Origin of the sequence: Vibrio sp. B183 (genome assembly GCF_000740665.1) — a bacterium.
GTDB lineage: Bacteria > Pseudomonadota > Gammaproteobacteria > Enterobacterales > Vibrionaceae > Vibrio > Vibrio coralliilyticus.
In genome coordinates this window covers 461373-567293 of sequence record NZ_JPQB01000004.1, presented here as the reverse complement: position 1 = coordinate 567293, position 105921 = coordinate 461373, and the positions used below count along the sequence as shown (strand labels likewise).

98 protein-coding genes and 2 pseudogenes (2 of these 100 running past the window's edge) are annotated in these 105921 nt (G+C 45.4%); 49 read left to right on the top strand and 51 right to left on the bottom strand.

Going from position 1 to position 105921, the window contains the following annotated elements; genetic code table 11:
* Positions 1-2924, bottom strand: part of the annotated coding region (locus IX95_RS05640; RefSeq protein ID WP_038157577.1) for a retention module-containing protein (this coding region is incomplete at its 3' end). The annotated region extends 399 nt beyond the left edge of the window; 2924 of its 3323 annotated nt are in view.
* Positions 2925-3274: 350 nt separating this feature from the next.
* On the opposite strand from IX95_RS05640, the gene IX95_RS05635 reads away from it, so the two are divergent.
* Positions 3275-4864 carry an EAL domain-containing protein gene (locus IX95_RS05635; RefSeq protein ID WP_038157574.1) on the top strand — a complete coding sequence of 530 codons (1590 nt, stop codon included), beginning with the start codon at positions 3275-3277 and terminating at the stop codon, positions 4862-4864.
* Between the two features lie 35 nt (positions 4865-4899).
* On the opposite strand, the gene IX95_RS05630 is transcribed toward IX95_RS05635, so the two are convergent.
* Entirely contained in the window at positions 4900-5808 is a 909-nt protein-coding gene (locus tag IX95_RS05630; RefSeq protein ID WP_038157571.1) for an aldo/keto reductase, read from the bottom strand.
* A gap of 95 nt (positions 5809-5903) precedes the next feature.
* Here IX95_RS05630 and IX95_RS05625 point away from each other — a divergent pair, with 95 nt between their 5' ends.
* Complete coding sequence (locus tag IX95_RS05625; protein WP_029236130.1) at positions 5904-6302, top strand: helix-turn-helix domain-containing protein; 399 nt, start codon at positions 5904-5906, stop codon at positions 6300-6302.
* 130 nt (positions 6303-6432) lie between these two features.
* Positions 6433-8490 (top strand): alpha-amylase, encoded by a 2058-nt coding sequence (locus IX95_RS05620; protein WP_081885405.1) that lies wholly within the window; start codon positions 6433-6435, stop codon positions 8488-8490.
* 46 nt (positions 8491-8536) lie between these two features.
* Here IX95_RS05620 and IX95_RS05615 read toward each other — a convergent pair whose 3' ends face one another.
* A complete protein-coding gene (locus IX95_RS05615) occupies positions 8537-8776 on the bottom strand; it encodes a hypothetical protein (protein WP_235202584.1) in 240 nt (79 codons plus the stop codon).
* Positions 8777-8978: 202 nt separating this feature from the next.
* Entirely contained in the window at positions 8979-10031 is a 1053-nt protein-coding gene (gene aroG / locus IX95_RS05610) for a 3-deoxy-7-phosphoheptulonate synthase AroG (protein WP_038157564.1), read from the bottom strand.
* Positions 10032-10338: 307 nt separating this feature from the next.
* Here aroG and IX95_RS05605 point away from each other — a divergent pair, with 307 nt between their 5' ends.
* Genes IX95_RS05605 through IX95_RS05590 form a run of 4 tightly spaced genes read left to right on the top strand, consistent with a single transcriptional unit; the run spans position 10339 to position 13675 of the window.
* Complete coding sequence (locus IX95_RS05605) at positions 10339-11058, top strand: amino acid ABC transporter ATP-binding protein (RefSeq protein ID WP_038157562.1); 720 nt, start codon at positions 10339-10341, stop codon at positions 11056-11058.
* Entirely contained in the window at positions 11055-11852 is a 798-nt protein-coding gene (locus IX95_RS05600; RefSeq protein ID WP_038157560.1) for an amino acid ABC transporter permease, read from the top strand. Before IX95_RS05605 ends, IX95_RS05600 begins: the two co-directional genes overlap by 4 nt.
* Positions 11853-11864: 12 nt before the next feature.
* Entirely contained in the window at positions 11865-12704 is an 840-nt protein-coding gene (locus tag IX95_RS05595; RefSeq protein WP_038157556.1) for a transporter substrate-binding domain-containing protein, read from the top strand.
* A gap of 56 nt (positions 12705-12760) precedes the next feature.
* Positions 12761-13675, top strand: a complete 915-nt coding sequence (locus tag IX95_RS05590; protein WP_038157554.1) for an amino acid ABC transporter permease — start codon at positions 12761-12763, stop codon at positions 13673-13675.
* A gap of 30 nt (positions 13676-13705) precedes the next feature.
* Here IX95_RS05590 and cyoE read toward each other — a convergent pair whose 3' ends face one another.
* From cyoE to IX95_RS05570, 4 genes are read right to left on the bottom strand one after another with little or no spacing between them, the layout of a single operon-like run.
* On the bottom strand, positions 13706-14602 hold the full coding sequence (cyoE, locus tag IX95_RS05585) for a heme o synthase (protein WP_006960393.1): 897 nt from the start codon (positions 14600-14602) through the stop codon (positions 13706-13708).
* On the bottom strand, positions 14599-15633 hold the full coding sequence (locus IX95_RS05580) for a COX15/CtaA family protein (protein ID WP_038157551.1): 1035 nt from the start codon (positions 15631-15633) through the stop codon (positions 14599-14601). Before IX95_RS05580 ends, cyoE begins: the two co-directional genes overlap by 4 nt.
* A 21-nt stretch (positions 15634-15654) precedes the next feature.
* The gene (locus IX95_RS05575; protein ID WP_038157550.1) at positions 15655-16203 is read right to left on the bottom strand and encodes a hypothetical protein; all 549 of its coding nucleotides are present in this window, start codon (positions 16201-16203) and stop codon (positions 15655-15657) included.
* Complete coding sequence (locus IX95_RS05570; protein ID WP_038157548.1) at positions 16196-16945, bottom strand: SURF1 family protein; 750 nt, start codon at positions 16943-16945, stop codon at positions 16196-16198. Before IX95_RS05570 ends, IX95_RS05575 begins: the two co-directional genes overlap by 8 nt.
* Between IX95_RS05570 and IX95_RS05565 the strand changes: the two genes are divergently transcribed.
* Positions 16935-17174 (top strand): DUF2909 domain-containing protein, encoded by a 240-nt coding sequence (locus tag IX95_RS05565; protein WP_038157546.1) that lies wholly within the window; start codon positions 16935-16937, stop codon positions 17172-17174. The two genes, IX95_RS05570 and IX95_RS05565, sit on opposite strands and share 11 nt — an antisense overlap.
* A gap of 12 nt (positions 17175-17186) precedes the next feature.
* Here the strand turns inward: IX95_RS05565 and IX95_RS05560 are convergent, their stop codons facing one another.
* From IX95_RS05560 to coxB, 4 genes are read right to left on the bottom strand one after another with little or no spacing between them, the layout of a single operon-like run.
* Positions 17187-18071 (bottom strand): cytochrome c oxidase subunit 3, encoded by an 885-nt coding sequence (locus IX95_RS05560; RefSeq protein WP_006960388.1) that lies wholly within the window; start codon positions 18069-18071, stop codon positions 17187-17189.
* Entirely contained in the window at positions 18068-18670 is a 603-nt protein-coding gene (locus IX95_RS05555; protein WP_038157544.1) for a cytochrome c oxidase assembly protein, read from the bottom strand. The genes IX95_RS05560 and IX95_RS05555 overlap by 4 nt, the downstream gene beginning before the upstream one ends.
* 10 nt (positions 18671-18680) lie before the next feature.
* Positions 18681-20339, bottom strand: coding sequence for a cytochrome c oxidase subunit I (ctaD, locus tag IX95_RS05550; protein WP_038157542.1), 1659 nt, complete (start codon positions 20337-20339; stop codon positions 18681-18683).
* Positions 20336-21451 (bottom strand): cytochrome c oxidase subunit II, encoded by a 1116-nt coding sequence (gene coxB, locus IX95_RS05545; RefSeq protein ID WP_420906753.1) that lies wholly within the window; start codon positions 21449-21451, stop codon positions 20336-20338. The genes ctaD and coxB overlap by 4 nt, the downstream gene beginning before the upstream one ends.
* Before the next feature lie 396 nt (positions 21452-21847).
* Between coxB and IX95_RS05535 the strand changes: the two genes are divergently transcribed.
* The 4 genes from IX95_RS05535 (at position 21848) to IX95_RS05520 (ending at position 25984) form a co-directional block, all read left to right on the top strand.
* On the top strand, positions 21848-23557 hold the full coding sequence (locus tag IX95_RS05535; protein ID WP_038157537.1) for a phospho-sugar mutase: 1710 nt from the start codon (positions 21848-21850) through the stop codon (positions 23555-23557).
* A gap of 147 nt (positions 23558-23704) precedes the next feature.
* Positions 23705-24604, top strand: a complete 900-nt coding sequence (locus tag IX95_RS05530) for a DMT family transporter (protein WP_038157535.1) — start codon at positions 23705-23707, stop codon at positions 24602-24604.
* Between the two features lie 62 nt (positions 24605-24666).
* Complete coding sequence (locus IX95_RS05525) at positions 24667-25398, top strand: substrate-binding periplasmic protein (RefSeq protein ID WP_038157533.1); 732 nt, start codon at positions 24667-24669, stop codon at positions 25396-25398.
* A 181-nt stretch (positions 25399-25579) separates the two neighbouring features.
* Positions 25580-25984, top strand: coding sequence for a hypothetical protein (locus IX95_RS05520; protein ID WP_006960381.1), 405 nt, complete (start codon positions 25580-25582; stop codon positions 25982-25984).
* A 43-nt stretch (positions 25985-26027) separates the two neighbouring features.
* On the opposite strand, the gene ppsR is transcribed toward IX95_RS05520, so the two are convergent.
* On the bottom strand, positions 26028-26861 hold the full coding sequence (gene ppsR, locus IX95_RS05515; RefSeq protein ID WP_006960380.1) for a posphoenolpyruvate synthetase regulatory kinase/phosphorylase PpsR: 834 nt from the start codon (positions 26859-26861) through the stop codon (positions 26028-26030).
* A gap of 175 nt (positions 26862-27036) precedes the next feature.
* Between ppsR and ppsA the strand changes: the two genes are divergently transcribed.
* The 3 genes from ppsA to IX95_RS05500 all read left to right on the top strand — a co-directional run bounded on the left by ppsA (position 27037) and on the right by IX95_RS05500 (position 31716).
* On the top strand, positions 27037-29409 hold the full coding sequence (ppsA, locus tag IX95_RS05510; protein ID WP_038157659.1) for a phosphoenolpyruvate synthase: 2373 nt from the start codon (positions 27037-27039) through the stop codon (positions 29407-29409).
* A gap of 469 nt (positions 29410-29878) precedes the next feature.
* Entirely contained in the window at positions 29879-31249 is a 1371-nt protein-coding gene (locus IX95_RS05505) for a YjiH family protein (protein WP_038157530.1), read from the top strand.
* 131 nt (positions 31250-31380) lie between these two features.
* Complete coding sequence (locus IX95_RS05500; protein ID WP_038157527.1) at positions 31381-31716, top strand: hypothetical protein; 336 nt, start codon at positions 31381-31383, stop codon at positions 31714-31716.
* Positions 31717-31719: 3 nt separating this feature from the next.
* On the opposite strand, the gene IX95_RS05495 is transcribed toward IX95_RS05500, so the two are convergent.
* The gene (locus tag IX95_RS05495; RefSeq protein ID WP_038157524.1) at positions 31720-32484 is read right to left on the bottom strand and encodes a ferredoxin--NADP reductase; all 765 of its coding nucleotides are present in this window, start codon (positions 32482-32484) and stop codon (positions 31720-31722) included.
* A gap of 170 nt (positions 32485-32654) precedes the next feature.
* On the opposite strand from IX95_RS05495, the gene IX95_RS05490 reads away from it, so the two are divergent.
* The 6 genes from IX95_RS05490 (at position 32655) to copI (ending at position 40437) form a co-directional block, all read left to right on the top strand.
* Positions 32655-33092 (top strand): acyl-CoA thioesterase, encoded by a 438-nt coding sequence (locus IX95_RS05490; RefSeq protein WP_038157520.1) that lies wholly within the window; start codon positions 32655-32657, stop codon positions 33090-33092.
* A gap of 68 nt (positions 33093-33160) precedes the next feature.
* Positions 33161-33538: a hypothetical protein gene (locus IX95_RS05485; RefSeq protein WP_038157517.1), complete on the top strand. Its 378-nt coding sequence runs from the start codon at positions 33161-33163 to the stop codon at positions 33536-33538.
* Positions 33539-33589: 51 nt separating this feature from the next.
* Positions 33590-34981 (top strand): TolC family protein, encoded by a 1392-nt coding sequence (locus IX95_RS05480; RefSeq protein WP_038157514.1) that lies wholly within the window; start codon positions 33590-33592, stop codon positions 34979-34981.
* A gap of 10 nt (positions 34982-34991) precedes the next feature.
* On the top strand, positions 34992-36698 hold the full coding sequence (locus IX95_RS05475) for an efflux RND transporter periplasmic adaptor subunit (protein ID WP_038157511.1): 1707 nt from the start codon (positions 34992-34994) through the stop codon (positions 36696-36698).
* A gap of 2 nt (positions 36699-36700) precedes the next feature.
* Complete coding sequence (locus IX95_RS05470; RefSeq protein ID WP_038157510.1) at positions 36701-39829, top strand: efflux RND transporter permease subunit; 3129 nt, start codon at positions 36701-36703, stop codon at positions 39827-39829.
* Between the two features lie 62 nt (positions 39830-39891).
* Positions 39892-40437 carry a copper-resistant cuproprotein CopI gene (gene copI / locus IX95_RS05465; RefSeq protein ID WP_038157507.1) on the top strand — a complete coding sequence of 182 codons (546 nt, stop codon included), beginning with the start codon at positions 39892-39894 and terminating at the stop codon, positions 40435-40437.
* Positions 40438-40479: 42 nt separating this feature from the next.
* On the opposite strand, the gene IX95_RS05460 is transcribed toward copI, so the two are convergent.
* Positions 40480-41640 carry a hypothetical protein gene (locus IX95_RS05460; RefSeq protein WP_235202583.1) on the bottom strand — a complete coding sequence of 387 codons (1161 nt, stop codon included), beginning with the start codon at positions 41638-41640 and terminating at the stop codon, positions 40480-40482.
* 363 nt (positions 41641-42003) lie between these two features.
* Here IX95_RS05460 and IX95_RS05455 point away from each other — a divergent pair, with 363 nt between their 5' ends.
* Complete coding sequence (locus IX95_RS05455) at positions 42004-42975, top strand: IS481 family transposase (protein WP_038157502.1); 972 nt, start codon at positions 42004-42006, stop codon at positions 42973-42975.
* Between the two features lie 230 nt (positions 42976-43205).
* On the opposite strand, the gene IX95_RS05450 is transcribed toward IX95_RS05455, so the two are convergent.
* Entirely contained in the window at positions 43206-44069 is an 864-nt protein-coding gene (locus IX95_RS05450) for a LysR family transcriptional regulator (RefSeq protein ID WP_038157498.1), read from the bottom strand.
* Between the two features lie 138 nt (positions 44070-44207).
* Between IX95_RS05450 and IX95_RS05445 the strand changes: the two genes are divergently transcribed.
* The 3 genes from IX95_RS05445 to IX95_RS05435 all read left to right on the top strand — a co-directional run bounded on the left by IX95_RS05445 (position 44208) and on the right by IX95_RS05435 (position 46956).
* On the top strand, positions 44208-44597 hold the full coding sequence (locus IX95_RS05445; RefSeq protein ID WP_038157495.1) for a RidA family protein: 390 nt from the start codon (positions 44208-44210) through the stop codon (positions 44595-44597).
* A 3-nt stretch (positions 44598-44600) separates the two neighbouring features.
* A complete protein-coding gene (locus tag IX95_RS05440; protein WP_038157492.1) occupies positions 44601-45488 on the top strand; it encodes a PhzF family isomerase in 888 nt (295 codons plus the stop codon).
* Positions 45489-45843: 355 nt separating this feature from the next.
* Positions 45844-46956 (top strand): methyltransferase, encoded by a 1113-nt coding sequence (locus IX95_RS05435; protein WP_038157491.1) that lies wholly within the window; start codon positions 45844-45846, stop codon positions 46954-46956.
* A 98-nt stretch (positions 46957-47054) separates the two neighbouring features.
* Here IX95_RS05435 and IX95_RS05430 read toward each other — a convergent pair whose 3' ends face one another.
* From IX95_RS05430 to IX95_RS05390, 9 genes are all read right to left on the bottom strand, one after another.
* Entirely contained in the window at positions 47055-47759 is a 705-nt protein-coding gene (locus tag IX95_RS05430; protein WP_038157489.1) for a hypothetical protein, read from the bottom strand.
* 233 nt (positions 47760-47992) lie between these two features.
* A complete protein-coding gene (locus IX95_RS05425) occupies positions 47993-49384 on the bottom strand; it encodes a hypothetical protein (RefSeq protein WP_038157488.1) in 1392 nt (463 codons plus the stop codon).
* Between the two features lie 128 nt (positions 49385-49512).
* Complete coding sequence (locus tag IX95_RS05420) at positions 49513-49824, bottom strand: YciI family protein (protein WP_051912478.1); 312 nt, start codon at positions 49822-49824, stop codon at positions 49513-49515.
* 156 nt (positions 49825-49980) lie between these two features.
* Complete coding sequence (locus tag IX95_RS05415) at positions 49981-50454, bottom strand: DUF1203 domain-containing protein (protein WP_051912476.1); 474 nt, start codon at positions 50452-50454, stop codon at positions 49981-49983.
* Between the two features lie 246 nt (positions 50455-50700).
* Positions 50701-51297: a response regulator transcription factor gene (locus IX95_RS05410; protein ID WP_038157486.1), complete on the bottom strand. Its 597-nt coding sequence runs from the start codon at positions 51295-51297 to the stop codon at positions 50701-50703.
* Positions 51298-51355: 58 nt separating this feature from the next.
* On the bottom strand, positions 51356-51817 hold the full coding sequence (locus tag IX95_RS25690; protein WP_081885404.1) for a PaaI family thioesterase: 462 nt from the start codon (positions 51815-51817) through the stop codon (positions 51356-51358).
* A 361-nt stretch (positions 51818-52178) separates the two neighbouring features.
* Positions 52179-52772, bottom strand: a complete 594-nt coding sequence (locus IX95_RS05400) for a TetR/AcrR family transcriptional regulator (RefSeq protein ID WP_038157484.1) — start codon at positions 52770-52772, stop codon at positions 52179-52181.
* A 70-nt stretch (positions 52773-52842) separates the two neighbouring features.
* Positions 52843-53457, bottom strand: coding sequence for a TetR/AcrR family transcriptional regulator (locus tag IX95_RS25685; protein ID WP_152562005.1), 615 nt, complete (start codon positions 53455-53457; stop codon positions 52843-52845).
* Positions 53458-53468: 11 nt separating this feature from the next.
* A complete protein-coding gene (locus tag IX95_RS05390; protein ID WP_160174994.1) occupies positions 53469-54455 on the bottom strand; it encodes a quinone oxidoreductase family protein in 987 nt (328 codons plus the stop codon).
* 244 nt (positions 54456-54699) lie between these two features.
* On the opposite strand from IX95_RS05390, the pseudogene IX95_RS25810 reads away from it, so the two are divergent.
* The 4 genes and pseudogenes from IX95_RS25810 to IX95_RS05365 all read left to right on the top strand — a co-directional run bounded on the left by IX95_RS25810 (position 54700) and on the right by IX95_RS05365 (position 60505).
* Positions 54700-55881, top strand: a pseudogene (locus IX95_RS25810) (IS3 family transposase).
* A gap of 163 nt (positions 55882-56044) precedes the next feature.
* Complete coding sequence (locus tag IX95_RS05375; RefSeq protein ID WP_051912470.1) at positions 56045-58531, top strand: DUF2235 domain-containing protein; 2487 nt, start codon at positions 56045-56047, stop codon at positions 58529-58531.
* 734 nt (positions 58532-59265) lie between these two features.
* The gene (locus IX95_RS27055; RefSeq protein ID WP_038157475.1) at positions 59266-59970 is read left to right on the top strand and encodes an Lcl C-terminal domain-containing protein; all 705 of its coding nucleotides are present in this window, start codon (positions 59266-59268) and stop codon (positions 59968-59970) included.
* 156 nt (positions 59971-60126) lie between these two features.
* Positions 60127-60505 (top strand): annotated as a pseudogene (locus IX95_RS05365) (nuclear transport factor 2 family protein).
* Positions 60506-60537: 32 nt separating this feature from the next.
* Here IX95_RS05365 and catB read toward each other — a convergent pair.
* Genes catB through IX95_RS05345 form a run of 4 tightly spaced genes read right to left on the bottom strand, consistent with a single transcriptional unit; the run spans position 60538 to position 65052 of the window.
* Entirely contained in the window at positions 60538-61173 is a 636-nt protein-coding gene (gene catB / locus IX95_RS05360) for a type B chloramphenicol O-acetyltransferase (protein WP_038157473.1), read from the bottom strand.
* Positions 61174-61217: 44 nt separating this feature from the next.
* A complete protein-coding gene (locus IX95_RS05355; RefSeq protein ID WP_038157471.1) occupies positions 61218-62435 on the bottom strand; it encodes an MFS transporter in 1218 nt (405 codons plus the stop codon).
* Positions 62435-63619 carry a D-alanyl-D-alanine carboxypeptidase family protein gene (locus IX95_RS05350; RefSeq protein WP_038157469.1) on the bottom strand — a complete coding sequence of 395 codons (1185 nt, stop codon included), beginning with the start codon at positions 63617-63619 and terminating at the stop codon, positions 62435-62437. The genes IX95_RS05355 and IX95_RS05350 overlap by 1 nt, the downstream gene beginning before the upstream one ends.
* Entirely contained in the window at positions 63616-65052 is a 1437-nt protein-coding gene (locus IX95_RS05345) for a Mur ligase family protein (protein ID WP_038157467.1), read from the bottom strand. The genes IX95_RS05350 and IX95_RS05345 overlap by 4 nt, the downstream gene beginning before the upstream one ends.
* 125 nt (positions 65053-65177) lie before the next feature.
* Here IX95_RS05345 and IX95_RS05340 point away from each other — a divergent pair, with 125 nt between their 5' ends.
* From IX95_RS05340 to IX95_RS05320, 5 genes are all read left to right on the top strand, one after another.
* Positions 65178-66122 carry a LysR substrate-binding domain-containing protein gene (locus IX95_RS05340; protein WP_038157464.1) on the top strand — a complete coding sequence of 315 codons (945 nt, stop codon included), beginning with the start codon at positions 65178-65180 and terminating at the stop codon, positions 66120-66122.
* 92 nt (positions 66123-66214) lie between these two features.
* Entirely contained in the window at positions 66215-67516 is a 1302-nt protein-coding gene (locus IX95_RS05335; protein ID WP_038157463.1) for an alpha/beta fold hydrolase, read from the top strand.
* A 93-nt stretch (positions 67517-67609) separates the two neighbouring features.
* Positions 67610-68287 carry a hypothetical protein gene (locus IX95_RS05330; RefSeq protein WP_006960342.1) on the top strand — a complete coding sequence of 226 codons (678 nt, stop codon included), beginning with the start codon at positions 67610-67612 and terminating at the stop codon, positions 68285-68287.
* Positions 68288-68294: 7 nt separating this feature from the next.
* Positions 68295-69230 carry a hypothetical protein gene (locus IX95_RS05325; protein ID WP_021455999.1) on the top strand — a complete coding sequence of 312 codons (936 nt, stop codon included), beginning with the start codon at positions 68295-68297 and terminating at the stop codon, positions 69228-69230.
* Positions 69217-69894, top strand: coding sequence for a hypothetical protein (locus IX95_RS05320; protein WP_038157460.1), 678 nt, complete (start codon positions 69217-69219; stop codon positions 69892-69894). The genes IX95_RS05325 and IX95_RS05320 overlap by 14 nt, the downstream gene beginning before the upstream one ends.
* 45 nt (positions 69895-69939) lie before the next feature.
* Here the strand turns inward: IX95_RS05320 and IX95_RS05315 are convergent, their stop codons facing one another.
* Positions 69940-70320, bottom strand: coding sequence for a VOC family protein (locus IX95_RS05315; RefSeq protein ID WP_038157457.1), 381 nt, complete (start codon positions 70318-70320; stop codon positions 69940-69942).
* A 67-nt stretch (positions 70321-70387) separates the two neighbouring features.
* Positions 70388-70924, bottom strand: coding sequence for a mechanosensitive ion channel domain-containing protein (locus tag IX95_RS05310; RefSeq protein WP_038157455.1), 537 nt, complete (start codon positions 70922-70924; stop codon positions 70388-70390).
* Positions 70925-71504: 580 nt separating this feature from the next.
* Here IX95_RS05310 and IX95_RS05305 point away from each other — a divergent pair.
* Positions 71505-72245 (top strand): TerC family protein, encoded by a 741-nt coding sequence (locus tag IX95_RS05305; RefSeq protein ID WP_038157452.1) that lies wholly within the window; start codon positions 71505-71507, stop codon positions 72243-72245.
* A gap of 57 nt (positions 72246-72302) precedes the next feature.
* On the opposite strand, the gene IX95_RS05300 is transcribed toward IX95_RS05305, so the two are convergent.
* Both IX95_RS05300 and IX95_RS05295 read right to left on the bottom strand, forming a co-directional pair.
* Positions 72303-73772, bottom strand: coding sequence for a winged helix-turn-helix domain-containing protein (locus IX95_RS05300; RefSeq protein ID WP_038157450.1), 1470 nt, complete (start codon positions 73770-73772; stop codon positions 72303-72305).
* A gap of 96 nt (positions 73773-73868) precedes the next feature.
* The gene (locus tag IX95_RS05295; RefSeq protein ID WP_038157448.1) at positions 73869-74120 is read right to left on the bottom strand and encodes a hypothetical protein; all 252 of its coding nucleotides are present in this window, start codon (positions 74118-74120) and stop codon (positions 73869-73871) included.
* Positions 74121-74277: 157 nt separating this feature from the next.
* On the opposite strand from IX95_RS05295, the gene IX95_RS05290 reads away from it, so the two are divergent.
* Positions 74278-74601 carry an HdeA/HdeB family chaperone gene (locus IX95_RS05290; protein WP_038157446.1) on the top strand — a complete coding sequence of 108 codons (324 nt, stop codon included), beginning with the start codon at positions 74278-74280 and terminating at the stop codon, positions 74599-74601.
* Positions 74602-74643: 42 nt separating this feature from the next.
* On the opposite strand, the gene IX95_RS05285 is transcribed toward IX95_RS05290, so the two are convergent.
* Together IX95_RS05285 and IX95_RS05280 are read right to left on the bottom strand one after the other, a co-directional pair.
* Complete coding sequence (locus IX95_RS05285) at positions 74644-75798, bottom strand: histidine decarboxylase (RefSeq protein ID WP_006960325.1); 1155 nt, start codon at positions 75796-75798, stop codon at positions 74644-74646.
* A gap of 205 nt (positions 75799-76003) precedes the next feature.
* The gene (locus tag IX95_RS05280; protein WP_038157444.1) at positions 76004-76534 is read right to left on the bottom strand and encodes a dihydrofolate reductase family protein; all 531 of its coding nucleotides are present in this window, start codon (positions 76532-76534) and stop codon (positions 76004-76006) included.
* A 91-nt stretch (positions 76535-76625) separates the two neighbouring features.
* On the opposite strand from IX95_RS05280, the gene IX95_RS05275 reads away from it, so the two are divergent.
* On the top strand, positions 76626-77186 hold the full coding sequence (locus IX95_RS05275; RefSeq protein ID WP_038157442.1) for a TetR/AcrR family transcriptional regulator: 561 nt from the start codon (positions 76626-76628) through the stop codon (positions 77184-77186).
* An 8-nt stretch (positions 77187-77194) separates the two neighbouring features.
* Here the strand turns inward: IX95_RS05275 and IX95_RS05270 are convergent, their stop codons facing one another.
* Positions 77195-78070: a LysR substrate-binding domain-containing protein gene (locus IX95_RS05270; RefSeq protein ID WP_038157439.1), complete on the bottom strand. Its 876-nt coding sequence runs from the start codon at positions 78068-78070 to the stop codon at positions 77195-77197.
* 103 nt (positions 78071-78173) lie between these two features.
* Between IX95_RS05270 and IX95_RS05265 the strand changes: the two genes are divergently transcribed.
* On the top strand, positions 78174-78785 hold the full coding sequence (locus tag IX95_RS05265; protein ID WP_038157437.1) for a LysE family translocator: 612 nt from the start codon (positions 78174-78176) through the stop codon (positions 78783-78785).
* A 6-nt stretch (positions 78786-78791) separates the two neighbouring features.
* Here IX95_RS05265 and IX95_RS05260 read toward each other — a convergent pair whose 3' ends face one another.
* Positions 78792-79673, bottom strand: coding sequence for a LysR family transcriptional regulator (locus IX95_RS05260; RefSeq protein ID WP_038157434.1), 882 nt, complete (start codon positions 79671-79673; stop codon positions 78792-78794).
* Between the two features lie 91 nt (positions 79674-79764).
* On the opposite strand from IX95_RS05260, the gene IX95_RS05255 reads away from it, so the two are divergent.
* The 4 genes from IX95_RS05255 to IX95_RS05240 all read left to right on the top strand — a co-directional run bounded on the left by IX95_RS05255 (position 79765) and on the right by IX95_RS05240 (position 82802).
* A complete protein-coding gene (locus IX95_RS05255; RefSeq protein WP_038157432.1) occupies positions 79765-80193 on the top strand; it encodes a PACE efflux transporter in 429 nt (142 codons plus the stop codon).
* Between the two features lie 96 nt (positions 80194-80289).
* Positions 80290-80703 carry an alternative ribosome rescue aminoacyl-tRNA hydrolase ArfB gene (arfB, locus tag IX95_RS05250; protein WP_006960314.1) on the top strand — a complete coding sequence of 138 codons (414 nt, stop codon included), beginning with the start codon at positions 80290-80292 and terminating at the stop codon, positions 80701-80703.
* A 486-nt stretch (positions 80704-81189) separates the two neighbouring features.
* Entirely contained in the window at positions 81190-82053 is an 864-nt protein-coding gene (locus IX95_RS05245) for a hypothetical protein (RefSeq protein WP_038157430.1), read from the top strand.
* A gap of 2 nt (positions 82054-82055) precedes the next feature.
* Complete coding sequence (locus IX95_RS05240) at positions 82056-82802, top strand: ThiF family adenylyltransferase (protein WP_038157428.1); 747 nt, start codon at positions 82056-82058, stop codon at positions 82800-82802.
* Positions 82803-82910: 108 nt separating this feature from the next.
* Here IX95_RS05240 and IX95_RS05235 read toward each other — a convergent pair whose 3' ends face one another.
* From IX95_RS05235 to IX95_RS05215, 5 genes are all read right to left on the bottom strand, one after another.
* Complete coding sequence (locus IX95_RS05235) at positions 82911-83813, bottom strand: homocysteine S-methyltransferase family protein (protein ID WP_038157425.1); 903 nt, start codon at positions 83811-83813, stop codon at positions 82911-82913.
* Positions 83814-84031: 218 nt separating this feature from the next.
* Positions 84032-84913 (bottom strand): hypothetical protein, encoded by an 882-nt coding sequence (locus IX95_RS05230; RefSeq protein WP_038157422.1) that lies wholly within the window; start codon positions 84911-84913, stop codon positions 84032-84034.
* The gene (locus tag IX95_RS05225; protein WP_038157419.1) at positions 84892-86544 is read right to left on the bottom strand and encodes a phosphoethanolamine transferase; all 1653 of its coding nucleotides are present in this window, start codon (positions 86542-86544) and stop codon (positions 84892-84894) included. Before IX95_RS05225 ends, IX95_RS05230 begins: the two co-directional genes overlap by 22 nt.
* 265 nt (positions 86545-86809) lie before the next feature.
* Positions 86810-87694, bottom strand: a complete 885-nt coding sequence (locus IX95_RS05220) for a DMT family transporter (protein ID WP_038157418.1) — start codon at positions 87692-87694, stop codon at positions 86810-86812.
* An 80-nt stretch (positions 87695-87774) separates the two neighbouring features.
* On the bottom strand, positions 87775-88191 hold the full coding sequence (locus tag IX95_RS05215; RefSeq protein WP_006960298.1) for a RidA family protein: 417 nt from the start codon (positions 88189-88191) through the stop codon (positions 87775-87777).
* A 248-nt stretch (positions 88192-88439) separates the two neighbouring features.
* Between IX95_RS05215 and IX95_RS05210 the strand changes: the two genes are divergently transcribed.
* From IX95_RS05210 to IX95_RS05195, 4 genes are read left to right on the top strand one after another with little or no spacing between them, the layout of a single operon-like run.
* On the top strand, positions 88440-88901 hold the full coding sequence (locus IX95_RS05210) for a Fur family transcriptional regulator (protein WP_006960296.1): 462 nt from the start codon (positions 88440-88442) through the stop codon (positions 88899-88901).
* Positions 88902-88939: 38 nt separating this feature from the next.
* Positions 88940-90274: a dihydroorotase gene (locus tag IX95_RS05205; protein ID WP_038157415.1), complete on the top strand. Its 1335-nt coding sequence runs from the start codon at positions 88940-88942 to the stop codon at positions 90272-90274.
* Between the two features lie 29 nt (positions 90275-90303).
* Entirely contained in the window at positions 90304-90864 is a 561-nt protein-coding gene (locus tag IX95_RS05200; RefSeq protein ID WP_038157413.1) for a carbonate dehydratase, read from the top strand.
* The gene (locus IX95_RS05195) at positions 90854-91852 is read left to right on the top strand and encodes a CobW family GTP-binding protein (protein ID WP_038157411.1); all 999 of its coding nucleotides are present in this window, start codon (positions 90854-90856) and stop codon (positions 91850-91852) included. Before IX95_RS05200 ends, IX95_RS05195 begins: the two co-directional genes overlap by 11 nt.
* Before the next feature lie 51 nt (positions 91853-91903).
* On the opposite strand, the gene IX95_RS05190 is transcribed toward IX95_RS05195, so the two are convergent.
* The 3 genes from IX95_RS05190 to IX95_RS05180 all read right to left on the bottom strand — a co-directional run bounded on the left by IX95_RS05190 (position 91904) and on the right by IX95_RS05180 (position 97295).
* Positions 91904-92776: an aspartoacylase gene (locus IX95_RS05190; protein ID WP_038157408.1), complete on the bottom strand. Its 873-nt coding sequence runs from the start codon at positions 92774-92776 to the stop codon at positions 91904-91906.
* A gap of 287 nt (positions 92777-93063) precedes the next feature.
* Complete coding sequence (locus IX95_RS05185; protein ID WP_038157405.1) at positions 93064-95718, bottom strand: cellulose-binding domain-containing protein; 2655 nt, start codon at positions 95716-95718, stop codon at positions 93064-93066.
* A gap of 479 nt (positions 95719-96197) precedes the next feature.
* Positions 96198-97295, bottom strand: coding sequence for a YdcF family protein (locus IX95_RS05180; RefSeq protein WP_038157401.1), 1098 nt, complete (start codon positions 97293-97295; stop codon positions 96198-96200).
* A 370-nt stretch (positions 97296-97665) separates the two neighbouring features.
* Here IX95_RS05180 and IX95_RS05175 point away from each other — a divergent pair, with 370 nt between their 5' ends.
* Both IX95_RS05175 and IX95_RS05170 read left to right on the top strand, forming a co-directional pair.
* Positions 97666-99438, top strand: coding sequence for a DUF1800 family protein (locus IX95_RS05175; protein WP_038157398.1), 1773 nt, complete (start codon positions 97666-97668; stop codon positions 99436-99438).
* Positions 99439-99441: 3 nt separating this feature from the next.
* Entirely contained in the window at positions 99442-100839 is a 1398-nt protein-coding gene (locus IX95_RS05170; protein ID WP_038157396.1) for a DUF1501 domain-containing protein, read from the top strand.
* Between the two features lie 63 nt (positions 100840-100902).
* Here the strand turns inward: IX95_RS05170 and IX95_RS05165 are convergent, their stop codons facing one another.
* From IX95_RS05165 to IX95_RS05155, 3 genes are all read right to left on the bottom strand, one after another.
* A complete protein-coding gene (locus tag IX95_RS05165) occupies positions 100903-101493 on the bottom strand; it encodes an EF-hand domain-containing protein (protein ID WP_038157394.1) in 591 nt (196 codons plus the stop codon).
* A gap of 166 nt (positions 101494-101659) precedes the next feature.
* Complete coding sequence (locus IX95_RS05160) at positions 101660-102871, bottom strand: B12-binding domain-containing radical SAM protein (RefSeq protein WP_038157392.1); 1212 nt, start codon at positions 102869-102871, stop codon at positions 101660-101662.
* Positions 102872-102886: 15 nt separating this feature from the next.
* Entirely contained in the window at positions 102887-103159 is a 273-nt protein-coding gene (locus IX95_RS05155; RefSeq protein WP_019275375.1) for a hypothetical protein, read from the bottom strand.
* Positions 103160-103336: 177 nt separating this feature from the next.
* Here IX95_RS05155 and IX95_RS05150 point away from each other — a divergent pair, with 177 nt between their 5' ends.
* Positions 103337-104092 (top strand): hypothetical protein, encoded by a 756-nt coding sequence (locus IX95_RS05150; protein WP_038157390.1) that lies wholly within the window; start codon positions 103337-103339, stop codon positions 104090-104092.
* A 9-nt stretch (positions 104093-104101) separates the two neighbouring features.
* On the opposite strand, the gene IX95_RS05145 is transcribed toward IX95_RS05150, so the two are convergent.
* The 3 genes from IX95_RS05145 to IX95_RS05135 form a co-directional block, all read right to left on the bottom strand.
* Positions 104102-104518 (bottom strand): MarR family winged helix-turn-helix transcriptional regulator, encoded by a 417-nt coding sequence (locus IX95_RS05145; RefSeq protein ID WP_006960274.1) that lies wholly within the window; start codon positions 104516-104518, stop codon positions 104102-104104.
* Positions 104506-105420: a CDF family Co(II)/Ni(II) efflux transporter DmeF gene (gene dmeF / locus IX95_RS05140; RefSeq protein ID WP_038157387.1), complete on the bottom strand. Its 915-nt coding sequence runs from the start codon at positions 105418-105420 to the stop codon at positions 104506-104508. Before dmeF ends, IX95_RS05145 begins: the two co-directional genes overlap by 13 nt.
* 100 nt (positions 105421-105520) lie before the next feature.
* Positions 105521-105921, bottom strand: partial view of a LysE family translocator gene (locus tag IX95_RS05135; RefSeq protein ID WP_038157385.1) — the 3' portion only. Its footprint extends 208 nt past the window's final position; the window shows 401 of its 609 coding nt (coding positions 209-609); its start codon lies beyond the right edge, outside the window; it ends in the stop codon at positions 105521-105523.

The following is a 105921-nucleotide window of genomic DNA, read 5'->3' as shown; positions in this document are numbered from 1 at the left end:
CCATCAATCGGGTTAGTGGTCAAGTCAAGCTTGTAGCTCACTACCTTATCCGCACCTTCAAGCGTGGTGAAGTCTCCGTCTTTGCTCACGCGTGTCGCGTCTGGGCTAGTGCCACTGGCTAAGTCATTCTCGTTGAGGATTAACGCCTCAGCCGATGCGATGTTCGGGCTATCATCGCCAATCGTCACAGGCAGAGTAATGCGGTCGGTGTCGCCATCGGTATCGGTCGCCACCACTGTGAAATCAAAGCGTTCACTGTCGCTGTTAGCGTCATGGTCAATCGGACCTTTTAGCTCAAAGGTGTAACTGCCATCAGGGCGCAACGTCAGCACAAACACATCACCATCCACGCTGGAAGCCGTGTACGTCGCCACACCATCGGCATCGATGGACTCAGAGAGCGTCACCGCTTTGCCCTGAGAAGTCAGGCCATCAATCGGGTTGGTGGTCAGGTCAAGCTCGTAGCTCACGACCTTATCCGCACCTTCAAGCGTAGTGAAATCTCCGTCTTTGCTCACGCGTGTCGCGTCCGGGCTAGTGCCACTGGCTAAGTCATTCTCATTGACGATTAACGCCTCAGCATGGGTTATCGAAGGAGCATCATCGACAATATTGACAGAAATATTTTGGGCAACCGTATCACCATCATTATCTTTAGCAATAACCGCGAAATTCAATGTTTGATCATCAGCATTCGCAGCATGATCAATCGGTCCTTTCAACTCAAATGAGTAGGTGCCATCTCCTTTTATCGTCAGGACAAATACATCCTGAGCAGACGTTGAAGCAGTATAGGTATAAGTATTAGTTGCGCTGTCATAGGTTTCATTCAGCGATACCGCCAAGCCATCGGACTTCAAACCTGCTACTGGATTAGAGTTCGTATCGAGTCGGTATTCAACTACCGTATCTGCACCTTCAGTTACAGTAAACTGACCGTTTGCCGTCAAAGAAGCCGCGTCTGGTGAGGAGCCTGAAGCGAGGTCATCTTCGTCAAGAGACAAAGCGTCAGCGCCGCTAATCGTCGGTGCATCGTCTTTCACTTGGATGAGAATCTTGCCTGCTTCCTCGGAACCCGTACCGCCCGCTAATTCAGAACGGTCACCATCCGCATCAACCGCGTAAACTGGGAGTTCAATCGTCAATGACTCATCGTTCGCACCTAAATGATCAAGCTGTTCAAACAACGTGAACTCATAATCACTTTGCGCAGGTGAATCCACCTTAATTTCGAACACTGTGACACGGCTGCCGTTGAGAACAATCACACCTTCGTACGTTCGAACACCGTTCTCATTAGCCGTTAGCTCAAGGGTGACCTGCTGCCCCTGTGAAGTCAGTGAACCATCGGTATTAAATTCGCTAGGCTCCAACTCAAAGTGATCGATAATATCGCTGCCTGCGGTGGCTGTAATAGAACCACTACCCGAAACCACAGCAGTGCCAACTTGCGAACCACCAGCAACACCTGATTCATCAAGACTCAACCCATCAACATTAGTAATAACAAGGTTGTCGCCGTCAGTAATCTCAATATTAAGGTCATTGGTTACCGTGTCCTGGTCGTAATCTACGATAGTGGTAGGCAGCGAAAGAGAAATCGTATCAGAGCCATTGTGCTCCAAAGGCTTAAACTGCTGGTACTCATACTGCCCCTGCGTATCAACGCTAACCGTCAGTACGGTATCTCCTGAACCATCAGCCGTTAACGTGATTGTTGTCCCGTCATCTGACAGCGTTGCCGTCGTGATTTGATTGTCACTGAGTAAGCCATCAAATTGCTGAAGTGCAGAACTGTCAAACGTTACTGAGGCCAGTGCATCACTGCCAATTTCAACGAATTCGCCTTGGATTAACGTTGAATCAGATTCGACGTTCTTAACATTCGTCGCTTGAGGTGTTGGATTAACGCCATCGCCAATTGAAACCTGAGCATCGATAGGAGCTCGAATAGCGTTACCACCTGAATCAGCACCAGTGATATCAAAGCTGACTGAAATCTGATCATCGCTGATTGCAACTTGTCCACCACCAACAGAATCTACATGATCAATAGGCTGGCTTACTGTTGTGGTCAGCTCAAGGCTGACATCTTTGCCGACCAGAGTCGTATCAATATCAATGCGCAACACTTCACCTTGAGCGTTGACACCGATAATGGCGTTCTCGGCCGAATCATAAGTAAACGTAACGGCTTCGCCTGAAGATGTGATATCAGCATTGAGTTCAGCCAATAAGCTAGCGAGTGAAGCAGGCTCAGGGACAAAACTATCAGCATCTAAGGGAAGGTCACCAGCAAAGACGGTGACGGTTGCTGTTTCTGACTGGGGGTAAGTACCAGCTGATAGAGAGCCCTCAACAAGCGCTTCTGAAATGCTTTCACCACCAGCAGCAAATACTAACGTTCTTAGCTCATCTTCTGTCTCTTCTGCATCGTCTTGTGCTTGCGCAGATGTTTCGAAGAAAGTGCTTGCTAACACTTCGGTGCCATTGTATTCGATGGTCACAAAGCCGCCATTAGCAGAACCAGCACCACCTGCGCCGGCAGCAGTTGCTTCTAGAATTTGAGTCGGGTCAGCACCTTCTAAAATGGCGCCTTGGATCGCTGCGATGTCATCTTCACTTAAAGCACCGTCGCCAATCTGGGTAAAATCAAATCCAATGTCACCGTTAACTTGCGCAGAATGCCAAGCGTTTCCATCTACATTCTCTAATTCTAAGGAAATGCTATTTTCGTCAACAATTGAAGGAATGCCACTAGCACTCAACACCACGGAGGCATTACGAGCGGTGATCATAATTTCATTCGATTGGATAGTCTCGCCTTGAATGACTTTTCTCGCAGCACCATCTGGCTTCACGGCAATAACATCACCATTTACCTCTTCAACGATGCGAGCCTGGCGTACAATTTCGACTTCCATACTTATCCCCTCAATCTGACTAAGCAAGTCAACAACAATTAAGAATTTTAATAATATTCAACAAGCGTATTGGCGACAAAAATATCAAAATTTGTACGTGATTCCAGTGCTTATTTCCGCAATATGGCCGTTGTTCGCTATTAGAGTAAGTATAGACCTAATTGCACACTGTCACCCTTTAGCTAACTGCATGATATTCAACAGTTAACTCATGCTCGCCGCCAAAAGTCTCACAAGTGAGAAAACAGATTAAAAAATACGTTAAACGCCAAAATAAGGCTATGAAAAACATCATCTTTGATAGATAACTCTTAAAGTAAAGAAAATACTATACGGACATTGATGTCTTCATGAATTACAAAATTCAGCGTTACTTGGCTAATGGAAGAGAAGTTTTTGCGCATTTACCCAATTTATTTCCCATAGCGGGCATATTTGGGGCAGTATTTATCGTGTCGTTTATTTGGAACTACCATCAAACGAGAGAACAGGCCGTTCTCGACGGCCACCACTCTGTGACCACGTTGGAAAATTATATCGACCGAGTAGCCAGCGAATTAATCGTCCTAAAGAAGAATGTGAGCGCTTCGTGTAGCGAAGAAGACAAACTCGCCCTTCGTGCTCATATGTTCCACTCTGATATGATTAAAGAGATTGGCTTATATCAAGGCTCACATGTTTACTGCACCAGTAACGAAGGACCAACCCGTATCCGCTTATTTTCTTCCGTGTTGCAACGCATTTCAGAGTCATCAAATAACATCACCATTTCGCTGACCAAATCAAAAAGCAAGCTCAATTCATTTTTCATTTATGTCTCTTCCGATGACGGAACAGGTATTAACGCGCTGCTTCCACCTAATCAGTTTCTGCAACAAACGTCTTCTCTGTTAGACAATCAACACTATGGGTATCAGATTCAAGTTCTCAGCCGCAGTATTCAGGGACAACATCAGGTTTCTGAATATATGACCACGCCTTTCAACTTCTCATCACAACTCTATCCGTTGTCGGTCAAAATCCAGCTTGATACCGCCGCCTATCTTCACCACTACCAACAAAACATTTGGCAGGTCGTGTTGTTCGCTTTCGCCTTGTCACTGATTTATATCCTGCTGCGCCATCACACTCTTGTCAGGCATTCGATCGAATTCTGTTTAAATAAAGCCATTAGCGAGCGTCAGATCGAACTGTATTTGCAACCGATTGTGGATATCGAAACACGCAATGTGGTCGGTAGTGAAGCCTTGCTGCGTTGGAATCACCCGTTGAAAGGACGCATTTCTCCTGAAATATTTATTCCACTCGCAGAGAAGTTGGATCTCATTGATGATTTGACTCGCCACACCTTTCAATCGGTGACGGAGTTCCTAACACAGAATGGCCATAACCTGGGTAATCATTACATTAGTATCAACTTAAGCCGTACATCATTACTCAAGCCTCGCTTCATGGCTTTTCTACAGTCTTACGCCAAAGAAAACCCAGCTTACGTGCAGCACATTCTAATAGAGGTGACGGAAAACCTTGATTTCCCTGTCGATCAACTTAAGAATGCTCTCAGTTCTTTGCAACGTATAAGCCAGCTTGGATTTGAAGTCGCTGTGGATGATTTTGGTACCGGATATTCCGGTTTAAATTTGATAAGACAGCACAAGTTTAATGTGATGAAAATAGATAAGGTTTTCATTAACAGCTTAGGCGCAGACACTCATATTAAACCTGTTATTCAGTCTATGGTCAGCTTAGCAAAAGAACTGAACATGAAGGTTATTGCTGAGGGTGTAGAAAACGAACTTCAGATCAGCCAGTTGAATGAGCTTGGCGTCCGCTACATCCAAGGTTTTTACTATTCGAGGCCGATAAAGCCGGAGGCACTTGTCGAATATACGGTCACACCGTTTAGTGTTCGTTTTGCCAATCGTTCTATCTGTTACTAAAAAGGAGCCAGCTAAGCTGACTCCTTTTGAATGGCCTATGGCACACCATGACCTTTAGAGGCTACCCAAACGCGATACCATTGCTCACGAGTGAGCTCAATGTCCATCGCTTCAACAGCGCTTTTCACGCGTTCAATTTTTCCTGAACCAATAATAGGCAGAGGTCGTGATGGCAGTCTATTTACCCATGCGTAGATGACTTGATCAATACTCTGCGCACCTACTTCACATCGGATTGCTTCTAGTTCATCACGAACACGTTGTGCCTGCTCGGTTGCACCAGTAAAGATGCTCCCGCCGCCGAGACAAGACCATGCCATTGGTCGCACGCGCTTCATTTGAAGCTGATCTAACGTACCATCATGGGCAACCTCAAAATTCAATGGATTGATTTCAACCTGGTTAGTAACGAGCGGTTTGGCCACACGAGATTGTAGAAGATCAAACTGACTTGGAGTGAAGTTAGACACGCCAAAGTGCTTCACCTTGCCAACTTTGTGTAATTCATTAAACGCATCAGCTACTTCATCCGCATCCATTAGTACATCAGGTCTATGGATAAGCAAGACATCAATTTGCTCGATGTTCAGACGTGCAAGCGAATTGTTAACAGATTCATAAATATGCCCCGCACTGGTGTCATAATGGTTAACCTTGCGTTGAGGAAATTTGTCGGTACAAAGCTTAATATCACACTTAGTGACGATCTCGATTTCATCACGGACGGCAGGATCTAACTTTAGCGCTTCACCAAATAGAGCTTCACATTCGTAATTGCCGTAGATATCGGCATGGTCGACTGTTGTAACACCTAACTCAATATGTTGCTTGAGAAACGACAATCTTTGCTGAGGCGTCATACCCCATTCTGCAAGGCGCCAGTAACCCTGAACCAGTTGAGAAAACTCCGGGCCTTGCGGCGCAATTGTGACTTTAGACACCATCACTTACCTCCTAATAAAAACTGCCTTTACAGTATTCTTGTTTAATTCAATGCTCAACGTATACTGACAACAAATTCGAACCAGAGTACGAAAAATTGAGTTTCTCCGAACGGCTAAAACAATTGATTGGTGAGGAGTCGGTTTCTGGTTTTGCTCGCCGAGTAGAACTTTCAGAAGCCCTGATTCGCAAATACCTCAACGGGAGTGAACCGAGTTTGTCGAAAGCTAATCAGATAGCCATGAAAGCCAACTGTTCACTTGAATGGCTGGCTACTGGCTGCGGGTATCTATATAGACAAGCTGAAGTGGTCGACATGGACGCCTATATAATGGCCTATCGACACGTCCATGGCTTTGAGCCAAAAGACCACGAACAACACCGCCATGTCATTGCAGGCTATCAATATCTACGAGGTCACAAGAAAGCCGATGGCTACCTGGATGAATCTGCCATGGTGCAATTTTTAAACCTCCAGATAAAGGCACAACGCTGAAACTGTCATTCGTATAACATAAAGGATGACTGCTGTGATTTTGAGCAAATTTAGGGGCGTAGATTAGGGGAATGATGTCAGCTTAAAGTAATCGGTTTAACCTTGTTTAAAAAACAATCAAGGAATGAACGTGAAGCAAACACATGTATCTCTTGCTGTGCTGACTGCCCTAATCAGTTCAGCAAGTATAGCCGCGCCGACTCTCACCATGTCAACCACCACCACAAGTCGGGATTTCCCTTTAAGCGCATCGGATCCATTGGTCCTGCCACTCAAAAAAGAAACTTATCAAGTTAATATATCGGGGATCGATGGTACGTGCCCATCAGTAGCAGAACAGAAAGTTAAGTTCCGTAAACCACTGAGCCTCAATTGCAGTAGCGACACTGAATTATCGGTCAAAATTCGCTTCAGTGGTGACTACTCATTTGCCTACGATGAGGGCCAAAACACGATCACGATAGCTCGAGAAACTAAGAAAGTCGCAGCCAAGAAGTTTACCCGCCCTATCCCTGATGTTGTTTGCGAGCAATACAAAGGTGGAGAGGTGACACTTTCTTTAGGTGGCACCTTCACTGATGGTACTCAATTAAGAGAAGCATTTTCAAATCAACTTGTTACCGTGCAAAACGACCAAGTCAGATTAAAGCCCTCCCCGAACAGTGGTGGACTTGTTCTACTTGAACAGGCCGACGCCAGCGCCTCCTCTGCGCAATTCGACTATCGAAACGCCAATATCTATTTCGCCATGGTGGATCGATTCAACAACGGAGATAGATCCAATGACCACAGCTATGGCCGAAAGAAAGATGGCAAACAAGAGATAGGCACCTTTCATGGAGGGGATCTTAAAGGACTTACCGAAAAGCTCGACTATATTCAAAGCCTTGGCACTGACGTGATCTGGCTTTCTCCTATCGTAGAGCAAGTCCACGGCTTTGTCGGTGGTGGAGAGAAAGGCAGTTTTCCATTCTATAGCTACCACGGTTACTGGACTCGTGATTTCACTAAAATTGACCAAAACTTTGGTAATGAAGAGGATCTAAAACAGCTGGTCACAGAGGCGCACAAACGCGGTATGCGTATCTTCCTTGACGCCGTGTTCAATCATTCAGGTTACTCGACACTGGCAGACTTACAGTTCGACAACATAAACGTTGTTAACACCGAAAATATGCCCGATAAATGGCAAGACTGGGCACCCAAATCAGGGCAGAACTGGCATAGCTTTAATGATTCCGTTGATTACACGAGTTCTAACTGGCATCAGTGGTGGGGTAAAGACTGGGTTCGTGCAGGTCTGCCAGGCTACAGCAAACCCGGCTCAAGCGACATCACCATGACACTAGCCGGCTTACCTGATTTTTTGACCGAGTCTGAGCAGCACGTTACACCACCAGAATGGTTACTCAACAATCCAGGAACCCGCGTTCAAGTACGCGAAAGCTACATCGTATCCGACTATCTCATCGAGTGGCAAACCGACTGGGTCAAACGATTTGGTATTGATGGTTTTCGAGTTGATACAGTTAAACACGTTGAAGGAGATGTGTGGAAACGGTTGAAAAACGAGGCAACAAAGAGCCTTGAGCAATGGCGTGCCAATAATAATCAGATCGGACAACCTTTCTGGATGATGGGTGAAGTCTGGGGTCATTCTGCTTACCGCTCTCCTTATGCTGACCAAGGTTTCGATGCGCTAATCAACTTTGATATGCAGAAGAAGCTCGACAAAGCTGCCGCTTGCCTGAGCCAAATGCAGGAGACATATCAAAACTACGCCGATTCAATGCAAGAAACGCCAGATTTTACCCCTGTCAGCTACATGTCTTCACACGACACAGAACTGTTTTTCAGTCGCTTCAACTCGTTTGAGATGCAGCGTAACGCCGCCAACGCTTTATTACTTAGCCCCGGCGCTGTTCAGGTTTACTACGGTGATGAAGTGGGAAGAGATTTAGGCCCCTATGCAGATGACTTCCATCAAGGCACTCGCTCTGACATGCTGTGGGAGCTAAGTAAAGAGCGCCAACAACTTCTCAAACACTGGCAAACGTTAGGCCAGTTCCGTCAATCCCATCCTGCAATAGGAGCTGGTGTACACGAAGAAATTGGCAACAATTCAGCCTATGTTTTCTCTCGGAGTTTGGAAGGCGACACGGTTGTTGTAGGTTTCGTTGGTAAATAAATATACAAGGGCTCTCTACCGAGAGCCCTTGTTCAAATTAGTCAGATTAAGGTTCGTAGTTTGGATTCATTAATGAATACCGGTATTGCTGATCTTTCTGTCCTTCCGCTGCAATATAAAGTAAGAACAGTCCTGTATGACCGATGCCACACTTGAGATCGCAAGGGACCTCATAATCTAGCTTCAAAGCTGGTGGAGGCGATGTACTATCGACCTTTACATCAATCGGGTCTTGGTTCATCTCATTGCGCGAGTCATCGTACTTGGGCAGAGTGTAAATAAACAAATCACTCTCGCTTTGGGCCGCGCGAGTCCATGGGGATAAAGCCAAGCATAGTATCACAGTCCAGATAATCTTTGACGTTTGCTTCATGAATCATTGGGGTCGATAAGTTTGATTTCCATAATATATTAAACAGTGTTCAATTAAACCCCTAAAACGAAAAAAGCTCCCGACTTGGGAGCTTTTCTTACAAATAAGAGATAAGTTATTTGTTACGACGAGCTTCTACTGCATCAGCTAACTGACGAAGAACCTTTTCAGTATCTTCCCAACCAATACACGCATCAGTGATAGACTGACCGTAAGTTGGAGCTTGACCATCAACAAGATCTTGACGACCTTCAACTAGGTGTGACTCAATCATTACACCAAAAATAGCATCTTCACCTGCAGAAATTTGACCCGCAACATCTTCCGAAACCAACATCTGGCGCTGGTACTGCTTCGAGCTGTTAGCATGGCTAAAGTCGATCATCACCTTCTGAGGCAGACCTGACGCTTCAAGTTCAGATTTAATAGCACCAACATGCTCAGCACTGTAGTTAGGCTCTTTACCACCACGTAGGATGATGTGGCAGTCTGGGTTACCAGCAGTTTCAACGATTGCTGAGTGACCGTACTTAGTGACTGACAAGAAGTGGTGAGAAGCACTCGCACTGCGGATTGCATCTGATGCAATTTTGATGTTGCCATCAGTGCCGTTTTTGAAGCCGACTGGGCAAGAGATACCTGAAGCCAGTTCACGGTGTACCTGAGACTCAGTAGTACGTGCGCCGATAGCACCCCAGCTGATTAAGTCTGCAACGTACTGCGGAGTGATCATATCAAGGAATTCACTCGCCGTTGGTAGGCCAAGATCAGTTAGATCCAGCAGCAACTTACGACCCATGCGCAGACCATCGTTGATCTTAAACGTGTCGTTCAGGTACGGGTCGTTAATCAGACCTTTCCAACCCACAGTTGTACGTGGCTTCTCAAAGTAAACTCGCATCACGACTTCTAGACGGTCACCTAGCTCATGACGCAGTACTTTCAAACGCTTACCGTATTCGATTGCTGCTTCAGGGTCGTGAATAGAACAAGGACCAACGATAACCAGCAGGCGGTCATCATCGCCGTTTAGAATCTTAGAGATTGCTTCACGAGAGCGAAAAGTCGTTGAAGACGCAGTTTCAGTCGCCGGAAACTTCTCTAAAACAGCTACTGGCGGTAATAATTCTTTTACTTTACTAATTCGTACATCATCAGTCTGGAACATTGCTTACGTCTTCCTATTTCTCTTGGCTTGAACACCGCACCAAAAATTAGTGGTGCATAAATGCTCTATTTTGTTTTTCATCTTCCCTGTAACTTATCTATCAAAAACGATGCTTGCAACCACTTTTTAAACCAAAAGGCAATATTTCTTCTATTTTTACATTTTACACCGTATGTAAAATTTAAATTACATACGATAAATAGTGAGCAATATCAGGCTTTCTAGCTCTATTTGAACCGCATGAGATGCAATATCTCTTTGATATTGTTAAGGTGGAAATACAAATAAATGCATATAAAGAACCGGCATGAGCGCCATCGATTTTACACACGTCAGCAAGTGGTACGGCCATTTTCAGGCACTGAAGAATATTAGCCTCTCTGTACAGAGAGGAGAGAGGTTAGTCGTTTGTGGCCCTTCTGGTTCTGGAAAATCGACTTTAATTCGAACCGTTAACGGGTTGGAAACCATCTCAAAAGGCAATATTCAGGTACTCGGCCAGCCTTTGTCCTCTGTCTCACCGGGAAAAGTCGGCATGGTTTTTCAGCATTTTCATCTTTTTCCTCACTTAACCGTATTAGAGAACCTGACGCTGGCACCGATGCGCACATTGAAGCAATCGAAACAACAAGCCATCGATACAGCCATGCACTTTCTAGATCGCGTCAACATCACGGAGCAAGCAAATAAATATCCCGTTCAATTGTCTGGCGGGCAGCAGCAGCGTGTCGCCATTGCACGCTCTTTGTGTATGAAACCCGAGATTTTGTTGTTTGATGAGCCAACCTCCGCTTTAGATCCTGAGACCATCAAAGAGGTTTTGGAAGTGATGACAGATTTAGCCACAGACGGCATGACAATGATATGCGTAACACATGAAATGGGCTTTGCCCGAAAGGTGGCCGATAGAGTGATATTTATGGATCAAGGAGAAATACTCGAAATGGCTACTCCTGAGCAATTATTTAGTGCGCCGCAACACCCTAGAACACAACAGTTTCTGGAGCAAATCCTGAGCCACCAATGATTAGCCGAATTTTAAAGCCCGTTTTGTCCGCCTTCGCTCAAATCCTAATACTAGGTTTAGGGCTGTGGTGGCTGCTGGATTCGGGTGCGAAAGCAATAGATTACCAATGGCAATGGCACCGAGTACCTGACTATATCGCCTTCTATGAAGAGGGTGAGTGGTGGCCTGCTGAACTGCTCGAAGGCTTGTGGGTCACTATCAAGATATCGGCCTGGAGCCTATTGTTTACTCTGCTGATTGGAATGCTGACGGCTTTGCTTAAGCTTTCTCAGTCTGTTGTAGGTCGAACCATCGCAAATACTTATATTGAGCTGATTCGCAATACGCCGCTTCTGGTTCAGATATACCTTTTATATTTCGTCTTTGGGCCTGTGATCGGCCTTGATAGATTCGCGACTGCGATTTTGGCGCTCTCACTTTTCCAGGGTGCCTACACCGCTGAGATTTTTCGTGGAGGCCTGAACAGCATCCCTAAAGGTCAGTTTGAGGCTGCTCGCTCCCTTGGACTCAGCCCTTTCTCTACCTACTACGACGTTATCTTCCCGCAATTACTGCAAAGAACGTTACCGCCTTTGACCAATGAAGTGGTTTCTCTGGTTAAGAATTCATCAATTGTCAGCGTAATGGCCATATTCGACCTAACGACAGAAGGAAGAAACATTGTTTCGGAAACCGCTATGCCATTTGAAATTTGGTTTAGCGTGGCAGCGATATATCTTTTGCTCACACTGTCACTCTCGGGAATCTCCGCTTGGCTAGAACACAAACTTGGCGCCCAATGGCGTGCTCAATAATAAGGAAATCAAATGAAACACTTAGGACAAAAGATTCGTTCGTTGAGAGCTTTCAAGCAAGCGATTACCGCTTTGCTTGGGCTAGCAGTAGCGCTACCAACGCTCGCCAGTGAAACCCCAAATTTGGATAAGATTAACGAGCGCGGCACCTTACGCGTCGGAATGTCGACCTTTGTCCCATGGGCAATGCGCGACAAGCAAGGGGATTTAATCGGCTTCGAAATCGATGTAGCTGAACGTCTTGCCGCGGATTCTGGCTGGAAAGTCGAATTTGTACCCACCGCTTGGGATGGCATTATTCCAGCGCTTCTGGCGAAAAAATTTGATGTCATTATTGGCGGCATGAGCGTGACTCCCGAACGCTCTAAGAGTGTCTTATTTACCACTCCTTATTCACACTCTGGTGTTCAGGTGGCTGCCAATAAAGAACTGGCTTCAGGCTTTTCTGAAATGAGCGATTTCAATTCTCGACGCGTTAAAATCGCTGCACGCCGTGGCGCCTTCACGGTACAAGTCGCTCGAGAGGCTTTTCCGAAAGCTAAGATTCTTCAGTTCGACGATGATGCTCAAGCGTTTCAGGAAGTCCTCAATGGTAACGCTCACGCTGTGATTGCTTCTAGCCCTAAACCTGAACATGAAGCTGTGAAGAATACCGACAAACTGTTTATCCCGTTTAATGAGCGCCTGTCTAAGGGCAACGAGGCTTTCGCCGTTCGTCTTGGTGAAAGCGACAAACAAGCCTTCTTCGACCAGTGGATACAAGCCCGTACCGAGGATGGCTGGCTTGAGCAAAGATACGAGTACTGGTTCGCGACGCTCGACTGGCAGCAGCAAGTTGCAACCGGTCAATAACCACGTTTCTTAAACCTAGGATGATTGATAAGACATAAAGATTAGCAGGACGTTAGGTGAATAAATCGAATTTACTGACCGCCAGTCAGGACAGAAAACCCAGCTTAAGCTTCAATAAGCTAGATTTGGTTTTATTGCTTGCTTTAGCTGTGTTTGGATTCTGGCTTTACCAACGCGCTTCTATCGGAGTGAATTACACTTGGCGATGGAGCGAAGCATTCACGCTAATCTTTACTTCACGCTCTGATGGGTCGTTGCCCTACTTCATTCAGGGTGTGATCTCGACATTACGACTCAGTATTTGGGGAATGCTATTGGCACTAACCTTAGGAACACTCATTGGTGTGGCGAGGCATTCTTCCATTTACGTATTTCGCTCACTGGCTAATGTGCATATCCAGTTAATCCGAAATATTCCCCCGCTGGTCTTTGTGTTTATCTTCTACTTTTTTATCTCAAATCAGCTCATTCCCGCTATCGGATTGGAAGGGATTCTGAGGGAGTACTCCGGAGAGTCGAATGCGTTGCAATCGATGTTGTTCGGGCCTAAGCCTCTATGGGAAAACCTGCTGTCTGGCGTACTTTGTGTCGGGATCCTTTCCTCTGCCTATGTGGCTGAAATAGTACGTTCAGGTTTGGCTGGAATAGCAAAAGGACAATGGGAAGCGGCAGACGCATTAGGGCTGTCCACTTGGGCTAAGTACCGCTTGGTAATCGCCCCTCAGGTATTAGCCGCAATTACTCCTGCACTTGCCGGACAAGCCATTTCATTAGTCAAAGATACCTCGATTGTGTCACTGATTTCGATTCAAGAAATGACTTTCGTTGGCACAGAGATGGCAAATTCCTCCGGCCTTATCTTTGAAATTTGGCTAATTGTAGGCGCCACTTACCTGATATTTTGCCTGACGCTTTCTACCTTATTTAAAAGGCTTGAGCGTCATTCATTAAAACATCAAGCAAATGGCTAGACAGGTGCTTCTCTCAAATCAAAACTTCCCTCAAATCAAATAGTGCTCGGCTAGTAGCGCTGAAAATAGCAACATCAGATGCCAAATAGAGAACTTAAATGTTTTGATGGCTTGCTTCTCGTCAGTACCAAATTTCAACTTCCAAGCGTGATAGACAAACAGCGCAGACAGTATTGTTACGGAGGCTAGGTAGAAAACTCCTGCCATCCCAACCAATACAGGAAACAGGCAAACGATAAGTAACAATACGGTGTAAAGCAGTATTGATGTTTTTGTGTATTCCTCACCGTGCGTGACAGGCAGCATTGGTATATCGGCTTTGGCATAATCCTCTTTGCGATGAATCGCTAATGCCCAAAAATGCGGAGGGGTCCATATAAAGATAATCATCACAAGCAACCAGGCATTAGCATGCATTTCACCTGTGACAGCCGTCCAACCAAGTAACGGCGGCATCGCACCAGCAATCCCCGCAATGACGATGTTTTGTGGCGTAGCGCGCTTTAAGTACATGGTGTAGATAACGGCATAGCCCAGCAAACTGGCAAAAGTCAGCCAAGCCGTCAACGCATTAACCCAGACATACAAGACCACAAATCCGGCGAGCCCGATTCCAGTGGCGAACGCAAACACATTGCGCACATTGAGTTCACCCGACGGCAGAGGTCGCTTGTATGTTCGAGCCATAACCGCATCAATTCGTCGGTCAATCAGGTGGTTAAATGCCGCAGCAGAACCTGCCATCAAAGCAATCCCCAACATACCAAGAATTGATTGTTGAACAGGTAGTGATCCTGGCACCGCTAAACACATTCCGACCAGCGCTGTAAGCAGCATTAAAGCAACCACCTTCGGCTTAGTCAGAGTGAGGTAGGTTCGCCATAATGATCGGTCTTGTTCAGAGATGTGACTGATAGAATTACTCATCGCGAACTCTCCTTACGAAAAAATCGAGTGGAATGGGCATTAGCAGTGACTTTCTGTCGCAGCAGATAATTGACATGGAGGACTGAAAGCAGCAACAAAGCGGCAACTAGGTTATGCGCAACCGCCACCACAAGAGGTAAGCTAAGTAAGACATTAGCAATACCTAAACTGATTTGTAGAATCAGCAACACACCCACTTTGAAAGCGGCACTTGTTAGCTTAGGATTTCTGGCACATAGCAACGCACAAAGTAAACTGATGGACAACAAAGCCACCAGCACAGCACCAAATCGGTGCGTAACATGAATCGTCATGCGAGCGCCATAGTCTAACGTGCCAAACTCGTAGGTTTCTTGCTTGGGTTGTATCAACTGAAAAGCGCGGTCAAAATCCAGATGCTCTGTCCAGTTCCCTTCACATACCGGTAAGCTTGTACACATTAAGGCGGCGTAGTTAGACGACGTCCAGCCGCCCAAGGCTATTTGAATAACAACAAAACACAAAGTGACAGGGGCGAGAAACTTTAGCCAACCAGATACATGAGGGACGGCTTCAATATGTGACTTGCGATCAAGTAGCCGCCAATACAGAAGTGCAAGTAGAGAAAACAGTGTAAACCCGCCAAGAAGATGCCCCATCACCACCAGTGGCATCAACTTCATGGTTACCGTCCACATACCCAAGAGCGCCTGAAAAACCACCACTAAAGAGATGACAATCGGTAAGCCATAAGGCAACGACTTCTCTTTAATCACTCGAAATGAAATAGCAAACACCAATAAACCCAGCGTGCCCGCAAAATAACGGTGGATCATTTCCAGCCAAGCTTTATTCGCTTCAACAGTGAGCTCTGGATACAAGGATTTTGCCAGTGCGATTTCTTGTTGATCGCTAGGTACGGTCAACTGGCCATAACATCCCGGCCAATCGGGACATCCTAGTCCAGCGTCAGCCAGTCGAGTATAGGCACCAAGCATGATGACGATGAACGTCAATACGAGACTTAGGCGAACTAAATTGGTCAATCCCATAACCAAACTCCTTCCCTGCTGTTAGCCTACTCTTGATAACTTAAGTAGTTTCCTTAAGTCCGCTAGTACATCTTTGCTTTGGCGAACCAAATCGTCTTGTGATTCCACTTTGGGATAACGCATCACCAATTGGCCCAATGGGTCGACAATGACGTACTCAAAGTCAGACACAACCTGATGGAAGGCTTGATTCACTTTGATGGCTTCAAACCCACCCTTTTCCAATACCGATGTATCACTGAGCTCAGAGACAAGCAGCACAGGCGCGACGCGGCTCTGATATTTACCCAGCGCTAAATGACTTTGACCCAGCAAGTACACCTGCTTAAGGCAGAATTCATCACATTGCTGCGGAATCAAATACCCCAACTGCCATTGCTCGCTTGCATAAGGATTGCTGATTCCAAGCCCATCAAAGCTTTGTTTTGGTTCAATCAATTGGCCTTTGTTTGTCACGCCAGACTCATACCAATGATTGGCGAGAAATGTCTTGGCAATGACTGCGGGCAAAGCAAACATTAGTACCAAGGCAACCAGAATGATTCTGCCTCTTGTAACTGGATTAGCCATCCTGACCTCCTTGTTTTAATGCTCTGATAAAAACCCAGCCACTCAACATCACTAGGGCCGCGGCCATACTAAACCACTGAACGGCATATCCTGTGTGTTTAGCAGACCCCAGCGGGACAGGTTTCCAAGGCTGTCCATAGGGCCAATCTGACGTACGGGGCTGTAAAATGTATGGCTCTATTGGGTGCTGCCAATATTGTTCAAGTTCAGCAATATTGAGATTTTGAATTCGATGCGGAACACCCGGCTCAATATACAGCTCATCACTCAGCGGGTTCGAAGAGCGCTGGTAAACTCTCGCTTCTGATATCAGTGGGCTGTTCAGCCAGTCAACGCTGGGCAAGTTGTCTCGCTGGCCCTTTGAAGGAATAAAGCCACGTTCCACCAAAACCGCGCGATCAACCCCAAACTCCATAAGCTGATAAGCCAAATAACCAACCTCACCTTGATAGGTTTGATTATCGAGCAATAGGTACTTTCCCTCGATGGGTCTTAATTCAGCGGTAACACGCATACCTGTAAGATAGCGGTTCTCGGTAACGTTTAGCTGCGTAATATCGATTGCAGGAGCCTGTTCTCGTACATCCAAAAACCGCTCCATTTGCTGCTTTTCTTCTGCTCTCGATAGTTGCCATAGGCCTAAGTTGACCAAAATAGAAAAGGCAACCACAGTTAATAACAGACCAACCCAAAACGAGTACGACTTCATCTGAACTGATAAGGAAGACTTTATGGTATTCATCTTCAAATCGCTGTTGGTAGTGTTACTACTGTTTATCATCGTAAACCTCGCAAGAGCGATGCTCGAAATGGTGAAAGGGCCTCAGCCTGAAAGTGATGAGGAGCCTCGCCAAGATAAGCCTATGAGTTATTACCTTGGCCGACGGGTGTTCCTCTCTGCACTCGCCGTTGTGTTATTGATCGCCGCCCTTCTTACAGGTTTTATTGAACCTAATGCTCGTCCTTACTAAGGGCGAACACACCTACAGCACATAAACAAAAACAAACAGACATAGCCAAACCACATCGACAAAGTGCCAGTACCAGCTGCCTGCCTGAAACGCGAAGTGGTCCTTAGGAGTAAAGTGATCTTTTGCCACACGGGCGAGCAGTATGATTAAGAATGTCGTCCCTAAGAAAACGTGCATGCCATGGAAACCGGTCAATAAGAAGAAAGTGTTGCCATATATGCCGGATTGCAGAGTGAGATTGAGATCCTGATAGGCATGGGCATACTCAACACCTTGGTAATAAAGGAAAAAGCCCGCCAGAACAATCGTAATTTCTAGCCATACGATGAGCGCCATGCGTTTGTTCTGCTCAAGACTCGTATGGGCCATATGCAAAGTGATAGAGGAAGTCAGAAGAATCAGGGTGTTAATCAGCGGAATGCCCTGCCATCCCATCGCTGTCGTTGTGACACCATCAGGTGTGGTCGTCAGCGGCCAAAGTGCTTCAAACGCGGGCCACAAAACTTCATGAGTCATCGCATTATTGCTCGCGCCACCCAACCAAGGCACTGAGATCATGCGCGCATAAAATAGTGCTCCGAAAAAGGCGCCAAAGAACATTACTTCAGAGAAGATAAACCAACTCATCCCTTGCCTGAAAGAGCGCGAGATTTGCTCAGAATACTTACCTGTCATCGACTCGGTAATCACATTGCTAAACCAACCCGCAAACATGTAGAGCAGAAACAGGAATCCAGCCAGAAGAATCAACTTACCGAAGATACTGCCTTCTCCACCTTCGGCCATGTTCTGCACCGTGATCCCCGCGCCAACCGCGATAAGAAACAGCGCAACCGCTCCGACAATTGGCCAGCTGCTTTGAGCGGGAACATAATATGATTGATGTTTTGAACTCATGGCTTAGCTCCTTGCTGTGTGAGGTCGCCACTCGGTTCCGTTCGTGCTACTTCAACGGGTTGAGGAACCTTATCCGTAATGTCGTAGAGGGTATACGACAGCGTTAATGTATGAATCGACTCTGGAATATCTGGCTCAATGTAGAAGATCAAAGGCATCTCGGCCTTCGCCAGGCTTTCCAGTGGTTGGTGATTAAAGCAGAAACATTCAATTTTGTTGAAATATGACGCGCCCATACCCGGTGATACCGAAGGGACGGCTTGACCGATAGTAGCTATGGATGACTGGTTTGTTGCTATGTAGGCCGTCTGAATCACTTCTCCGGGATGCACATCCATTGACTGTTGCTTAGGTTCAAACAACCAAGGCATACCCTGATTTCTGTGTGCCATAAACTCAACTCGAATAAGACGTGATGTGTCAGGAACCATACCCTGTGGCTGTAGCGCAGACTCAGTATTTGTTTTTCCGTTGATTCCTAAAGCCTCGCACATCACGTCATATAACGGGACAAGCGCAAAACCAAAGCCAAACATCGCCACCACTGCTGCCAGCAGCTTTAAGGTTAATCTGTTATTGGATTGCTGTTGTCCATCCATAGCGCATCCCTCAATCCACTTTCGGTGGGGTAGAGAATGTATGGTGCGGTGCTGGGCTTGGAACTGTCCACTCCAACCCTTCAGCACGATCCCACGGTTTTGCCTCAGCTTTTTCTCCTCCGCGGATACACTTAATCACTAACCAGAGGAAAATGAGCTGAGACAAACCAAAGGCAAAACCACCAATCGACACTATCTGATTGATGTCGGCAAACTGAATCGCATAGTCAGGAATGCGTCGTGGCATCCCAGCTAAGCCAAGAAAATGCATTGGGAAGAATAAGACATTGACCGAAATCACTGAGCACCAGAAATGCCACAAGCTCAACTTATGGTCATACATATGCCCTGTCCATTTCGGTAGCCAATAGTAAGCGGCGGCCATAATCGAGAATACCGCCCCTGAGACCAACACATAATGGAAGTGCGCGACCACAAAATACGTATCGTGATACTGGAAGTCTGCGGGAACAATCGCCAGCATAAGGCCAGAGAACCCACCGATGGTAAACAGAATGATGAAAGCAATGGCGAACAACATCGGTGTCTCAAATGTCATCGCGCCCCGCCACATCGTAGCCACCCAGTTGAACACTTTGACCCCAGTGGGCACCGCAATCAGCATGGTGCAATACATAAAGAAGAGTTCGGCGAATACGGGCATCCCTGTTGTAAACATATGGTGTGCCCAAACCAAGAAGGACAACAGCGCGATACTACAAGTGGCGTACACCATCGAGTGGTAACCAAACAATTTTTTACCACTGAACGCTGGGATGATGGCCGATACAATACCGAACGAAGGCAAGATCATGATGTACACTTCGGGGTGACCGAAGAACCAGAAGATATGCTGGAACATCACAGGGTCACCACCACCCGCGGCATCAAAGAATGATGTGCCAAAGTATTTGTCGGTAAGGACCATCGTCACTGCCCCCGCCAGCACAGGCATGACTGCAATCAACAAGAAAGCAGTAATCAACCAAGTCCAGACAAACATCGGCATCTTGAACCATGTCATCCCCGGCGCTCTCATATTGACGATAGTCACAATCACGTTGATTGCCCCCATGATCGAGCTAATCCCCATGATGTGTACTGAGAACACAAACAACGCCGTACTGTCAGGCCCATAAGTCGTAGAAAGCGGCGCGTAGAAAGTCCAGCCGAAATCAGGGCCCCCACCTTCCGTAAATAACGAAGCTATCAGGATTAAGAACGCAAAAGGTAAGATCCAAAAACTGAGGTTGTTCATCCGTGGTAACGCCATGTCTGGCGCACCAATCATCATCGGAATCATCCAGTTGGCTAAACCAGTAAAGGCAGGCATGACCGCACCAAACACCATGATCAAACCATGCACGGTCGTCATCTGGTTGAAGAATTGGGGCTCGACCAATTGCAGGCCAGGTTGGAACAACTCAGCGCGAATGATCATCGCCATGGCTCCACCGGTCAAGAACATAATGAAACTGAACCAAAGGTAAAGCGTCCCGATATCTTTGTGGTTGGTGGAATAAATCCAGCGAGCTATGCCAGAAGGCGCTTCGTGATGCTCATGATCATCAATGGCAATCGCACTGTTTGCTCTGCCTAACTCGGCATCAGCCGCTGGTGCTGATTTGACTGACTCAGAATTCATTGACTCAGGTTTGGACGTTTTCATTGCCCCTCCTTGGATGCCTTAAATGCATTCACATCGGATGCCTGCACCACATCACCCGTACTGTTTCCTAAACCGTTACGCTGGTACGTCACCACAGCCGCAATTTCTTTGTCCGAAAGCTGATTAGCAAAAGCCTGCATTGCGGTCCCTGCCCGACCGTTAACTACAACGTCAATGTGAGTATCAACATCACCCGTCGCGATCTTACTGCCTGTAATCGCAGGGAAAGCTCCTGGAATACCCGCGCCGCTCACCTGATGACAGACGGCACATCGGTCGACATAAACCTTCTCACCTATCGCCATCAACTCTTCTTGTGATAATGACGCGGTTAGAGATGCTGCCGCTTCTTGCTTCGCTTGCTCTATCTCAGCTTTTTTCGCCAATAGCCAAGCATCGTATTTGTCTTCTTCCATGGCATGAACAACGACGGGCATGAATCCATGTGCGCGGCCACATAGCTCTGCACACTGACCACGGTAAACACCGGGCTCATCAATGCGCGTCCACGCTTCGTTGATAAAGCCCGGGATCGTGTCTTTCTTCACTGCAAAGTCAGGTACCCACCAAGAGTGAATTACATCATCGGAAGTCAGGAGGAATCGTACTTTTCGGTTGATGGGCAACACGAGAGGGTTATCAACTTCAAGAAGATAATGTGCGCCTTTTTCTTCTATACCATCAATGGCTTTTTGGCTGGTTGCTAACAAGCTGAAAAACTCAACGTCTTCTCCGAAGTAGCTGTAGTGCCACTTCCACTGGGAGCCAGTGACCTTAATCGTCAGATCGGATTGGGACGTATCTTCCATGGCGACAAGCGTACGAGTCGCCGGAATTGCCATGAGAACCAGAATGATGATGGGGATGACCGTCCAAATCACTTCCACTTTGGTACTTTCATGGAAGTTGGCCGCCACGGCCCCTTTTGATTTTCTGTGATGGTACATGGAATAGAACATTGCCCCGAATACCACGACGGCAATAGCGCAACAGATATAGAAGATCAGCATGTGTAAGTCATAGACTTCATTACTGATGCCTGTCACACCTCTGGTCATGTTCAAGGTGTTCTCTTCAGCGTTGACTGAAGTAGCAAAGCCAACAAACAACACATTGATCAGTTGCCACAGTGAAACCTGTAATCTTTTCAAAAGACCTCTCCTCTGCCTGAGGCATCATCTCTGATGATTTATCCAAGGCGCCCTTTAGCCTGAATGACGCAAAAAAGTCCTAGTGGGCCAAAGGGTGCGGAAAATTCCTTGTAAACAGCAAATTCGATGTAATTTGTTATAGTTATGTTAATAAAAGCTAGTTGGCGTTTACTAATTGTGCAAGAAAGTGCTAATGGAAATGTCGCTAATTTGAGCAGGTTAAATTGAAGATTGATCACAATAATTGGTTTAGCGATTGCGCTCTCGCAAATGATAATCAATATCACTTAATATCCATCCATTATTTCCCAAATGTCATACACTTGGGATAACGATAGTTAAAGGTAGAAATAAGTTATGATGGAACAAGTTACTCGTTGGTTGGAAAAAGATCCGGATCCACGTACTCGTGAAGAACTTCAACACTTGATTGATAAAGAACAGTATCAAGAATTAGCTGACCGATTTAGCCAGAGATTGGAGTTTGGTACTGCTGGTTTACGAGGAAAAGTCGGCTGTGGTCCAAATCGAATGAACCGACTTGTTATTCAGGAAACGGCTACCGGGCTTGGTCATTATCTTATTAAGCACGTTCAAGATGCAGTAAAACGTGGCGTTGTCATTGGGTATGATGGACGCCCAGATTCAAAGCAATTCGCTCATGATACCGCCTCTGTATTGACCTCTTTAGGCATCAAGGTATACCTGACACACGATGTAGCTGCGACACCTATCGCTGCATTTGGTGTTCGTCATTTTAATGCCGCCGCTGCTGTTGTCGTCACGGCCAGCCACAACCCACCCGAGTACAACGGTTTTAAAGTGTATTGGGAAAATGGCGCTCAAATCATCCCTCCTCATGACTCTGGTATTGCTGGAGAAATCGACGAAGCCGCCACAAAACCCATCCCTCTGATGAATCTTGATGATGCAGAAAAGCATGATCTTCTCGTGTGGCTAAAAGAAGACTACTACGAGACTTATCGTCAAACGATGAATGGCAACCCACTGCTGGCTAATCATCAACAGCCGGAAGCGGTTGGCGTAGCCTATACCGCAATGCATGGTGTGGGTGCTGACATGGCAGAAACACTGCTGAAAGATGCAGGCTTCACCAAAATCTACAGCGTTGCCGAACAACGTGAGCCCGATGGATCTTTCCCGACTGTGAACTTCCCTAACCCTGAGGAAGCTGGTGCCATGGATATGGTGGTCGCGTTGGCGAAAGCTAATAACGCCGACATTGCGTGTGCCAATGACCCAGACGCAGACCGTTTTGCGGTTGCTGCTCGTCGACCTGATGGCGAATACCAGATGCTAACGGGCGATCAGGTGGGTTCTCTATTTGGCAACTACCTACTTAGCCATACTGATGCGAACAAACAGTTGATTGGTAATACTATCGTGTCTTCGACATTGCTTAAGAAGATTGCACTTTCTCATGGCGCTGAGTACTACCAAACTCTGACGGGTTTCAAATGGCTGACCAATATCGCCATGCAAAAGCAAACCGCAGAGAAACAGTTCCTGTTCGCTTATGAAGAAGCACTTGGCTACACCGTGGGTAATAAAGTGTGGGATAAAGATGGCTTGTCTGCTCTGGTCGCTTTCTCTCAGCTAACCGCCGAGCTAAAGAGTCAGGGGAAAACGGTGTGGGATCAATTGGAAAGCATTTATCGCGAGCACGGTATGTACATCAATGCTCAACATAGCACTGCGCTCGATCCAAAAGCACCGCCTGTAGGTGACAAGCTACGAGCTGCGCAGCCAAGTCAAATCGCGGGCCGTAAAGTCGAAGTGATTGAAGATTTGAAGTCTTCAACACGCACCTTTGCAGACGGAAAAACTGAATCTATTGACTTACCAGCCAGTGACGTTTTGATCTATCACCTATCTGGCGGTGCACGTGTCATCGTTCGTCCATCAGGTACGGAGCCTAAGCTGAAGTGCTATTACGAAGTCGTCGAAGCATTTGATGCAGCAGATAGCTTTTCCGTCGCGGAAGAAAAAGCTGAGCTAGCGCTGGATATGCTGATCAGTGAGCACCAAACAAGTTTGGATCACTAACGAGTCATCGTCTCGAAAGTACCTGTTTACAAAGCGGCTGGTTAGCCGCTTTTCTATATCTCTACTCTTATTTCAATCCCCAAACACCTTCAAACTGACAAATATGTTAAAGTTTGGCTTCCACTTTCCTCTAGTGATTGAATCGTCATGAATACCGTTTTATCTGTCATCCCTGTTGGGGTGCGTTTTATGCTGCTTTCGGCGCTTGGCTTTGCCTTAATGTCGGCCTGCGTCAAATACGTGAGCAACTATGGTATTCCGGTGTTTGAGATTGTTGGCGCAAGGGCGTTAGTTTCGCTGGTGATCAGTTACCTTGATGTCAAACGCAAGCGCATTTCAGTGTGGGGACACAATAAGCCCTTATTAATGCTTCGCGGTGCAGTCGGCACGGTCGCTCTCATGTGCGTTTACTATTCGGTGACAACCCTTCCGCTAGCGGAAGCAACCATCCTCCAATACGTGCACCCTGTGTTTACTGCCTTACTTGGCGTGCTATTTCTCAAAGAGCGCATTCAGTTTTCGACTATGATCTGCATCGCGCTTTGTTTAATGGGTTTAGGTGTGATGGTTCAGCCGAGCATGCAAACAGGCTCCAGCTCAGACTTACCGCTGTTTAGCGTGATGATGGCACTACTTGGTGCCTTTGGTAGCTCTATTGCTTATGTGATTGTCCGTCGATTAAGCCAGACAGAAGATAGCTCAGTGATTATTTTCTATTTTCCACTGATGGCCCTACCAACCTCTATGATCTTGATAGGCGATGATTTTGTGTGGCCAAGTCTATTTTTGACCTTGATGCTGATCCTAGTTGGCGTCTTTACTCAGATAGGTCAATACGGGCTAACCAAAGCGATGCAGACTCAAGCCGCAGGCAAAGCCTCAGCCTATTCCTATGTGCAAATTGTTTTTTCGGCCCTACTTGGTGCTTGGGTGTTCAACGAGATCCCATCCTATTGGACATATTTGGGTGGCTCGTTGATTGTCATTGGCGCATTAATCAATGTCTTTGGGCAACATTTGAAGCCACCATTCCAACGGGCGAAATAGCTTCAAACCCTCTCGGGGTGTCTATACTTGTCATTAACGATGATAATAAAAAACACCCCGCAATGAATTTACGAGTATGTTTTTGCTTTCTAATTCTGCTAACCAGCTCTAAAGCCCTCGCCACGGAGATAGAACTCCGTGACGAACATCTTAGTATCTGCGGCGACTCTATCGACTGGCCTCCCTATACATACCTAGATGGAGAAGACGTTAAAGGCTTCGATCTCGAGGTTCTTAACGAGGTGTTGATACCTAAAAACATCACCTTCAATTTCACCATGACATCATGGACCCGCTGCCTTAAAGGTGCGAAGAGCGGTGAATTCCAAATTGCAGTCAGCGCTTCACACTCAGAAGAGCGTGCCAAGCACTACCTGTATACAACCTGGTACTATCACATCACCCCCTATTACCTGTACAAAAAGTCGAGATTTCCTCAAGGGCTAAACATTGATGGCGTTGCGGAGTTAGAGCAATACAAAGTCTGTGGGATCCACGGCTACAACTATGGCGATTTCTGGCTTAAAAATGTCGAACAATACTCACACAACATGCACGAGCTGGTCACAGAACTCGAGGAGCAACGATGCGACGTTATTCTGTCTTGGCAAGAGATTCTCGAAGGGATTAAAAGCGTTTGGGGTATTACTTACGTGAGTGAAGACATTGAATCTAAGCCGATTCCAAATATGCCTAAGCATAAATTTTACATGTTGATTTCCAAACAATACGAACACGGCCCCGCGCTACGAACCATCCTCGATAAAGGCTTGAGAAGATTCCAAACCAAATAAATATCGACCCGAACTTTCGCACTTAGCCCACCAATAATCCCAACAAGTGATATATAAAATTATTATCAAAAATATATAACTGACTGAACTTTGATAACTTTTTTCATCCAGCTCACTAATCTGCCCACCACAGCCCATGCAGCAGCATGCGGCGCTTTTACTCAACAACAGGAACAGATTAGTGAAAAAGTTATTACCTATACTGGCGCTGGCCGCAGTATCGTCAAACAGTATTGCCGCTGAAGACCCAAACATCTCCGTCGGCCTTGGTTATGATCAAGACCTGAGCGTCATCTTCGATCTTAATAGCACTTTTAGAATGACGGCAGGAAACGATGGCATGGCAATGGACTACGTATTTAAGCGTGGTGACATCGAGTCAGAAACTGATATCAACTGGTTTTTAGGCGCTGGTGGTTACTATGAGTGGGATGATGACTTTGGTGCACGCCTACCACTAGGTGTTGAAGTTCACTTTGCAGACAAATGGGAAATCTATGCGCAGGTGCACCCAGAGTTAGGTATTAGTGATGGCTTGGATTTCGGTGTCGGAGCTTCATTTGGCGTCACGTACTCATTCAAATAAGTCGTTCGGGGCAGCCTGCATTCACTGCCCCGGCTTCTTTGATTTACAGTAGCCGTCTTCTCAGACCGGCTTTTTCAAGGATGCGGGTTGAAATCTCTTCTACCGACAACGATGAAGTATTGATATATGGAATGGCTTCACGTCGGAATAAAGCCTCAACACTTTCCAACTCGTTGATGCACTGTTCTGTACTTGCATATTCACTGCCCGCCAAACGGTTCTCGCGAATTTCCGTCAATCTTTCAGGATCGATCGTCAGACCAAACAATTTATGGCGATGGATTTCGAATTCTGGCAGCAGTCTCAGACGACGAATATCTTCCTCAATGAATGGGTAGTTCACGACTCGTAGACCAAATTGCATCGCCATGTAAAGGCTGGTTGGCGTTTTACCGCTTCGAGAAACGCCCAACAATATAATGTCAGCCTCGTCCATTCCCTTGAGCGTAATGCCATCATCATGCGCTAAGGTGTATTCAATTGCTGCAATGCGGTCAAAGTAGGTGTCAGAATCTTTGCCTACACTGCGCGATCGCTGCAACTTCGGTTTTGGCTCCATCTGGATATCATCTTTAACCTGTTGGACGATACTCGCCAACACATCGTAACTGAATGCAGGGGCTTCCAATAGTTTCTGTTTGATCTCCGGTATAACGATGGAAAAAAACACTAAAGGCTTCACACCGCTCTCTTGGTAAGACTGTTCAATCTCTTTCAGTAGATCAGCTAATTTGTCTTCACTTTCGACAAACGGAAACGTTTTTTCGTTGGCGTTAAACGGGAATTGACCCAAAACAACATGGCCTAATGTCTCACATGTTATGGCCGTTCCGTCAGAAACATAGAATACATCACGACTTTGAATATCAATTTGCATGTTTTATTTAAACTTTAAAATTCTTTTGAGTAGGATGGACACCATAATATCGATAATAAAACCCGGCTGACAATTACGCCCCCCACAGCTTTGAAAATTTGTTGAGAATTTTTTTGAGCCAATGCGTAATCGTTTGCCTTATCCCTACAAAGCTGCAATGTTTCTGGAGAAAGACATGCAAAAGAACACCCTCTGGTTCAATAGCCTATCCATGGAAGATGTCGACAAGGTCGGCGGTAAAAACGCTTCACTTGGAGAAATGGTCTCAAATCTATCGAATGCTGGCGTTTCAGTACCGAATGGTTTTGCGACTACTTCTTACGCGTTTAACCAATTCCTTGACTATGAAGGTCTGGATGAACGAATCCACCAACTGCTCGATGAACTAGACGTTGAGGATGTAGAAGCTCTGCGCAAGACAGGTGCCACCATCCGTCAATGGGTTTTAGAAGCTCCCTTCCCTGCTGACCTAGAGCAGGATATTCGTAACGACTACCAAGAACTGATTGAAGGTAATACAGAGCTTTCAGTCGCTGTTCGATCTTCAGCAACAGCTGAAGACTTGCCGGACGCCTCATTCGCGGGCCAGCAAGAAACGTTTCTTAACGTAAAAGGTATCGATGCTGTACTTGAAGCAACGAAACACGTTTACGCATCTCTGTTTAATGACCGCGCTATCTCCTACCGTGTGCACCAAGGTTTTGACCACCGTGGTATCTCGCTGTCTGCGGGCATCCAACGCATGGTTCGCTCAGATAAAGCCTCTTCAGGTGTAATGTTCACCTTGGACACTGAATCTGGCTTTGATCAGGTTGTGTTCATCACTTCCTCTTGGGGTCTAGGGGAAATGGTCGTTCAGGGTGCAGTAAACCCAGACGAGTTCTACGTTCACAAACCAATGCTTGAAGCGGATCAGCATCCGATTGTTAAGAAGACGTTCGGTTCTAAACTTATCAAGATGATCTACTCGACCAACCAAGAAATTGGTAAGCAAGTCGATATCATTGATACCTCAGCACAAGAGCGTGAGCAGTTCTCTCTTAATGACGAAGAGATCAAAGAACTGGCAAAACAAGCGATGATCATCGAAAAGCACTACCAGCGTCCGATGGATATCGAGTGGGCGAAAGATGGCATTGATGGCAAGCTTTACATTGTTCAAGCTCGCCCAGAAACCGTATGTTCTCAAAGCGAACAGAACGTCATTGAGCGTTACGAGCTGAACAACAAAGCAGAAGTTTTGGTCGAAGGCCGTGCTATCGGTCAGCGTATCGGCTCTGGCCCAGTACGTCTGGTTGACTCGCTAGACCAAATGTCTTTGGTTCAAGATGGCGATGTGCTGGTTACTGACATGACTGACCCAGACTGGGAACCAGTGATGAAGAAGGCCTCTGCTATCGTCACTAACCGTGGTGGCCGTACTTGTCACGCAGCCATCATCGCGCGCGAGCTGGGTATTCCCGCAATCGTTGGTTGTGGCGATGCTACATCAAAGCTGACAGATGGTGCTACCGTTACTGTCTCTTGTTCTGAAGGTGAGACAGGTTACGTTTATCAAGGTGAGTTGGACTTCGAAGTGAAGCGCTCTGCGGTTGATGAGCTACCACTACTGCCAACTAAAGTGATGATGAACGTCGGTAACCCAGACCGTGCATTCGACTTCGCGCAGATTCCAAACGAAGGTGTTGGCTTGGCGCGTCTGGAATTCATCATCAACAAGATGATTGGTATTCACCCGAAAGCACTGCTGAACTTCGATGCACAAAGTGACGAGCTAAAAGCAGAAATCACTCAGCGTATCCGTGGCTACAAAGATCCTATCGATTTCTACGTCAGCAAGCTGACTGAAGGTATCGCGACTATCGCTGCAGCATTCTGGCCAAAACGTGTCATCGTTCGTATGTCTGACTTTAAGTCCAACGAGTACAGCAACCTGGTTGGCGGCAAAGGTTACGAACCGCATGAAGAAAACCCTATGCTGGGCTTCCGTGGTGCGTCACGTTATATCTCACCTGTATTTGAAGATTGCTTCGAGCTAGAAACTCAGGCGATTAAGCGTGTTCGTAATGAGATGGGCCTGAAGAACGTTGAAATCATGATCCCATTTGTGCGTACTCCAAGCGAGGCAGCATCGGTTATCGATCTTCTTGCGAAGTTCGATCTGCGCCGTGGCGATCAGGGTCTGAAAGTCATCATGATGTGTGAACTACCGTCTAATGCTGTACTGGCAGACGAGTTCCTCAAGTACTTTGACGGCTTCTCAATCGGTTCTAACGATATGACTCAGCTAACACTGGGCCTAGACCGAGATTCAGGCGACGTGGCTCACCTGTTTGACGAACGCAATCCTGCTGTTAAAGCCATGCTGCAAATGGCTATCGATGCTGCAACTAAAGCTGGTAAATACGTCGGTATTTGTGGTCAGGGTCCATCTGACCATGATGATCTGGCTGAATGGCTAATGGAGCAAGGTATCAGCTCAGTGTCACTTAACCCAGATACTGTGATTGATACTTGGCTGAAACTTGGTCAGGTAAGCGGCAAGTAAAACGGCGCGATAACTGAGTAAAAACCGCCTAGTCTGACTGGGCGGTTTTTTATTTTCACGATTAAATCGCTGACTTTATTCTCTCAATATGTCTATTTATCCGATTTCGACATTTTCCTCTCTACCCACTTTGATACACCTAAAAACGCTCAACGCCTTGCCCTGCCTAGCGACTCAACACTGAATTTATGAGTCCCACCTCTATTATTCAAAATAAAAATAAAGACCACACACAGTTCACGGTTGCAACATAATTTCAATCAAATTAACATCAGCAAAACAAAAATCCACCATTAAACGAAAATAGCACATTTAATCATGAATATTTAGCGGTTTTTATTGAATAGTATTGCAAAGGTATTCGAAAGACAGTAGGCTTGCGCCCGATGATTAAATGCAGATGTATAGTGAATATATATGCCAGGTGGATTGGCCTATCATATTGACTAGTAGTAACACGAGAATTGTAATGCAGAATAACGCTCAATCTATCAAACAGACGAAAGGTAAAGGCAACTTTTGGATGTTCTTTATCCCTTCTTTACTGGGTCTGTTTCTTTTCATGGCGCCGATTAGCTATGACGGTGATATCACCATTCCAGTCGCCGTACTGGCAAAATCCATCCAAGCTGTATTTGGTGATCACCTTGTAGGCATGGTCACGTCTATCATCTTGTTTATGGCGGCAACATCATTGTTATGCCGTATTAAGAACCCTGCATTTATTGCTAACAACCCATTTTTAAACAGCCTGTTTAACCCAAGCCCTCTTTGGCTGGCAGTGCGTGTTATTGGTGGTTTTGCTGTTGCGATGACCTTCTTCCAAGTTGGCCCTGAAGCCGTATGGGAAGAAAATACTGGCGGCCTAGTACTAGAAGGTTTGCTGCCAACACTATTCTCAGTATTCATCTTTGCAGGTCTACTGCTCCCACTGCTACTTAACTTTGGTTTGCTAGAGCTGTTTGGCACGCTGCTAAGTAAAGTGATGCGCCCTGTATTTAACTTACCTGGTCGTAGTGCTATCGACTGTATGGCTTCTTGGCTTGGCGATGGCTCAGTCGGTATCCTGTTGACCAGCAAACAATACGAAAACAAATTCTACACACAGCGCGAAGCGGCTGTCGTGGGTACCACATTCTCAGCAGTATCTATCACGTTCAGCTTGGTCGTTCTTGCTCAGGTTGAACTAGAGCACTTGTTCTTACCTTTCTACGGTGCAATCTGTCTGGCGGGTATTGTGGCAGCGATCATCATTCCTCGCTTGCCTCCTCTAAGCATGAAGAAAGACGCTTTCATCGATGGCACTAAACCAGCAAAAGATGCTGATGCTATTCCTGCAGGCCATACAAGCGTGTCTTGGGGTATGGAGCTGGCACTGGCGAAAGCGAGCCAAGTAAAATCATTTAAAGATGTCTTTGGTGAGGGTGTGCGTAACGCGGTAGACATGGTATTTGGCGTACTGCCTGTTGTTATGGGCCTAGGTACGATTGCTCTAGTGATTGCTGAGTACACGTCGGTGTTTAGCTTCCTAGGTCAACCATTCATCCCGTTCCTTGAGCTATTAGGCATCCCAGAAGCAGCAGCGGCCTCTGAAACTATCGTGGTTGGTTTTGCAGATATGTTTATCCCAGCGATTCTAGCGTCGTCTATTGATAACGAAATGACACGTTTCGTCATCGCTGCTATGTCTGTCACTCAGCTGATTTACATGTCTGAAGTTGGTGCGCTGTTACTTGGCAGCCGTATCCCAGTGAACATCTTTGAACTGTTTGCCATCTTCATTCTACGTACCTTAATCACACTGCCTGTGATTGCCGGTATTGCTCATCTGATTTTCTAATCTCAGATTGCAAATCAATCTTTTTTCAAAGGCCCTTTCAGGGCCTTTGTTTTACCTGCCAACCTAGATCAGCAAAATAAAGTCTCTTACCTATACTTAAGTTAATTTGAGAGGTGGTAAAGGAGGGAGAGATGAGCCCTTTACTTTTGCACGTGCTATTGCTGACAACGCCCGCACCAACAGTCGATACGAGCTCTTTGCCTTTGAAATGTCGCCTACTCCATACTGCTGACAACTTTTGGTTTTATCGCGAGCAGATGGTGTATGAAAGCGATCAGTATGTGATCTTCCAAAACTTTAAAGGCCGGGTTGTCACTCAAGTGGATTTAAAAACCAATGAGTTGATCAGAACAACCTATATTGGCGAACCTTACGATCCTAAATATCAAATCCTGCTTGGATCATGTGATAAAACCAAGCACACGGTTGAAATGTGGAAACTCAAACAAGTTCCCTACGATAATTGAGCCCTACCAGTAGCGCTCAAAGGTGATGTTGCCTCCCGTCGCTCGACGGAATTTTTCTAACCCAAACCCTTGCAGAGTCTTGGTGGTCTCCTTGATCATTTCTGGGTTTCCGCACAGCATGACAAAACTGTGCTCCTTAGTGAGCTCTGCCTGTGCTCTTTCTTGAATCTCGCGTTGATCCAACAGCTGAGGAATGCGGCCATATAGCGTATTTGGGTGCTGCTCTCTCGATACAACAGGCACATAACTCAGGCGACCTTCATATTGATCAACTAACTGCTCGATCAAGTATCGGTAGACCAAATCTTTCTCATGCCTAACACCATGTACTAAAACAATTTTTTCATATCCGGGGCGAACATTAATGTCATCGAGTAGCGATAGGAAAGGGCCAATACCCGTCCCCGTTGAAAGCAGCCATAAGTCCTGAGTCGATTTAGGAATAGAACTCAAAATCAAATCACCATAGGCGGCAGCGCCTACGTATACCGAGTCTCCCTCTTTCAAGTGCTGCAGTTTTGGCGTCAGTTTGCCTTCAGGGTTCGAAACAATCAGAAATTCCAGCATATCGCTGCTGTTGAGTGGTGCGTTGACGACTGAATACGCTCGGCTTATCAATTGGCCGTCGTCGTCATACAGGGCCAGCTTAGTAAATTGGCCCGCTTTAAAGGTGAGAGGCGCGCCGGTAAGACGTAAACTGAATAGCTCTGACGTCCAGTCAGTGCGCTTATCTACTTTGGCGAGATTAAAACCATCGGGTGCGGTCATTGCAGATCCTCCATCAGGTTACCTCTTTAAAACCTACTCCTCTGATCTTTATAAGTAAAGACGGGCCTTTACTTAGTCATTAAAGATCACATTTTGATAACATTTCCACAAAACCACTTGATTCAGCATTAGAATAAAAGCTCTTTTAAAAACCAATGCAAGGAACACGCATGGAATCGTTACTGAAAGACTTTCCGGTCATCACAGAAATTCCGGTCGCTTGGGGTGAAATGGATGCTCTCCAACACGTCAATAATGTGGTTTACTTTCGCTACTTTGAAACCGCAAGGCTCGACTACTTTGAGCACATCAATCTTCTCGTCAACCTAAGCCAAAGCCATATCGGCCCTGTATTGGGCGAAACAAGCTGCCGCTATAAAATGCCCATCACCTATCCAGACACTCTGATGATAGGGTCTAAAGTCGTCGACATTCAGGAAGACAGATTCACTATGGAGTATCAGGTTGTGAGCAAGAAAGTAGGTAAAGTCAGTACCGTAGGGCGCGCCACCTGTGTGATGTTTGATTTTAAAAGCAATTGCAAAGCAAACTTACCTGAGCAAATCAAACAGTCCATTTTAAGTTTAGAGGCGACGGCAGAATCCTAATACACCGCTTGACCTTACCCCTAGGGGAAGCTTTATGCTAGCCGAGTTATCGTCATTTTAGGTTACGTATGGGCTTCCCTTCGATTCGTAAATACTGGATTCTATTTATCAGCATGAGCGCCATGTTGGTATCCAGTTTTGCTACTAGCGAAACCCTAATGACGTTCGAAATGCTCAGCGATTCCGGTGGCAAGCAGGCTCACTGTGGCATGGCAATGAACATGAGCCCAGCGCTGACAGATTCTTCAATTCCATCAGACCATTGTGAGACCAGCGAAGAGATGGTTCATAACTGTTGTAGCGTGATGTGCGCAACGGTTTTCGCCCCCATTCCCCGAATTGATAAACCTCTACTAATCTCGACTCAGTTGGCTCTGATCCATTCAGATGTCCAAGGTCAGGTCATTACCCGTTTAAGCTCACTCTATCGCCCTCCGATAGCGTAATCCGTTCTCTGTTATCGACTCCCAGCCTATGGCTTTGGGAGATGGTTTTTCGTGCCTGTCAGGCACTCGGAAACGGACAATAAAGTGAAAATCAAACCAAGGATTCTGGCGCTTTCTGTCAGCGCCGCGGTCTGGTTTGCGCCTGTATCAGCAAGCAACTTGCAAGAGCAGACTCACCAGCCGCAAGCTGTGCTATCACAATTGATCAGCATGGCACTCAACAACGACAGCAATCGAAAGCAATATTTTGCTCAGTCACAAGCTTTGCGCGAGACCGGCGTTGCCAGTGCCACGCTAATGGACCCCAAAATCAAAGTTGGCTTTGGTGGCCTACCTGTAGACAGCTTCAAATTCGACGAAGATCCGATGACGAACATTTCCGTCGGATTGATGCAACAATTTGAGCGTGGCTCGACACTGGAGTTACAACAAAAAAAAAGCAATCAACAAGCGGATGGCGTCGGTTTACAAATCGATGCCCGAGAATTGGATGTCATTAATAGCATGACCCAACTCTGGCTTGAACTGGGTTATCAGCAGCAGGCGAAAACCAACATGCTGGAAAACCGTCGTTTGCTTAAAGAAATGGAGAGCTTCATTCAGACCAACTATTCGATTGGTAAAAGTGAAGCTCAGGATCTGCTCAATGCTCAGCTTCAAGTAAGCAAACTGGATGAGAAGCTTCAGGCTAATCAGCAGATGCAACATCGCTTGATGGCACAGCTTTCAGAATGGTTGGGAGCCAATTGGTCTGAACAGATTCAGAACGTCAGCGCATCCAATCAGCTTAACTGGGCCAAGCTCGACCAACAGCTGAACGAGAACCTAGCAAACTCCGAGTATTACCAGCAGCTCAGCCTGCACCCAATGGTACAAATGGCCAGCCAAACTATATCCACTTCCGAAACTCAGGTTGAAATTGCACAGCAGGCTTATCAGCCTCAGTTTGGTGTTGAAGTCATGTATGCCTATCGTCAGGCCAACGGCATGATGGGAGAACCCGCATCAGACCTGGTCAGTGCCTATCTGACCATGGACATTCCTCTGTTCACGGGAAACCGTCAGGATAGAAATCTCGCTGCGGCCCAATATCAGGTCGGCGCGGCCAAGTCCCAGAAAGACACGTTACTGGCTCAGATGAATGCCAAAGTCAACGCCTTACTTGTCGACCGAACCAATTTAGCCCAACGACTAGAACGGTATCAGTCCACCCTTCTTCCTCAGGCCAACGCACGAATTCGTGCGGTTGAGCGAGGTTATCAGAACAACACGTCTCAGTTTAACGATGTCATTACGGCCTCTGCCGATGAACTTGCTCTGCAACTCGAACAGCAACGTCTGATTGCAGATTTAAACATTGTGAACAGCAACTTAGCTGCCCTACTGGACGGTTTTGATTATCAAGTTGAGCCAGTCACTTTGGCTCAAGGCGAACAAGAATAAGGTATCTGACATGAAAACATTACAAATCGCTGCTATCGCTCTGTTGGTAGGAGGCGCACTGGGCTATTCCACTAATCATTTTCTAGCTGGGTCTAGCATGGGAATGGACGCCAAGGCTGAGTCTGGTTCTTCTGATTCTGCTGAACCTCTCTACTGGGTTGCTCCGATGGACCCGAACTACAAGCGAGATAAGCCCGGTAAGTCACCAATGGGCATGGACTTAATTCCAGTTTACGCCGAAGACATGGCGGGAGAGCAAGATAAACCCGGAACCATTACGATTGATCCTTCGGTAGAAAACAACCTCGGCGTCAAGTCCGAACCCGTTACCCTAGAACCTCTCTCCCCCCGCATTGAAACGGTCGGTTACATCGCGTTTGATGAAAGCCAGCTGTGGCAAACCAACGTACGCGTCGCGGGTTGGGTTGAAAAACTGTTCATCAATGCGATCGGTGAAAAAGTCAACAAAGGCGATGTGCTGTTTACGCTCTATTCACCTGAGTTGGTGAAAGCGCAGGAAGAGTTACTTAATGCCTCTCGAACAGGTCGAACTGGCTTAGTCAAAGGTGCCACTGAACGACTCGTGACACTAGGTGTAGACCGTGCACAAATTAAAGCGATTCTAAAACGCGGTAAAGCGTCACAAACCATTGAAATAAAGGCACCAGCTAACGGTGTGATTGCAAGTTTGAGCATTCGCGAAGGGGGTTATTTGTCACCCGCGCAAGCAGTGATCAGCGCTGGCCCACTGAACAATGTTTGGGTAGACGCAGAAGTGTTCGAGCGTCAGGCGCAATGGATTAAAGCTGGCAGTGAAGCCTCGATGACATTAGATGCGATTCCGGGCAACGAATGGCAGGGTAAGGTCGACTACGTCTACCCGATTCTTGATCCTAATACTCGTACTCTGCGCGTCAGACTTAAATTCCCTAATCCAGATGGCGAGCTCAAGCCCAATATGTTCGCCAACATTGCTCTTCAACCTGTCAGTGAAGAGTCGGTACTGACTATTCCTAAATCTGCGGTGATACGTTCAGGCGGCATGGCTCGTATCGTTCTGGCAGAAGGCCAAGGAAAATACCGCTCTGCTCGCATCGAAACAGGCCGTGAAGCCGGAGATCGGGTTGAAGTTTTGCAGGGCTTAACCCAAGACGATCAAGTGGTGACTTCCGCACACTTTATGCTCGACTCTGAATCCAGCCAGTCTGCCGACCTTGCGCGCATTAATGGTGTTGAACCCGATAAGGAGACCGTCTGGGCGAAGGGAGAGATCACCGATGTCATGGCTGATCATGGCATGTTGACGATCAACCACCAGCCGGTACCTGAATGGGATTGGCCGGGCATGGTCATGAACTTTACTCTCGCCAAAGACGTCGATGCGAGTGCGTTCACAACAGGCCAAAGCATAGAGTTTGAAATGCAAAAAACCGAGTCTGGCCAGTACAAAATTGTCGACTACAAAGTGGATGACTCTGTTGTTGCTGGTGAGCTTTGGTTGCAAGGCGATATTTCTATACTGATGGCCGACTTTGGCATGATCACCTTAAACCATCTCCCTGTCGCAGAGTGGAACTGGCAGGCCGGTGAGATGAACTTCTCCGTTGGCGATGAAGTGGATCTATCGGGTTTTGAGGAAGGTCAGCGCGTTCGATTTCTAGTTGAACGACAAGGTGCAGATTACCTGCTTAAGCAATTGGCAACGGATGAGGGCTAACGATGATAAATGCAATTATCCGTTGGTCAATCAGTAATAGACTCCTAGTATTGATTACCACCTTAGCTATTGTTTTGGCTGGTCTTTACAGTGTAAAGAATACGCCTGTAGACGCAATTCCTGACTTATCGGATGTTCAGGTTATCATCAAAACCAGCTATCCGGGTCAAGCCCCTCAGGTGGTCGAGGATCAGGTCACTTACCCATTAACCACTGCCATGTTGGCTGTACCCGGTGCAGAAACCGTCAGGGGATACTCTTTCTTTGGGGATTCCTATGTCTACATCATCTTTAATGATGACACCGATATGTACTGGGCTCGCTCGCGCGTGCTGGAGTACCTCAGCCAAGTCGCTCCAAACCTGCCTTCGAATGCCAAACCAACATTGGGGCCGGATGCTACTGGGGTTGGCTGGGTTTACAGCTATGTTCTTCAGGATAAAACCGGACAACACGATTTAGCCCAGTTACGCAGCTTGCAGGATTGGTTCCTCAAATACGAACTCCAAACCGTTGATGGAGTATCGGAAGTCGCAACCGTAGGTGGTATGGTCAAGCAGTATCAGGTCCAGATTGACCCTGCCAAACTGCGTGCTTACAACCTGACATTACAGCAGGTAAACAACGCGATTCAAAACGGCAATCAGGAGACAGGTGCCTCCGTGATTGAGGTCGCTGAAGCCGAACACATGGTGCGCACCACAGGTTACCTGACTAGCATCGAAGATATCCGCTCACTGCCACTTAAGGTAACCGAAAAAGGCACCCCGCTTCTGTTGGGTGATGTTGCGGATATTAACCTTGGCCCACAAATGCGTCGTGGTATTTCTGAGCTCAACGGTGAAGGGGAAGCCGTTGGTGGCGTGATCGTGATGCGCTTCGGAGAAAATGCCAGTGAAGCGATCGCCAAAACCAAAGCCAAACTGACCGAGCTGCAACGCAGCTTGCCTGAGGGAGTCGAAATCGTACCAACGTATGACCGCTCTACGTTGATCGACTCTGCGGTAGAAAACTTATGGAAGAAACTGGCTGAAGAGTTCATCGTGGTTGCGATTGTCTGTGCTTTGTTCCTGTTCCATATCCGCTCATCTCTGGTAATCGCTTTGAGCTTACCGGTGGGTATTCTGACTGCGTTTGTGATCATGCACTGGCAAGGGATTAACGCCAACATCATGTCATTGGGCGGTATTGCCATCGCCATTGGAGCCATGGTCGATGGCGCAATCGTGATGATAGAAAACGTTCACAAGCACATTGAACGCACTCCACTCACCGATAAGAATCGCTGGCAAGTCATTGGCAAGGCTGCAGAGGAAGTCGGCGCACCGCTGTTCTTTTCTCTGCTAATCATCACGTTGAGCTTTGTTCCTGTGTTTGCTTTGGAAGGTCAGGAAGGGAAAATGTTCTCACCACTGGCATTTACCAAAACCTACGCCATGGCAGCGTCTGCTGGCTTAGCGATTACGCTAGTGCCTGTTCTGATGGGTTATTTCATTCGTGGCAAAGTGCTCCCAGAACACAAAAACCCAGTCAACAAAGGGTTAGTCTCGCTTTACAAACCCTTGCTCAACCTGAGCCTGAACTACCCTAAAACCATGATCGTCATTGCGATGGGGCTTATGGCATCGGCTTACTACCCAACCAGTAAGCTTGGCAGCGAATTCATTCCTCCACTCGATGAGGGTGATTTGATGTACATGCCGACCACCTATCCGGGCATCTCGATTGGTAAAGCACGCGAGCTGTTACAGCAAACCAATAAGCTAATTAAGAGCGTCCCTGAGGTTGAAACAGTATGGGGGAAAATCGGACGCGCCGAAACCGCAACCGACCCAGCACCATTGACCATGATTGAAACCGTCATACAGCTGAAACCTCGCGAACAATGGCGTGAAGGTGTAACCACCGAATCGCTGCGCAAAGAGTTTGACGATTTAGTGCAGTTCCCCGGGCTAACTAATGCGTGGGTCATGCCAATCAAAACTCGCATTGACATGCTGGCAACCGGCATTAAGACGCCTATTGGGATCAAAATTGCAGGCCCTGATCTTAACGTCATTGAACAAATAGGGGCAGAACTGGAGCCTATTCTCAATCAGGTCAATGGTACGGCGTCTGTTTATGCTGAGCGTGTCGCCGGTGGACGCTACGTCACCATCGATATTAAACGTCGCTCTGCCGCTCGCTATGGCCTCAATATAAAAGATGTGCAACGCGTGATATCCACTGCAGTAGGAGGCATGAACGTTGGGGAAACCATAGAAGGGCTGGAACGCTACCCGATTAATGTTCGATACCCACAGGACTACCGTGATTCAGTGGTGAAATTACAGAACCTACCTCTGGTTACCCCAAATGGCGCTCGTATCGCACTGGCTGATGTGGCTGATATTCGTTACGAAGACGGCCCACCGATGATCAAAACAGAAAACGCTCGCCCTAATGGCTGGGTATTCGTTGATATCGATGGACGAGATCTCGGTTCGTACGTTGCCGAAGCACAGCAAGTCGTGGCTGATCAGCTCAATCTGCCCGCTGGCTATTCTCTGGCTTGGTCAGGTCAGTATGAATATATGGAACGCGCGAAAGAACGCTTAAGTGTCGTGGTACCGATAACTCTGGCGATCATTATGCTGCTGCTTTACTTCAGCTTCCGTCGCATTGGCGAAGTGCTAATCATTATGATGACTCTCCCTCTCGCGATGGTGGGTGGCTTATGGCTGATGCACTACCTCGGCTATAACTTCTCGATTGCCGTTGGGGTCGGCTTTATTGCCCTCGCGGGTGTCGCCGTCGAAATTGGCGTCATCATGCTGGTGTATCTCAACCAAGCCTGGCACTACAAAAAGCTGGATGCCCAAGAGCAGAATCACGCCATTACTTCCGATGATCTGTCGATGGCGATACGAGACGGCGCAGGTCTCAGAGTTCGACCTGTGATGATGACAGTTCTGACCGTCATCATAGGTCTTGTGCCAATCATGTACGGCGAAGGTACGGGCTCTGAAGTCATGCAACGAATCGCTGCCCCTATGATTGGTGGAATGGCATCGGCGCTGCTACTCACGCTTCTGGTACTACCGGCCATTTTCAAATTGTGGAAACAAAGAGAAATCTCACGTCACTCATAACCATAGAACCATGTCCCCGTAGCTCAATGCTTCGGGGCACCCTACTACTTAAGGAAACAATGATGAAAAAAACAATTCTGGCACTTGCACTGACTCTGGCTAGCACTCAAATTCTCGCTCAAATGGATCACTCGTCCATGGATCATTCCAAAATGAATATGGAAGGTATGGACCATTCGAAAATGATGGGCGATATGAAGGGAATGGACCACTCACAAATGAACATGGACGAGATGTCCGAAGTCGGTATGCCTGCCAAAGGAGCTAAACCGGACAAAGTGGTCCACGTGATCCTAGACGATGATATGAGCATTACATTCAAAAAAGAGGTGGATATCGAACCAAATGACGTGGTCCAGTTTGTGGTCATGAACAAAGGGAAAATCGACCATGAGTTTTCCATTGGCTCAGCGCAAGAGCAACTCAAGCACCGTGAGATGATGAAAAAAATGGGCAACCACGCTCATGATTCTGGCAGTACAGTGACGGTTGCTCCGGGCAAAGCCAAGCAGTTACTGTGGCATTTCCATGGTGACAACAACGTTGAGTTTGCCTGCAATATCCCAGGGCATGCTGAAGCTGGCATGGTCAAATCAGCGGTATTGTAACGCTCCCAAGCCTGCCAGCTGTCGCTGGCAGGCCATCTGACGTCAGTCAAAGTGCTTCATCGGATATAAAGTGCCAGCTTTGGGTTGCTGTAAGTGACTCGGTAACGCGATAACTTCATCAAAGCCCGCTAACGTATAAACTTTTTCGGAATTAGGAATATTATTCTTTCCTTCTCTTAGATGTGCCACGTTGTTACGGTAAATCAGATTCTCAGCTCCCGGAGCTTGATGCTTGCCCAACTCCCCAGTCGCAATCAAAGGCCAATGATGGCTCCACGGTAACTGAATCAGGTTGTTTTCAACTAAATTTTTCCCACCATCGCCATTGTGAAAGTTGACATCCACTTCAAGGTGATTGTCATAAACCACATTGTATTTAGCTTGCTGATGCAGAGTAACATGGCGAATTTTTCGCACCCTCTCGTTCGTCACTAAAATGTACTGGCCGCGTATATCGTAATAACAGTGACCATTGATTCCCTTGTTGTAGCAGCGGTAGATATCATTACCGCGAAATGTCAGGTGTGAGGTATCGCTAGCTGCAAAGATGGGATTCGTCCCTGCTTCCAACATGCGGGTATCTTGTACCCAAGAATCATGACTCTTTTCAGAAAACTTAACCAAGCCGACATAGAGGTTTGGGTCTGATATAGGTTTGTTTTTGTCTCCAGAGCGAGCCACCTTTACATCATTGGTAAATAGCCACGCAGATTCAACATGAGGCTCATCGAAATTGTTTCTATCTAGAGGCTCAAATCCGTCAACCGCAAGCTGAATCGTCATGTTCTCCAAACCCGCCCCAGAAACACCCGAGAATTGGAAAGCAAATCTATCTGTACCATAGCCTTGCCAAGTATTACGCATGGTTACCAGAACTTGTGTCTCTATTTTGCTGCTGCCGCGCAATACTACGTTTGAGCGCATCTCCACCGTTTTAGCCAGCCGATAAATACCCTCTTCCAGTATTATTGTTCCTCCGCCAGCACGCGCCACTTTATCAATTGCTGTTTGAATATCGTCCTTAGGCGTTATCTTCGCAACCACTCGTTCAGGATCAAAACACGGAATTCCACCTCTGACTCCAGCCTTGGCCCATTCGATGCTCAGCGGAAATCGTTCGTCATACCGGCTGACATCAAACTGCCAATTCGCATCTCCAACCCGACTGCCCGCAGTGCACGCCGCCCAAGCAGATGGCCACATTATCAGGCTCAAAGTGGTTATAAGGAAAAGAGACGCTCGACGTAATACCGTAAACGAGAAGAGGATAGACATACTTTAACTCTGTTCAAAGTTGATCTTCTGAGCATAGAGACAAAACGAAGCAATCATTAATAGTTAACAATGATTAACCTTTAAGTAGGTCAAAGGGGTTTTCTAAAAAATCAAAAGAAGTAAATAAAGAAAAAGCCATGTATCTTAGACACGTGGCAAAACAAAAAGTGAATGGCAGTGGATTATTCGCTTCTTGCGTTTTATAGCCCCCAAGTTCAGGAGCTAATACGTAAAGTTTAGACGAAATAGTTGTGTGATTCATAGACATCATTTCAACTATACTGGATGTCTATGGACAGAGAAATTCAACAAAGACTACAGTGGGTAAAGATATATGAAGAGTCTGGTGACGCAGGCTTCGTATGTCGTCGATGTGGTATTTCTAGGCCAACATTACGGAAGTGGGCAAATAGATATAAACAGGACGGAATCGCTGGTCTGGAAAGCCAGAGTAGACGGCCTCATTCTTCTCCTGATACCAAAATTACGGATGAATTGAGAGTATTGATCCTTGGGATGCGTGTGAAACGTAATCTAGGGGCGCGGCGCTTGCAAACAGAACTAATTCGGCTTCACCAAATACACCTAAGCACAGCAACAATCCACAAAGTACTATCAAAAGCTTCCGTACAGCCGATAGTAACTTACCGACGCAAAAAGGGCTTCCAAAGGTACGAACGCCCAATTCCTGGTGACAGAGTTCAGATGGATACTTGTAAAATAGCACCTGGGATTTACCAGTATACTGCCATTGATGACTGCTCTCGCTATCGGGTTCTAAGGTGCTATTCTCGGCGCACAGCGGCAAATACAGTCGATTTTATCGAATGTGTAGTGGATGAGATGCCATTCCCTATTCAACGCATTCAAACTGACAGGGGGCGCGAATTCTTTGCCGATAAAGTCCAGAAGCAACTTATGATTTATGGCATCAAGTTTCGCCCCAACAAGCCTGGTTCTCCTCACTTGAATGGCAAAGTTGAACGCTCTCAGAAAACAGATAAAAGTGAGTTTTATCCGACTATTGGTGTTGGTTTGGAAGAGCTTGATCTGTTGCTATCTGAATGGCAGCACTACTATAACTGGGAACGACCACATAGCTCTCTAAAAGGGCTAACACCAATAGAAAAGGTTACAGAACTATCTGACCAAACACCTTTATCTGAAGAGGTATATCAGCATTATCGGATATGGAAAGAGAGGTTCCAAGAGCAGAATTACAAACTCGATCTTCAGATAAGAAAATTGAAACCATCTCTATGAATCACACAACTAAATCTATGCTAGTTTTGGTTGAAAGCCACCATATAACATGGCTTTCAACCACTAAATGGCTCTATTCTTGTTTTTCATCGAATATTGTCTCCTGTTTAACAAATGACTATTAAGTCTCTGCGCTTGGCCACATCTCCTACATTAAAGCTAACCCAAAAATCATTGCCGAACTTCGAATTCAAAACAACACTTTGCTGTATCGCTATACCATGGCTACCTTAAACCGAAAGAATCGCTTGCAATTCATTCTCAATAAGGCTGCAGATTACACCTGATAAAACGCTACCCTTCGTCTCTTCGTGACGCATCAACCAAACATCCTGCAGCAATCCTTGCTCAGGTAGTACTCGGTATAAACCTGCTCTTTCAGCGGCAAAACAAGGTAGTACTACAACCCCGGCGCCATCCTTACTTGCGAGAAGTTGAGATTGCATATTGTCAAAAGACAAGGTGGGGGAGCCTCCCTGAGTCAGCTGGTTCATCCATTGAGCAGGAAACGTGTACTGCAAGCTATTGTCCCAGCCGATCAATCGGTGATAACTCAAGTCTCCTAAGCATCCGATTTTTTCAGAGCCACTCCGGTACGGTTCACTACAATAAAGACCATACTCAAGCTTCCCTAGTCGTCGAATAACATATCTGCCAGTTTCAGGTCTCGTAAGACGGACGATTATATCAGCTTCTCGGCGTGCAAAATCGACTGGAACAACACTGGTAGAAATGTTCAATTGTAAGTCAGGGTAGTGATTCTGCAATTGAATCAACTGGGACTGAAGTACCTGCTGCCCGACTAGCTCTGGTAAGGCAATTCTAAATGATGATTGATGTCCTTTAGCGTTATACCTTTCCATAGCAACAAGGTGCTCTTCAGCTTTTTCAGCTAAAGCAAAAAAATGCTCTCCAACCTCAGTCAATGTGTATCCATCTTTACCACGAGAGAAGAGTGTCGCATTTAGACTATTTTCTAGTTCGACCGCTTTACGATGGATAGTTGAAGTACTGACACCTAGCAATTTAGCACTTCGCCCCAATCCACCTGTTCGCCCGATTGCTAACAGTACTTTGCTGTCATCCCAGTTCATACCCTTCCAAATTTAGAAAACGTGTTTGCATTGCTGGCTATAGTAACTGCCAAAACCATATCCATACAATATAGAAAAACTAAGCAACAATGAACGTACTTCACTAATCAAAGCCAACTCATATGAGGTGAATAAAGAATGAAATTCATTCAGACAGATACTGCTCCAACTCCAAACGGCCACTACAATCAAGCAAGTGTGGTAGGGCAAAGCCTGTACATTTCAGCACAACTACCCCATGAAAACCTTCTGGGCCCTTCTTCACAATTAGAAGAGGCGATTCCTGCTCAAACACATTCAGTCCTAGAGAGTTTGCTGGCGATCACACACTCTGCAGGAGGCGATGTAACCAACTTGGCATTCGTACGTTTCTACACAACCGACCTTCGTTATTGGCCACTGATAGATAAAGCGTTCGCAACATTCATGGGGAACCATAAACCAGCTCGAAGTGTAATCATAGTTTCAGCAATTAAGCAGAACTTTTTAGTTATGGCGGAAGCGACTTCAGAGCTTCCTAAGGAGTAAATTATGGTGACTATTAATGTTGTTGACGCATTTACCACCGAAGTTGGTAACGGAAATCGAGCAGGTGTTGTACTGACCGCGGATGGACTTAACACTCAACAAATGCAGGACATAGCAGCCTTTGCTGGTTATTCTGAGACTGCCTTTGTACTTTCCTCCAAGGCTAATGATCATGACCTCCATATTCGATACTTTACGCCGACAAAAGAAGTCCCTATATGTGGTCACGCTACCATTGCGGCTCATTTCTTGCGAGCAACTTCGGGCCACCACTCAGAATATCCGCTAACAGCAAAAACAGGAGCAGGGCTGTTACCCGTTGCACTGTCTGGCAGCGGATTAAAAATGCGAGTATCGATGACTCAAAGCCTCGCTAAATTTTATCCTCCCTTTAACTCAGAGCTGCGAGACGAACTTGCTAATGCTATGGGTATTAGCAACACTGACTACGATGACCTTCCCATACAGGTTGTATCTACTGGGCACTCAAAAGTCATTATCCCATTGGCTAGTCGCTCTATCCTCAATAATTTGAGACCAGATGCAGATGCACTAGCCAACCTTAGCGCTAAGATCGGCTGCAATGGTTTTTTTCCTTTTGTATTGGAAGGAGATAAGTCAAACCCAGTAACATTTGGTCGTATGTTCGCCCCCGCTATTGGCATTTTAGAAGACCCCGTAACTGGAAATGCCAATGGCCCAACTGGTGCCTACCTAGTGCACCATGCATTAATTGAGTGTGAACAAGAGACACATTACTGGGGGCACCAAGGGCACACATTGGGAAAACCAGGAAAAGTACGTGTTTCAGTAAAAAAGGAAGGGACCGAATTGAAAATCCAAATAGCAGGGCATGCCGTATTGGCTGAAACACGCAGTTACTTTGCCTAACTTTAAACCAAGTGATGCAAATTGGCTCGTAATCGACGAGCCAATTTGCAACCAATATTATCAATAATTGATTAATACAAACTATTGCGAGCTGACCACAGACAGATGACACTAGTTTCGATAAACCTAAAGAGTAATCGGACGCTACTTGCTGTACTTGGAGAACGCTTACTGGTCATCGCCACAATTCCTTTGTCCAATGTCCGCTGACTGACATCCAAAAACGCAAATTTGCGCCTCATTTTAGTAAAACTGGACACACATTCGCCTCAGTTTTTGTGATTGTCGCTTACCCAAATCTATTGAACAGCGAAACAATTACTCTAGAACTCCGTTTGTTTGATTAAGGTAACTTATGACACTTCAGAAAAATCGCTCCGCCGTAAAAGGCGTCCGCTGGCTAGCGAAACTAATAACTCGCTTCCAGAAGCTACCATCCCGTATGACACCAGCACCATTTCAACTGCTGGAGATAAGTTCTCAGTTTTGGAAATCCAGAGCATTGTATACAGCAGCACATTTAGATATCGCCACCATCTTAGACGATAAAACACTTCCTATAGACGCTTTAGCTCAGCAAACCAAATGCGACCCAAATTATCTCTATCGCGTTTTAAGAATGCTTGCCTCCATAGGAATATTTAAAGAAATCTCTCCTAAGCATTTTGCTAACAATGAAGTATCTGTTTATTTAGGTCGCCATGAGAATTCAGTTAGGTCAATGATAATGATGCATCATTCAGCTGAAATGACTGCTCCTTGGTTCGATACCTTCAACGACGGACTTGAAAAAAGCCAAGCACCTTTTGAGCTTAAACATGGTGTTCCTCTCTTTGAATACATGGACCAGAACAAAGAGTTTGATGAACTATTTTCACAAGCAATGGATGAGGTGGAAGCTATAGGAAGCGATAGCTTTGCAACTGACTTTAACTGGGATTCCTTCGACCGACTAATCGACCTAGGAGGCTCAAAGGGCAGTAAGGCTCTTGCGATACTCAGGTCCACTAGTAACATTAATGCTCTAGTCGTAGACCGAGAGCACATTACTAATCAGGCACGCAATTATTGGAAAGGCAAAGAGAGCGACTCCATAGTCAACAGGCTCACATTTGAGAGTGGTGATATCACCGAACATATCCCTCCTTCAGAAAGTAATAAAGATATCTACTTTCTTTGTGGTGTACTTCATGCTTTTAATGATGAAAGTGCTAGTAAAATACTTAGCAAAGTGTCCGCACAATGCCACATTACGGGAGCAAAACTCGCAGTAATGGATCTGATCGTTCCTTCTGTTGATGCCGACTTTATGTCTTGCTCATTCGATCTACAGATGATGATGGGAACCTCAGGTTTAGAGCGCACCGCCGAACAATGGGGCTCATTGTTTTCTACGAACAATCTAGTAGTAGAGGAAACAATTCAACTTCGACCTTTTGGCAATATTATGGTAGTTGGAACAAAGTAGTGACATTAGCAGGCAGTAACCTTTATTAGGAAACTGCCTGCTTTAGATACAACTCCAAGGGTTCGAAATCCTGTCGCGAATAGAAATTCAACTACTCGTTAACTAAATTTCCCCCAAACTGCTAATTTGGACAATGAACAGAAGCCAAGTTTAGCTAACATGCTCAGTTCTTCTTTGTCCCCGTAACCAACAATAGGCAGTTGGGGTATTGATCGACTCACTTGACTTAGCAGCCTCGCAATCAATTCGTCAGTACCCCAGAGATTATAGATTCCTATTGATGCATCAGTAACAAACAGCGTCAACCCAGCCGACAGATCACCGTGCCGACACAAATGAAATTCAACGGCTGGATTATCTACAATAGAGGGTGGGTAAACGAGGCTCTGAAAATCACCTTGCCAAGCTTTTTCCCATTCGACTAATTGCTCTGCACACGCAATTTTGTGCAAAGAGAAATCTTCTGCTTCTGAGGCTTCACACGATTGCTCCAAAACAAAATCACAGGCGTACCACTGAGCCTCAAACAACTTTTCAAATCCCTTATCGTCAAGATGAAGTGCGTTAAACGAATCTTTCACAAAATAGGGGCTCAAAGAGCACATAGTGTTTAACACTAATTTTTCATTCGCGGTCAGATCCTTGGTAACCAAATTAGGGAAATATGGTGGCATAGGATGCTCAGCCCACCACAGTTCTTCCGTTTCATCGGAGGCAACCTTCGAGCTTGAAGCAACACACTTACACCAAGCTACATTGTTTAGTATGGCTAAAGATAACATTTCACTATCAGACTTGTTCATATCTACTCCTCATGTACTTCCAAGCAACGCACCACTAATGATGGATTTCCAAACAACTTAGGGCAATTCAGAACAGACAGAAGTAACAATACGCCTTGTTCCCTAAATTGAGTATTTAACATAGAAGAGAGAACATATACTTCCATGCATCGCGCTGGCTGTTCCTAACTAATAAAAAGGCAACCTGTTTTATGGCTGCCTAACATACATTTATCCCGTATAGTCAATCTAGATTAGTTCAACATTCTATGTATTCGCTCTCGAGACAGACCTCCAGGGTTGTAGGTTGCGACTTCTATCGCTACTGCTTCCGAAACAATCGAAGATTTCAAAATTGACACGTTGTAATTAGCTGCTCCCGTCTTTACAAGATTGCTAAGCATCTGAACTTCAAAGCCATTGCTATCGACCGCAATTACACGATAACCATCTATACTGGTTTCATCCGTTGCGGCCTGCCATTCAAGATTAACATGCAACCCAGACATATCTTCAGAAACCAGCTCTCCCGGCGCTTCTGAAGAGGGTAACTGCGGTGGCATGGTCATAAATCGAACACTGTCCTTTGCTAGACCTAAATCTAGTGTAAGGCTATGGTCATCATCAGTTGCCCTTCCAGTTAAAAATAGGGAATGCTTTTTGTCTTGAATCAACCGCAAATCTGTTGTGAGTTGCTGGCCTGACAGCCAAATCGGATTGTAGGCACCGAGTTGGTTGTGGTCGTTCAATTTGTTAATATGCACCTCAATTGAATTGTAGGTCTCAAGATAATGTACCTGGTACTCCCATGAGGGTGAGGCTTGACCACGTAAGGTAACGCGATAGTCAAAGACTAAACGCCTGTAGGGTGCTTGGCCTATTTGCGAATTTGCCAGTTTCTGCGTTGAATACACCGGCGTATTTGACATTGAGACGAATGGAGCAGATAAGACTGCGTCCCCTCCAGCCGATGACGTATCAAAGTCATAAAGTCTATGCATCTGTGTACTCACTTCGATAAAGCTAGAAAGAAGAACAGGTGCGCTACCCAACTTCGGGGTCATTCCCGTTTCGGCAAGTTCATTCAAATAATATGCGAACTCAAGAGGATAACTGTTAATAATAGTTTGAGAAGTAAGTAAGTTTTCATCAACTGGCGCATAGTCAATAGATGCAACTGGAGCATAGTCATAGATTTCCAGCGAACTACCAACTGACGCGTCCCCAGAAGCATTCGCAGCATAGATCAGTAGATATTTAGCATTTGTGGGCAAAACGGTATTAGCTTCCACCGCATTTACGTCCATATAACGTTTCGTTTCTTGTGACACTCCCACTGTAAAAAAAGGTTGTTGTGATAATCGCTCTTTGTTGCGGTCCCCCCAATAAAGGTTGTAATGCGTTACCGTACTTTGGTCAGCAGGTGCATCAAAAGCGACTCCTCCTTCAACTATACCTTTGCCTGTATTCTGATCGGCCATCCAGACTGTACCCACTTTAACTTCAGGAACTGAAGAGTTGTTAATCCCTCCTATCAACTCTTCATTTCCGGTCTGTTGGCAACCCGAAACACCAGTAAACACTGAAATTAAAATGATTAAACTTCTAATTTTCTGACTTGATTTCATCTCTAGTACTACACCCATTTTTTTATCATTTATCTAGGTGCTTATTTTCAGAGACAGGGGTTACGATTTCACCAATTTTGATAAATCAATAAATACTTAAATGATTAACATTCTTGCAAATGAGCTAGTCAGGATTTTTTAACGGCTTATATCCGACTGAGCTTCAGCATATTTATCTTGGATTTGTATTCCGAGGTACTCATGATGCGAAGTGCTTCTTCAAACAAAAAATTGTTACATGGATTAGCATCCATAAACTCAACATAACGAACATCTTGGTAATAGTTCACTTCGGAGAAAGGGTCTCCATCAACCAGTAGCTTAGCCTGTTGTTCGGAGTCAACGTTAAATACCATTATGGCTGTTTCATCTGCGAGCGGCCCACACAATGTCAATACACCTGTAGGCCAGATTTTCCTCAAATACTCAATATGTGCTTCCAATAACTCACGACTCATAAGTGAGATTGTTTATTAGACAAAATGGCTATCCAAGCCATTGAAACCTCTATTTTTTCATTCGTTGTATAAAATATCTTTCGACTATATTTTGCTGAAGACTATTTTCAACTTTCACATCGACATTACGATCGTTCTTATAAGTATGAAACACTGTTAACAGCGTATAGCACGAGCTAAGAAGCAGCCTCTTCTAGCAGTATGTACATGAACTTCATTTACTAGCCTCTCAGTAAAGAAACGGTCAAGTAACCGCCTTACGTCTTCATGCCCTTTAGCTACATCTGCGTCAACCATAAATCCTTCTCTGTCGAACGCTCGGACGGACACCAAGTAATGTTCAACAATTTCTGGAATTTCGCCTGGCTCTAGTTCGGCAATCTCCTTTCCTTCAGAGACAAAAACAGCATGGGATGCAGCATATGGTGAATCTATATTTAGATGTTTATAGTTTGTTAGCCAAACAGCCTCACCTATTTCCGCTTCTTTCAAGGACACTCTGCATGGGAAACCAGGTTTCTCATCCACTACCATCTTGACACTTTGTTTGGTATCGCCATCGCATCTAAACATCGCTGTATCTTGGGGATCAACACCGACAAATTTAAAAGCTACGTTGGCCATATTCATGTGGTTTACCTCTCTTATTACTGGATTTCAAGACGCTTGTTTAATCAAGCTGTTGTTTTAAAAAGAAGAAGATCTTGTAGGATTAGGTAGACATCGACATCTAGTCATAAACGGTCTTTTTTCCAATTACATTTGTCAGAATGTAGTCTTCATAGATGGAGAAAATATGGATGCAGTGAAGTCTTGAATAAACGCTACATCTCAGCAAAATCAACATAGCGCCTTCCTTACCTTTCAAAGAATCGACTACAGCCAACCACTTGCGTGTGCTTTCCGGTAGGCTGCACCTCTACTACTGACGAATAATTTACTCATCGCGACCGACATGTAGTTTCGTACCGTACCTTCTCCCAAACAGACTATTTCGGCAATCTCTCGGTTTGACTTGTCCCGACCAACTAACCGCAGTAACTTTTTTTCTGTGTCGGTTAGAGGATCCTTGTCTCGTAAAGCTGTCACTGCCAACCTAGGCTCTATCGCTATATGCCCTTTGAGTACATCATCAATTGCTGATACGAGCTCAATCACTTTCGCACTTTTTGAAATATAGCCATCGCAGCCTTCTTCCAACGCTTTTTTAATATAACCACTTCGTAAATGCTCAGATAATATAATGATCTTTGTTTCAGGCCATCGTTGTTTAAAAACTGTGATCGAAGAGGTTTCATCATGTATAAGATAGTCAGTAACAATAACATCCGCACGATTTACTTTGAGATAATCGAACGCACCTTCTATAGTTGTATGTTGCTCAATGGAAGAAAACTTATCTTCCAACGCGAGTAACTGGCCAATGGCATCTAAAAACATACGTTTTTCATCAATTAACAGCAATTTCATCATACTAAAACTTGATTATATACTCTGACAGAGCAGCCTGTTTACTATAAAAAATCGATTTTCAATGACGCTTGATACTGATTACTTTCTTACATATCGCACAAGTATTACCATTTTCATCTTCAAGTTTAATGTTCATTACACACTGATAATGACCTGTTTTTTCCACTTGACTTTTTATTAAATCAATTCTTCTTTTCGTTAATTTAAATTTAGCATTAAGCGTACTAGTCGCGGGTTTAAGAAAATTAATCTCTGCCGTTTTATCCAATATCTTATATTTTCCATTGAATACTTTGAATAACATCACTGCATATACAGGATCAATAGCAGCATAAATGCCTCCTCCCCAAGTAAAGCCATAGTGATTCATAGTCCTCCAACTGCAAGGTAACTCAATCTGCGCACACATGAAGTCTGAAGAAAGATACCTTATTCGAGCACCTGCTCTTCGATACGCGGGAAACCAATTCAGTAAGTATCTGAAGAAAAATGCTAATAGTATACGGGGAAAATAATCCAAACTAGTAAACCGATGTCATCCAGAAGGTGTCCAGATTATCAACTAAGAGTATCAACTAATGTACTAATATTCTTAATCATTTCTCACATTTTGGTTAACAATCCAATTGGTTTTTATTCGAATTTAATATTAGTATCTAAATGAGGCTAGGATTCCATAGAGGTTAAAACTATAATTTATAATTTTTCTCACTCAGACTGAATAATTCTTGCCAGTTTTTATTCAGTCTGCTTTTTATTCATGGGGCTGCGGAACATTCTAAAAATAATATTATGATGAATTTCCGTGCTAAAATTGGAGCGTATAAAGTTATCATTTGCTCATAGCCTGTCAGTATTTGACAGGCTATTTTTATATCAATCTAGTTAACTGACTGTAATAGAGCATCACTACAGAATTCGACATATTTCCGGTGAAACTCCTCATAACCCTTTCGACCATAGCTTGCCAACAACAACTCTGGCACCATACTTGGGAGCAGTGTTAGAGACATAAAAGCAATCCGAACGACTTCGGAGTTAACCTCTTTACTAACTTTTCCATCATCCGACATTTCCTTGTACCACTTAGCCACCAAATTTTTCTCGGCGTCAAAGCTCTCTAATAAAACTTGGCTGCCAGTGCTTTGTTGATACATCCAAGTTCTAAGAATAAACCGGGGAATGTTGGGATTTTCATGGTACAGTGCCATTAACTTTGTCATAGAGCCTGAAAAGCCCATTAACTCATCTTGCTCCATGGTTTCGTACAAAATCTTCATCAATTTCCCATTTTCACGCTTTAACATAGCATTGAAAAGCCCAAGCTTACTTCCAAAATAGTAATGAATCATTGCACTAGTAGTACAAGCATGAGATGCGACAGCTCGAATACTCACACTATGAAAGTCTTCTTCCAAAAATAACTGCGCAGCGCTGTCCATTAAACGCTCTGCGATATGAGATTGCTTTGACACTCTCTACCTCTTTACTTCATAACATTGTGTGTTTGTGGCAGTGGTTACCTTACTTAATGATGCCCATCACTTACCTAGAAGTCCGAGAGCGTGGTTTGACTCCATAGAGTAGCGCATCACCACAAAACTCTATGTATTTTTCGCAAAACTCGCTATAGCCCTTCTCACCGTAACTTGTCACCAATAAGTCTTGAATCATACTTGGTACTAGTGTTAACGCCATAAATGCAATACGTACTACTTCAGAGTGAGTCTCTCTATCGACCTTTCCTTCATCAATTACATCTTCCACCCATTTAGCAACAAGTTTTTTTTCATGTTCAAAGCTTTCCAAAAGAATTTGGCTTCCCGTGCTCTGTTGATACATCCATGTACGAAGAATGAAACGGGGAATATTTGGATTGGTACGATACAAGCTCATTACTCTATCCATTGTATCTGAAAAATCGACCAAATCTTCTTGGGCTATAATTCCATATAGGACTGAGAGTATTTTTCCATACTCTCGTTTCAGCATTGCATTAAAGAGCCCTAACTTGCTATCAAAATAATAATTGATCATTGCACTCGTAGTATCTGCTTTCGCTGCTATAGCTCTAATACTGACACTATGAAAATCTTTTTCTAGAAACAATTCGGCAGCACTGTCCATCAGACGTTCCGCAATATGTGGTTGCTTAGACACATTAATCCCTTCTAGTTCACACACGATAACATCGAGTTATCGCGAATACTGATAACTACTTTACCCTTGGTTCTTTGAGTCTGGACTCTTTGATGAGCTTTTGCTAGTTCTTGAATAGGAAACACTGAGTCAATAATGGGAGTGAGTTTTCGCGTTTCAACGAGGTAGGCTATCTTAGTGAGAGTTTGGCTATCTGGCTTCACCGTCACAAGCGATAGTTTCGGATGCTGCTGAGAGATACTTCTACGTAACTTACTGGCAAGAGAAGCTGCAGTAAACCTCAACGTAGGTACGGTTGTAGTATAGTCGCCAATTTCTCGCAGGCGGTGCTGCAACATATCGAACGAGTATTTTCCTACTGTATCAAAGATCACATCGTATTCAGCCCCTCCGTTTAGGAAGTTTTTACTAATATAATCAAATGCTTGATGCGAACCAAGAGCATTCATCAAAATAAGATTTTCCGGACTCGTCACGGTATCGACAATCGCGCCGGCAGCCAAACCAATTTGTAAAGCATGTATACCGACTCCACCACTGGCCCCCAAAATTAGCAGTCGCTTGCCTTTCAACTCAGCTAGGTCTTCATGTAGACGTAACCCCTGCCAAGCTGTCAAAGATACCAGCGGCAGAGCTCCAGCTTGACGAAGACTTATACTCTCTGGCAGGTGTACTACGTTTTTCGCTTTAACCGTTACAAAACCCGCATTCGTTCCGGCTCCTTCACTTGGATTTTTCATGCCAAATACTCGATCACCAACTGAAAAGCCTTGAACATCTTGGCCAACACCGATAACAATCCCGGCCAAATCACTGCCTAGAATAAGGGGGGGAGTAGCAATGAATGGCTGCAGCTGATATCTGCCAGAGCGAATCAAACAGTCTCTCGGATTAACGCTACTAAAATGGTTTTCAATCAACAGACCATTCTTGGGAATCTCAGGTTTATCTTGAGTTACTATCTTAATGACCTCGGGTCGCCCAGTTCTATCAATCATTGCAGCTTTCATTTCAATCTAGATCTCCCACTATTACCCGCAATTATTCTAACCTCAGGCAACCGAGTCGTCTAAATCACCATTAATCAAAATTAGTAAATTGATTAAACACACCAATCAATGCCCAAACAATCCTTAATACAGAGCTAAGCATTAGGCTTTTTGATTACATTGTAGTGGTATAGTGAATTTGGCCACCTGATTAGAGGTGTTAAAATGCACCTCGTACACAACAGGTGGAACTATGACAAAGCGTACGAGAAGAACTTTCAGTCCAGAATTCAAACTTGAAGCAGCCCAGCTCGTTGTTGACCAAGGTTACTCCGTGGTTGAAGCAGCTAAAGCTATGAATGTGAGCAAATCTGCTATGGACAAGTGGGTAAGGCAGCTTAAACAAGAGAGGCAGGGAATTACCCCAAAATCCGCGCCGCTTACACCAGAGCAAATAGAGATCCGAGAGCTTAAAAAGCGGATTGCCGAGCTAGAAAAGCACAACGAAATCATAAAAAAGGCTACAGCTCTGTTGATGTCGGACTCACTGAAAAATTCTCGATAATCGAAAGACTCAAACAGAGCTACAACGTTCTCAAGCTTTGTCGCATATTCGGTGTCCATCGCAGTAGTTACAAATACAAAAAAACGCGACCAAAAGCTATTCCTGCTCATGAAGCTCGAATTAGAGCCCTTGTTCAAGAGGCTCACAACGCGAGCAATGGTTCAGCGGGCGCTCGAACTATTGCTGCAGGCATCGTTACGAATTCTGGCATGAACCTGAATCGATATCGCGCTAGTAAAATAATGAAAATGCTTGGCTTGGTGAGCAGGCAACTACCAAAGCATAAGTATAGAAAGCAGCCCTTAGAGCATGTAGAGCTCCCTAATCACTTGAGGAGGCAGTTCGCTGTTACTGCTCCAAATCAAGTATGGGTTGGAGACGTCACTTATGTTTGGGCAGGGAGCCGTTGGGTTTATTTAGCTGTTGTTATCGACTTATTTGCTCGAAAACCTATTGGCTGGGCGATGTCCTTTTCGCCCGATAGTCAATTGACCGTCAAAGCGTTAAAGATGGCGTATGAGTCACGAGGAATGCCTACAGGAGTTATGTTCCATAGCGATCAAGGAACGCATTACACGAATCGAAAATACCGTCAGACCCTATGGCGATATCAAATTAAACAGAGTTTATCTCGGAGAGGTAACTGTTGGGATAATAGTCCAATGGAGCGCTTCTTTAGAAGCTTGAAAACAGAATGGGTGCCAGCCAGTGGTTATCGCAGTTTAGATGAAGCTTGGCAGAGCCATTGTTGGCTATATCATTAGATACTACAGCCAAATCAGGCCACATCAGTATAACGGTGGCCTGACTCCGAATGAGTCGGAAAGACTTTACTGGGAAACTTACAAAACTGTGGCCAATTTTAGTTGACCACTACACATGATTATTCAACACATATGACACGTTTGATCTCACAAATGATAGCTAGAATGACATTTGTCATTCTCTAAATATTATTTGTGTCGATTTTATTACTAAGAAATCTAGAGGTAACCTATTTGCTGTATGAATCTTAAGCATAAACTAAAAGATTATGAAAAATAACAGAGATTTACATGGCTATACTCTACGAAGCAAAGACCAAACCTGTTTACCCCAAAGGCATACAAATATTGGCAACGCCTATTATCCTCATTTCAAGGACGAGAATGTACATACGCCCCCAATCCCGACAACAAATGACACTTACGAATCAACGCCGGAAGATAAATTCGAATATCGCCTTGAACTATCTTGCTCCAAAGCAGCATTTCATAAACATGTAGGCTGGATGCTTTGTTTGTCTGGTGTAGGTGAGGAGAAAACGAAGTTTAGTTGGCAAGAACGAGACGGTGCTCAGAGCAAAATCTTGTATCTAAAAACCGGACAAAGTGAATACCGAAACCTATTCACAGTGCTTGATGGATATCAGACTGCTATTGGAATTAAGAAAGTACGAGCGCACAAGGAAAAAAAAGATATGCCGACAGAAGCATTTATTGCAATTATGCCTGTGATACAACATGGAGATAATTTAGGTTTTCCTACCCAAGGGTTCTACTACCACTTTATGCACGGCAAACTCATTCACGAATATGCCATTATGGGTATTGGAAAATACAGTTTCAATTTAACACACTCAAATGGCTGCGAACTGAGTAGTGAACTTGCCTCGGATAAACCGCTATCAGCCATTCCTGTTTATTGGAAAATAGGTGGGGTGGAGGTTGAAGGTCAATACCTTGTCTACACAAACGAAAAATTGACGGTAGAACAATTAGCCAATATTGACGAAGGCTGGCTCAACCAAGCAGGAGTACGCTTGGATGTTGGTGATTTAGTTAAGGCAGGATACGGAAGCCATACAGAAAATGAAGCATACCACGACCCTATGAGTTGTTGCTATTCACATCAGGGCTACTATCTCCATGGTACTAACATCGTCGCAATGAACAATCAGAAAGTTATGTCAGTAGGTGTGCCAGTCGTCAACCTAAAGCCACAGAAACTGTTCCGAATAGGCGTTTTTTTTGACGGAACTGGACAAAATAATAGGAATGATAAATACAAAGAAGAGCATGGTGACAAATCCAGAACAAATGTAGCTAGATTGTACTCAGCCTACCCCCAAGAAATTGGAAAATCTACCGCTATATATGTTTCTGGCGTGGGAACAATTGACATTCAAGATGAGCAATCTCTTTCTTCATTGATTGATGAAGGAAAAGATGAGACTTCATTGGAACAAGCATTTGGAGTTGGACTAAACAGAGTCCCTGAACTCATACACTTCTTAGGCGTTCGTAGCAAACCAGTACTTGATTTCCTCAGTGGAAATACTGGTGCATTTAACAAGTGGCAAAGCTTATTGCGACAGTTGTCAGGCGTCATTGATGAGTTGAATCAGTCCGGTGTTTATGAAGAGATTGACCACATTGTTTTTGACGTGATCGGATTCAGTCGAGGAGCCGCACTCTCGCGTCATTTTGTTAACGCTGTGTACGATGGATTGCCTGACTACAAAAAACCCGTTAACAATCTGAGCGCGGAAGCCAAAGATAGCTGTGTCTATCCTAACCTTAGACAAGACGAATGCAATGAAACCACTTCAATACATGGTGATACCATCACCGTCTATAGAGGATATGAGAGAGATAGTAAACGTAGCGTAAGCGTTCGCTTCGTCGGTTTGTTTGACACCGTGGGCTCCTTTTATCTAGCTGGTAACGATGACGAATACAATTTTGAACTAGGCTTAAGCCCAAGTTGTGCTAAATCGGTATTTCAAATAACGGCTTCAGATGAGTACCGAGAGAACTTTCCTCTGACTTCTCTACGAGACGAAGGTTGGATGCCTGATAATTTTCATCAAGAGTCATTCCCCGGCTCACATAGCGATGTGGGCGGTGGATATCCGTGTCTAGCCCAGTATTATAAGACAAATCTCGCAGAAAGGTTCGGTAATCCTACAAACTCAACATACAACCGCCAGCTCGTTAAGGTAACAGATGTTAACGTACCTGCTGTTGCTTCTAGAGGGCTAACTAAACTTTCTTATCTGGAATCTGTGCGACAAAGAGCTGAGACAGACTGGATAGAAAAATGTACTCAGTTATATGGCCACAAAGGCGCAGTCAAACTTTGCGGCGAGCAATTGTACTATTATCGCCTGCATCCTGTCAGCAACGCTCTTGCAGGTTTGAGCTTGGAGAGGATGAAGCAACAAGCAGAATCAGCTGGGGTCGAGTGGGTAAATTCAGTTTATGAAAGCAATCTTACCCCTGATTACGTAAAGAATGAAGATTGCCAGAAATTATGGACTAGGTGGTCTTCGATTCCAGTTGGATACATAAATCCATCGATGTGGCACCATTTCATTTCCAAAATTAACAACGTTGATCGTGAACATGCTCTGATTCACAGGTCACATGACACAGCTATCAACGTAGGTTACGACACTATCGCTGAAAAAATGGTCAACGACGTAACCGAAAATAGCAGAGGGACATGGTTGAAAAGAAATATTTGGAACAACAGATAGTTACAAAATACTAGCTGCAATATCTAGTTTTTTGTCCGGATTTAACGTAAATGGCTCGGAACCAGAGCACTAACGTTGTCAATATTGGTAGCTCTGACAATAATAAGTATCAGATCCAAAAAATGATATACTACAGGACGATAATAAAATTCATAAATACATGGATGTAGATGGTATCCGTGGATACTCAGACACGTCTACTGAAATGGAAATAGGTATCACCGAACATATTACTGGGGAATGGGGATCTGGATAGGTCGGAAATTCCCGCTATGGCATGACAGACGTCATAATATTGCATGAGGAAATCGTTACTACTTTGGTTCAACAATCATTTCACTTAAATCTGGGTTTGTTCGCATCCCAGTTCTTGCAACAATGAAAGTGGGCTCAATTGAGTCCATTTACTACATAACGAGCTCACCCTACGAACCCTCACCAACATCAAGAGAAACCCTCGACATATTCAGGTATTATAATGAAGGCTTAGGCGTCCAGCGCCATTCGTTGAAATTAATGACAAATGTCATCAATTCAAATGACACATCACCCTGTTCCTTAAAAAAAATAAAAATATCATTAAGAACTAAACATCTCGTTCGAAGAGAAATGATGCTCTGCCGCCATAAATATCTCTATAAAGTTAACAGGACATGTATACAAACCTTGTTATATCGAGCAATCTATCGTTGCTCTTTCTGTAGAAAACGATTTATTTTTCTTAGGTTTTCTAAATGAACATTTCGAAACAAAGCATATTCCATATTGTCAGCCTCTTAGGTGTAGTATATTACATACATAATCCAGTGCTGCTTAAGATACATAGGGATATACATCCTACCAAAGCAATTAAGATTCCCCCTAAAAAAGAATCGACTTGGCGCTTTAGACGCAACATCCAAATATGCGGTGCTTTAAGCAAGGAAATAGTATTTGATAAAGCGTCACTCTGTCTTAAAGCTATTAGTATCGAGAGTGCTCGGAATCCGCAGCAAACTTATTTATTCACGTATCCTCCTTTAACATCGGAGATACATAAATTAAATACTGTGCTGGTAGAAAAAACAAAGCTGACTCCGATTAAGTATTCAGGTCATAGCGGAAGAGGACGTAAAGAAACTCGTGTACTATTTCGTAACGAACAGTCGCCCTATAGTGAAACATCCGAAGCAAAGCTATGGTGCAATATGTTGAACTCATTGAATCTCGCAGGGCTAGATACATGGAGAGTTCCGACCATCAAAGAGTTGTATAAACTGTCTCGCTCACAAAACCATACTAGCTCTAGCCTATTGCCAAATGATTATCGCTACTGGTCCGCTACGAAGCAGACTCAGTCTGAAAGTTCCTATTATACATTTAGATTCAACCATGGCGGCCGTGAAAAAGGACAGAGCATGCTTTACGTCTCTTGTATTGGCGATAAAAGGAATAATTAAGCGATAGAGTATTTTGATTCGTAGAGAGCATTTCCCTATTCATCAAGCAGGTAATAAAAGTGAACAGACACTTACTAAAAAGAGAATACGCAATCCATTAACACTAGTAATACCAACACTTCTATTAAACCGTGTAACTAACTTAGAGAGCAGAAAATGAAATCAAAAGACATTGTCATTGCCTTTTGGAGCGCAATGGCAACCAATGACTTCGTTAAGGCAAGTCAATGGCTTAGTCCTGACTTCGAAGGCTTCTGACCTCAATCGCGAGAGAAGATTATTGGCAGAGATAACTTCTCTGCAATCAATTCCAACTACCCAGTAGAGGGAAAATGGAAATTTGAGATACACTCTATAGTTAATGAAAAATTTTATAGAAATAACAGATGTAACAGTGTCAGACAAGGTTCAGAGTGCACGTGTGATCACTTTTCATACTGTAGAGAATGGGTTGATAACCAAACAAACAGAGTTTTGGCCCAGCGCAATATTTTTGAATGCCTCTAAAGCGGCTATCTCTGCAAAGCCTATTTGACTGAGAGGCCACTTAAGTTTGTATTTTGACTGTCACGAAGCAGCAATGTAGTTCTGCCAATAGCGATGAAGCGCAGCGATATCTTTGGAACACAACCATTCCATCGCCCCTTTTAGCTCTTCGTCATGCCAGTGCCACCACTGCATTTCCAACAACTGCGTGATCTCTTCTTGGCTAAAACGAAACTTGATGTGTTTGGCTGGATTAGAGCCAACAATCTCATAAGGTGCCACATCTTTTGTTACCACAGCTCGGCTGGCAATCACCGCGCCATCGCCAATTTTGACTCCAGCCATGATCATGGCCTCAGAGCCAATCCACACGTCATTGCCGATGACAGTATCGCCAGCCGGACGAAAACCATCTTTTGCTTGAGCAAAATTTGAATCGTCCTGATAAAAGAAAGGAAAAGTGCTGGCCCAGTCGGTACGATGCCCTTGATTGCCAGCCATCATAAACACTGCACCGGAGCCGATAGAGCAAAAGCTGCCAATGATCAGTTTATCGACATCGTCACGCTCAGCAGAAAGATATCGAGCACAGTCATCGAAACTGTGCTGATGGTAGTAGCCTGAATAGTAACTGTGCCTGCCAACGACAATGTTAGGGTTAGTAATTTGTTCAGCAATCGGTTTACCCGCGAAAGGCGAGCCAAAATAGTTTTGCATTATGGTGGTACCTGATTGTTTTTCGGACAATTTACACCAACACTCTATTGCCCCCAAGCATTCTTTCTCGTCTGAACCAGATATAACGCAACGCTGACAAGACATAGACCAAGCATCACCCAATAAGCGCCCGCTAGGCCAAGCCATTTCGCTGACAGGCCTGCACTCAAATATGTCACCAACCACCAAAAATGAGTCAACGAGAAATGCGCGGCAAAATATTCACCACTCTCTTTACCTTCGGCTGCGGCATTAATAATGAGCCCAGATGTCGTTTGAATGCATGACATTCCGATACCCAACGCAAAGCACATCAAGCCAAAACCAATCCAGCCTGGTGTCCAGGTTCCGGCCAAAAACGCCAGAGCAATAAAGACTAAACCGCGTAAATGGTAGCGCTGTGGTTGATGATGTTTAAGGAGTCGAGGAAGAAAAATCGCTACCAGCATGGACCCTAATCCAACCACTAACATGGCCATCGCCGTTTGGGTCTCGCTCCCATGCAGAATGTCGTGTACATAGACCACAGTATTCACCAAAACCATGGCACTAGCAGACGCAGCTGCCAAATAGGCATACCAAAGTGCACGCAGACTCGGCTGCTCTAAATACGCTGAAATTCCACTTAACACTGAGCGAAAAGAGAGTTTTTTTGGCTGAATATTCAGTTCTTTCCTTTTGGGTAAGGTACATAGAATGATCAGTACGCCAGACAATAAGAAAGTCATCGAATCAAGCATAAAGAGCTGACGAAAACTGATCACACTCAGCAACAATGCAGTAAGCATCGGGCTAAAAATCTGCTCTAAATCGTAAGCTAAGCGACGGTATGAGAGCGCCCGAGCATAATCATCTTTATCCGGTAAAACCTGTGGCAAAGTGGACTGAAACATTGGTGTGAACCCTGCCGAACATGCATTGATAACAAACATCAACACGTACACTTCCCACACTTCAGTGACGAAAGGGAGGCAAGCAAACATAAGGGCACGGATGATATCCAGAGCGACCAGCGTCTGGCGCTTGGGCAACTTGTGAGCCAAAACACCAAATACTGGTGCTAAGCCAATATAGGCCAGCATCTTGAGGGCGAAAGCGATGCTCAGTACTGCCCCTGCATTTTCTTCCGCTAAATCATAAGCGAGTAAAGCTAAGCATACCGAGCTCACTCCTGTGCCAATCAGGGATATCACCTGCGCAGACAGTAAGCGAACATAATTCACGTTCTGCCACAAGGTAGAAGGCTTCAAAGCAACGGTCATTACTCTCCCTCCCAAAACGCTTTAATGCCTGACACCAAAGCACGTAGCCAGAGTTGGAAGGTATCCATCAGCCGACTGGTAAATGAGCCTTGGTCCACCCCGACCTGACTTACGGCGGGAGCAGTAAACACTTGCTCACCGTTGAGACTCCAGATGACCTGCCCCAGAGAGTCTCCCGCTGCAATCGGTGCCTGTAACTGGGATTCGACGACCACCTCCTGCTTGAGCGAGTCTTTCATGGCTCGTGGAAAGGTCAGATACACATTTTCTGCCACCGTTACAGGGACGTTTTCCTCAGCGCCCTTCCACACTCGGCTTTGCATAATGACTTCGTCTTTTTTCGCCACTTGGACGGTATCAAAAAAGCGAAAGCCATAACCAAGTAAGTTACGTGAAGCGCTGGTTCTCGCCTGCTGACTTGGTGTACCCATCACCACAGAAATTAAACGCATCCGCCCCTCTGTCGCAGACGAGACAAGGCTGAACCCCGCGTTTTCGGTATAACCTGTTTTACCACCATCCACATTCAGTGAGCGATCCCATAACAGCTTATTTCGGTTGTACTGTTCGATGTCATTCCAAGTAAATTTCTTCTCCTGATACAGCTTATAGACCTCAGGCACGTCCTTGATGATAGCACGCATCAGGTTTGCCATATCTTTTGGTGTGGTTTGAATATTGTCGCCATCTAAGCCATGCGCATTGATAAACTGTGTGTTTTCCATGCCAAGCGTCTGCGTCCAACCATTCATCAAGCTTACAAAAGAACTTTCACTGCCTGCTACGTGCTCAGCTAGCGCAACCGAAGCGTCGTTTCCCGATTGAACAATCACGCCCAGCATCAGGTTACGAATGCTGATTTCATCACCCGGTTTGATGAACATTTTGGATGACTCCGGAAAATTCACTGACCAGGCATTACGGCTGATTGTCGCTTTGTCATCCCAGTTAAGGCGACCAGAGTTTATCTCTTGTCCAACGACGTACGCCGTCATAAGTTTGGTTAAACTCGCAGGAGCCAAAGGCGTATCTGGGTTTTGTGAAGCAATTACCTGACCGGAGTGGTAATCCATTACGACATAACCTTTAGCATTAATCTGTGGTGCATCAGGTGTAATGACAGCCCCCGCGGACGCCGCCACCAGAGTAAAGAGCAAGGCACAAAGTTGAGTCCATTTGATCATTTTGCCACCTCACTACTCAGCGCCGCGAGATCGCCGATATATTGTTGTTTGTCTCCCTTGCCATTTGAAATGTATTGGTGAGTTTCACTGCCTTTTCCACACACCACGATCAAATCACCGGCCACGCTCAATTGCTTTGCAAATTCAATCGCTTCAGCTCTGTCACTGATTTCAAAGTGAGGAACTTTGGACACTTGCGATGTGAGCGCTCGAAATATGTCTTCCTGATCGACACCCATGGGGTTATCTGAGGTAAAAACTGCCGTATCTGCCAGTTGCGAGCACAGAACGCCAATGCCACTCGCATCCTGAATCCGATCTCCCGTTACTCCGGTCACTACGATTAAACGCCCCTTGGTATAAGGTCGAACGTCTTCCAGCAGCTTACTGAGCCCATCAGCATTGTGCGCATAGTCCACCAACCCGGTCGCTCCATTGTTAAGCGACAAGAAATGAGCACGACCATCGGGTGCCACTATTGTTTGCAATGCGGCCGCTATCCTATTCGGTTGCCAACCAAGTGAAAGTAAACTCGCTGCAATCGCCAAAGCATTTTCGACATTGAACGTGAAAGGCATTTGAGAGTTCACATCAAAACACTCGCCGTTAATTCGGAGTTCAAAACACGAGCCAAAACGAGTAGTACGTACATTGGTGGCGAAAACATGCGCTTGAGCATTCTCAATACCAAAAGTCACCACGTTCACTCTCCCACTCGCTCGTTCAATCGCCGCGACTGCATGTGGGTCATCAAGGTTGATCACCGCCGTGCCATTGGGCGCTATACGATCAATCAACTGCAACTTGGCTTGGACATAAGCATCTTTAGTCTTGTGGTAATCGAGATGGTCGCGGCCAATATTGGTGATAATGCCAATCTGCAATGATACAAATCCGGCTCTGTCCTGTGCTAGAGCGTGGCTACTCAGCTCCATAAGATTGAATTCCGTTTCGCGCTGCGCCATCTGATGGAAGAGGTTCAGTAACGTCACGCCATCGGGGGTTGTGTTCTCAAGCGGGTAATCGCTACCCGCCAACTTCGCGCCCAGCGTTCCGATGTAAGCACTCGTCGTTGTCTGGTTCAGAATCTGGTTGAGACAGTGAGACACCGTGGTTTTACCATTTGTTCCGGTGACACCTATGTGCTTGATTTTCTGGTGGGGATGACCATAGTAAGCCTTCACTAACGCTAAACTCTGGTAATAGCTATCGGTCATTATCACCGGAATATCAATATCTAACGGACGATTCGCAATCACCGCAACAGCACCTCTACTGACCGCTTGTTGTGCATAGCTGTGTCCGTCATGGGAGATCCCTTCACGACATACGAATACATCATTAACCTCAATCTGCGCACTGTTCGTTTTGAACTGGTTGACTGGCAGAGATTTTAAAACTTCTATCTGTGAGTTGATGGCTGAGGTTGGCATAGAATTCTTCCCATTAACGAAATTACTTCGAGTATAGGAAGTGAAACAAAATCAGTGAAATCGAATGATTCTATCATCCACATCGACTACATTGATATTCATGATTAATCACTGCTTTGAATGAAATGAGCGACAACATCAACTGGCGACGCGTAGATCTTAATCTGCTTCTGACCTTCGACGCCCTATACAAGCACCGCAGTGTTTCGGCGGCGGCAAAACATCTTCATCTTGGTCAACCTGCAACAAGTTACAACCTCAAAAGGCTAAGGGAGCTACTGGACGACCCCTTGTTTGAACGAGGCGGCAGCAGCATGACTCCGACGACGAGAGCGATGGAAATTGAACCTAAAGTTCGTCAGATCCTATCTATATTCAGTCAGGACATCATGCCTAAAGCCGCGTTTGAAGCTGATAGTTTCGACGGCACTTTCAAAATTGGCCTGAGCGATTATGCGGAACAAGTGTACGGCCCAGAACTGTTTGATAAGTTGCAGCAGTTAGCGCCAAACGCCAAGGTGCTGTTCAAATCGGTTGATGTCAGCAACTGTGTTGAGGCATTAGAAAAACAAGAAGTAGACCTGTGTATCGGCGTGTTTTCAGATCTCCCTCCGAAAGTCACCTCGACCTTTCTATACCGAGAAAAACATTTGTGCATCTTTGATAACAGAGTGCTGGGTTCCGAACTCCCCCTCTCCCTAGAGACCTACCTAGCCACACCGCAAATGATCATAACGGCCAGTCAGGAGCTGACTACTAAGGTTGACACCACATTATCGAATATGGGGGTCAAACGAAATGTAGTGTTGGGTAGCACCCGTTTTCTCACGATTCGAAGAATGCTCACTGGCCGTCGCTTGCTTGCTGTCATGGCAGAAATGGTGGGAAGGGTTGAACTGATCGACGACAACCTCACTCTTTGCCCACCACCTATCAATATTCCTGATTTTGATATCGAAATGGTCACACTCACCCGAGACAGCCACCACCCGAGAATTCTCTGGTTATCGGATTGGGTCAAAGAGGTCATCCAGCATAAAGTGGCAGCCTTGCAGACAACGACCAATTAGACGCGACATCCTTTGCTCAGAATTAACCTGATAGGATTGGTTATCCGCTTCAACCAGAGTAAAGTAGCCCGACTTCAGAAAAGGAAATAATAATGAACGCTCAAGCATTTATTGACGCAGGACTGCATTACATCCCACACACATTCTCTGTACCACTGGATTACTCAGACCCAGCACAAGGACAGATTGATATCTTTGCGCGTGAAGTGTCTCTCGTTGAAGACAAGAATTCGTCAAAACCGTGGCTGGTTTATTTTCAAGGTGGTCCAGGATTTCCATCACCACGCCAAAACGGTAATAACGGATGGATAAAACGCGCACTGCAAAACTACCGTGTGTTGTTGCTGGATCAACGGGGCACTGGTAACAGCTCGGTTGTTAATCACCAAACATTGGCCCATTTACAGCCACAGCAACAAGCAGAGTATCTGAGCCATTTTCGCGCTGACAACATAGTGCGAGATGCGGAATTCATCCGTGAACAGTTCGGTGTCGATAAATGGGCTATCCTAGGCCAGAGCTTTGGTGGTTTCTGCTCTCTGACTTATCTGTCTCTGTTCCCAGACAGCTTGTCGCGTAGCTACATCACAGGCGGCGTGCCTTCTGTTTCCCGACATCCAGACGATGTCTATCGTGCGACGTTTAAGCGCACGATGGAAAAGAACCAAGCGTTTTTCAACCAGTTCCCGAAAGCTCAGCAGCTATGTCAGAAGATTGCTGATCATCTTTTGCAAAATGAAGAGTTTCTACCCAATGGCCAGCGTTTTACCGTCGAACAATTCCAGCAAATTGGGATTAACTTTGGCGTTAGTGATACTTTCCTACCCACTTACTACTTGCTTGAAAACGCGTTCATTACAGTGAACGGTAAGCCTCAGCTTCGTTATGAAATCCTCAATACTATGCTGATGGAACAGAACTTCCAGACCAATCCGATTTATGCCATTTTGCACGAGTCTATCTACTGTCAGGGTTTTGCTTCAGAATGGAGTGCGCACCGTGTTCGTCAAGATCATCAGGCGTTTAATTATCAGTCGGGGCAGCCGTTTTACTTTACTGGCGAAATGGTATTCCCTTGGATGTTTGACCAATATGTAACGTTAAAACCGCTCAAGCAAGCCGCAGACCTACTAGCAGAAAAGCAAGACTGGGCACCGCTATACAGTGCTGAGCAGCTTTCAAACAACAAAGTACCAGTCAGCTGCGCGGTTTACGCCGATGATATGTTTGTTGAAATGGACATCAGCCGCGAAACTCTGGCAATGATGCCCAATGCTAAAGCGTGGATAACAAACGAGTACGAGCACAACGGTCTCAGAGCCGATGGCGAACGTATTTTCGACAAACTGTTCGAGATGGGTGAACAAACTGCCGCCAATCTCACGCTGGTTTAACGAAATCAAGGCGAACACTGAGATCAATTGTTGGTGTTCGCCCTGTCAAATCGTATAATTTCCTTATTAGTCTGTTATTTCTGGATTCAGAACATGTCTTCAAAATTTATTGAACGAGTTTGGTCTCATGCTTGTGTCACTATGGAAGAAAAGCTCATCTTGCTCGCTCTGGCAGAATTGTCCGATCGCAGCGGTGCAGTGATTACCACCATGGCGGAGTTGCAGGAAATGACCAACGGTTCCGAATCCACGATTGACCATGTCCTTGGCAAACTGGCGGTTGAGCAAGCCATTATCTCACTAAGTAAGACGTATACCCGTAAGCAGGGGAACATCAAGTGCAAAATCAACGTTGGCAACCAGCACTCTATTCCTGTGTATGCCACCTCAGAGCCGATTGCCAAAGTGCCACAATTCCATAAAACGCAGGTGAAGCCACTCAATCCATCGGCTTCCAATGGCAAAATGATCAATCTTGCTGAACTGTCACCTAATGTGATCGAGTCGTGGGCAGAAGTCATTATGTTCCGCACGGGTTTCGCCAATCAGACCAACGTCTGGGCAAGCTTTGTGGAAAAAGTTCAGGCCATTGGTCAGCCTCTGATGAGTCAGGACGACCTTAACAGTCGCCTCCACGCACACCTGCACACGGAAAAGAGTTACGGACAAGGTAAAGGCTTTAGTAATAAAAAACCTGCAGCGACCAAAATGTCACCCAACCAAGCCTTCAAGAAAAAGATGGCGAACTTCAACTTTGATTTTGACGACTAGGTAAAAGATGAAAGATATCAACGAGATCGCCTCTTCTTGGAAGCAAAAAAGTCAGGATAAGCCCGCTCAAACAACTCAACAGGTTACCAAACCTAGCATCCCCGTTGTTCAGCAAACTCAAACGCCTGCTGCACCTGCAACTACTTCGAACCAAATGCAAGTCAGCAGCGAGTTCAATCAGGATTTGAAGGATGTGCTTCGTCCGTACTCTGTAGAGCAACGCAAGCACATCATGGGTTTCTTTGGCAAGATGCAGGAGAACTTCTCCACCCAGTTCACTCACATGTACGGCTCAGAGCCGGATGATGAATTTGCGGCGTTTGCCTCTGAGCTTTCCATCGATGATGTTGAGCGTATTGTTCATCATCTACGTGAGCGTTTGGTGGCAGGTAAAGAGTGGCCACCCGCATTGGCCCTGCTCTCTATGCTGAAGGACCTACCGCTCAACAACGAAATTCTTGAAGCTCGCCATCGCATCCTGATCAAAAAAGATCCGCAAACTCGCGTTGAAAAGTACATCTTTAACCGTAAGAACAGCTACCTGAAATCACTGTCTGAGAAAAATCTCGCAGAAGAATTCAAAGTGCTATACATCAACGCGTATCAAGAAGTGCAGAACAACCTCGATCAGACACTCGACCAAAGAGAAAAAGACGTCGAACAGAACGTGCTCAAAGTGGAGCCAACAGAAACGGATCGTGAAATTGAGCGTCGAATGACACAAGGTATAAGGCCGAGCGGAAAAGTTGGAAGCATTCTTTCTCGTATTGATAAACTTCGTGGGGCGGGTGAAAGCATGTCGGCGAAAAATGTGTCGCAAGCCGCATGGGAAGAGGTGACAGAACCCGCGAAACCAGTTAAACAAGACACGATCGATCGTGAGCAACAAGCTTTGATGGAACAGATACTACGAGAAACAAACGGCGACAATGAGAACCTTTAATATTCTGAAGAAAGAGCGAGATTTCTTTCTCGCTTCCACTGGGCGTTCGCATTGTAAAATCATCATTGACGATTACAGTCGTGACTTGCCGCTCGGTGAAGTTGAGCTGCATGTTGAAGAAGTCTCGAACAAATACAAATACTACTCCAACGAAGCCATTTTTAAGCTCACACTGCCCCTTGAAGAGCAAAGCAGTATCGACATTTGCACGCTCAGCAGTGGCCGTAAGAATCAATTTCTTTACAAGAAATGTCTGCGACTCGGCGGCAAATGGGAAACGATTCTTGGCCAGTGGGTATTTTCCGCATCAGTTGAAGATAAAGTGCGTGAACTCGAAAGTATTATCCGTTCTGAAGAACAGTATTTTGAGGTGACCTTCAAAGAGACCGTCACTCTGACCAATCAAGAACTGACCTTGTTTGGCTATCCGGTGGTGCTTTCCTCATCTAGCACATCGGTGAAAACCATGAAAGGCATCAGGTTACATCGTGGTGATATCGCCGTGATGGGAAATCGAACCGTCGTCGTCGCAGGGACGAAGATCCGACTATTCGTCCCATTGGAGATGAAAGACAACCCTGATTTTCGTGAAGATTACCTCTGCGCAACAGAGGTTGAGAAGAAGCGTAAGCCTAACAAGAAAACGACTTACTCTTGGGAATAAGGTGGTTTGCTCCCCTCACTGCAAAACGGAGGGAAGCGAATGACTTCAAGCCATTGAGTGAAGGCCAATCATATTCCCTTCAGTGTCCGACACCACGGCGATAAAGCCATGAGGACCAATAGAGAATTTGGAGTGTTCAACTTTCCCACCAGCGCCAGCGACTCTAGCCTCTTCAAGGCTGCAGTCTTGGCACGAGAAATACACCATCGTGCTGTTGCCGCCTGCTGAAACACCGTTCATCTTCGCCAATGCGCCTGCCGCACCATACTGTTCCATCACAGCAGGAAATAGCCACATCTCCACACCCATTTTGGCATCATCGTTCATCTCCTCCAGCGTGACATCAAAAACCGTTTGATAAAACGCCTTCGCTCGATCCATGTCATCAACATAAATCTCAAACCAACCTACCGGATTTGTTTGCATAGCCTGTTCTCCTTTTGTGCGCCGCCCGGTCTGTTAAAGGTAGACCATCCCAGTTGATGGCGTGGACTTACGACGATTCATTCACACAATCGAAACATTTAGTGACGCTCTTTTGCAGCAAGAGGGAGTTAGGGTAGGTAATTACGTTGCCTTCAGGGTGTTTAATCAGGGTATGAAACATACGTATATCAAGAATGGTCCCCTCAATATCTTCCCCGTCGGCAATTTTAATCACATCGCCAATCCGATATGGAAAAACAAAGAAAATCAGAAAGCTGGCTGTAATGTTGCTCAAGATAGACCATTGAGCAATAAAGCCAACACCAAGAACAGTAAATACAGACGAAAGAAAAATTGAAAAACTTCCATAGCCAATCCCACTAGCAATTAGATAAACAGCGAATAGGAAACCGAAGTAGATCAGGCTGAAACAGCGTTTAATAAACAGAGTACGACTCAGGCCAACTTTCTTAGCAACCGCCAGCGTCGTAATTGCTTTGTCCGTAAAACGAACCATGATCCAATAGATAATGATAAATGTCAGTGCGAGCAGAATATCGTATTCCTTAAGCACCGCAAAAAACCTCGCCACATTTTCCAGCATGATGATCTCCTCTCGATTTCTGGGTTCAATCATGCAGGAACTGCACTGAAAATTTATCAACGGCGGATAGCCATTTAATAAAATCACTATCTAAGAGGAACAAAGACTCCCACATAAGCTCAATGCACCCACCTTTAGGTCAGTTAAACAGATAAAGTACCGATAAAATAAATATCAAGACACTGATATATAAGGATTTATATTTTTATCTCCAGCAAATAGCTTGATGAGATATTGCTAACGATTCGGTAATTAAAACCCGTTCGGATTAGGAAATAATGCACTCCTGTTCAACCTACATCAGGAATCTATTATGACCTTTATCGCTATTAAATTGCTTTTTGTTCTTGCCGCACAGCTACGTAAAAAATATCGAGCTAGCCGCGTGCAAGCTTAATCGACAATGCTCAGCCTTTTGATCACCCAACTTCTTATGCTCTGGGCAATCGTCGACCCTATCGGTACCGTCCCGAACTACATATCACAGCCAACAACAACTAGGTTGTTGGCGTTGTAATACTTCTGATTGGGCTGCGTACGTTTGCTACCTCCTCTAACTAATCGTTAACTGGTTATCACTATGAATTTAGACATTGCCGTTATCTTCGGCACTTTGCTGGCACTGGAAATTATCCTCGGTGTCGACAACATCGTTTTCATTTCCATCTTGTGTGAACGACTCCCGATTCATCTTCGCAGGCGTGTGCGAAACCTTGGTATTGGACTCGCCGTGGTGTCACGAATCGGCTTGGTGTTCTCAATCAGTTGGTTGATGTCTCTGACAGAACCTTTGCTCACCATCAGTGAATATGACTTCACAGGTAAGGCGCTCATATTGCTGTTGGGTGGGCTGTTTTTGCTACTTAAAAGTTTGCACGAATTGTGGCACTGGTTGGGGGCTAAAACCCAAACCCATTCGCGTACGTTAAGCACTGGTGTGGCCGTCATCATTCTACAAATCATTGCGGTGGATGCCGTATTCTCTATCGACTCAATCATCACTGCGGTAGGCTTGACTAACGACATCAATATCATGATCGCAGCAATCATCATCTCAGCACTAATCATGATGGTATTCGCCGATAAGATTCAGGGAGCAATATCGAAGTACCCTGGGCTAAAAACTTTAGCGCTGTTGTTCTTGGTACTTCTTGGTGGGTTATTGATTGCCGAGGGGGTAGGTATTATGGTCAACAAAGGCTATGTCTATGTCGCGATGGCATTCGGACTGATTCTGGAAGGTTGCCATATCTTGCTGAGCAAGCGTAAAGCGATCAACAGTCAGGTTAATGGTGCAAATGATTTGAATCAGTTAGGCTAAGCCCTCGACTATCGAACAGAAACAAAAAAACGCCGGAATCACTCCGGCGTTTTTCATTTACTGCTCTGGGCTTATATCTTCGAGAATCGGGTCTAAGTTACTGTCAAAAAACAGTGGCCCTGCTAGGTTGAGAGCTCTCATAGATGAATTACCCTGGGTCGCTTTCAAGTACAGCTCTCTCGCACCTCCAATGTTTCCTCTCGCTTCTTCTGCTTTTGCCAGCAAAATGTAGGTCAGATTGGATTGCTGCTGATAAGGCATAGACAACAGAATGCGCGAGGCCAGCCTAGGGTCATCTTTAGTGAGCGCCATAATCGCGTTAGCTTCATAAACTCTTGGTGAAGCACCTTCCTGAAGTCTCTCCGTCAATGCAGGTTCATAAAGCTGATTGAGCTGTACAATTTTGGCACTTTTGTTTTCCACATCGGTAAAAAATACATTCATAACTTCACCAATGTAGTTCACCGCAATCACCATAGAACTATCAGGTGACGTTTCTTTCGCGGCTCTGAATCGGTTCAAAGACCCCATAAAGTCGAAATTTTTGTACAACAAACCAATGCCATTCATCATATTTTCGAGCGTCTGTGGGTCACGTGGCATTTCTTCTAAAGTGAGTAAAATATCGCGCTTAGGCACCTCAATGAACATCGAGCTCAGTACGTCATCCAGCATTGCCAAAAAGGTCGCATGAAATAGAGATAGGTCAGTGGAATAACGTCGATTTAAATGTGTTTGCTGAGATACGCGATTGTAATACTTCATCGCCAGCTTTTGCTTGCCATCTTTACCTTGTTTTAACTTGAAGCTCAGTTCAACCGCAGCCAGTTTGGAATGAGGCTCTTCGTTAACAATCCGGATATTGCTGTAATAGTCGAGATACTCCATGAACTTGGTCACCATGCCATAAAGCTCCGGAGATTCTTCAATTCCAGGGCTGAGATTAAGCACCACATAACGTGATTCATAGTGCTGAATATTATCGACCGCTTGATGTTGGTGGTCAGCTCCTGAAGTGGAGTTTGCCCAGTGATTTGCGATGAAGCCGGCTTGCAGCACCACAACCACACCTAAAGCCCAGGTAAGATAGCTACGCTTGGAGCGTGCAGGTTTGTCAGCGATAAGGGTCGCCGGTGCCACAACTTCTTCGTCCGATTCTACCACTTCACTAGCTGTTGAAGGCGAGGATACTTCCAGCTTTTCGACTGTCACTTCAGCATCAAACTTGTAACCGCGCTTTGGCACAGTCACAACATAATTTTTGTGAGATTCCGTTTTGTTTTTAAGGACCTTGCGCAGCTCAAATACTGCTTGGGTCACGACCTGATCCGTCAGGATTGTTCCATTCCAGACATGCTCGATCAATTCATCACGAGTATGTGTCTGCCCCGGATACTGACAAAAGAACTCAAGCAGCTTAGATAGCCTTCTATCAATATTAACCGTTTCGTCAGCAAAAAAAATCTGCCCTTCGTTTGGAACAAAGCGCCATTCATCAACAATAAAACAGGTACCTTTCTCTAACATATTTGGAAATTTCGCCCCTATTGTTTCGTTAATTCAGATTAAAGATAGTATACAATTAGATGATTTTGTTGGATTTATTATCAATTCTTATCGACTTCATTGTCGTTCTACCCAATGGCTCACAAAAGCAGACTCTGATCGAATCAATTCTATGTGAAGATCTTCTATATCCAGTCCATAAATAGGTTTTGGTAGCTTCAGAAATTCATCCTGTTCACTGGTCAGCCCAACATCGTTCACACCAAAGGCAAGAACGACAAAAGACAAGGTTTTAGCGGTTAAATTTAGCATCTCATTACCATCGAAGTTCGGAACCAAAGCTCCACGAATACCGAAAAGAGAAAACATTCTATTCATCCACTAACGCATGTCATAAAAATAGAATAATTAAATAATTCATAAGGATATGACGAAAATTGGATGTTTTGTTTATCTTAGTTTTATCTTTTTTATCTTGTTACACACTAGTCTGTTGCCTTAATTAAATAGTCCTAAGGAGATAGATGTGAAAAAGCCTTTCACCGTTCTCATATTTGCAGCGGTACTCGGTGTTGTTGGCTACAGCAGCGTGAAAAGCTATGCCGAGTGCGAGGATCAGGAGATACTCTCCGTCGATAAAATGACCTGTGAGCAGTTCAACGAACTGGAATTGCAGACTCAACCTGTCGTGATGGAATATCTCTTGTCATGGAATTACAACGCGGATGAAGTCGCCGTTATTATTGAAAGCAACGGAATTGAAGCGTATATCGATGAACTGGCGCAGCAATGCCGAGACACACCAGATATCATGTTGCATGATATCGTTGTCGACGAGCATCACTCATAGATTATCCGCTATCAGAAAAGGGCGCTCAGGCCCTTTTCATTTTTACTCTTCGGAGAGTGTCATCTCTGTATAGGCTTGCTCACTCATCAAGTCATCCAAAACCTGATTCAGCTTACTCCGATTTCTTACTGTCTGACCTGCGATAATGATGTGCGCCATACCATTTGCAACGGCAAGATGGTGCTTTCTCCAAATCGCTTCAGAAGGCTTAGGGAATACCACGATGGTTGAATTGGCGTTTCGCCAGGCTGGAATATTATGCTTGTTAAGTACCTGAACCGTTTCTTCTGCCAGTTCAAGACAGCTTTGAATTCGCTCTCTTTTTTCTTGTTCGCTGGTGCTTCGAATAAACTTCCACAGAAACAAAGGCGTTAAGCCATTACGCGAGCCCGTAAGCGTTTTATCTGGTGCAGCAATGTATTCAATCTGATGGCTGATCTTATCGGTGTGCTCTTTTAAGGCCAGCACCATGCCACACGGAATCGGTGACCCCAGCATCTTATGGCCAGACACAGATATTGAGTCAATGCCGTCTCTGAATGAAAACTTGGGCGGGTTGTCTACGTAAGGAATGATCATGCCATGAAAAGCGGCGTCCGCATGCAAGTAGTACTGATCGCGGCTAAAACCTGCATTATACAATCGAGCCTGAATCTGCTCTAAGTTATCTATTGCTCCGGACATGGTTGTGCCAATATTGGCGAAGATAATTGGTGGTTTATTCGGATTTTCCTTAAGAGCGGACTCTAGCGCGTCATAATCCATTTCGCCATTAGCCTGAGACTCTACAACACAATGCTCGACGTTGAGAAAGCGAACAATCTTCATCACCGAATAGTGAGTATCCTTAGAGAAGTACACTACACCGTCAGGGAAGCGTTCACGTGCCAGGTAGCATCCGTACATATTGCCTTCAGTGCCACCATTGGTGACATAACCCCAAGCTTTTTCTGTGCTGGTATGAAACAGCTGACAAAAGTACTCAACAACATCCTGCTCAAACTGAAAGGTATTCATTGGGTAGTTCGACGTTTCCGCCCAGTCACCAACATTGTTAATCGAGAACTGGAAGAAAGACGATAGGTCCTGATAGTCGTAATCTGTCGCAACTGGATATCCCAACATCTGATGTTGGCTGTCGAGGCAAACTTTGTAAAACTCCCTAAGTCTTTGAGTATCATCATAAGAAAGTGGCATGTTCAATCCTTTACGTCCGATTTATCGACGTCTAAATGCCCTTTTCGACAAGCAATTACAACAATAAATCGAACGCTAAATTCGGATGTGTGACTGGCGATAGAAAACCACTATATTTAGCTGATGAAAGACTAAGAGAGTAGTTGTTAAAATATTATATATATCAATTATTTCTAGTGAAAAACATTGATGTATCTGCGCTTTTTCAGGCCCTTAAATAGTGACTTTGAACAATAGCACCTAGATGAGTTTCACTCGTATGCAGCTTGAAATTCAATGGTTTCACTAAGTCACCAAACAGCGGCGCGCCACCACCAAGTAATACTGGAATGGTAGTGATGACCATCTCATCAATCAGGTCTTGCTGAAGGAAGCTCTGTACCGTTTTTCCACCATCGATGTAGAGATTTTTGTAACCCTGACCATTCAATTCCTTCAGTACATTCTCCAAATCACCTTTGACCAGAAAGACCTTGTCTTCATAACCTTCAGGCACCTTGTCCATTGTATTGCTCAATACAAAAACAGGTTTCGAATAAGGCCACTCGCCGCCAAAGCATAAAACTACATCCAATGTGTTTCGCCCCATCACGAGTGCATCGACGCGTTCCATGATTGCGGAGAACCCCATGTCATGATTATCTGGGTTAGGAACCGAGTGAAGCCAATCAAGACCACCTTCTTTATCCGCGATATACCCGTCTAGACTTGTAGCAATAAACACGATGTTAGACATAAAACAGCTCCGATAGTGATAGATAAAATGAACTCGACACCATTAATTCTACACTGTAGAATTAATGGAAATACTATAACGAGATAATAAAATGTCTGTCAAGAAGAAACGTGGAAGACCAGCAGGAGAAAAAGCTCAATTGGGTGAGGAACGTATTCTTTCGGTTGCAAAATCAATGATGAAAGAGCAGGGAAAAATTCCCAGTATACGGGCACTTGCCAGCGAGTTAGATGTTGATGCGATGGCCATCTATTACTATTTCAAAAACAAAGATGCGCTGCTGGAAGCCATCACGGTTTCCTTGATTGAAGACATCTATCTGCCTAAAACTAACGAAAACTGGCAGCATGAGCTCACGCAGTTAGCAACCAGCTATGTCCAGTTGTTGAAGAGCTATCCAGGATTATTGACCACGTTGCTCAGCATGGAATCTGTCAGCCCAGCGATGGTCTTCATTGAGCGTTTCAAATCTATTATCGCGTCATTGTCTTTAAGCGAAGCGGAAGAGCGTAATGCCATTGATCTTTTGGCGGACTACCTTCACGGGTTTGCTTTAGCTCTCAACTGCAACCCTAACACCGACCAACTCGATGAAAACATGATGACAGGGCCGCTTTCACTCTATTTCCGAGCTTTAATGTCTGGTCAATAAGGTAAGGGCTATGCTGCGGAGTGGCAGGGTAAGCAGTTACTCATTTCCGATTTAAGCCAACTGACGAATGGCTTACTCAGTGGCGAATGATGATCGGCGGCTTGGATGGCAACATAGTTGTGCCCAGTAAGAGAAAACCCCATAGGTGCAATTAACCGCCCTTGCTGAATATCATGGTGTACCAGTGGGTAAGAACCTATAGCGATCCCAAGCCCGTCACTTGCCGCCTGCAAACAAAAATAGAAATGAGCAAAGCTTTGCTGGGATTTTGTTGTGACTCCTGAGAGAGACGAAGCGTTTAACCACTCTTGCCACGCTGTTAAACGCGTTTGAGAATGCAGCACCTTGGCATTTTGTATATCACCTTGAATGCTCTCCCAGTATTCTTTGGTACACACTGGCCCCGCCCACTCTTCCACCAAAGGAGTTATCTGATAGTGCGACGGGATCGGGAAATCGTCACGACGAATCGCGACATCCAGCCCCGCATTGACGAGATTGATTGGGCCGCCTGCCGTGGATAACCGGACATCCGTCCCTGTTTGAGAATAGAATTCGTCCAGCTTGGGCATCAGCCAGCGCATGGTAAGCGTGGGCTCACAAGACACTTCCAAAGAGTGAGCATCGAGGCTGTTTAGCTTGGCAACACCTGCCGATAAAGCGCCAAACGCCTGCTCGGTATAGCTCTTGAGCAGTTGCCCTTCTTCCGTTAGCACCACATTGCGGCCTTGTTTATGAAACAGGCGCTTATCCAAATACTGTTCTAACGTCTTGATTTGTTTACTGACGGCCCCATGCGTCAAATTGAGCTGATCTGCTGCCTGCGTATAACTGCTGGACGATGCGGCGATGTGGAATGCGTGAAATGCTTTAAGGTGACGCATATGTGAAATTATCTCACAAGTATTTGGCAGTACTTTCGATTATAGAAAGGAGATAAGCTTCCTACAATAGCTGCATCTTATAAACAATATACAAAGGTTCACAATGGAATTTGTTAGTTTAGCCGTGCTCGGTTTCTTTATTGTTATTAGTCCCGGGGCGGATTTTGTCTTAGTGTTGAGGAACAGTGTTCAACAAGGAAGAGCGGCAGGTGTTTGGACAGCCATTGGCATTAGTACCGCGATTACGGTTCACATCGCCTACTCTATTCTAGGTATTGGTTACTTAATTTCACAAAACCTTTTTCTTTTCCAATATCTGAAATATCTCGGCGCTGCGTATCTGATTTATCTAGGTATAAAAGGATTTTTATCCAGTAGCCACGAATTGGAACAACAAGCAGGCATGGAAAGCCATCAAGCTCAATGGTGCTATGCGTTGCAAGGCTGGCTATGTAACGCATTGAACCCAAAAACCATGTTGTTCTTTGTCAGTATCTTTAGCCAAGTCATTTCTCCCAACGGCGAAGAAATGACTCTAGCGCTGTTTTACGGTGGCTATATGATTCTGCTTCACGGGCTGTGGTTTGGTTTAGTGGCCGTCCTGCTGACCTCCCCAACCCTTCAAACGCGCTTGCTGAAATTGAAGAAAAGGCTGGAACAAGCCTGTGGCATTGCGCTTGTCTCTTTCGGCGCCTTATTGGCAACCAAAGCGTGATAAGAATCAGTCAAGCAGTTGCTTGAGGTGCTCTTCCAACCATTGGAGTGCTGGCCCTTTACCTGAACTTTTCAAAGTCGCCACATCCACAGGCGGACTCCAAGTCTTGTGATCAATCGAAACACGTAACTCAACCAAGGCGCCTGACTCAATAGCAGGATCCACCACGTGAGCAGGCAGATAGGACCAACCTAAGTTGCCATGCAGAATAGTGTGCTTGATCGAGCTAAAGCTGTTTGACCACCACACCTTGGACGCCAGCACGGGAAATTGCTGTAGGGTAGCGCCTTGGTTACCACGCGGTAACAACTGACGGTATTTGATGGCATCAGTGATCGTGACCGTATCCAGCTCAGCCAGAGGGTGAGCTGGATGGCAAATCGCTTTAAACGGTAAATGCCCAATAAAGCACGGGTGAATGTCCTGACTAAAATCCAAATCAGTAAACATGATGCCAATGTCTGCCTGACGTGAAGTCAAAGACTCGACGACATCCATACTGGCGGTCGAAATCAGTTCAATCTCTGTGGCCGGAAAGCTCTCAGCAAACTGGAGAAGTATCTTCGGCAAGTTCGGCACCATGAGCGCATCATCCACGGCAAGACGAATGAGTTCCTCATCGCCGTTTTCAATCGATTCCACTGATGCGTTCAGCTCTTCCACCTGCAAGACAATCGCTTTGACCTGCTTAAACAACTGACGCCCTTCACGGGTTAGCGTCGGCTTACGCGTCGAACGATCAAATAGCTGAATATTCAGATCAATCTCTAGATTGTTGATTCCCTGACTCACCGCTGACTGCACTTTGCCCAATTTTCTCGCGCTGGCGGAAAAGGAGCCCTGCTCAACGGCTTCAACAAACATCCTTAGTTGCTCAATGTTATACATATCACCATTCGTGATAGTTACTATCTATATTCAATCATAAATACCGATACTATTTATAGCAAATAATCAGTACATAAGTGAGAGAGAAACAATGTCACATAAAGAACGCATTCTACATATGGTGCTATTTGAACTGGTTGCCTTGATTTTAATGGCGACGCTAGCAACGCTGATCACTGGAAACGGCGCGGGCAAAATGGCGGGGCTAGCAATCGCACTATCGCTGATAGCGATGGGCTGGAACTACATTTACAACTATGGTTACGACAAAGTATTCGGCGCAGACCGCAGTAAGCGAACCGCCAAAGTACGTATTCTGCACGGGCTCGGATTCGAATTAGGCATGATGATCATCTCTTTCCCTGTTCTAATGTGGACACTGCAACTCGGATTCTGGTCAGTATTAGTCATGGATATTGGCGTGGTGATTTTCTTCGTCCTTTACTCCATCGGATTCAACTGGGTTTACGACGCGATTCGTCAACGTATTACCACTCAGCGACTAGCCACTTCAGCATAAACGCAGATTCACGAGCTATGGTTTTATCAAAGCTCGTGGTATTTAGCCTCTATTCGCTTTACACTTCGCTTATTACTCCGCAAATCCACTTCATTAATGCTCACTATTTCAAACACAGTCACGCTTCAGGCATGGGAGATTCAACTTACAGCAATTCGCGCTCAAGGTGCTGGCGGCCAGAATGTGAATAAAGTGTCTTCTGCGATACACCTGCAGTTTGATATAAAGCACTCAACACTTCCTGCGGTGTATAAAGAGCGCTTGCTGGCCTTAAATGATTCACGCATCTCGAAAGAAGGCGTTATCACCATCAAAGCGCAGCAATACCGCACTCAAGAGCAGAACAAAGAAGACGCACTTAATCGTCTCGCCGAACTGATTCGCTCCGCTAATGTCGTACAGAAAAAACGCCGCGCAACCAAACCCACAAGAGCTTCTAAAGAAAGACGTCTAAAAGCCAAAGGAATAAAGTCACAAACAAAATCCTTGCGCGGTAAGGTGAGCCACTAAAATATCCTTAACACCCCTTCAAGATTGAGGCGGTCTACTAGACTCAAATAAATAACCAAACTTACCCAGCACAACTGGTGTTTGGAGAAGCCTGCCTTCAGAGGGTTAAGCAGGCACCAATTCTTAACTACAAATAATTAAAGATAGCTACGCCAGCAACTCATCGATTCATTAAGTGATGAGTTGCTCGTTCAGCTAACACCGAAGCATAGAGTGCAACGAGAGGTCGCAACAACTCCCACCACACCTCCTCATGTATAGCCACCTTTTCAACCCGTTCAATTTTCCATGTCACATTGGTTGCATTCATCATTTGTGATCTACTGCCTTTCACCAAAATATAAAACCAGTAGCATATGCAAAATTTTTATTAAACTCCTGTTTTTATTTATATTTATGATGATTATGCAAAGTAAATTATCACTATTTATAAGGCCGAGGTCGTACATAAAAACAGCAATGATAATTACAACGAGGCTAGCTGCTATGACGCACACCTACATCGATCACTTTGGACCAACAACTACACATCATTACTTTAATCCAGGAAAGTACTTGAGCGACGAAGCACTTTTAAAGATTTACGATGAGTTACTCTCAATCAATGGACGCGCCAAGAAACCGGTTGATCACAGACTGTTAGATGCCGCTGATGATGTAGAAGCGATACGTAACAAATTCCAAAGCATGGTTGTCGGCATCTTGTATAAAGAGCAACAAGTGCCTATCGGGTTTTTGGTGAGCCCCATTATTCGCGAAGGTAAGTTAACCGTTGTTCACGCAGGACTCGTTGTTATCGCAGAAAACAATGGGACGAATCTTTTGGCACTCGCCACCGCAGGCTTAGCCAAAGTCATTTACAGAAAATATCGACGAGTCTATACCACCAACATATCTGCAACGCCCAGGATCATAGAAAATTTCAGCCGTTTTACTGTAAAAGGATGGCCTACCGCGGAGTCCAACCAAATCAAACCACCTTCTAAAATCTATGCTCGAGTTGCAGAAACGCTGGTAAATGGTTATGTCAAAAAATACTTCCACAATCCGGAATCCGTTGTCTTTGACTCGAAACGTTTTGTTCTCAGTTCAGAAACCGATGAAATGGGGTTTGAGAAAGACTACCGCCAGCTACCCAGAGCAAAACGCCACAACGTAAACAGCTTTGTTATGACGTGGATTGATACTGAAAAGGGAGAAGACATTCTGCAAGTTGGCATATTTAACACTTGGGTTGCATTCAAAACCTGGATTCAAATCAGTCTCTATCGATTGATTTTAATGGTTAGCTCTGGACCAGCCTATCAAACCAAAGAAGCTGTCACTGAACAATCTACCGAAGGAGCCTAGTGATGGACTACTCACGTAACTGGTTGTTCGTCTCGCCTACGGAACAGCAGCAACTAGCCTCTACCAAACTTTTGATCGTAGGCTGTGGAATCGGTGGGGTCGTGGCAGAACTGGCTCTTCGCACTGGCATCCGGCATATTACCATTGCCGACGGCGATACCATTGAGTCAAGCAACCTTAATCGACAAAACTTTACTTCCCACGAGCTTGGTAAGAACAAAGCGTCAGCAATTGGAGACCGACTGACAAAAATAGATGCAACAGCGTCAATTAATGTCATAGACAAGTTTCTGGACGAGTCAGACTTGAAGACACACATCCCTGAGCATGACTTTGTCATCAATACCATAGACTTTGATGCACCTGAATTCCCTCTCGTACACCAGATCTGCAAAGAGCATAAGAAAGTGGAAATTTTTCCCATCAATTTAGGCTTCGGATCTGGGATGACATTGCTCGATCACACGACGCCAGGTTGGCTGGAGCACTATCAAGTCGCTCATCACACCGAGATTAAACAGGCTATTCTGATGCACTTGCTTCACTCCGGTGCCATGTCCGACTATTTGGTAAAGAGCGCAGAGACTTACTACGCAAAACAAGTGGAATACGACTCGCAGCTCGCCATTTCTTCATCAATTTCGGCATCAATGGCTATAGGTGCTATCGTTGCGATAACCAAAGGTAGCCCCGTTGCCAAATTCCCTCAGTTCCAATACGTCGATGTAATGGTGCCAACGGTTTTGTAGGGTGTTCTTCTGATCATTTCGGGACCAAAACTGGCTAATTAAGTAAAAATTCCTCTTCGAAGAGGGATTTTTAACCAGAGCATTAAATATGTATGTCTTGAGGAGTAATTAAGACTCTTCCATTCCATCTCGCCATTCCGATAGCACTTCAATATGACTTGGTTCTATGCCACAACATCCACCAATAATACTAGCGCCGAGCGAATGCCATGTTTTTGCGAACTCTAAATATTCCTGAGGAGAAAAATGACGCAGCGCCTGCACAGTGTTATTCGCCTCATGGCTGGTATTTATTGGCGTAAAACTGTTTGCAAACACACCAATCGCTAGCTCACGCTCCAGTAGGCCAACCACGTTATTCACCGCTTTGATCGCTTGCTCAATAACCTCTGGAATTGAGCAATTAAAGAATATTCCTTTAGCCTCACTACTCAACAAAAGCTCTACTGCTGATGACACCGACTCACCAGATCGAAGACGAGCTGGTTGATTCACTTCATCCATCAAGGTGAAGGCAACAAAATAAGGTTTATCCGTCTGCGAGAAAACGTCCAAAACAACCTTTGCTTCTGCCAAACTCGATACAGTTTCCGCCAGCCATACGTCTACATACTGGTCTTGAGCCTGAAACAACAACGAACTTATTTCATGGGCCTTAGCTTCCTCAAAGAGGTCAGGACGATATGAGCCCAGAGGAGGAGGAAGCGAGCCCGCAACCACCACATTTTTTCCTGAACAATCCACCACTTCACGAGCAATTTGAGCTGCACTTTTTGCCAGCTCTTTGCCTCTGGACGCATACAGTTCTTCCCCTAGATGAAAAGGAACACAAGCATAGCTATTCACTGTGATGACCTCTGCCCCTGCATCAATAAAACCTTGATGAGCTTGCTTTACATAATGTGGGGATTCAATCAGAGCTTGAGCACTCCAGAGAGGTTGAGAGAATGGCGCTCCGATGCGTTTTAATTCGCGACCCATACCGCCGTCAAGTATCGTAACTTTGTTCATTTTGGACTTCTATACTGCTAAGTACCCTTAAGGCAATTCAATCACATTAATGCGTAGACAAAAGTGATAGTTTCTCATTATTAACATGAACAAACTTCAAGTTTATGTCTCTAGTATAAAATAACGTCAATGTAAGTGAAGATCTCTTTCTTCAAGGTACGAGATTTAACCACAGCTGAAGTACACTATCTTAGCCGACGACCAGTTTCACACAAGACTCATTCGAGCTTCTCTAGGTGTAATGAGTGATCGACGATATAACCTTGATATCGCTCTAATGCACCTTCAGGAATCGCGAACGGCAAACCTCCCCATGAGAGCTGCGGAACCGCTCTTACATAGGGTAAAACGCACAAGTCTACAAATTGCTGTTGAGTGTAAGGAAACGATATAAAATCGGTTTTCCACTGATTAATGTTTGCGATCAATTCTTGGACAGAACGGTGTTCCTCACACCCCGCAAGGAGCTCTGGGCTCGGCAAGTAGTAGGATGTTTTATACCCTGATGCATGAAAATCAGCGAGTGCAGCCGCGTTTTTAGATTCTACAATTAGACGTTGCCTGTCTTTCTTCTGAGTAAAGTAGCGGTTCAGATAGCCTACAATAGTTGGGCTAATTTCAGGCGTTAGATTTTTCAGATCTAACCATAAACGACTGCTTATCGGTACAATATCCACAAGCTGATGGAAGTAGAACGCCATTGATGCATGTTCAGGATAGTGGTAAATATCCAGCGCCTCTTGGTCCACATTCCAAACCGCATCAAACTCGAATGCCTGATAATACTTAGCGTACGTTTTTGCCCGCTCAGGACTGTTTGTTCGGTGAGCATAAACATGCTCAGGAATACGATAGCGTTCAAAGAACAAAGATAACGCTAGTGGATCTTCAACGCCGTATGAATCAGCATCTAACTTACCTTGTTCCAAAATAGTGACAACGGGTAATTGATCACAGCTTGCAACCAACCCTACTTTCTCGACGACTTTACAGCTGGAATAAACGGCAAAAACCCTGATCGGCCTCAGCTTATCGAACGTCAGCAAGATAAGAACAGATGTGAAAATTAAAAGATAAATTAATGAGCGTTGTATCTGCATTGCTGCTGCCCCGGATAATAAAACTCAAATGAAAAGTCACTAGGTAAGGTTTTCGTCACACCCTGCACAGAGTAATAGGTGAACTCACTGGTTGACTCTGGTGGCTCTATTTTCATACCGAGTGTTGATAACAAGACTTCAGGAAAGTAAGCGCTGTTAAACAGCAGATGTTGGTTATCCCGGTAACAGTTAATCACCTCAGACATATTTTTCCCTAGCGAACCAAAGACAAGGTAAGGCACGGCAAGCTCGTCTTCGATCCGAATAGGTTGAAGCCCATGCCCTTTCCCAATAACTTCACCATGATCGGAAAAGTAAACCAGTAAGCTGTTGGGTTCATCTTTAAACAGCCCAGAAATCAGTGCATCCAGAATCGAGTCTGTGAAATGAACAGAGCTCAAGTAAGCGATTTCAATGGGTGAAACATCAGAAGCAAGCGTGAGTTGCTGCTTGATGGCATCAAAGTGGGCTTGGGGCAATGCTTCACCATTTCTCACTGAGTAGTCAGCATGCTCGCCAGATAAATGCAGCACAACAAACTGATGCCCATCATCTTTGTTTAGCTGCTTTACAACCGCTTTGGCTGCATCAATATCTCGCCAAAGCTGTCCTGGCTCACCAGTATGGATAACATTATCTGAGGAAGTCGCTACTTTAGCGGTGAACGAGTCCCAGCGAGTGTAGAGCGCTTGGGTGGTAACCCAGGTAGTTTGATATCCCATCATCCGAGCAACATCAATTAAGTTCACATAAGGCAACCCTTGGTACAACATTTGATTCGCCGAAATAAATGAGAACGAACGAGGGACGGATTCTCGAGTGTTGGGGGCAGGAGCAAAGACACCATCAACCACGGTGACAAGGTTACTATCTTCGATATGGCGAGCCTTCAGCTTTGGGCTCGAATTAATCTGACTACCGTAGAGAGAATAGGATGCTCTTCGTGAAGACTCTCCAATAACAATGACGATATTAGTAGGAATAGCGAGAGAAAAATCAGGCAATACATGTTCTGGCATATCTTGTCCATAGCTCAAGTGGCTCTGATAACGCTCATAAAAAGCCAAGGCAGCAACTCTGAAAATATTGTATGCGGGCGTGTCCTGATAAAGGTACAAAGTATGGACGTAATCTTCAGCTATCTGCTGTTTGGCTTCAGGGTCAAAGTTCCATTTAAAAACAGGTAAAGTGGTAGCCACAACCAAAACACTCAACAATAACGTCATTCGGCGCCATCCCTGAATAGGCAAGTAGGCTTTCCAGAAACAATACAGCCCTATCGCGGTGGATAGAAAGACCGGAACCATGATGTACCAGTTAACGAGTTCAAAATAACCAATAACTTCTTCGCTATGTGTCAGCAGTATTGAGTGGAACGCTCCCGTAGAAACAAGACCTCCCGTCAGAACTAAAGATACGATGCTGAACAAGCACGATAGAGCGAACAGAAGCTTGATCGCCTTACCCAACCAGCCTTTAAACGTCATGATAAATAACAGTAGCAACACGCTCATCAGCGCGAAGTAGTAAGTGAATACACTGCTTAACTGCATGGTAAAAACGAGCGGAACGAGAAAAGGAAGTAAGCCAACTACGCAGTACAAGACAGCAGTTTTATTCATCGCCTTCATAGGCATTCCCCTCAATAACGACTTGCGCATTCAATCGATACAGCAGAGAACATGCCAACTATAAAATCTTTAAATTACAATGCATTAAGTGACAAACAGGGTTATTGGGCTAATCTCAAACCCATATTGAGATAATCATCGCTTTTTGATTCTCATATCAAAAAACACTGTCGAAGACTTAGATATTGAGCTCCCTGCTTAACCAATAGTGTTTCTTTCAGAAATTAGATGCCACGGCTCAACTAGCCGTGGCAACAACGTGAGACTATCGCTCGTTATTACTGTGTTTGCCTTCGAACATCTGATTAATAAACAAGGCTGACAAAATAATGGCTAACGCTAGCCAAGTATTGCCTTGGACAGACTCATCGGTGAGGAAAACACCAATCAATACGCCGACGGCGGGGACCAAATAATTGGTCATTGAAGTGAAAACTGCGCCAGCATTTTTAATACTCATCATATAGAGGTAATACACGACGCCAGCGCATATCACACCTAGATAAAACAAAGACATAACTGATGACGCATTTGGGTGAGACTGATTGAGCGGGGCCGTCATCAAAGCAATCACAGTCAGCTGAACACTGGCCATACATAGAACATTACGCGCCACAATAAGTGGGTGCTCACCTTTGACACGATTAAGTAACAGCAACGCAATAGCAAAAGAGATAGCAGAGAACACAATCGCCATCGAGCTAACAAGGTCGATACGCCCTGTCTCAGTGACAAGCTCAGGATAAAATAACACCAGCAGCCCACCAAATCCTACGATAACGCTAATCGCACTACCTATACTGATTCTCGCGCCTTTAATAAATACAGGCGCAAGCAATAATGCGTAGAAAGGCAATGTTCCCATCAATATCGCCGTAATCGAGCTTGATAACTCCTGCTGTGCCCAAGGGACCAAAACAAACGGAATTGCCGCCTCCAAAAGGCCAATTATTGCAAACAGCCCCCATTGCCTGCTCACACTGGTTATGCTAATCATTTTGCATATCAGAGTTAATGTTAGTGCACCGAGAATAGCGCGGAATGTACCTATCCATACTGGGTCAAATCCCATTAGAGAATATTTCTGGAAAACAAACTGAGAGCCCCAGATGAGCCCGATCGCAAGCAGAGTTAAATAGTTTTTAAACATGACGTGATTACCTAAAGTGCATCATTTTTCACTAGATGTGTATCTTGTCGTTGTTGGAATAAGTTCGGTGGGCATATCGATTACATCGCTTTAAAAGCAACCGCATCCACTTCTATTTTCATCCCATCAAGCGCCAACCTAGGTACTGGGATCAACGTACTGGCAGGTAAGCGATCAGACGGCCAACGCGTGAGCATCTCATCACTCCAGACTTTCAGTTTGCTTTCATCGTGATCGACGATTAACACGGTAATTTTTAAAACATCGCCGAAGCTGATTGCATGGGCAGTCAGAGCAATATCTAAGTTGGTTAACACACTCCGCACTTGCTGGCGAAAATCTTCACTCAAGCGGTGCTCGACGCCTTCTCCACCACTTTGACCTGAGATATAAACGAGTTGCCCATTAGACGGAGCCGTTACTGTGTGACAAAAGCCATACGGTGTTGGATTGAATAAATCTGAGGGATTATGAAAAGTAATTGTTTTATTGGACATTTTTACCTTCTAGCCATTTTAAGTTCAAATCCCAGGCACTATAAAAGCTCAACCTAGCTTGAGGTCAATAGCATTTTTTAGTCCCGCAGATATAGCCAAAAGCGGGATAACAAATAAAACCCGCAGACACGTATTTTCTGGTTCGCTAAGTATGTCGAAAGGCTTTATTGCGAGCAAAAATGTTATGTTATAACATAAGAAAACAATAATAATGGAACATCAGAAAATACACGGTTTGGGTGAATGTTATGGACACAATCGAGACAATGATTGAACAGGCAGAGAAGCGCTGCCGAGCAAATGGAAAGCGGCTCACTTCAAAACGTAAGCAAGTACTCACAGCGCTCCTTCATGCTGATAAAGCGCTGTCTGTTTATGAGTTGATTGACTATGCAAAAACTCACTTTGGCCAAACGGTTCAAGCCATGTCTGCTTACCGAATCCTGGAGTTTTTGGAAGAAGAGCACTTGGCACATAAGCTCAACGCCTCAAGCAAATACGTCGCCTGTGCTCATATCCATCACGAGCACGAACATGGCGTCCCCCAGTTCTTGATTTGCCGCCAATGTAATAAGACTCAGGAACAAACTTTAGACCCATCCCTTATTACCAACCTAGAGTCAGATGCCAAGCAAGTCGGGTTTAAGGTGTTAACACCACAACTAGAGATCGATTGCCTGTGCAGTGAATGCAGCCAGAATTCCGATTAACACTCAGTAACTCAGCCAAAAGGAGCCGGTCCAACATTATGACCTCAATACTAATTAAGAATGCACACATCGTCAGCGACGGTATCGTTAGTCAAATGGATGTGCGTATTGTCGGTCAAAGAATAGAGAGAATAGAGGCAGATATTGTCGCCACCCCGAGTGACGAAGTTGTTGATGCAAAGGGAGGTTACCTACTACCCGGAATGATCGATGATCAGGTGCATTTTCGTGAACCTGGCCTGACACACAAGGGCTCCATCGCTTCAGAGTCACGAGCGGCAGTAGCCGGCGGTATTACCAGCTACATGGAGATGCCAAACGTCAACCCTTCCACGACCACCATTGAAGCGCTCGAACAGAAATACGCGGTTGCAGCCCAGCACTCCTGCGCCAACTACGCGTTTTACCTTGGCGCTACCGAGGATAACCTAACTCAAATACAACAGCTGGATCCAACAAAGCACTGTGGCGTAAAAGTGTTTATGGGCGCTTCAACGGGTGACTTGTTAGTCGAACACCCGCAAGCATTAGAGCGAATCTTCGAGGAATCACCCACGTTGGTAGTAACACACTGTGAAAGTAGCCCTATCATCGCCCAAAACAGCGACAAGTTGCGACAATCTTGTTCGGTATTCACTATTGAAGACCACCCTATACTCCGTGATGATGCCGCGTGCTTTGCGTCTTCATCATACGCCGTTTCATTGGCTAAAAAGTACCGCACGCAGCTGCACGTTCTTCACATCACTACGGAAAAAGAGCTTTCGCTATTTGAACCGGGGCCCATTCAACACAAACACATCACAGCCGAAGCGTGTGTACATCATTTATGGTTCAACAATCAGGACTACGCTGAGCGAGGCAACCTGATTAAATGCAATCCAGCGATTAAGTACGCCAGCGACCGAGATGCCTTGATCCAAGCCTTGCACACCAATCAGATTGATATCATCGCTACCGACCATGCACCGCATACCTTGTCAGAAAAACAGGTGCCATATGAACAGGCTCCCGCGGGTATGCCATTGGTCCAACATGCCCTACTGAGCTTACTCGATCACGTCGACAAAGGAAGGCTGAGCTTGACTCAGGTGGTCGAGAAAGTATCGCACAATCCAGCACTCAGATACGCGATCAAAGACCGAGGATTTATTCGCGAAGGTTACTACGCCGATCTGGTGCTGGTCGACAGAGACAATTCCACCAGCGTCACTCATGACAACAGCCTGTATCACTGCGGCTGGAGTCCATTCGCAGGTCACACCTTTTCGTCGAAGATCCAAAGCACTTGGGTGAACGGCAACAAGGTATTCGACGGGAAACAAGTGACTTTTGAGCCATCAATCGCCAGTGCCCTGTCCTTCACACGCTAAAAGCAGTTCCTATCCACTGAGATATTAAAATGTTAAGAAGAAACCCAAACGGGCATATGCCTGTCGTCTCCGAAACGGCATTCATTGACCCTACCGCCATCATCTGTGGCAAAGTGATTATCGAAGACAATGTATTTATTGGCCCCTACGCGGTGATACGAGCTGATGAAGTCAATACACAGGGAGAGATGGATCCTATTGTCATCAAGCAGGATACCAATATCCAAGACGGCGTTGTTATCCACTCCAAAGCAGGCGCAGCAGTGACCATTGGCGAGCGCTCTTCTATCGCTCACCGCTCTATCATCCACGGCCCATGTGAAGTTTGCGATGACGTGTTCATCGGTTTCAACTCGGTCGTTTTTAACGCGACGATAGGCAAAGGCTGTGTCATTCGCCATAACTGTGTTGTTGATGGTTTAGATTTGCCTGAGCAATTTCATGTACCACCAATGACCAATATTGGTGCAGGCTTTGATTTAAGTAGCATTTCTAAAGTCCCGCCTGAGTATTCAGCATTTTCAGAGTCCGTTGTCTCTGCCAACCACACCCTTGTGAAAGGGTATAGGAGAATGGCAAATGAGCTCTGAACAACCAATCAAAGCGGTTCCGACAAATATCATTACTGGCTTTCTCGGCGCAGGAAAAACCTCCGCAATCCTCAAGTTAATGCAGCACAAACCGGCTGACGAACGCTGGGCAATTCTGGTTAACGAGTTCGGTGAAATAGGTGTCGATGGAAGCTTGTTTCAAGGCCAACATAATCGAACAGAGCAAGTATTTATTCGTGAAGTTCCAGGTGGGTGCATGTGCTGCGCAGCTGGGCTACCCATGCAAATTGCTCTTAACCAATTACTTACCGAAGCCAAGCCTGACCGTCTTCTCATTGAACCGACTGGCCTCGGGCACCCTAAAGAAGTATTGCAAGTGCTCTCTTCTAAACATTATCAAGAAGTACTGTCTTTACAAAAAACACTCACGCTGGTTGATGCACGGCAGCTGTCTGATGAGCGTTACACGCTTCATGATACATTCAACCAACAGATTGCGATTTCAGACACCATAGTTGGCAGCAAAGTCGATTTATATCAAGGCGATGAGAAACGGCAGTTAGACGCTTATGTGACAAAGCTGGGTGGCTCGGACAAACGAGTGATTTTCGCCGAATTTGGCAATATTCCTTTTGATGAATTTGAGGGGCCTACTTTAGCTAACGAAAAAGGCGGTCACCATCACCACCATGGCCAATCAAAACCTCTGGCCGCTGACCTACCTATGCCAGAGAGTGGCATCATCAAAGCAGTAAACGAAGGTGAAGGTTTTCGAAGCATTGGCTGGCGCTTCTCACCAGACAAAGTTTTCAGCCGACAGAAACTGGCATTAATGCTAGTTGAGCTGAACGTTGAACGTATGAAGGCTGTATTCATAACCGATATGGGCGTTTTAGGCTATAACATGACGTCAGACGGATTGACCGAAGTGATTCTGGATGATGGTTTTGAAAGCCGCGTAGAGTTTATCTCAGACAACCTTGACGACGCGATTGAAGCCCAGCTGCTGGCTTGCGTGATAGCCTAAACAACAAAGTCTTAGAGGGTAGACAATACGCCTACCCTCTGCGCATCCACTTTATATTTTTACACGTATCTTCTCGTCGGCCAGTGCCATGGCGATATTACTGGAACAATACGCACTTTCATTGATGAAGTGAGGATACACTTCATTGCTCCCCTGCCAATGCACGTCATACCCATTGAAAGTGGCAAGGATTGGCTCTCCGGACTTCACAACTTCAAAGTCTTTCCCGCAAATTGTCGGATGAACCGTAGCGATACGCATCCCATCATTGTCCAGCGGAAATGCGACGTCTTCTAAATAACGATACGCATCATACTCGGTACCGTGAATAGCTTTGCCTAAGTTATGTAGTTCAATAAAGTCTAGCACTGCGGTAAGCAAGTTTTTCATCAGTTCCAATGTTTCATAAGTCAAAGCACCGTGTGCTTGCGCACCGACTTCTAACATCACACCATATTGCCCCACCGAACATAAGTAGGGCTGCTCATGCCATGGTTTACGATCTTCAAATAGTATATTGGCACTCGGCATGCGGTGCTTCACGTATGACCCCATTTGATTGTAAAAAGGATCATCTGACAGCAGGATCAGCGTTGCACCCATGTTGCTGGTCGTGTTGTGTAAATCAATAATCAGTTGGTTTTGCGAATCTCCATATCGTTCTGAAAATTTTGAGGCAAGTTCAGACTCCTTTGACTCTGAAGCTCTCGATAATGCCTTTGTTGAAAACTCACGGTTTAAATCACTTTCAACGAAACGAACACGACGCTCTACCGCCTCAGGGTTACCTATTACATTTTTAACCTCAAACGTTGATCGGTCGGCAGGGTAATGTCCATCTCTGATCAGCTTATGGAGATAAAGGCCTGTTAGCTCATTACCATGAGTGCCTGCCACGAGAAGCACTTGGTTTATTTTCGGCATAAATTGACGTCCTAAGTTCAATACAATGCAATAAATACAATGTTATAACATAACAATTTAATGTTCGCGACTCGATGAGAATGAGAGAAACGTATTCTTGATGTTAAACCGGGACATCCAGCAACAGTCCCCCCATAGGGTTAACCAATACTAGATAGGCGAAGAAGTAATACCAGTAGCAATATAAAATCAGTGGGTAGAAGCTAGAGATGGGTATAAAAATGGCTCCCTTTCATTGGGAGCCATTTGTTGTGAAGGTATCAGCTAAGGGTTACCCCCAAGCACCTTTACTGAGGGTTAAGACCAAGAGTTTGTAGAACAAGCTTGAAATTATCTTGTCGCTCTTTAATCGCGTGAACTTCACCACTCACCGGACAAGTGTGATCCGGACAACCTCGGTTGACGATACCGGATACTGCATCAATAAACTCAGTGCCTTGCAAGCCACCGTCTACATACTTCTTCAACTCAGTGTGATAGTTCCAGTGTGCGTATGGACCACCTTCATCGTTGTAAGCCTGTACCGAGGTTACCCAATAGAACAAGCCCGCAATCCACTTGATCTCTCTATTCTCTTCCGAGCTACAAATCAGCCCAGGGTTAGAACAGAAATCAAGGTCAGCATAAAGTGGGTTAGCAGGTGGTGCTTCTACCGTAACCCCATTCACTGTTGTACCGACGGTATCAGGGTCTACGTGCGAACGGCCCATGAAGTGGTTCAATGTACCGAAGTTCTGACGGCCTGTGGTTTGAATAACACCACGGCCCCACCAACCACATCCTTGGACAGTACCGTTAGTATCAGTGCCGTCCCAAATAAACGAGCCTGCTTTTTGATCAGCGTAGACTTTACATTCATCACGCTCCCATACCTGTTTCGACGTATCGACAACAGTTGGCACTTCATTACAGTGACCGCTGTTCGTCCAGCGCCCAACATTACCGTTCACTAACAGTCCTTGCTCTTCCAACACCGAGTCCGGAGCTGCAAAGATAGGGGCAGGTGCACCATACCACTTGGCATTGGTTAGTGCGCTCACTTCCATCTTCGGATCACGAGGACAAGAGTATGGGTGATCCTGACCCGTCACCGGATCCATACCATAGTCAGCATACTTCTGACCTAGCTGACCACAGCTTGCAGTCATAGGGTAGTTAACAGGTGCACCGTATCTCACTTCAGACCAGTTGTTTTCATCACAAGCATTGTAGCGAATCGTCTCTTGCATACTCTGTGACAAGAATGCAGCAATGGCGACTTTGGCATAAATGGTATTCGTTGCATCATCTGCCACGTCATCCAATAGCCAGAAGGTATTCCCTGCTACACCAACGTTGTGCATAGAGTTAAGGCCCGCTAAGAAATCAGCCCACTTGTACACCGTTGAAGGAATCCACTGTGATTGAGGTGTTTCAAACAGGAATGCTTGGTTGTTCATTGCTGTTTCTGCACTGGCTAACTCATTGTTCAATGAATCAATGCGAGTTAACGGCCCATTTGTGACACTTTCTCCAGCATAATAAAGCGGCACAGTGGCGCTTTGGTAGCGAGCAATTTTATCGCTCAAATCCGCCGTATCAGTATCAAACGAAATGGCGAAGATATTGCTGTGTGCGGCCTTACGAATATGGCGGTCACCATTCGTATTCCCCAAAAAGTAAGACGCGGTTTGCGTGGTAGGAAGAGAAGACAGCAGTGCTGGCGTTTGGAGATAATCAGTTACTTGTTTGACGTATTCCAAAGCGTAATGCCATTGCTCATCAGTTAGAGCTGGCGATGTGCTTGATTTAGTGAAAGCAACAAAGTCTGCTTTGGTCAACGACTCTGCTTTATACAGTTCAAAGCTAGACAATAAATCAGACGTTGCGCCTGACGCTGCATTCCAAACCGCTCTGCGACCAGAGTGAGTATCGTAAGCAAAATCACCGATACTTAATGTCCAACCGAACGTGGCTTGAGGCGCAAGTGTTGAGATAACTAGATTGTACGCCTGAGCCCAACCTTGTGCATCGTCACTTAGCGCATTGATATCATTGATATCAATTTGGCTACCTGTCGCATCAACAGCAGCAGTAAGCGCTTGCTTAACCGCGATGGCACCTAATGCTTGGCCTTTGTCTGCAGTCGCAGCATCCAGTACATCACTATTGATAATGACCGATGTTGAACCCGCAACTTCTACTGCTTGAATAAGAGATACAAACGCATTAGTTAACTTCGTTGTATCAGAGAGATCCGAGCTACCGATAGTATCGATCACTAGCGTCGCAGGTGCATTCAATGTCGCAGGGCTAGTCACGACAAAATTGCTTGGCCACCCGCTCACTTCAAGACGCACAGGGTCCATTGGATTTGGTAGTGACAGTAACGGTGCCGTACCCGGAGGTGTACTATCACAATTCAGGTGATGTCCCCAACTATCATCGCTACCAGGAACAGAAGCAGTCCACCAATTCGCTTTATAAGCGACATTGTCGTTCACCATGATGTCCCCACCATTCGCATGATCTCCACGCGTCCAGTTCGGATACACATTGAATTCAACACATAAGTCATCAACTGGTCCGGGGGCAGGATCTGGGTCTGGCGTCGGATCTGGGTCCGGTGTCGGATCTGGGTCCGGTGTCGGGTCTGGGTCCGGTGTCGGGTCTGGGTCCGGTGTCGGGTCTGGGTCCGGCGTCGGGTCTGGGTCCGGCGTCGGGTCTGGGTCCGGCGTTGTATCACTGATCAATTTCCACGGCGAGTCCCATTCATTTGGATACTCATCCGTTGGGCTTTGACCAGCGTTAGCCCACCACTTGGCTTCATATGTCTTCCCATCAATTGTGACTTGTGAGCCACCGGAGTAGGCCTTGGTTGAGTCATAAGGTTCCGCCGCATATAAACTGCCGCTTAAAACAATACACGCCAACGTAGTCGCTATCTTGTTCATCCTAAACATAAGTTTACCTTTAAGTTAATTTTATATTGTTTACTTCACGCTTGAATAAGGTTTTTAGATTCACTAATCAGATAAATAATGATCTAAAAATAAGCTAGCACTTTCCAACCTAATTATCTGGTCAATACGCTGTATTCGTGTCGTTATGCGGCTAATATCACGTCGATTTAGCTATTTCATGCCTAGTTAGTTATCAAGTTAAAATAACTTATGTACGCGTTAAAGTAGCTATTTACAGAATGAAATTTGGGGTAAGGGATAGGTAAAGTTTAGTTACAAAAGAGGGTGTATTTTGAAATGTAAGTAACTCAATATATTGAATTTATTTCAGTGTCTCTGTTTGTCCGATTATGATAAGCGGGCAAGTCTATTGGCGGATCACTATAGTCCATTAATCGCAGGCAAGCCTTGGATCTGCATGAATGGCTCATAGCTATCCAAGGCTACTGATGTAGCCTTGGTGTTTTATATAAGGTGACTTAGCGTGATTCAAGTGGGTAAGAACGGTAACTCCACATACCGTAAGTTCGCAGAGCATCTCGGTAAATACCCAGCAGCTCGCTATCGCTAGCCTTTGCTAGCTCTTTTAGTGGTTTGTCTGGGTAGCCTACCGTGTCGAACGTGATACCTTGCGGGCCTGTTTGCCAGCTTGCCACTTCAAACAGAGTCTGCCCGCGTCGTACGTGGCTCGCAGAGCTGATAATAGTGGCGTGTTTGATGCCGTGACGAGCCAAAGCGTAACTGCTAAACAACGCATTACCGACTGTGCTGGTCGCATAGTTTTCTTCAATGATGCGATCTTTACTTACACCTTTAGAAATCAACCAGTCTGCCATGAGTTTGCCTTCCGTTTTATGGTTTTTTGGCACCCCGCCCGTTAACACAATTAATGCATCAGGGTTGGCTTTCGCCATAGCTAACGTTGTTTCTAGGCGTTGAATCAAAATTTCATGCATCGAGCCATCTGGATTTAGTGCGTAGCCCAAAGTCACAATTGCCCCTTTGTCATCCAGCTTACCTTTGTCCGCTGAGTCTTTCAGCGGTGTCGCCAACACGCGATCTACGGTTTCAAAGAGACGAGTAATGTCAGCCGCTTTGCCTACATTTAATGTATTCAGCTTTTCCATATGCTTGCTTGATTCAGCATCATTGCCTTTAAAGCGTTGCCAAACGGCTAAGTAGGCATGCAAATCAACATCATCAGGAGCCACTGCCAAAGCTTGTTCAAACAGTTCAATCGCTCGGTCAACATTCTTGTTGTAGATCTGCGCATTCGCGGCCGAAATGAGCAAATCGGTACGGTAAGGCTCAAGCTCATACGCTTCCAGAAGTCGATTCGTAACGATTTCCATATTGCTTGGCATTTTTGCCGTAAAACCAGCGTGTGAGATACGCGCTGGTGACTTAAATGCAGTGACTGCATCTGCTAACAATTGATCCACCACTTGGCGTTTCGTTACAAGCTGCGCGTAGTCCGTTGACGCTTGAACCGTCGCGTCGTTCGCAGCCAAAGAGTAAGGAGCAGCAGTGAGCGCCAGCGCGCCACCAAGAGCAAGGGCAATGATGTTCTTTTTCATGTAGAGGTCCTGATGTTGTTATGTTCGAACTGTGTCGATTAATTTTTTCGCAGTGTAAATTTACTCACCAGCAAAACCGTGAACCAATACGCATTTCATGCTTATGGCATTGATAAGGCTTTGAAAAAGCGAATTAAGATCACAAATCAACAGCATAAATAAATCCACACAGATAATAATTTCACCTCATCAAATAACTTGTTATAGGCAACCAATCTGTTGTTATTGAGATAACCAAAAGTTAACCCGTCTCTTTGTATCATTCGATCTTACACTGAAAAAGAAGGACGAATTGGAGTCAGGTTTCGCAGTGCTACGTTATCCAACGTGACCTTGTTGGCTCCGGCGTTATCAACACAAGGACAATCTGATGAAACACACCCAACAGCAGGTCAGTCGATTCTTAATGCAAGCCACACTTGGCGCGGATCAAAAGCTTATCGACTCTGTCTATCAACAAGGGGGCGAAAAATGGTTGGCGAACGAGTTCAAATCAACGCCCTCTCTAGGTCACTCATATGAGTCAACGACTCGTGAGATCTGGCACTATTTCAGAAGCAAGCTCGTTAATGCCCATGGGCAAAGAGCGATAGATGGTGATGGCAACAACCCAGCTTTGCCGTACAAGTGGTATTTCCATATGGCTTGGTGGCAAAAAGCACTGGAAAACAACGAAAATCTGCTTCGTCATCGGGTCGCACAGGCACTGAGTGAAATTCTGGTTATTTCCGACAATTCTGTACTTGAGTTGGATGCGATTGGTATGGCGAGCTATTACGACCTGCTCTACAAACACGCTTTTGGCAGCTACGCTGACTTACTCTATGACGTCTCCATGCACCCATGTATGGGGGTCTACCTTAGTCACATGAACAATCGTAAAGCCGATCCTTCACAGCGTATCCATCCCGATGAAAACTACGCACGTGAGATCATGCAGCTGTTTTCAATTGGCCTCTATCAGCTCAATCCTGATGGCACTCGTAAAACTAACCAACATGGTCATCCAATCGCTACCTACGACAATCGAGATATCAAAGAACTCGCCCGAGTCTTCACTGGCCTCAAAGCAGCGAGTTATCAGTTTGAGTGGGAAAACAGTTTTTGGAGTAAAGATTACAACGGTTACCAAGTCAGCTTTGAAGATGGTATCGACAAGCGCTACAAAACCATCCCATTTGTGAATATGACTCAGCCGATGGAAGTTGAAGAGAGCTATCATGACAGACAGGAAAAATCATTGCTCAACGGTCACATCTCGCTGCGCAGGAATATTTCTGCTCAACAAGAAATTCGCACTGTAGCAAACAAGCTGGTCTCTTACCCGAGTACGGCACCGTTTATTGCGACTAAGCTCATTAACCAGTTGGTGACTTCCAATCCCAGTGCAGAGTACGTCGAAGCCGTAGCGGTTGCGTTTGGTCCACAGGGTAACCTCAAGAATGCCATTCACGAGATCCTGACATACCCACTCAAGCACCCCGTGGGTAAAGTGAGATTTCTCAGCGCAGCCGTTGAACATGGCACTCTGGTTCAATCGCAAAAACTGAAATCTCCCGTTCTTCGAGTCACTCAGCTCTTACGGGCATTTAATGCCTCTAACCAGTCAAAAAAATTGTGGGTGATTGGTGATGACATTGAAGATCAATTAGAGCAACACCCGCTTTCCTCTCCTACCGTGTTCAACTTCTACAAATCGAGTTACACACCACATGGCCCCATTGAAGACAGTGGACTGGTCGCGCCGGAGTTTGAGCTGCATAACTCGGCAACATCCATCGCTTACGTCAACTACATGTACTACTGGCTATTTGGTGGCTATTTGCCTGCGGTCAGTACCGAGATAAGTCGCCAGCCGGGTATTCATAACGTCGCTGAACTGGACATCGAAACTCTTCAGGCGAACAAAGCGAATCGCCTCAAACTCAACTTTGCTAAGTACATTGGTAAAGCACAAGATCCTTCAAACCATGGTGCTCTCATTGATGAAATCAGCTTACTGCTGACGGGGAAAACCCAATTAAGTATCAAGCCGCAGATTCTGTCTTCGTTTGCTGTATACAAAGATCAGCCAGAATGGGTGGTTCAAACCATCGTATTCTTCATTGCAATTTCATCTGAATTCACGGTGCAGGAGGCGTAAACCATGGGTATTTCAAGACGACAATTTATTAAATCATCCACCGCCGCTTCTGCCTGCGCAGGGCTGATGCTTGCTGGCACCGCTCCGGTTTATGCCGCGCCTAAACCAGTCAAAAACACACTTGGTAACATCAAACCAGCTAAAAAAGCACTGGTGTTCATCATGCTTGATGGTGGCAATGATTCTTACAACATGCTGGTTCCCACCTCTGAACGTCACTATCGTGACTATCAGACATCGCGCAGCAATCTGGCGCTAAACAAGAACGAACTTCTTGCCCTGAGTGGCTATAAGGATGCTCAAGGGAGGCGTTTTGGTCTTCACCCCAGCATGCCAGAAGTGCAGCGACTGTTTGATACCAACAAGCTCGCTTTTGTAGCTAACACTGGCCCTATGATCAAGCCGATTGAAAAATCTCAGTTTTACAGCGGGAATGTGCCTCTGCCACTTGGTTTGATGTCCCATTCTGATCAGTTCAAACACTGGCAGACAGCTAGACCAGGGGAGCGTATCAACCGTGGCTGGTTTGGCTATTTCGCAGATGCCCTTCAATCCAATAAACCGATTGAAGCTATTCCGATGAACATCTCACTCGCAGGCAGCAACATCATGCAAAACGGCCTGCAGTCCGCACCTTATTCGATCACGGAATCTGGCAGCGTTGGGTTAATCATTAATGAGAGCCCAACCGAGCTCAACAAGTTGCTGCTGGATAACTTTGAGAGCAGCCTCAATCAGAGCTACCCCAACGATCCTTTTAAACAAAGTTATTTGGCCATCACTCGCGAATCCCAAGCTCAGCACGAGATCTACCGTAAAGCAGTTGAGGGGATCAGGGTTAAAACGACCTTCTCTGATTCGCCGTTGTCTAAAGAGCTACGCAAAGTGGCTCAGTCAATTAAGGCGGCAGACAACCTCGGTCATCAGCAGCAAACCTTTTTCTTGCGCTACATTGGCTGGGACCACCATGATGAGCTGCTGAACAACCACGCCAGCATGCTCGCCATTCTAAGTAAGGCTCTCGGAGAGTTTCAACGCAGCCTTGATGAATTGGGAATTGCCGAACAAGTCGTGACGTTTACCGGCTCCGACTTTGGCCGCACACTGACCTCCAACGGTAACGGCACCGACCACGGTTGGGGTGGCAATACGATAGTGATGGGCGACGCGGTTAATGGCGGTAAAGTATACGGCGACTACCCTTCTCTAACATTGGGAAGCAAAAACCCGCTGGATGTCGGGGATGGCGTGCTGATACCCACCACGGCCATTGATGAGCTCTACGCAGAGCTCGCCCGTTGGTTTGGCGCCAGCGAAGAACAGCTTCATCGCCTACTGCCTAACCTCAAAAACTTCCGGATTAAAGGTGAGAAAGATAAACTGTCCGGATTACTGAAATAGCAATCTAGATACGAAAAAACCACCAAGTATGGTGGTTTTTTGTTTTTGCCATGCATCACAGCGTTATCTGAGATGCTCACCAATGTACTCGTGGTAGCTCAACTTTTTGTCCGCATTATTATCCAGATAATCAAAGGCATACGCAGCGTATTGATTGAGGTTTTGGTAGTACTCCTGCCAATATTCCATGTCCGCTTTACACTCAACCGGAATGTTGGCATCAGCGTATTGCGTCTTCAACTTCTCAACATACGCATTGGCTTGTTTCAGATATTCGTCCTTGACCAGAAATTTGTCGCTATTGGTGTCCGCTTTATCAAACGACGCTTGCCAATAGGCGTTGTAAATCACTGTACCTTGCTTGGTGAATTCTGATTTAGAAACCTGACTGTTGCCATCTTTATCCAGTTGTTTAAATGTTTTGACCAACTCAGGCTCGGCGACCTGTAACGTTTTCTCTGAACACACTTTGGAGAGCCCTTGATTCCAATGTTCTCCTTCCGCATCCATGCCCCCATTTTTAAATTCTTGAATGTTCAGAGATCCGTTTTTATCGGTATCAAAGTAATCGAACATTTCATCAACGGCAGGCGCAGCGATAAGGTTAAAACTCAGCAGGGTTAAAGGTAAGTAAACGGCTTTAAGTAAGTGCATATCAGTTCCTTTCAATCGTGAATACCGAGCCAGTATAGAAAGCGGAACGTAAACGAATGGTTAACACGTCGAGAAGATGATTAAGGCGAGAATAGAAAGAAGAAACCAAAAAAAACCGTCTGAGTGACAGACGGGCACCTAAGTTTGGCAGTTAAACAAAGAGAAATTAATTCAGCCAGTACTTCATTTTGTCGATGAAGCTCGTATTCTTATTCCAGATCCAGTAGATACCTTCTTCCAATTCGCTTTCGGTCATGTTCTTAGGTCGATAGACGGTATGGCTTCCGTCATATTTGGACCAGTCTTTGGTCAAAATACGTCCTTCTTCGTCCAGCTTTTTGAAGGTCTCGGTCCCCGGAAAAGGAATCATGTAATGTGGAATCACTTTATCGACTTTAATGTCCTTCACAAACGCTTGAGTCTGCTTAAAAATCGTCGAATCATGCTCATCAAAACCAAACAGAAAATCGCCCCACACTTCAATGCCATGACGACGGATTTTGGCGATGTACTCCTTCATTTTGTCTGGTTTCACAAAGCCTTTCTTTTGCGCTTTCAGCGCGGCTTCAGACGGGGTTTCAATCCCAAGTAATACCGCTTTAAAACCGGCTCGGCTCGCAGCCGCTAAGAGCGCTTCATCACGTGCAATCAGCACTGTTGTCTCACCGTAAAAATTCATTTTGAGTGGCTCTAACGCAGCAAACAGATCCATGGCGTACTGTCTATCATGAGTCAGATTGTCTGAATGCAGTTCCACCCACTCAACACCCAGCGTTTTTAGCTGCTTCACTTCTTCCACAATGTGGGCGATGGGCCTTTGTTCAAACTTGTTAAAGAATCGAGGAACCAAACAGAAATTGCACTTAAAAGGGCAACCCCGGGTAACAACCACCGACCACGTATAATCGTAAACCGATGGTGGAATTATGTCGGTCGGATATGGGTTCAAACAGCTCAAATCAACAGGTTCGTTGCTTTGATACTGAGCCTTAAGTTGCCCGAGCTCTGCATCATTGAGCAGCTGAACCCAGTAGTTCTCCACTTCACCAAAAATTAGGCTGTCCGCGTATTCAGCTGCTTCTTCAGGATTGAACTTGGTATGCAAGCCACCCAAAACCACCCACTTACCTTGCTGACGATAATGCGAAGCCAGCTCATAAGCTCGATATGCGTCTGGGGTCGACATAAAAATCACTACCAAATCCGCATCGGGAGAAGAATCTGCTTTCATTCCAATGGTTTCGTCCACCATACCAATCCCATACCATTTCGGTGTGGCCGCGGCGGCAGCAAAGATGTTCTGCGGCGGCCCACCCGTTTCGGCTTTGTATTTGGAGTAATCGCTACCAGCAGATGCTTTAACCAGATAGATATTCATCGTTCCCCCCTCAACTTACAGACGGTAAAAGAAATCAAAAATGTTCTTATCCATGAAGAAATACAACGCGCCCATTGCCAGCCAGCTCAATACGATAATCCAGAACAGAATTGGATTTTTCTTCAGCTCGATCCGTTCGACAAAGTAAGCTTCTTTTGAGCGGAAATTCTCCCAGCTCCAAAACACACAGAACATTCCCCAGACGAAAAACAAGTTCTGCTTTAGGGCGATCACCGCCATCAGTAAAGCCAGAATGGTTTTCCATCGCTCGGGAATAAAACGCTGCATAAGGCCTCACAAGTAACAAATTCAGCGGTGTTCTGCTTCAGTACGAGTAGCATACTAAGCTAAGGGTTAACTTTTGGTTACCAGATGAGAACCGCTTCACGAATCATTTGACTGCTCTCGCATAGGTCAGCCGAGCGATATAGTCTGATAATCTAGCTTTAAATACAGGGATTTGAGATGACACTTCCTCCAGCGCTAAAACATGGCTCACTCACCAAGTTTCGAGATGACCTCTATTGGGTACAAGGGTGCGTAAAGCTCAAAGCGCCTCACCCTAGGTTCGGCCCGCTTACCATGCAGTTCAGCCGAAATATGACCATCATTCGTGACAATGATGAGCTGACACTGGTGAATTCCGTCCGATTGGATGAACAGACACTGAAAGAGCTGGAAACCTTAGGCGAGGTTAAGCACGTTGTCAGACTCGCAGCATTTCACGGAATGGATGACCCTTTTTATCAGCAGCGTTACGGTGCCACTATGTGGTCGGTGGATGCGCCCTACTTTCATGGCGTTAATCCGAATCAAGCTGACAGTCGTTACTTCACTCCTGACGAAATTCTCTCTGCGGGTCATCTGCCTCCGCTAAAAGGGCTGCGCTATTTTGAAATTGGTTCAGGGAAGCTCAACGAAGGGCTGTTTTGGCTCGAAAGGGATCAAGGTATCGCCATTGCCGGAGACAGTCTGCAAAACTGGACGGAGCCGGATGCGTTCTTCAACCTTACCGCCAAGTTTATGATGAAGAAAATGGGGTTCTTTGCCCACGCAGGGATTGGGCCAGGATGGATGCAGGCCGTAAAACCCAATTTGAGTGAGCTGAATGACTTTTTTGACTGGTCGTTTGAAGCCCTTATTCCTTCTCACGGCAGCCCGATAGAGGCAGGAGCCAGTGAAGCCTATCGTGCCAGTGTGAAGAAACTGATAGAGAAATAGAAACAGGAACTAGAATTCCTGATTCATTTTGCTCAGACATTCTAAAAGCACCTCAGACTGCTCATCGCTGATATGTCTGGTCAGATCCTTGACTAACGCTAGGTGGAGCTGGTTGTGATGTTGATAAATTTCATCGCCAGCCTCCGTCAATTTGACGACAATCGCGCGGCGATCTTCGGGGTGATCACAACGCTCAATCAGGTTAGCTTTTACCAGTTTTTCAATCTGTACCGTCAAAGTGCCTGTGGTAATCCCCAGCTTTTGCGCCAACTCTTTCATCCGCAGTGCACCAAAACTCCCCAGCACTTCAATAGTATGAATTTGTGCCAGTGAGTAACCCGTTTCTTTGACGACAGACTGCTCCCATGAGGACATTTTGTCGTAGAACTCGGTCAGTGTTTGGTTAAGTAACTCTAGGTTGCGCATAGTTTCGCTGTATGAACTTCAAGGGTCAGGTGATGAATCTTATCAAACTTCGCCAGCATTTGTTTATAGTCTGATAAGGATTTGTCTGTGAATGACTCAATCGCGATAGCTGCAGAATAGTGGTCACCGCTGATTTTCCACATATGGAAATCTTTTACCAGAGCGAAGCCCGCCAGCTCAGATTCAATTTTTTCTCGGTAATCTGGCTCAACACTTTCATCGAGTAACACGGGGCTGGTCTGGTGAATCAACCCAAGAGTCCATTTACCAATGACGATGGCACCAACAATACCCATGATCGCATCGAGCCAGTTCCAACCGTAAAATTTCCCCATAAACAGAGCAACAATGGCCAGTACGGAAGTGAGGGCATCCGCCAACACATGCATGTAAGCGGCTCTTAAATTGTGATCATGGTGATGTTCATGCTCGCCATGGTGGTGATGGCCGTGATCATGATGATGCCCATGAAGTAGCAGCATACTGGCGACGTTCACCAGCAAACCGATCACCGCGACCATAATGGCTTCATTGAACTGAATCGCTTCCGGGTTAAACAGTCGGTGTACAGACTCCACAACCATGAGCAAAGCGACAATACCAAGGGCAATGGCGCTGGTGTACCCACCAAGAACACTGACTTTGCCTGTACCGAACGAGAATCGAGCGTTGCCGGCATTTTTCTTCGCATAACGATAGGCAAACAAAGTGATACAAAATGCCGCGGCGTGAGTCCCCATATGCCAGCCATCAGCCAGCAGTGCCAACGAGCCATAAACCGTACCTGCCACAATCTCAGCCACCATAGTCGCCAATGTCAGCAATAGCACGTAAAACGTCCTCTTCTCCCCTTGCTGGTTGTGTGAAGAAAAGTCGTGATGATGTTCAGTGGCAAATTTCAAAATGGGACCTTTAGTTTGATTATCAAATTATTTGAAAGTCAATTTAATTTGACTATCAAATAAAGTCAACCTTAAAATGTGCGCCAGACCACTCTCTCAATCATATGAACGGTAACGTGCAGCCAAATAAAACAAAAACGCCGCCACTGATACGATTGAACGTGCCACCGTGGTTATGAAGAAAGCTCTGCATATAGTGCGCGAGCAGTACATAACCATACTCAACCGCAAATTCCACTACGACAAAAGTGACGACTAAGACGAGGATTTGTTGCGCCAATGGCTGTGCTGGGTCAATGAACTGGGGCAAAAACGCAACGTAGAACAACAATACTTTGGGATTGGCCACTGCTGTGAAAAAACCACGTCGAAACAGACCTTTAGTCGCTTGAGCGTCATTCTCTTCATCTTCATTTTTAGTCAGCGTGCGCGTTCTCACCAACCCAATGCCCAACCAGATCAAGTACAACGCACCTGCGACCTTCAAACCATTAATGACAG

Coding starts and splice junctions, on each gene's coding strand:
- IX95_RS05635 (WP_038157574.1), top strand. CDS start 3,275: ATGAATTACAAAATTCAGCGTTACTTGGCTAATGGAAGAGAAGTTTTT.
- IX95_RS05630 (WP_038157571.1), bottom strand. CDS start 5,808: ATGGTGTCTAAAGTCACAATTGCGCCGCAAGGCCCGGAGTTTTCTCAA.
- aroG (WP_038157564.1), bottom strand. CDS start 10,031: ATGTTCCAGACTGATGATGTACGAATTAGTAAAGTAAAAGAATTATTA.
- IX95_RS05605 (WP_038157562.1), top strand. CDS start 10,339: ATGAGCGCCATCGATTTTACACACGTCAGCAAGTGGTACGGCCATTTT.
- IX95_RS05600 (WP_038157560.1), top strand. CDS start 11,055: ATGATTAGCCGAATTTTAAAGCCCGTTTTGTCCGCCTTCGCTCAAATC.
- IX95_RS05595 (WP_038157556.1), top strand. CDS start 11,865: ATGAAACACTTAGGACAAAAGATTCGTTCGTTGAGAGCTTTCAAGCAA.
- cyoE (WP_006960393.1), bottom strand. CDS start 14,602: ATGAGTAATTCTATCAGTCACATCTCTGAACAAGACCGATCATTATGG.
- IX95_RS05580 (WP_038157551.1), bottom strand. CDS start 15,633: ATGGGATTGACCAATTTAGTTCGCCTAAGTCTCGTATTGACGTTCATC.
- IX95_RS05575 (WP_038157550.1), bottom strand. CDS start 16,203: ATGGCTAATCCAGTTACAAGAGGCAGAATCATTCTGGTTGCCTTGGTA.
- IX95_RS05565 (WP_038157546.1), top strand. CDS start 16,935: ATGGTATTCATCTTCAAATCGCTGTTGGTAGTGTTACTACTGTTTATC.
- IX95_RS05570 (WP_038157548.1), bottom strand. CDS start 16,945: ATGAATACCATAAAGTCTTCCTTATCAGTTCAGATGAAGTCGTACTCG.
- IX95_RS05560 (WP_006960388.1), bottom strand. CDS start 18,071: ATGAGTTCAAAACATCAATCATATTATGTTCCCGCTCAAAGCAGCTGG.
- IX95_RS05555 (WP_038157544.1), bottom strand. CDS start 18,670: ATGGATGGACAACAGCAATCCAATAACAGATTAACCTTAAAGCTGCTG.
- ctaD (WP_038157542.1), bottom strand. CDS start 20,339: ATGAAAACGTCCAAACCTGAGTCAATGAATTCTGAGTCAGTCAAATCA.
- IX95_RS05535 (WP_038157537.1), top strand. CDS start 21,848: ATGATGGAACAAGTTACTCGTTGGTTGGAAAAAGATCCGGATCCACGT.
- IX95_RS05530 (WP_038157535.1), top strand. CDS start 23,705: ATGAATACCGTTTTATCTGTCATCCCTGTTGGGGTGCGTTTTATGCTG.
- IX95_RS05525 (WP_038157533.1), top strand. CDS start 24,667: ATGAATTTACGAGTATGTTTTTGCTTTCTAATTCTGCTAACCAGCTCT.
- ppsR (WP_006960380.1), bottom strand. CDS start 26,861: ATGCAAATTGATATTCAAAGTCGTGATGTATTCTATGTTTCTGACGGA.
- ppsA (WP_038157659.1), top strand. CDS start 27,037: ATGCAAAAGAACACCCTCTGGTTCAATAGCCTATCCATGGAAGATGTC.
- IX95_RS05505 (WP_038157530.1), top strand. CDS start 29,879: ATGCAGAATAACGCTCAATCTATCAAACAGACGAAAGGTAAAGGCAAC.
- IX95_RS05500 (WP_038157527.1), top strand. CDS start 31,381: ATGAGCCCTTTACTTTTGCACGTGCTATTGCTGACAACGCCCGCACCA.
- IX95_RS05495 (WP_038157524.1), bottom strand. CDS start 32,484: ATGACCGCACCCGATGGTTTTAATCTCGCCAAAGTAGATAAGCGCACT.
- IX95_RS05490 (WP_038157520.1), top strand. CDS start 32,655: ATGGAATCGTTACTGAAAGACTTTCCGGTCATCACAGAAATTCCGGTC.
- IX95_RS05485 (WP_038157517.1), top strand. CDS start 33,161: ATGGGCTTCCCTTCGATTCGTAAATACTGGATTCTATTTATCAGCATG.
- IX95_RS05475 (WP_038157511.1), top strand. CDS start 34,992: ATGAAAACATTACAAATCGCTGCTATCGCTCTGTTGGTAGGAGGCGCA.
- IX95_RS05470 (WP_038157510.1), top strand. CDS start 36,701: ATGATAAATGCAATTATCCGTTGGTCAATCAGTAATAGACTCCTAGTA.
- copI (WP_038157507.1), top strand. CDS start 39,892: ATGAAAAAAACAATTCTGGCACTTGCACTGACTCTGGCTAGCACTCAA.
- IX95_RS05460 (WP_235202583.1), bottom strand. CDS start 41,640: ATGTGGCCATCTGCTTGGGCGGCGTGCACTGCGGGCAGTCGGGTTGGA.
- IX95_RS05455 (WP_038157502.1), top strand. CDS start 42,004: ATGGACAGAGAAATTCAACAAAGACTACAGTGGGTAAAGATATATGAA.
- IX95_RS05450 (WP_038157498.1), bottom strand. CDS start 44,069: ATGAACTGGGATGACAGCAAAGTACTGTTAGCAATCGGGCGAACAGGT.
- IX95_RS05445 (WP_038157495.1), top strand. CDS start 44,208: ATGAAATTCATTCAGACAGATACTGCTCCAACTCCAAACGGCCACTAC.
- IX95_RS05440 (WP_038157492.1), top strand. CDS start 44,601: ATGGTGACTATTAATGTTGTTGACGCATTTACCACCGAAGTTGGTAAC.
- IX95_RS05435 (WP_038157491.1), top strand. CDS start 45,844: ATGACACTTCAGAAAAATCGCTCCGCCGTAAAAGGCGTCCGCTGGCTA.
- IX95_RS05430 (WP_038157489.1), bottom strand. CDS start 47,759: ATGAACAAGTCTGATAGTGAAATGTTATCTTTAGCCATACTAAACAAT.
- IX95_RS05425 (WP_038157488.1), bottom strand. CDS start 49,384: ATGGGTGTAGTACTAGAGATGAAATCAAGTCAGAAAATTAGAAGTTTA.
- IX95_RS05420 (WP_051912478.1), bottom strand. CDS start 49,824: ATGAGTCGTGAGTTATTGGAAGCACATATTGAGTATTTGAGGAAAATC.
- IX95_RS05415 (WP_051912476.1), bottom strand. CDS start 50,454: ATGAATATGGCCAACGTAGCTTTTAAATTTGTCGGTGTTGATCCCCAA.
- IX95_RS05410 (WP_038157486.1), bottom strand. CDS start 51,297: ATGATGAAATTGCTGTTAATTGATGAAAAACGTATGTTTTTAGATGCC.
- IX95_RS05390 (WP_160174994.1), bottom strand. CDS start 54,455: ATGATTGATAGAACTGGGCGACCCGAGGTCATTAAGATAGTAACTCAA.
- IX95_RS05375 (WP_051912470.1), top strand. CDS start 56,045: ATGAAAAATAACAGAGATTTACATGGCTATACTCTACGAAGCAAAGAC.
- IX95_RS27055 (WP_038157475.1), top strand. CDS start 59,266: ATGAACATTTCGAAACAAAGCATATTCCATATTGTCAGCCTCTTAGGT.
- catB (WP_038157473.1), bottom strand. CDS start 61,173: ATGCAAAACTATTTTGGCTCGCCTTTCGCGGGTAAACCGATTGCTGAA.
- IX95_RS05355 (WP_038157471.1), bottom strand. CDS start 62,435: ATGACCGTTGCTTTGAAGCCTTCTACCTTGTGGCAGAACGTGAATTAT.
- IX95_RS05350 (WP_038157469.1), bottom strand. CDS start 63,619: ATGATCAAATGGACTCAACTTTGTGCCTTGCTCTTTACTCTGGTGGCG.
- IX95_RS05345 (WP_038157467.1), bottom strand. CDS start 65,052: ATGCCAACCTCAGCCATCAACTCACAGATAGAAGTTTTAAAATCTCTG.
- IX95_RS05340 (WP_038157464.1), top strand. CDS start 65,178: ATGAGCGACAACATCAACTGGCGACGCGTAGATCTTAATCTGCTTCTG.
- IX95_RS05335 (WP_038157463.1), top strand. CDS start 66,215: ATGAACGCTCAAGCATTTATTGACGCAGGACTGCATTACATCCCACAC.
- IX95_RS05330 (WP_006960342.1), top strand. CDS start 67,610: ATGTCTTCAAAATTTATTGAACGAGTTTGGTCTCATGCTTGTGTCACT.
- IX95_RS05325 (WP_021455999.1), top strand. CDS start 68,295: ATGAAAGATATCAACGAGATCGCCTCTTCTTGGAAGCAAAAAAGTCAG.
- IX95_RS05320 (WP_038157460.1), top strand. CDS start 69,217: ATGAGAACCTTTAATATTCTGAAGAAAGAGCGAGATTTCTTTCTCGCT.
- IX95_RS05315 (WP_038157457.1), bottom strand. CDS start 70,320: ATGCAAACAAATCCGGTAGGTTGGTTTGAGATTTATGTTGATGACATG.
- IX95_RS05310 (WP_038157455.1), bottom strand. CDS start 70,924: ATGCTGGAAAATGTGGCGAGGTTTTTTGCGGTGCTTAAGGAATACGAT.
- IX95_RS05305 (WP_038157452.1), top strand. CDS start 71,505: ATGAATTTAGACATTGCCGTTATCTTCGGCACTTTGCTGGCACTGGAA.
- IX95_RS05300 (WP_038157450.1), bottom strand. CDS start 73,772: ATGTTAGAGAAAGGTACCTGTTTTATTGTTGATGAATGGCGCTTTGTT.
- IX95_RS05295 (WP_038157448.1), bottom strand. CDS start 74,120: ATGTTTTCTCTTTTCGGTATTCGTGGAGCTTTGGTTCCGAACTTCGAT.
- IX95_RS05285 (WP_006960325.1), bottom strand. CDS start 75,798: ATGCCACTTTCTTATGATGATACTCAAAGACTTAGGGAGTTTTACAAA.
- IX95_RS05280 (WP_038157444.1), bottom strand. CDS start 76,534: ATGTCTAACATCGTGTTTATTGCTACAAGTCTAGACGGGTATATCGCG.
- IX95_RS05275 (WP_038157442.1), top strand. CDS start 76,626: ATGTCTGTCAAGAAGAAACGTGGAAGACCAGCAGGAGAAAAAGCTCAA.
- IX95_RS05270 (WP_038157439.1), bottom strand. CDS start 78,070: ATGCGTCACCTTAAAGCATTTCACGCATTCCACATCGCCGCATCGTCC.
- IX95_RS05265 (WP_038157437.1), top strand. CDS start 78,174: ATGGAATTTGTTAGTTTAGCCGTGCTCGGTTTCTTTATTGTTATTAGT.
- IX95_RS05260 (WP_038157434.1), bottom strand. CDS start 79,673: ATGTATAACATTGAGCAACTAAGGATGTTTGTTGAAGCCGTTGAGCAG.
- IX95_RS05255 (WP_038157432.1), top strand. CDS start 79,765: ATGTCACATAAAGAACGCATTCTACATATGGTGCTATTTGAACTGGTT.
- arfB (WP_006960314.1), top strand. CDS start 80,290: ATGCTCACTATTTCAAACACAGTCACGCTTCAGGCATGGGAGATTCAA.
- IX95_RS05245 (WP_038157430.1), top strand. CDS start 81,190: ATGACGCACACCTACATCGATCACTTTGGACCAACAACTACACATCAT.
- IX95_RS05240 (WP_038157428.1), top strand. CDS start 82,056: ATGGACTACTCACGTAACTGGTTGTTCGTCTCGCCTACGGAACAGCAG.
- IX95_RS05235 (WP_038157425.1), bottom strand. CDS start 83,813: ATGAACAAAGTTACGATACTTGACGGCGGTATGGGTCGCGAATTAAAA.
- IX95_RS05230 (WP_038157422.1), bottom strand. CDS start 84,913: ATGCAGATACAACGCTCATTAATTTATCTTTTAATTTTCACATCTGTT.
- IX95_RS05225 (WP_038157419.1), bottom strand. CDS start 86,544: ATGAAGGCGATGAATAAAACTGCTGTCTTGTACTGCGTAGTTGGCTTA.
- IX95_RS05220 (WP_038157418.1), bottom strand. CDS start 87,694: ATGTTTAAAAACTATTTAACTCTGCTTGCGATCGGGCTCATCTGGGGC.
- IX95_RS05215 (WP_006960298.1), bottom strand. CDS start 88,191: ATGTCCAATAAAACAATTACTTTTCATAATCCCTCAGATTTATTCAAT.
- IX95_RS05210 (WP_006960296.1), top strand. CDS start 88,440: ATGGACACAATCGAGACAATGATTGAACAGGCAGAGAAGCGCTGCCGA.
- IX95_RS05205 (WP_038157415.1), top strand. CDS start 88,940: ATGACCTCAATACTAATTAAGAATGCACACATCGTCAGCGACGGTATC.
- IX95_RS05200 (WP_038157413.1), top strand. CDS start 90,304: ATGTTAAGAAGAAACCCAAACGGGCATATGCCTGTCGTCTCCGAAACG.
- IX95_RS05195 (WP_038157411.1), top strand. CDS start 90,854: ATGAGCTCTGAACAACCAATCAAAGCGGTTCCGACAAATATCATTACT.
- IX95_RS05190 (WP_038157408.1), bottom strand. CDS start 92,776: ATGCCGAAAATAAACCAAGTGCTTCTCGTGGCAGGCACTCATGGTAAT.
- IX95_RS05185 (WP_038157405.1), bottom strand. CDS start 95,718: ATGTTTAGGATGAACAAGATAGCGACTACGTTGGCGTGTATTGTTTTA.
- IX95_RS05180 (WP_038157401.1), bottom strand. CDS start 97,295: ATGAAAAAGAACATCATTGCCCTTGCTCTTGGTGGCGCGCTGGCGCTC.
- IX95_RS05175 (WP_038157398.1), top strand. CDS start 97,666: ATGAAACACACCCAACAGCAGGTCAGTCGATTCTTAATGCAAGCCACA.
- IX95_RS05170 (WP_038157396.1), top strand. CDS start 99,442: ATGGGTATTTCAAGACGACAATTTATTAAATCATCCACCGCCGCTTCT.
- IX95_RS05165 (WP_038157394.1), bottom strand. CDS start 101,493: ATGCACTTACTTAAAGCCGTTTACTTACCTTTAACCCTGCTGAGTTTT.
- IX95_RS05160 (WP_038157392.1), bottom strand. CDS start 102,871: ATGAATATCTATCTGGTTAAAGCATCTGCTGGTAGCGATTACTCCAAA.
- IX95_RS05155 (WP_019275375.1), bottom strand. CDS start 103,159: ATGCAGCGTTTTATTCCCGAGCGATGGAAAACCATTCTGGCTTTACTG.
- IX95_RS05150 (WP_038157390.1), top strand. CDS start 103,337: ATGACACTTCCTCCAGCGCTAAAACATGGCTCACTCACCAAGTTTCGA.
- IX95_RS05145 (WP_006960274.1), bottom strand. CDS start 104,518: ATGCGCAACCTAGAGTTACTTAACCAAACACTGACCGAGTTCTACGAC.